Consider the following 115,343-nt stretch of genomic DNA (forward strand, 5'->3'; position numbering starts at 1 on the left):
GTTTTGGAGTTTTTGGGCCAGCGTGAGGGTGGCGGCGGCCAGGGTTCGGGTGGTTTCGGGGGTGGTCATGAGGAGGGGGTGGGCTTCGACGGTGATGTCGGGGTGGGACGTTTGGGAGTCCTGTTCGGCTACCAGCCAGCCGTTGAGGAGGGGTGAGCCGTACAGGTCGAGGACTGCCTGGGCGGTGGTTTCGCGGCCGATGGCGGTGAGGCAGGCGTCGGCCATGCCGCGGACGGGGGAGCCGTCGATGATGGGGGAGACGCCGACGACGGTTTTGGCTTCCAGGGCGGGGCGGATGCCGGGGATCTGGAGGATTGTGCCGATGCTGACGACGGGGTTGGAGGGCGGGAGGATGACGACGTCGGCGGCTTGGATGGCGTCCAGGACGCCGGGGGCGGGTTTGGCGTCGTCGGCGCCGACGAGGATGATCTCCTGGGCGGGGGTCGAGGCGCGGAGGCGGACCCACCACTCCTGGAAGTGCACCGCGTGGCGGCCCTTGTCGTCGGTGATGACGACGTGGGTCTCGGTGCGGTCGTCGGACATCGGGATTAGCCTGACCCCCGGCTGCCAGCGGGCGCAGAGGGCCTCGGTGACCTGGGAGAGCGGGAAGCCGGCGCCGAGCAGCTGGGTGCGGATGATGTGGGTGGCGAAGTCGCGGTCGCCGAGGCCGAACCACTGGGGTTCCATGCCGTAGGCGGCCAACTCCTCCTTGACCGTGAATTTTTCATCGGCCCGGCCCCAGCCCTGCTCCTCGTTGATCCCGCCCCCGAGTGTGTACATGACCGTGTCGAGGTCGGGGCAGACCCGGAGGCCGAACAGGGTGATGTCGTCACCAGTGTTGCCGATCACAGTGATGTCGGCGTCGGGGGCCGCCGCCTGGAGACCGCGCAGGAATCGGGCCCCGCCGATCCCGCCCGCCAAGGACACGATTCGCATGCCGTCATCCTCGCACCGAGCACTGACATCTCTGCGGCACGCCTCCCGCCCACACCGCGACAGCCCTCCGACCTGCAGTGATATGAAGGGATTTGTGAGGCATAGGGCACTCGGGGGATTCAGGAGCTTGGTGGGTCAGCCGACGGCAAAGTCAGGCATGTGCGAAACTCGTCTTGGTATGCCGTTTGCATGCCGTTCGAATAACAGGGGGTCACTGTGATCAAGGTTGAACCGGCGAGGCTGCGTGAGCCCGCCGCTTGGATCATGCTCGCGGTGGTGTGTCCGGGCGTGCTGATCGGGGTGTGGTACTTCGTCGAGGCGCTGTTCGGAGGGACGCTCGGGGGGCTTGTCTCGACCGCGTTCCAGACGCAGGCGTCGGCCACCAGGGTGGCGTTGGCCGTGGGCGCGGTGGTGTTGACGACCCGGTTCGGCGCGCCGACTCCGCAGAGCCGGCTGATCGCTCTCATCAGCGTGGGGGCGCTGGCGCTGAGCGTGGTGTTCGGGCTGCTGAGCGGGCTGTTGATGCTGTTCGCCTCGTTCGACTTCGGCGACAAGATCATCATCCTGCTGAACTCGCTGCCCGAGCTGGCGCTGGCGGCGATCGCAGGGGTCTACATTCTCAGCACGATCGCTCCCGCGGCGGCGAAGCCGGCCAGGCAGGGCAGGCCGCAGGAGCGGAACGAGGAGCCGTTCTTCGGCGGTTACCAGAACGACGGATTCCAGGGTTACGGCTCGTACCCGTCCCCGGAGCCCGCTGGTGCTCCCGTTCCGACTGCTCAGGTGCCCTCCGTCTCGACCGCGCCGTCCGCCGTGCCACCACAACCACAACCATCCGCGCAGCCCGCCCTTCCGTACGGATCGGCTGAGCGCCCTGCCGATCGCACTCAGGACGCTTACGCGGCCCCGGTATACGACCAGGGATACGCCGCCCAGCCCGGTTTCGTTCAGTCCCCGGAGCAAGTGAACGGGAACGGCTACCAGCCGCCGGTGTACGCCGCCGCGCCGCAGGCGTTTCCGCAGCAGCAGCCGCCGCAGGGACCGGTGTTCGACCAGCACGGGTACGCGGGGGACTCGCCGTCCTTCCCGCCGGTGGCCTATAACGAGCCGACATATGCGGAGCCGGTCTACTCCGAGCCGGTTTATAAGGAACCGACCTATTCGGAGCAGCCCGCGTACCAGGAGCCTGCCTATCAGGAACCCGCGTACCAGGAGCCTGCTTATCAGGAGCCGACGTACCAGCCGAATCAGAGCAATTACGGCGGGTCTCCGTTCTCCGGGTATTCGGGGCAGCAGTTCGCGCAGCAGGCGTACGAGCCGTCCTACGAGGGCGACCTGAGGGAGCAGCAGCTCGCGCAGGCCTACCAGCAGGCGCAGTCCTACCAGCAGACGCCGACGGCGCCTCAGCAAGCGCCTCAGCAAGCGCCTCAGCCGGTCTACAACAACCCGCTCGGGCACCCGCAGACGCGCGAGCCGTACCAGCAGGATCGGTTCCAGGGGGATCCGCTGAGCGGGCCCGAGCAGACCGTGCGGTATCAGGGTGATCCGCTCAGCAGCCCTGACCAGGGGCGGTATCTGGGCGATCCGCTCAGTGGCCCCGAGCGGACCCGCTTCCAGGGCGATCCGCTCACCGATCCGCTGCGCGGCGACGAGCTGCTCGACCCCACCGCGATCTACAAGCCGGAGCGCCAGCAGGCAAAGCCCGAGGAAGGGACGAGTAGAGAACAGGCAGCTCAGGGGGCCGATGGCAACCCGCATTGGTACGGTTCCGACCGCCGAGACCACTGATCTAGAGCACCAGATACCGGGGCAAGCATGTCTTTCCCCGGGTATCGGTATGCCGCTTGACGCCACACCTGAGACACGCGTGTAATTACAGCTGTGTTGTTACGCCTTCCTCGAGGTGGGTATGAGGACGGCGTCCATAGGGGGGCACCATTTGCTGTTGGTGACGGGCGGGCGACAGGGAGGTGTGCAGTGACCGAGCCGGTCATGGCACAGGCGCTCGACGGTGAAGATCTGGGTTGGCAGGAGCGTGCGTTGTGCGCTCAGACCGACCCGGAGGCGTTCTTTCCAGAGAAGGGCGGCTCCACCCGAGAGGCTAAGAAGGTATGCCGGGCGTGCGAAGTGCGCGCGGAGTGCCTTGAATACGCATTGGAACACGACGAGCGATTCGGTATCTGGGGCGGGCTGTCGGAGCGGGAGCGACGGCGCATCAAGCGTCAGGCCGTGTGAACAACGCGGGGGTCACGTTTGTGGCCCCCGCACTCTTTTTTCGGCCCTAGGCTAACCCCAGGACAGACCCCCAGGTCCCCCGGCCGAACCTCAAGGACCCCCGTGCAGACCCCGGTGCATTCCGTCACCGCGATCGTTGTCGCCCATGACGGCGCTCGATGGCTCAGCGAGACGCTCGCGGCGGTGCTCGGCCAGACCTACCGCCTCGACCGCGTGGTCGGCGTCGACAACGGCAGCCGCGACGACAGCGGCAAACTCCTGACCCAGGCCTTCGGCCCGCAGGCCGTGGTCAGCATGCCCCGCTCGACCGGTTTCGCGCAGGCGGTGCACGACGTGATGCGCCGCCTGCCGCCCGCCACCCAGGGCCGGGAGTGGATCTGGCTGATCCACGACGACTGCGCCCCGGACCCGCGCGCCCTGGAGACCCTGCTGTGGGTGGCCGACCAGGACGAGAAGGCCGCCATCCTGGGACCGAAACTCCGCGACTGGCTGGACCGCAAACTCCTGCTGGAGATCGGCGTCACGGTGGCCAGGTCGGGCCGCCGGGAGACCGGCCTGGAGCCCCGGGAGTACGACCAGGGCCAGCACGACCACGACTTCGGCGGGATCAGGGACGTGCTCTCGGTGTCCACCGCCGGCATGCTCATCCGCCGCGACGTCTGGGATGAACTGTCCGGCCTGGACCCGAAGCTTCCGCTGTTCCGCGACGACCTGGACTTCTGCTGGCGGGCCCGCGCGGCCGGGCACCGGGTGCTGGCGGTGACCAGCGCGATGGCCTACCACGCGGAGGCGTCCAGCCGCCGCAGGCGCAGGATCGCGGCCAGCGACGACCACCCGCGCCGGCTGGCCCGCCGGTACGCGCTGTTCGTGATCATGATCAACCTGCCGTTCGCGGCGATGCTCTGGTCGATGGTCAGGAACACCTTCGGCTCGCTGATCAGGACCTTCCTGTTCCTGCTGGCCAAGCAGCCCGCGCACGCGCTGGACGAGGTCGTCGCGCTGGGCTCGGTGCTCTTCCATCCCGGCAAGCTGCGCCGGGCCAGGAAGACCCGCAGACGCAACCGGAAACAGGGCTATCAGCTCGTCAAACCGTTGTTCACTCCGCCTATCGCAGCGCTCCGCCGCATTATGGACATGGTCCGGGGCCAGCTGGCCGGCGCGGGCCCGATGGATTCGGCCGGGCGTCACCACGCCGTCGCCTCCTCGCCGGAGGAGGAGGGCGAGGAGCTGCTCAACGACGACGGCAGTGTGCTGCGCCGGTTCTTCGGCAATCCGGGGGTGCTGCTGTGCCTGCTGCTGATCGCCGTCACGGTGGCCGCGCACTGGCGGCTGGCCACGGGCGGCCTGCTCGGCGGCGGGGCGCTGGTGCCGGTGGTGGGCGGCGCGTCGGATCTGTGGGATCTGTACTTGCAGGGCGATCAGGCGCCTTATGTGGCGGTGCTGGCGGGGCTGTCCACGCTGTTCTTCGGCAAGATCTGGCTGGCCGTCGCGGTGCTGCTGCTGGGATGCGTGCCGTTGGCTGGGTTCTCGGCCTATGTGGCGACGCGGCGGATCATCCCGTATGCCCCGGCGCGGGTCTGGTTGGCCGTTTCCTATGCGTTGCTCCCGGTTGCTACCGGAGTGGTGGCCGCTGGGCGGATCGGTTCGGCCGTCGTGATCGTGTTGCTGCCCGCCTACGCCTCGCTGGCCACCCGCGTCCTCTCCGATCAGGGCCGCTCGGCCCGGAGAGCCGCCTGGGGGCTCGGCCTGCTGCTCGCGGTCGGTACAGCCTTCGTTCCCCTCCTTTATGGCTTCGTGTTCGTTCTGGGCGCGCTCGCGGCCCTCTCCTTCGGCGGCGTACGGCGCGGCGTCGGGATCTCGCTGGCGATCAGCCTGGCCGTCCCCATCGTGCTGCTGTTCCCGTGGCTGGCCACCTTCGCCGCCGACCCGGCCAGAATCCTGCGGGAGGCCGGCCTGCCGTTCCCCGCCGACCCCCGGCTGCCCGCCGAGGCCCTGCTCACCCTGAACCCCGGCGGCCCCGGCACGCCACCCCTCTGGACGACGGCCGGGCTGCTCGCCGTCGCCCTGGGCGCGCTGCTGCTCCGGCGGCACCAGATGATCGTCGCCGTCGGCTGGGGCGTCGCCATCTTCGGCGTGCTCGTGGCCACCGTGGTCAGCCGCCTGTCCGTCTGGCCGGGCGTGCCGCTGGCGTTCGCGGCCACCGGCCTGCTGGTGGCCACCGCGCTCGCCGCGCACCGGGTCGCCGAGTTCCGCAAAGCGGGCGGCTGGCGCAAGTTCGGCGCGCTGCTGATCTCGCTGGTCGCCTTCGCGACCCCGCTGGCCGCCGCCGGGCTGTGGTTCTGGGAGGGCGCGCGCGGCCCGCTGACCTGGAACGTCCGGGATCCGCTGCCGCCGCTGGCCGCCGCCAAGACCGCCAAGGGCGAGGGCACCCTGGTGCTGCGCTCGAACGGCGGCGCGCTCGCGTACACGGTCCTGCACGGGCGCAGCCCGCTCGTCGGCGAATCCGACGGCGCGGTCACCGACCCGGGCGTCACGGCCGCCGTGGCCGGGCTGGCCTCCGGCCGGGGCGGGCAGGACGCCAGGACGCTCGCCGCCAGGGGCGTCATGTTCGTCGCGGTGCCCGCGCCGATCGACCCGCTGCTGCGCCGCGCGCTCGACTCGGAACCGGCGCTGACCCGGCTCAGCCTGTCCAAGTCGTCCGGCCTGTGGCGGATGGTGGTCCCGGTCGCCCCGCCCGCGCCGCCCCCGCCGCTGGACACCTGGCAGCGCGGCTGGCTGTGGGCGCAGGGCGGCCTGGTGCTGGTGATGCTCATCCTGGCCGCCCCCGGCGCGCGCCCGGTCGAGCCGGAGGCCCAGGTCGAGGAGCGGGTCCAGGAAGAGCGGGTGCTGGTGTGAGACGCCTGATCGAGAACCGCTTCGGCCTGCTCGCCCTGGTCCTGATCGCGCTGGCCGCCGTGTACGGCGGCGCGTTCGTCAGCCGCCCCGCCCCCGTCAAGGTCACCCCGGTCAAGCCGGTGCAGGCCGCGATCGAGTCGGTCTCCACCGTCTGCCCCGACCCCGGCGGCGCCACGATCAGCGCGGTCGCCCCGCCGGGCCCGCGCGGCTCCGGCCAGGCCGAGGTCCTGGACGGTGACAAGCCGGTCACCCTCTCCGAGGCCGGCACGCTCTGGCAGAAGACCGCAGCCAAGGACGCCGACCCGATCCGGGTGATCGCCACCGGCGCGATGGCGTCGGGCCTGGAGGCCGCCAGGATCAGCAGGACGCTGACCGGCGACGCCCGCGGCCTGTCCGGCGTGCGCTGCGTCGAACCGAGCGCGAGCGCCTGGTTCGTCGGCCCTGGCCCGGCCGCCGCCGACCTCACCCTGCACCTGTCCAACGTGGAGGCCGCCCCCGCCGACGTCTCCTTCGTCGTGTACGCCGGCGAGGGCCTGGTCGTCACAGAACGCTCCACCGGCATGGTCCTGGACCCCGGCGAGCACCGCACCGTCAAGATCCGCGACGCCACCACCTCACCCCTGGTCATGGGCCTGCACGTGATCGCAGGCCGGGGCCGGGTGACCGCCGCCGTGGAAGCAGAACTCGGCCGCGGCAACGGCGCCGACTGGCTGCCGCCCGCCGGTGAACCCGCCACCCGGGTGGTCGTCCCCGGCGTGCCCGGCAGCGCGGGCCAGCGCAAGCTCTACATCACCGCCCCCGGCGACCAGGACACCGTCGTCCAGGTGAAAGCCGTGCTCAAGGACGGTTCGTACGCCCTGAAGAACCGCGAGGAGGTCACCGTCCCCGCAGGCTCCACCACCACCATGGACCTGTCCACGGGCATCGGCGGACAGCCGGCCGCGCTCCTGCTCACCGCGCGGAACCCGATCGTGGCCGGGCTGGAGATCACCGGCACCGGCACCCTCCAGGACGTCGCGTACACGGCCGGAGCGCCCTCCATCGACCTCGGCAGCGTGGTCGCCGACGGAAGGGCCGGCAAGACGCAGACCTCGCGCCTGATCCTGTCCGCGCCCTTCGGGGCCGCCAGCGTGCGGGTCCAGATCCTGCTCAAGGAGGGCGCGCCCCCGCCGCCGACCCAGGTGGAGATCCCGGCGGGCCGGACCCGCGAGGTCAAGCTGACCGGCGACGGCAAGGGCTTCAGCGTCGTGATCACCCCGCAGCCAGGCTCAGGACCGGTGTGGGGCGGCCGGGTGATCGAGGAGAAGACCTCCTCCGGTCAGCTGGTCACCGCCCAGCCGCTGCAGGTGGCCAGAACCTGGGCGCTGGCGCCGCCCACGGTCGACTCGCCGCGCGCGGTGCTGCCCTGAGTCAGTCCCCGTCGTATCCGGGATCCACCGCCTCCGGGGTGAGCCCCAGCAGGCTGGCGACCTGTTCCACCACCACCGAGTGCACCAGCCCGGCCAGATGCTCGCGGTCCCTGGCGCGCGCCTCCATCGGCCGCCGGTAGACCACCACCAGCGCGGGTTCGCCGCCGGCCGCCGGTTCCGCCCGCCCGAACGGGATCGGGTCGGAGGCCAGCCGGCCAGGACCGTCGATCAGCTCGCTGGCCCGGGGCACCTCCTCCACCCCGAACTCGACCGAGGCCAGTTCCTTGGACCAGCGCACCCGGAGCCGGTCCACCGCGTCCAGCACCAGGTCGTCGAAGCGCTCGCCGCGGGATCTGGCGATCGGCACGTGCGAGGGCGCCAGCGGGCCGCGCATGCCCCGGCCGTGGCGGTCGCGTCGTCGAGGACTCATCCGGCCAGCTTAGGGGAGGCACGGAAGGCCGCCACGGGTGTCCGGATTGTGGCGACACGCTCGTTAAGAGGGGCCGGGTGGTGGCAATGTGCACGCGGACCGGATACGGTCCCTCCGTGAGCCCCGTCCGCAGCTGTTCCCGTACCGCCTGCAGGCAGCCTGCCGTCTTCACACTCACGTACGTGTACGCCGACTCGACCGCTGTTCTGGGCCCGCTGGCTACGTACGTCGAGCCGCACTGCTATGACCTGTGCGCGGAGCACGCAGAGCGGCTTACCGCGCCCCGAGGGTGGGAGGTGGTGCGCCTGCCGTACGAGCCGGGTGCGCCGAGCGGAGACGACTTGGAGGCGCTCGCCAACGCCGTGCGCGAAGCGGCCCGACCGGCCCCCGCGGCCGGTGAGCCGACCGGGCAGGCGGTCGAGGTGGGCCGCCGAGGCCACCTGCGCGTGCTGAAGTCCGCCCAGCCCAACCGCGAACGCTGACCGGTTCGGCCCGATAGGCTCGAACCGAAGCATTCGCGAATCTTAGGGGCTGGAGTGGGCGACTTCGCCACGATCTTCAAGGCGTACGATGTGCGCGGCGTGGTTCCCGGCGAACTGGACGAAGAGATCGCCGAAGCCGTCGGAGCCGCATTCGTCGAGGTGGTCGAGGCGACCTCGCTGGTGATCGCGCATGACATGCGGGACTCCTCCGGGCCGCTGGCCGCCGCCTTCGCCCGCGGCGCGACCGCCCGCGGCGCGGACGTGATCAACGCCGGGCTCGGCTCCACCGACCTGCTCTACTACGCCAGCGGCAGCCTGGACCTGCCGGGCGTGATGTTCACCGCCAGCCACAACCCGGCCCGCTACAACGGCATGAAGATGTGCCGCGCGGGCGCGGTCCCGATCGGCCGCGAGACCGGGCTGACCGAGATCAGGGACCGGGCCGCGACGCTGCTGGGCGTCCCGCTCGGCCGCCGGACCGGGAGCGTCACCGAGAAGAACCTGCTGGCCGGTTACGCCGGCCATCTCCGGTCGCTGGTGGACCTGTCCGGCAGCCGGCCGCTCAAGGTGGTCGCGGACGCGGGCAACGGCATGGGCGGACTGACCGTCCCCGAGGTGTTCGCCGGGCTGCCGATCACGCTGATCCCGCTCTACTTCGAGCTCGACGGCGACTTCCCGAACCACGAGGCGAACCCGCTCCAGCCGGAGAACCTGATCGACCTGCAGCGGGCCGTGCTGGCCGAGGGCGCCGACGTCGGTCTCGCCTTCGACGGCGACGCGGACCGCTGCTGGGTGATCGACGAGCGCGGCGCGTCGGTCTCGCCGTCCACGATCACCGCCCTGGTCGCCGCCAGGGAGCTGGCCAAGCACCCCGGTTCGACGATCATCCACAATCTGATCACCTCACTCGGGGTGCCGGAGATCGTCCGCGAGCACGGCGGGGTGCCGGTCCGCACCCGGGTCGGGCACTCCTACATCAAGGCCGACATGGCCAGGACCGGCGCGGTGTTCGGCGGCGAGCACTCGGCGCACTACTACTTCAAGGATTTCTGGTTCGCCGACTCCGGCCTGCTGGCGGCGCTGCACGTGCTGGCCGCGCTCGGCGAGCAGGATCGCCCGCTGTCGGAGGTGCTGTCGGGCTATGCCCGGTACGCCGCCTCCGGCGAGATCAACAGCACGGTCGCGGACCAGGCCGCCGCGATCACCCAGGTGCGCGCGGCGTACGCGTCCCGCGACGGTGTTACGTTCGACGAGCTGGACGGACTCACCGTGACCGGCCCCGACTGGTGGTTCAACTTGCGCGCGTCCAACACCGAGCCGCTGCTCCGGCTGAACGCCGAGGGCGCGGACGCGGCGCGGATGGCTGCGGTGCGCGACGAGGTTCTGAGAGAGGTACAAGGGATTTGAAGATCGACGACTGGCTGCTGGACATCCTGGCCTGCCCCTCGTGCAAGTCCCCGCTCCGGGCGTCCGCCGACAGCGACGAGCTGGCGTGCACCGCCGAGTCGTGCGGGCTGGTCTATCCGGTGCGCGACGACATTCCGGTGCTCCTCGTCGACGAGGCCCGGAAGGCATGAACTGGGAGCCTGAGCAGCTCGACGACCAGGCTTATCTGGCCGCCGGGGATCCCTCGGGCCTGCTGGTCTCGGTCGCCTCCTCGGCCGCCCAGATCCGCACCGCGCACCGCGCCGCCGCCGAGGCCGCCGTGGACGCGATCGCGTCCGAGGGGCGGCCACGGGCGATCGTGGTGGCCGGGACGGGCGTCGCGGGCGTGGCCGGGGACGTGCTGGACGCCGTCTGCGGGCACGGCTCCTCCGTGCCGGTGTCGATCGTCCGCGGCTACCGGCTGCCCGGCTGGGTGGGCGCGGCCGACCTGGTGATGGCGGTGTCCGGCACCGGGGACACCGAGGAGACCCTGACGGTGGCCGCCGAGGCGGCCAGGCGCGGCTGCCGGCTCCTGGCCGTGGGCGGCAAGGGGTCGCCGTTGCAGGCGCTGGCCACCCAGCGGAGCGCGCCGTTCGTCCCGGTCGATCCGGCCGCGAGGACGGCGCTGTGGCCGCTGGTGGTGCCGCTGATCGCCGCCGCCGGCTCGCTCGGCCTGGTGGAGGCGGGCGTGGACCTGTTCGAGTCGGTGGCCAAACGGCTGGAGGACGTGGCGCACCGCTGCCGGCCGTCCAGCGAGTCGTTCATCAACCCGGGCAAGACGCTCGCCGATGAGATCGCGGAGACGATCCCGGTGATCTGGGGTTCGTCCCGGTTGATGGCGGTCGCCGCGGCCCGGCTGGCCGGCCAGCTGAACGAGAACGCCCGCTACCCCGCCATCTGGGGCGAGCTACCGGAGGCCGGGCACAACCAGCTCGCCGCCCTGGACGGCCCGCTGGCCCAGCGCGACATCTTCGCCGACGGGCCGACCCGCTCGCTGCGCCTGTTCATCTTCCGCGACGCCGAGGAGCATCCGCAGGTCGCCAAGGCCCGCCAGCTGTCGGTCCGGCTGGCCCAGGACCGCGGCGTCCCGGTGTCCGAGATCGCCGCCGAGGCCGGGCATCCGCTGGAACGGCTGGCCACGGTGATCGGCCTGGGCGACTACGCCGGCGTCTATCTGTCGCTCGGTTACGGCGGCGATCCGGCCCCCGTCTCGGCCGTTGCCGAGCTGAGGGCAAGAATTGGCCAATAGGATCTCCTTGGTCGAGTACTGGAGGAGTCTTCTGTGAGCGCGGGTGGCGGTACCAAGGCGATCATCGCGGCGTTGGTCGCGAATATGGCTATCGCGGTGGCGAAGTTCGTGGCGTTCCTGTTCACGGGGTCGTCGTCCATGCTCGCGGAATCGGTGCACTCGGTGGCCGACTCGGGCAACCAGGCGTTGCTGCTGGTCGGTGGCAAGCGGGCGGCCCGGGGCCGTACTCCGGAACATCCGTTCGGGTATGGCCGGGAGCGCTATTTCTACGCGTTCGTGGTGGCGGTCGTGCTGTTCACCATCGGCGCGGTCTTCTCGCTGTACGAGGGCTATCACAAGATCTCGCACCCGGAGGAGCTGACCTCGCCTCAGTGGGCGTTCGGGGTGTTGATCTTCGCGATCATCGCGGAGCTGTTCTCGTTCCGTACCGCCATCGTGGAGTCCAACCTGGTGCGCGGGTCGCAGTCGTGGGTGTCGTTCATCCGCCGCTCCAAGTCGCCCGAGCTGCCGGTGGTGCTGCTGGAGGACCTGGGCGCGCTGGTCGGCCTGATCTTCGCGCTGTTCGGCGTGACGATGGCGGTCGTCACCGGGGAGCCGGTCTGGGACGGCATCGGCACCGTCATGATCGGCGTGCTGCTGGCGATCATCGCGGTGATCCTGGCGATCGAGACCAAGTCGCTGCTGATCGGTGAGGGCGCCGGCCCCGAGGTGGAGCGGCAGATCCGTACCGCCCTGGAGAGCGCGCCCGAAGTGACCAGGATCATCCACATGCGCACCCTGCACCTCGGGCCCGAGGAGCTGCTGGTGGCGGCCAAGATCGCGGTGGATCACGACGACACCGCGGCCGAGGTGGCGCGCGGCATCGACGAGGCCGAGCAGCGGATCAGGGCGCAGGTCCCGATCGCCCGGGTGATCTACCTGGAGCCCGACCTGGACCGGTCGAGCTCCCCGAACGGCAACCCCTAACGCCCGCGTAGCAGGCGCAGCGCCTTCTCCTTCTCGAAGTCCAGGGCCCGCCGGGGCGCCTGGATCCGCCCGATCCGGATGCCCAGGTCGCGCACGGCCTGGGCGACCGCGGGCTCGGACAGGGTCCGCAGCGCGAAGGCCAGCTCCGCGGGGGACACGTCGAAGCGGCGTTCCAGTTCCAGTGCCTGGGTGACCGCCGCCAGTTCCTCGGTGCCGAACCGGCGATGCGACCCCTTGTCGCGCACCGGCGGCAGCAGTCCGAGCGCTTCTCGGTAGCGGAGCATGCGCGGGGACATGCCCAGCCGCGCCGCCGCTTCGGTGATCCGCATACCCCCAGAATAGCGATTCTTACATTCTTGTGTGAGGTTCAGCCCTCCAGGCGTGCGCGGAGGGCGATTCGGCCCCTAAACTCGCAGACGTCGTTACGAGAGGGGACACCCCAGATGGACTTCAAGGTCGCCGACCTTTCGCTTGCGGACTTCGGCCGCAAGGAGATCCGACTCGCTGAGCACGAGATGCCGGGCCTGATGGCGACCCGCAGCGAGTTCGCCGCCAGCCAGCCGCTGCGCGGCGCGAAGATCATGGGCTCGCTGCACATGACCATCCAGACCGCCGTCCTGATCGAGACGCTGGTCGCGCTCGGCGCCGACGTGCGCTGGGTCTCGTGCAACATCTTCTCCACCCAGGACCACGCCGCCGCCGCGGTCGCCGTCGGCCCCGAGGGCACCGTCGAGGCGCCCAAGGGCGTGCCCGTCTTCGCCTGGAAGGGCGAGACGCTGGAAGAGTACTGGTGGTGCACCGATCAGGCGCTCCGCTGGCCGGACGGCTCCGGCCCGAACATGATCCTGGATGACGGCGGGGACGCCACCCTGCTGGTGCACAAGGGCGCCGAGTTCGAGAAGTCCGGCGTGGTGCCGACCGCCACCGAGGACGACCCCGAGGAGTGGGGCATCATCCTCGACCTGCTCCGCCGTACCGTCGACGACTCCAAGCGGTGGAGCGCGGTCGCCGCCGAGATCAAGGGCGTCACCGAGGAGACCACCACCGGCGTGCACCGGCTGTACGAGATGTTCAACAACGGCCAGCTGCTCTTCCCGGCCATCAACGTGAACGACTCGGTCACCAAGTCCAAGTTCGACAACAAGTACGGCTGCCGCCACTCCGTGCTGGACGGCCTGAACCGGGCCACCGACGTGCTGATCGGCGGCAAGGTGGCCGTGATCTGCGGCTACGGCGACGTCGGCAAGGGCTGCGCGGACGCGCTCCGCGGCCAGGGCGCCCGGGTCATCGTCACCGAGATCGACCCGATCTGCGCGCTCCAGGCGGCCATGGACGGGTTCCAGGTCACCACCCTGGAGGACGTGGTCGGCATCGCCGACATCTTCGTCACCACGACCGGCAACTTCGGCATCATCACCGCCGACCACATGGCGCAGATGAAGCACAACGCGATCGTCTCCAACATCGGCCACTTCGACAACGAGATCGACATGGCCGGGCTGGCCCGCATCCCCGGCATCGTGAAGGAGGAGGTCAAGCCCCAGGTGCACACCTGGACCTTCCCCGACGGCCACCAGATCATCCTGCTGGCCGAGGGCCGCCTGATGAACCTGGGCTGCGCGACCGGCCACCCGTCGTTCGTGATGTCCAACTCCTTCACCAACCAGGTGATCGCCCAGATGGAGCTGTTCACCAAGACCGACCAGTACCCCATCGGGGTGTACGTGCTGCCCAAGCACCTGGACGAGAAGGTCGCCCGGCTGCACCTGGACGCGCTCGGGGTGAAGCTGACCAAGCTCACCAAGAAGCAGGCCGAGTACATCGGGGTGGACGTCGAGGGTCCGTACAAGCCGGACCACTACCGCTACTAGCAGGTCGCTGAAGGGCCCCCGCCTGGGGGCCCTTCGAACGGGGGAGTCTTCGAACGTGGGAGTCGTGGACGGATCGCTGGCCGAGGCCGGGGAGCGGCGGATCGGCTGGGCCTCGCGGTCCATGCCGGTGCTGACGGCCATCGGGGCGCGGTTCGCCGAGGAGCTCCCCTTCGCCGGGATACGGATCGCGGCCTGCCTGCACGTCACCGCCGAGACCGCGGTTCTGATGGGCGCGCTCAGGGCGGGCGGCGCGGAGATCGCCCTGGCGGCGTCCAACCCGCTCTCCACCCAGGACGACGTCGCGGTCGCCCTCGCCGAGTACGGCATCGCCGTGCACGCGCGGGCGGGCGTGGACCGGGACACCTACTACCGGCACATCCACCGCGCCCTGGACATCGCCCCGGATCTGGTCCTCGACGACGGCTGCGACCTGGTCAACATCCTGCACACCGAGCGGACCGAGATCGCGGTCCTGGGCGGCTGCGAGGAGACCACGACCGGGATCATCCGGCTCCGGCAGATGGCCGCCGAGAACGCGCTCAAGTTCCCGATGGTCGCCGTCAACGACACCCGTACGAAGCGCATGTTCGACAACCGCTACGGAACCGGGCAGTCGACTTTCGACGGCATCATGCGGGCGACGAACGTGCTGCTGGCCGGGCGTACGGTGGTGGTCGCCGGGTTCGGCTACTGCGGCCGCGGCGTGGCCGAACGCGCCAAGGGCCTGGGCGCGCGGGTCATCGTCACCGAGATCGACCCGGTGAAGGCGCTGGACGCCTCGATGCAGGGCTACGAGGTGCGGTCGATGGCCGAGGCGGCCGTGGTCGGGGACGTCTTCATCACGGTCACCGGCAACCGCGACGTGATCCGCGCCGAACATCTGGTCCTGATGAAGGACGGCGCGATCCTCGCCAACGCGGGCCATTTCGATGTCGAGGTCGACGTCCGCGCCCTCGCCGACCTGGCCGACGCCGTCCACCCGGGAATCCGCCCCAACATGGACGAATACCTCCTGAACGGCCGCCGTCTCCTCCTCCTCGCCGAAGGCCGCCTCGTCAACCTGGCCGCCGCCGAGGGCCACCCCGCCGCCGTCATGGACATGTCCTTCTCAGCCCAGGCCCTCGCCGCCGCCTGGCTGGCCGGCGAGCACGCCAACCTCGCTCCCGGCGTGTATGACGTGCCCACCCAGATCGACACCCAGGTGGCGAGCCTGAAACTGGCCGCCACCGGGATCACCATCGACTCCCTCACCCCCGACCAGGAGTCCTACCTGCACTCCTGGCGCCTGGGCAGCTGATTATCGAGCCCTCTGCAGGAGCGGGAGGGCGACGTATGGGAAGGCCGGGCCGGTGGGTGTGCCGGGACCGGTGACGGGGCTCTCGCCGAGCTGCGGCGCGCCCGGACCGGCCGGCTCTCCCATCAGCATGCGGACGGTGATGGCGCCGACGTCGTCGCCCAGCCGGCGGCCGTTGGGAAAGCCCTGCTCGTCCCCGCCCAGGAGGCCGAACCGGTTCGGTCGCGGGGTGACGGGCGTGGCCATGTTGAGCCGCAGCTCGTCCGCCGGCGCGAACGCGCGCGGATCGGCGTCCTGGTTGAGCAGCTGCGAGTTCAGATCGACGCGGATGGGCCCGTTCGCCTTGGTGGTCAGCCCGGTGAGGAAGATCTCCTCCAGGTCGGTACGGGGTTCGGCCGGGGCCTTCGCGCCGGAACTGATCGCGATGGTGTGCGGAAGGCGGGGTTTGCGCACGGCGTCGATCAGGCCGCGGGCCCGGTTGTCCTCGGCGGGCGTGATCGTGTTGTAGTGGGGCGCGAGCTCGGGAATGATCGCGTCACAGAAGTTGGGGTTGCCCATCCGGGAGACCTGCCGGTAGCGCCCGCCGCCGGACCCGAACAGGTTGAGCGAGGCGCGGCCCGCCGCCGTGGTCACTCCGATCACCGGGTTGCGCCGCGGGTCGCCGTTGAGCGCGAGGGCCTTCTTGGGGACCTGGATGGCGAGCGTCTGGATGTTCTCCTGCAGACCCAGGTCGGTCTTGGGGAGCAGGGCGGCGAAACCGAGCCGGAGCATGCCGGCGATCTTGAAGTCGAAGAAGAAGGGATCGGTCGCCTGCCCCGCGTAGGTCTGCCCGCCACCGGGGAGCGGGACGACCGCCTTGTCACGGAGGGACGCGAAGTCGCCGAACGGCCCCGCGGACGCCCGGGGTGCGATCCCGTCGCTCACCAGGGTTCGCGGTGGCTGCCCAGGCCGCAGCTCCTGCAGCGTGTACGCCTGGGTGGTGTCGAGGCCGAACACACCGGTGTTCTTGAACGTCCAGCGGTAGGTCAGGCTGGGCCGGCCGGTGCCGTCGGAGTCGATGTTGAGGTCGTAGTAGGCGTTCGTCGCGAACCTGTACGTCGGCGACGGCAGCGGAGCCTGGAGCGGGAAGTAGTTCGCGATGAACGTCACCGTGTCCGGCTTGTCGGGACTGGTGAACGCGTAGAGGTCGGTCGTGTCCATGGCCGGATCGGCCGCCAGCAGCAGGGTGTCGAGATGACTCGACGCCTGGACTGTCGAGGGCCCGGAACCGGCGATCGTCGCCAGCAGGATCGCCCCGCCCGCGCCGACGGCCAGCGTCGTCCGGCTTCCATGTGAGATTTCCATGCTGCACCTATCGGCTCAAGAAGTTGATATTGAGCGCCCGCGCAGCCGCCATACCCTCTGGCGGCTGCGCGGGCGGCATCGTCGGCGATCGCGGCGGGGCTAGCTCACGCGGCCGTGCGGGTCGGCACGAACTTGAGGTCCACGGTGAGCTCACCGAAGGGGTCGCCCGCGGCGAGTTCGGTGCCGAAGAGCCGGTTGAGGTCCTTGGCCCACTTGTCGGTCAGCTTCATCGGGAATCTGTCGATCTTGTAGCCGAGGATCTTCGGCCGCAGGAGGGCCAGAACGTCGGTGGAGGTGAAGCTGGCCAGCTTGTAGTTCCCATCGGCCGGCTCGCCGTTGATCTTCACCTTGCCGTTGGTGCCGCCCTGCAGGATGTTGAGCCAGAACGGATCCACATCGAACCGGGTGCCGCGTTCGGCGTTGGTGATCGACCAGCCGCCCGGGTAGAAGATCTGCAGCCCGAAGTTGATGTTGTTCTGCTGCATGCCGACCTTCATCGTCAGCGTCCTCCCGTCGGGGACGCTGACCGGGGCGAGGCCGGAGAGCTTGGAGCCCGTCCGCCGCAACTCGTTGTAGAGCTTCTCTCCGAACTGGAAGCGGGCGGCTCCCCACGGGGCGATGTACAGGCCGGGCCCCGGCCGGGGCGGCGGCGGATCGGCGGCGACCGCGGCCGTGGCCGACAGCGTCAGCGAGGCCAGCGTGGCCGCCACCATGACGGCGATTCGCTTGATGCGCATATATGGGACTCCCCTAGATGTTCCTGTCGGCGAACGTGTGCGGCGACAGACTCCGCACGGCTCCCCGTGATCACTCCGTAGCACATGGTTACCATTGACTACTCTCCGCAAACGGCAAGCTCGCTGCGAGCGGGTTCATTCGCGAAAATGGGGGAAGCCCGGCCATGTGGAAGGCGTTCGGCATCCTGCTGACGATCGCGGCGGGGCTCGCCGTGATCGGCCTGATCGGATCGCCCCACCCCGGCTCGCCGACCATGCCAACGACCTCGGCGGGTTTCGTGGCGGCCGCGCAGAGCTACCTCCGCGGCCACCCCGGCCACGCGCAGACCTGGGCCGACCTGGGAAATGCCTACCTGGAGCGCGCCCGCCAGAGCGGCGACGCCTCCTACCAGGACAAGGCGGACGGTGCATTGCGGCGGGCCCTGGCGATCGAGCCCGCCAATGTGGACGCGCTGACCGGCCTCGGAGCCCTGGCCAACGCCCGGCACGACTTCGCCGGGGCACGGCAGTGGGCGGAGCGGGTGACAAGCCTCGATCCGCGGCGCTGGGCCGCCCAGGGCGTCCTGACCGACACGCTGGTCGAACTCGGACAGTACGCAGCCGCGCGGCGGGCGCTACAGCGAATGCTGGATCTGCGGCCGGGAGTCGCCTCCTTCACCCGGGCAGCACACCTGCTCTGGCTGCGGGGAGACGCCGCCCAAGCCCGATCGGTTCTTGAGCGGGCGCTCGCCATGGCCGTCCTCCCGGGCGACATCGCGTACTGCCGGCACCGGCTCGGCGAGCTGGCATCCGAAACGGGCCGGCTGTCCGAAGCCCGCGCCTTCTACGACCAGGCGGCGCGTGCGGGTTTCGCCCCCGCCCTGGCCGGCCGAGCGAGAACGGACGCGGCCTCCGGGCGGCCTGAAGACGCGCTACGCGACTACACGTCCGCGGGCCCACTCCATGCCGTCGAACTGGGCGAACTATACGAATCACTGGGCCGCCACAAGGAAGCCCAAGCCCAGTTCACCCTGTTCGCCGCTCAGCAGCGCCTACAGCCCGACCTCCTCGCCCTGGGCCGCTTCGAGACCGACCACGGCGACCCCGCACAGGCCGTTCGCCACCTGCGAACCGAGTGGGCTCGCCGGAAAAGCGTGGACGTCGCCGACGCCCTCGGCTGGGCGCTCCATCGGTCCGGCCGCAGCGCCGAGGGCCTGCCCTTCGTCCAGCGAGCCGACTCCCTGGGCGGGCAAAACGCACGCTTCGCCTATCACCGAGGCGAGATCGCCCATGCGCTCGGTGCGGTCGACGAGGCTCGGAAACATCTGACGCGCGCACTCGCCATCAACCCTCACCTGGCCGATGCGCAAAGGGCTCTGAAGGCGCGAGGGCGGGGTTCACGGGGACATCATTACTAGACTCTGCGCACATGACGGACATAGATGGGCAGGGGCGTACAGAGCCGCCGGTTGCGGGTGGTGAGGTTGAAACGTTGCTGGGGTTTCTGGATTTTCATCGGGAGACGCTGGCGTGGAAGTGTTCGGGGCTGGGCGCGGAGCAGTTGGGGGTGAGCGTCGGGGTCTCGTCGATGACGTTGGGTGGGATGCTGAAGCATCTGGCTTATGTCGAGGATGCGTGGGTCTCTCAGCGGGTGTACGGGCGGGAGAGGCAGGCTCCGTGGAACGGGGTGGACTGGGCCGCTGATCCGGACTGGGATTGGCATTCGGCGGCTGAGGATTCGCCGGAGGAGCTGCGGGTGCTGTGGGAGGAGTCCGTGGCGCGGTCGCGGGTGGTGATGGCGGAGGCGCTGGCTGAGGGTGGGCTGGAGCAGGTGGCGCGGTGGAGCTGGGCCGATGGGCGGTCGCCTAGTCTGCGGTGGATTCTGGTTCACCTGATCGAGGAGTACGCGCGGCACAACGGGCACGCGGATCTCATCCGGGAGTCGCTGGACGGGATGACCGGGGAGTGAGCCGCTAGCCGAACAGGCGTTCCATGCGGCCGATTTCGGCGCTCTGTTCGGCGATGACGTCGGTGGCCCAGGTGATCACGCGCTCGTGTGAGCCGTCGCGGATCGTGGTTTCCGCCATGGTGATCGCGCCCTTGTGGTGGGCGATCATCAGCTTGACAAAGAGGCTGTCGAAGGCTTCGCCGGTGGCGTTGCGGAGTTCGGTGAGCTGGGCGGGGGTGGCCATGCCGGGCATGGTGGCGTGGTCGGTGTGGTGGTCGGGTTCGCGGAGGCCCTCTTCCTGGAGCCAGGTGGTCATCACCTTGATCTCGGGGCCCTGCGCGTCGTAGATGCGGTCGGCCAGCGACTTCAGGCGGGTGGACTGGGCGCGCTCGGGGGCGAGCGCGGCCATCTCCAGGGCCTGGCGGTGGTGGACGATCATGTCCTGGACGTACCGGACGTCGGTGGCGTTGACCGTGGGGGAGGGGATGGGGGCGACGGTCTGGCCGGGGGTGAGGGTGGCCGCGACCTCGCCGGGTTTGCCGGGGACGATGACGGGGGCGTCGCTGATCACGGTGGGCTCTGGGGGTGACGAGCAGGCCGTCAGCAGCAGGGCGGCGCTCACCAAGACCAGCAAGACTCTGCGCATTTCGGTCCCATGATTGTGCCTGGTCGCGACAGGGAGAGCTGTGCCCACCCGTCCCCCTTTCGGTTGTTCTTGAGGAACCTACGGCCAACGGCTTGTGACAGTAAAGGAGACAGATCGTCAGAAATATGTGACATATTGACGGCTTGCCTGACAGCCTCGGTAAAGAAACGATCAGGATGGTTTGCATCCTCTTTACCCGGAGGTTCCCTTAATGTCCCCCCTCCGCAGGGCGGGGCGTCTGCTCGCCGTGCTCGGCGCCGCTGGAGCTTTGGTGCTCTCGGCGACGCCCGCTCAGGCCGCTGATGTCCTACCCCCCGGCGCGATCGACATGAGCGACAACGTCCAACACGTCGCCAACCTGCCGCGACCCGACCAATTGCTCACCACTATCAACAGCGACATCGCCTTCCAGGGCGACTACGCGTACGTCGGCAACTACGGCGGATTCACCGTCTACGACATCAAGAACCCGAAGAAGCCGAAGCTGGTCAGCTCGGTGCTCTGCCCGGGGTCGCAGATGGACCTCTCCGTCTACGGCAACCTCCTGTTCGGCTCCGTCGACTCCTCCCGCAGCGACGACTCCTGCACCAGCGTGGCCCAGTCGGCCGCGAACAAGGCGTCGTGGGAGGGAATCAGGGTCTTCGACATCAGCGACAAGCGCAACCCGCGCTACGTCAAGTCGATCGAGACCAACTGCGGTTCGCACACGCACACGCTCGTCCCCGGCAAGGACCGCAGGAACGTCTACCTGTACATCTCCTCCTACAGCCCGTCCGCGTCGTTCCCGGACTGCCAGCCGCCGCATGACCTGATCTCGATCGTGAAGGTCCCGCTGCGCGACCCGCAGAACGCGAGCGTCATCGCCACGCCGAACCTGTTCCCCGACGGCGGCAACCCCGGCGACGGCCAGCCGTACCCGAACGGGACCTCGGCGACGAGTGGCTGCCACGACATCACCGCGTACCCGGAGAAGGATCTCGCGGCCGGTGCGTGCATGGGTGAGGGCATCCTGATGGACATCCGCAACCCGGAGGCCCCGAAGGTGCTCGACACCGTACGGGACGACGAGAACTTCGCGTTCTGGCACTCGGCCACCTTCAACAACCGTGGCGACAAGGTCATCTTCACCGACGAGCTCGGCGGCGGCGGCGCGGCGACCTGCAACGAGGCCATCGGTCCTAACCGCGGCGCGAACGCCATCTTCGACATCTCGCGGCGCAACAAGATGACCTTCAAGAGCTACTACAAGATCCCCCGTCACCAGGCGGACACTGAGAACTGTGTGGCGCACAACGGTTCGCTGATCCCGGTGGACGGGCGCGACATCATGGTCCAGGCCTGGTACCAGGGCGGCGTCTCGATCTGGGACTTCAGCGACTCGAGCCACCCGCACGAGATCGGCTACTTCGAGCGCGGCCCGGGTGCCGACCTGTTCGACGGCTATTGGTCGGCGTACTACTACAACGGGTACATCTTCGGATCCGAGTTCTCGCGCGGATTCGACGTTCTGAAGATCGACGACCGCCGTACCAAGGGTGCGAAGGACGTGAAGTACGACATCTTCAACGTTCAGACGCAGCCCGAGTACAAGGAGCGTGGCCACGGCCACGGGCACTGGTGGTAGATCGGCGCTAGTCGGACGGCCCTCGCCCGCAAGGGCGGGGGCCGTTCCGCGCGGCGCGTGCGCGGGTACGACTCCCGAGGACTCGCGCCTCGCTCGTTTTCGGCCAGTCACCTGAGCGTGGCGTGAAAAAGGGGCGGGTACGTCCGGCGCGTCTCTCCCTCTGCGCGCCGGACGTACCCGCCCAACCCCACTGCAGGCGCCCCTTGCCTGCGTCGTCACAGCTGCCCGTGAGAAATGGGGCTAAACATCCCGTTCTCAGACAGGGGGTGCGAATCCCCCCGGAGTCGTCGGTGGCGGCGGAACCGGCTGCTGATAAACAGGCTGATAGGCGGGCGGCGGCTGGTAACTGACGGCCGGTTCCGAATGCGAGGTCGGGGCGGTCGCCTGTCTGGCCCGCTCCAGCCGTACCGACTCGCGGCGGCGGCGCTCGGCCAGGACGGCGGCCAGGTACGCGTGCGGCGGCACGCCCGGCGGCGGCGGGGGCGAGACCACGGCGGCCACCTGGGCGGCGATCCGCTGCCCCATCTCGTACTGGGCGACCGGGTTGAGCTGGTGCCAGCGCGCCAGGTACTGCCGCGCCATCGCGGCCGGCTCCTCGGTCAGCTGGGAGAGCTCCAGGGTGGCCGCCCACCCGGCCAGCCGGGGATGCATCATCGGCGGCGGCCCGTCCTGCCGGGGTCCGCGCTCCGTGATCACGACGGTGCCGGCGAAGAGGTCGCCGAGCCGCTTCCCGCGCGGATGCGCCAGCGAGCAGATCACGGCGGGGGCTCCGCTCAGCGCGAAGATCTCCACCGTCCCGGCCAGCGCCCGGAACATGGCCTGCCGGAACCGCTGCGGGCTGCCGTCGTCGGACACCACCCGCAGCCCCAGGGCCATCTTCCCCGGCGTCCGGCCCAGCGTCAGCGACTCGAAGATCAGCGGATAGCCGACCAGCAGCAACACCAGGAACAGGATGGTGATCGCCTGCAGGATGGAGTCGTCCAGCCCGAGGTCACTCCAGAGCAGGGTGAGCAGGAAGACCGCCCCCAGCGCCAGCCCCACCTGGATGGCCAGGTCGATGAGACGCGCGCCGGCCCGGATCGGCAGCTGGGCGATCTGAACGTCGACGACGACGGCATCACCGGTCACAACATCGGACACATCCCGAACCCTACTAGGCTCCACATCGTGGACATCGACGCATTCGTGACCGCTCATCAGCCCACCTGGAACCGGCTGGAGCGCCTGGTGCGGCGGCGGCGTGAGCTGAACGGCGCCGAGATCGACGAACTGGTCGATCTGTACCAGCGGGTCGCCACCCATCTGTCCATCGTGCGGTCGGCGTCCCGCGACCCGATGCTGATCGGCCGGCTGTCGGCGCTGGTGGCCCGGGCCCGCGCCACGGTGACCGGCGCGCACGCGCCCGCCTGGCGGGAGTTCGTCAAGTTCTGGACGGTGTCGTTCCCCGTCGTGGTGTACCAGACCAGGCGCTGGTGGCTGTGGACGGCGGTGGCCTTCGCCGTGGTGTCGGTGCTGTTCGGCGCCTGGGTGGCCGGGAATCCTGAGGTACGCGCCGCGATCGGCACCCCGGAGGAGATCAGGCAGCTGGTCGAGCACGACTTCGCGGACTACTACCGCGAGAACCCGGCCGGCTCGTTCGCCACCCACGTCTGGCTGAACAACGCCTGGGTGGCCGCGCAGTGCATCGCCTCGGCCGTGCTGATGGGCCTGCCCATCCCGTGGATTCTGTACTCCAACGCCGCCAACGTGGGCGTGTCAGGCGGCCTGATGATCGACGCCGGGCGCGGAGACGTGTTCTTCGGCCTGATCACCCCGCACGGGCTGCTGGAGCTCACCGCCGTGCTGCTGGCGGCGGCGGCCGGCATGCGGGTCGGCTGGGCCGTGGTCGCCCCGGGGCACCGCCCGCGCGGCCAGGTCCTGGCCGAGCAGGGCCGCGCGGTGATGACCGTGGTCGTCGGCCTGATCGTGGTGCTGCTGGTGGCCGGCCTGATCGAGGGCCTGGTGACCCCGTCCCCGCTGCCCACCTGGGCCAGGATCGGCATCGGCGTGCTCGCCGAGGCCGCCTTCCTGGGCTACGTGCTCGTCTTCGGCCGCCGCGCGGCGCTCGCGGGCGAGACCGGCGACATCGAGAACGCCCCGGACTACGCCCCCGCGAGCTGAACTCAGAGCCTCCCGGCGGCCTTCAGCGCCAGATAGGCGTCGGCGAGTGCGGGTGCGGCGTCCTCGGGCAGCGCGTCGACCACCTCCACGCCGTGGCGGCGCAGCAGCGCGGTGATCCGCCGCCGTTCGCCGCGCAGCTTCTCGGCCGCCGCCGCGTCGTACACTCGCTCCGCGCTGTCCCGCCCGGCCGCCAGTTCGGCCACCCGGGGGTCGGCCACGGCCGCCACCAGCACCTGGTGCCGCGCCGACAGCCGGGGCAGCACCGGCAGCAGTCCCTCCTCCAGGGCGGCCGCGTTCAGGTCGGTGAGCAGCACCACCAGGCAGCGCCGCCGGGCCCTGGTCAGCACCGCCGCGACCATGGCCGGCGCGTCCGCCTCGACCAGTTCGGCCTCCAGCGGCGCCATCGCGTTCACCACCGAAGGGAGCATCTCGGTCCTGGACGCCCCGGACACCCAGGCCCGGACCGTCCGGTCGTGGGCCAGGAAGTCCACCCGGTCCCCGGCCTTGGCGGCCAGCGCGGCCAGCAGCAGCGCCGCGTCCATCGACCAGTCCAGCCGCGGCCACCCGGTCGGGTCCCCGGAGGTCGGGTCCACCCCGACCCGGCCGGCCGAGGTGCGGCCGGTGTCCAGCACGATCAGCACCCGCCGGTCCCGCTCGGGCCGCCAGGTGCGCACCACCACGTCGTGCCGCCGCGCGGTGGCCCGCCAGTCGATCGAGCGCACGTCGTCGCCGACCACGTACTCCCGCAGCGAGTCGAACTCGGTGCCCTGGCCGCGGACCAGCGCCGGATGCCGGCCGTCCAGCTCGCGCAGGCGGGCCAGCCGGGACGGCAGGTGGCGGCGGCTCAGGAACGGCGGCAGCACCCGGATCGACCACGGCACGTGGTGCGAGCCCTGCCGGGCGGCGATGCCGAGCGGGCCGAGCGCCCGCACGGTGACCGTCACCGCCTGGTGGTCGCCGCGCCGCAGCGGGCTCAGCCGGGACACGATCCGCTGGCGCCGGCCGGGCCGCACGTCCACCGGCTGCTCCCGGGGAGCGGCCCGGACGCTGGGCGCCCAGGCGTCCCGCAGCCGCCCGCGCACCCGCCGCGCCCCCGGGTTCTCCACCAGCAGGGTCACCTCGATCGAGTCGCCGAGCCGGAGCGCGGTCTCGCCCTGGCGCTGGAAGCGCAGCGCGCGCACGCTCCCGGCCAGCGCCAGGTCCACGCCGATCAGCACGGCCAGCAGGCCGAGCAGCAGCGCGAAGACCAGGCCCGGCCGGGGGGCCAGCACCACCAGGACCGCCCCGACGAGGGCGATCAGCCCGGCTCTGCGGGTCAGTGCCACGCGGGGCTCACCTCGGCACGGGGACGGCGGCCAGCACGCCGTCCAGCAGGCCGTCCGGCGTCGCGCCCTCCAGCTCCGCCTCGGGCCGCAGCTGGATCCGGTGCCGCAGCGCCGGCCTGGCCAGCGCCTTCACGTCGTCCGGCGTCACGTAGGTACGGCCGGACAGCCACCCCCAGGCGCGGGCCGCCGCCAGCAGCGCGGTCGCGCCACGCGGCGAGACGCCCAGCTGGAGCGAGGGCGACTGCCGGGTGGCCCTGGCGATGTCCACGATGTAGCCGAGCACCTCGGGGGAGACGTGCACCTGCCGGACCGCGTCCCGCCCGGCCGCCAGGTCCGCGGCCGAAGCCACCGGCTTGATCTCGGTCAGGTCGCGCGGGTCGAAGCCGCGGGCGTGCCGGTCCAGCACCGCGATCTCCTGGTCCCTGGGCGGCAGCGGCACGGTCAGCTTGAGCAGGAACCGGTCCAGCTGGGCCTCGGGCAGCTGGTAGGTGCCCTCGTACTCGATCGGGTTCTGGGTGGCGGCCACGATGAAGGGGTCGGGCAGCGAACGGGCCGAACCCTCGACGCTGACCTGCCGCTCCTCCATCGCCTCCAGCAGCGCGGCCTGCGTCTTCGGCGGCGTCCTGTTGATCTCGTCGGCCAGCAGCAGGTTGGTGAAGACCGGGCCCTCGTGGAACGCGAACGCGGTCGTCTTGGCGTCGTAGACCAGCGAGCCGGTGATGTCGCCCGGCATCAGGTCCGGGGTGAACTGGACCCGCTTGAAGTCGAGCGAGAGGGCCGCGCCCAGGGTGCGCACCAGGAGGGTCTTGGCCACGCCGGGCACGCCCTCCAGGAGCACGTGGCCCCGGCAGAGCAGCGCGATCACCAGGCCGGTGACGACGGCGTCCTGGCCGACCACCGCCTTGGCGACCTCCGCGCGGAGCGCGGCCAGCGCCTCCCTGGAGGCGTCGGGTGTCGTCACGAGTCTCTAACCTGCCTTTCGAGTGTGTCGAGATGCCGGGCCAGCGCGACCAGCTGGGTGTCGTCGGCGGGTGCGGGGCCGTACAGGGCGTGCCGGATCTGTCCGGCATCCTGCCCGATCCGTACGGCTATCGCGGCCACGATCGCGTCCGGCGTGCTGGCCGGGGTGAGCCCCAGCCGGGGAACGATGCGGTCCAGGGTGGCGGCGCGCAGCGCGTGCCCGGCCCGGTCGCGGGCGCGGCGCGCCCGGTAGAGACGGCCCCGGCCCTCCGCGGTCTCGGCGGCGCGGACCACCACCGGGAGTTTCTCGGTCACCACCGGGCCGAGCCGACGGCCCTGCGCGATCGCGATCAGGCCGACCGCCACGATCAGGCTCCAGACCAGCCAGCCGACCTGGTCGGGGACGAGCTCCTCCAGGGTCGCCGTGGGCTGGTCGCCCTGCGGCAGCCGGGGCGCGAACCAGGTCACCCGGGGGTGGGCGCCGACCAGGTTGACGGCCAGGGCGGCGTTGCCGTCCTCGATCAGCCTGCCGTTGGTCATGAAGTCGCCGGAGCCGACGATGGTGGTGGTCCTGCCGTTCGGCCGGTATCGGATCAGCGAGCCTTCGTAGCAGCGCGCGTCCGGGCCGGTGACCTGGTAGGCGGTGCCGCCCATGCGGGCGCTGCCGGCCTGGACGGCCTCGCGCAGGCCGCAGGTGGGTTCGCGGCTTCTGGCCGGGTCGTAGTCGCCTTCGCTGACGCCGGGAGCCAGCTCGTCCAGGACCAGGTCCATCGGGCCGATCAGCAGCAGGTCACCGGGCAGCTCGGAGATCCGGTCCAGCAGGTCCTCGCCCATCAGGTATTCGGGCCGGGTCAGCACCACCAGCGAATCGGGCGTCGCGATCTCCCTGGCCTCCTGCACTGTGCGCACCTGCTCGACCCGCACGCCCTGGTCGGCCAGGAGCGCGGCCAGCGCGTGCGCGCCGCCGGGGCCGGTGCCCTCGGCGTCCAGGTAGCCGCCGGGGCGGGGGGTGGACACGGTGACCATGAGCATGGCGACCACGACGATCACCAGCAGCAGGCCGAGCGCGCCGCGCCAGGTGCGCCACCGATCGCGGATCCGCGGTGAGGTGGGCCGGCTCATCCGGCCACCAGGATCGGCCGGGCCTGCCGCAGGCTCTCGTCCAGCGCGGCCAGCCTGGCGTAACCGTCAGGCGTGCCGGGCGTCTCCCCGTAGGTCACGTCGTCGAAGTGCCGGGCGGCGGCGGCCAGTTCGGCCGCGAACGCGGGCAGCGCGCGCCCGGCCTCGGTGGCGAACTCGGCGGCGGTGCGGCCGGGCTGGCCGTCCACGATGGCGCGTTCCTCCAGGTCACGGGCGATGGCGCGGAGCCGTTCCCGGACCGCGGCGGCCCACTCCTGCCGCTGCGCGTGCGCCTCCGCGGCGGCCCGGTGCTCGGCGGCCGACCGGATCTGCTCGTCGTACAGTTCGGCCGCGCCGGAGGCGGCCCTGGTCGCCCTGGTGGCGGCGCGCAGCAGCAGGACGGCCAGCCCGGCCACGACCAGGACCAGCACGAACAGCGCGGCCCAGCCGCCGGGCACGCCCTCGGCCGCCCGAAACAGCTCGTCCAGCCGCTCGAAGGCCCACTCGACCAGCCGGTCCCACCACGATTGCCTCGGATACATCGGCTTGGCCAGTTCGCGGATCGCCGCGTCCCTGGCGGCCTCCCGGCCGAGATCGACCGGGACGTCCAGCAGGGTGGTCACTGCGGCCAGTACCCCGGCGGGCGGTGGCCGGAGCCGTACGCCGGATGCCAGAGGTCCTGCGGCCCGGTGGGCATGCCGCCGCGCTGCCGTTCCAGCGCCTCGGTCTGCAGGACCAGGTCGAACGCTTCGGCCCGCATCCGCCGGTCGGCGTAGAGCAGGGCGTTCACGGCGGCCGAGAACGGGCTGGAGAGGGTCGCGCCGATGATGGCCCCGATGGTGGCCAGCCCCGTCGACAGGTACAGGCCGGAGGTGAACTCCTCCAGGCTGGTGGCGTCCCCGCCGGGGAGCGCGCTGCCCGCGATCTGGAAGGGCGCGGCGACCGCGAGCTGGATCAGGAAGACGATGAGCCCGGTCAGCAGCAGGATGCCGAACACCCGCCAGAAGTCCCCGCGGACCAGCCGGAACGACCGGGAGATGGCGGCGAACACGCCGATCCGCTCCAGCACGACCGCCGGTCCTGCCAGGCTCATCTTGGTGTAGAAGAAGACCGCGCCGACCACGCCGCCGACGAAGAGCAGGAAGCCGACCAGCACGATCGCGCCGGTCGGCGCCCCGATCCCGGCCAGCACGACGATCACCAGGAACGGGAACAGGAAGATGCCGAACACCACCAGGGTCTGCAGCAGGCCGAGCCCCAGCAGCGGCAGCACCCGCCCGGCGGTCTGCCGCCAGGCCTCCCCGATGGTGATCGACTCACCGAACACCGACCGCCCGACCACGCTGGTCAGCATGCCGGTCAGCACCACCATGGCGATCACGGACACGATCACGCTGAGCAGCGTCCCGCCGAGGAATCCCGCGATCGGGCCCAGGATCTGCCCCGGGTCGTCTTCCAGCGTCCGCTCGTCGATCGAGGCCAGGTCGGTCAGCGGGACGATGGTGACCATCTGGATCCCGAACGCGACCAGCTGGCTGATGGTCACCACGACCGCGGAGAGCCCGAGCGTCGCCTTCGGATCGGTCCGGATGGCCGCCATCGCGCCATTGAACATGTCGCCCATGGTCAGCGGGCGCAGCGGAATGATGCCCGGCTTCAGTACCGGCGCGCCATATGGGTTGTATGGCAGCTGCGGATAGGGCTGCTGGGGCGGGTAGGGCTGATACGGCATTTGCCCCGGTGGCGGGGGCGGCGGCGGAGGCTGCTGACCGGGGGCCGCCCAGGAACCCGGGTCGGGCACGCCGTACGCGGGGGGCTGCTGAGCCGCCCATCCGGGCGGCGGGTTCTCAGGGGGACCGTCTGTCATGTCCCAATCCTGGCATGATGTACGGCTACCCGGAGTCCTCCGTATGGGGAAACCATGAACCCGGGATGGCAGAAACGCGCTGTCGAAGCGCAGACTTGGAACGTGACCACACCATGGAGTTCCCGCGAACTCGGCCTTATACGGTCAGATCATCGCGCGTTCCCCCACAAGCCCCTAAACTCCATCCTTTGTCATGGTCGTGTATCACCCAGGTGGTGGTCGCGGGTAACCTTCCCATAAACCCGGAAAATCCACCCCATACCTCCCAAACTGCGCTAAGAACGAATGAGGGGCCATGAAAGGACGCGTGCTGGTCGTCGACGACGACGCCGCTCTCGCCGAGATGCTCGGCATCGTGTTGCGCGGAGAAGGGTTTGAGCCGTCGTTCGTGTCCGACGGCGACAAGGCGCTCGACGCGTTCCGCGACACCCGCCCGGATCTGGTCCTGCTCGACCTGATGCTGCCCGGCGCGGACGGCATCGACGTCTGCCGCCGGATCAGGGCCGAATCCGGGGTGCCGATCGTCATGCTCACCGCCAAGAGCGACACCATCGACGTGGTGCTCGGGCTGGAGTCGGGCGCGGACGATTACATCGTCAAGCCGTTCAAGCCGAAGGAACTGGTGGCGCGGGTGCGGGCGCGGCTGCGCCGGACCGACGAGCCGACGCCGGAAATACTGCAGATAGGGGACATCACCATTGATGTCGCCGGGCACTCGGTGAAGCGGCTCGACGAGACCATCAACCTCACGCCGCTGGAGTTCGACCTGCTGGTCGCGCTGGCGCGCAAGCCGCGGCAGGTGTTCACCCGGGAGGTCCTGCTGGAGCAGGTCTGGGGCTACCGGCACGCGGCCGACACCCGGCTGGTCAACGTGCACGTGCAGCGGCTGCGGGCGAAGATAGAGAAGGACCCGGAGCATCCGGAGATCGTGGTGACCGTGCGGGGCGTCGGGTACAAGGCCGGCCCCGCGTAGCCGTACCAGCGCATGCCTCCCCCCTCGGCGTCGGCTTCAGGGCGGAACCTGTCGGGTTCCGCCCTTAAAGCGCGCGGCAAGAAGCCGAGGCGCACGTTCCGGCAGATCGCGCGCGGGGTGCGGCGGCGGGCGCGGCGGTGGGCCGGGCGGGTGCGGAGCGCCTACCGGCGCTCCCTGCAGCTGCGGGTGGTGACCAGCACGATGGTCATCTCGATGGTCGTGGTGGCCGTGCTGGGCGTGTTCCTGTTCCAGTCGATCACCGAGACGATGATCGACGGGCGGACCCGGGCGGCGACGGCGGAGGCGAAGGCCAACGTGGCCAGCGTCGCCGGATACTTCACCGTTTCGCAGAACGATGTGCCGCCGAAGGGCGGCGACGAGGCGGCCGCCCCCATCAGCCCGGTCGAACTCGCCGCCCGCGACCTGGCCGAACGGGCCGGCTCCCGGTACGACGTGATCATCCTCAACCAGGGCCAGGTCGGCCAGGACCGCGCCACCGGCAGCATCGACGCGGCCAGCGTGCCCGACCGGCTCCGCCGCGACCTCAAGAAGAACGGCTCCACGCTCAACTGGCGGCAGCCCGCCACCCTGCGCTACCTGGACAACGCCAAACCCAACCAGATCGGCTTCGTGGTCGGCTCGCTGGTCTACGGCTCCGAGGGCGTCTACGAGATCTACCACCTGTTCCCGCTCCAGGAAGAGGAGGAGACCCTCTCCTCGGTCCTGCAGCTGCTGGTCATCGTGGGCGCCGGCCTGGTGCTGCTGCTCGCCGCCATCGCCTCCCTGGTCACCCGCCAGGTCGTCACCCCGGTCCGGCTGGCCCGCCAGGCCGCGGAACGGCTGGCCTCCGGCCGCCTGGAGGAACGCCTCAAGGTCCGCGGCGAGGACGACCTGGCCCGGCTGGCCACCTCCTTCAACGAGATGGCCAGCAACCTGGCCCTCAAGATCCACCAGCTGGAGGAGCTCTCCCAGGTGCAGCGCCAGTTCGTGTCCGACGTCTCGCACGAGCTGCGCACCCCGCTGACCACCGTCCGGATGGCCGCCGACCTGCTGTATGAGGCCCGCGAGGACTTCGACCCGATGGCCAGCCGCTCGGCCGAGCTGATGCAGGCCCAGCTCAACCGCTTCGAGTCGATGCTGGCCGACCTGCTGGAGATCAGCAGGTACGACGCCGGCGCGGCCACCCTCGACCTGGAGTCGGTGGACATGCGCGACGTGGTGCTGCGCGCCGTCGGCGACTCCGAGGCGCTGGCCGAGCGGCACGTCACCCGGTTCGAGCTGCGGCTGCCCAACGAGCCGTGCATGGCCGAGTGCGACAGCCGCCGGGTCGAGCGCATCCTGCGCAACCTGCTGTTCAACGCGATCGAGCACGGCGAGGGCAAGGACATCGTGGTCGCGCTCGGCGCCGATCGGGACGCGGTGGCGGTCGCCGTCCGCGACCACGGGGTGGGGCTGCGGCACGGCGAGGAGAACATGGTCTTCGACCGGTTCTGGCGGGCCGACCCGTCCCGGGCCAGGACCATCGGCGGCACCGGCCTCGGGCTCGCCATCTCCCGCGAGGACGCGATCCTGCACGGCGGCTGGCTGCAGGCCTGGGGCTCGCCCGGGGAAGGCACCCAGTTCCGGCTGTCGCTGCCCCGGCTCGCCGGGACCGAACTGAAGGGCTCGCCGTTGCCGCTCGTCCCGCCCGAGGTGGAGATGCGGCGGACCTGGCGCGGGCACGCGACGCCCGCGCTGTCGGCCGCGACGGGCGAGTCTGGGGTGTTCGATGTCGACTAAACGCCGCTATCTGGCCGGGCTGGTCGCGCTGGGGGCGATATCGGCGTGCACCATCGTGCCGTCCAGCGGCAACCCCACCACCGTGGACAAGGAGGATGGCGGCAGCGATCCGCTGAGCCAGCCCTACGTCCGCGTCATCGCCACCGAGCCCAAGCCGGACGCCACCCCGGTGGAGATCGTGCAGGGTTTCCAGGCGGCCATGGCCGGGTTCGACGACACCAGCCGGGTGATCGCCAGGAAGTACCTTACCCCCGAGGCGCAGGCGAAGTGGAATCCGGCCGAGGCCGACGCCGTCATCTGCGACTGCAAGTTCACCGCCTCCGAGCTGCCGGAGCCGGACGCCACCGAGTACACCCTGCCGATCAAGGGCAAGAAGATCGCCACCATCGATCCGCAGGGCCGCTACCACGCCATCGGGACCGACGTGGAGAGCAGCGAGCGCATCGCGCTGGTCAAGCTGAACGGCCAGTGGCGGATCTCGGCCGCGCCGCCAGGACTGCTGCTGCGGCCGGACGACCTGTCCCGGGCTTACCGTTCGGTGACTCTCTACTACCCCGACGTCGGCAGCGTCGGGCTGGTCGCCGACCGGGTCCGGCTGCCCATCGACCCCGTACGCGGCTTCCCCGAGTCGCTGATCGAACGCCTGCTGCGCGGGCCCAGCAAACCGCTCGCCGACGGCGTGCAGAACACCTTCCCGCGTGGCACGGAACTGCACGACATCCGGGTCGAGGACGACGCCGTGGTGATGGACTTCAGCGGCCAATTGGCCGAACTGGCCGCCTTCCCCGAGCGGCTGCAGGTGATGAAGGCCCAGCTGGCCTGGACCTTCAGCGCGGTCGCCAACCAGCCGATCGTGGTGACCGTCAACGGTGAGCCGTTCCCCGGCGGCGGCCTGCGCTTCCAGCGCGGCGAGTACGTCGGCTACGACCCGGCCGGGCTCCCCAACGACGCCCTCGGCTACTACGTGCACGACGGCAGGCTGATGAAGCAGCCGCGCACCGGCACCGAGGAGCCGCAGCCGGTGCCGGGCGTGGCCGGCCAGCCCAACCAGGCCTTCAGCAACCCCGCCCTGGCCGAGACCCCCTACACCCGGGTGGCCGCGCTCCGCCCGGAACCCGGCATCTGGGTCGCCGACCTGGTCGACGGCAGCCAGTGGCAGCGCTGGATCACCGCCGAGGGCAGACTCACCCCGCCGTCCTGGGACCGGTACGGCGAGGTCTGGTCGGTCGAGAGCACCGGCACCCTGGTCAACCCCGGCGCCCGGGTCTGGCGGGCCAGGGACGGCCAGGCCATCCCGGTCAGCGCGCCCGACCTGGAGTCGGTGGACGTGAAGGCGTTCCGGGTGGCCAGGGACGGAGTCAGGACCGCGATCATCTCCGACGGCGGGGCCGGCGAGAGCGTGCAGATCGGCGTGATCGTCCGGCTCGGCGACTACCGCGTCGGCGGCCTGGAGACCCTGGTCCCGCCGGAGGAGGGCCGGACCATCGTCGACATCGCCTGGCAGGACGACGGGACGCTGGTGGTCCTCAGCGAGAAGGCCAAGCAGCAGTCGCTGGCGGTCTACTCGATCGCGGGCGGCGGCGACCCGGAGACGCCGACCGTGGACAAGCGGGTCAGCTCGATCACGGCCGCGCCCGGCCACATGCTCGCGGTTGACGAGGACGGCGCGCTCCGCACCTGGGGCGACACGAAGTGGGCGACCACCATCAAGTCGGGCGTGACGTACGTGCTCTACCCGCTGGGCTGAGCTTTCTGTCGGTGCCGACCGGCAGGGTGGGCGGGTGCTCGCCGCCCTGCTCGATCTGATCCTGCCGGCACGCTGCGCCGGGTGTGGAGTCCCTGGTGAGCCGGTCTGCCCGGTGTGCACGGCGCTGATGTGCGCCGAGCCGAGGCCGCGACCGCCGGAGAATCCGCCGCCCGGGTTGCCGGAGTGCTGGGCGGCGGCCGAGTACGCGGGGGCGGTGCGGCGGGTGCTGCTGGCTCACAAGGAACGCGGAAGGGTGACCCTCGCGCCCGCGTTGGGTGCCGCTCTGGCCGGGACTCTGGCGGTGGCGATGGGCCGGTCGCGGCGGGAGGCGCAATTGGTGCCCGTGCCGAGCGCCCGCGCCGCGACCCGCCGCCGGGGACACGATCCGGTGCGCTGGATGGCGGCCCTGGCCGTACCCGAGCTGCGGGCCGCCGGCTGGCCGGTCACGCTCGCGCCGGTGCTGCGGCCACGGCGGCGGGTGGCCGATCAGGCGGGGCTGAGCGCGCCCGAGCGGGCCGCGAACCTGGCCGGTGGGTTTGTGGCTCGGCCCGGTCCGACAGGCCCCCCAGGGCGCCCGCTGGCCGTCCTGATCGACGATGTGGTGACCACCGGCGCGACCCTGGCCGCCGCGGCGGCGGCGTTGCGCGCGGCGGGCCTGGAAACGCCGCTCGCGGTGACGGTCGCGGCCACCAGGAAGCGGGCGACCGCAACGCGACACGCCCGGGATGATCGAAATTTGGGACGTGACCGTAGGTAAAGAAACAGTTAAATAACGGTCTGGCCGAATGGCTACACCTCCATGGCCAAACCACGCCAGCCCCCCTGGTCAGACGGGTTGACTGACGTTCGCATAGAGGAGGCAACCTCACCAAACACTGGCGAGTCCTACCCACGCCACCGCCACGGAAAATCACCGAACGTGATCTTCCAGGAGAGGCTACGGCTGACATTCGGGCCGGTAGCGACTAGCGTTCAGGACATGGCACCCGTCCGGGTCCGTGGTTGCGCCGGACCGACTCCGACCCTCCCCGCTCGCGTGCGGGCGGAGCGGGTCTCGGTCTGGCTAGCCGATGCCAGCCGCAGGCTAAACGGTCCACGTAAGGCGACTCTTGGTCGACCGATCACGGTGCGGCTTAGAGGTAAGTCCTGCCTTCCCGGGGGTCCAGATGTCCCCCGCCAGAAGAGAAGGGCAGTAGTGGCAAAGGCCGCGAACCCCTCAGCAGGCGGATGTGGGGACGAAGACCAGGTCGGCCGGGCGGGTGTTCCTTCATGTCAGTCGAGAGGCGAAGGGGGGCTTTTGCGTGGACATCATCGTCAAGGGACGGCACACCGGAGTGAGTGACCGATTCCGTGATCACGTGACGACCAAGCTGGCCAGAATCGAGCGTCTGGACAACAAACTCATCCGCGTGGACGTGGAAGTGTCCAAGGAGCGGAATCCGCGGATGGCGGATCAGCGAGAGCGAGTGGAACTCACCATCCACTGCAAGGGCCCGGCGATCCGAGCCGAGGCGGCGGCCGACGACCGGTTCGCGGCCCTCGACATCGCCCTCGGCAAACTCGAGTCACGGCTGCGCCGGCTCAGTGACCGGCGCAAGATCCATCACGGGAAGAACGCCCCGCCCTCGGTGGCCGAGCTCACCGCGGCCCTGGCCGACGTGAACCAGGAGGCCGACTCGACGCGGTCCTCCGCAGCCGAGCCAGAACGCAAGTACGAGTACGTCCCACCGCAGAAGCGCAACGGCTATTCCGAGCCCATCATCCCGATCGAGCAGGACGGCGACGGTCCGCTGGTCGTCCGGGAGAAGTTCCACCAGGCCGACCCGATCACCATCGACCAGGCGCTCCTGGAGATGGAACTCGTCGGCCACGACTTCTTCCTGTTCCGCGACAAGGAGGGCGGGCAGCCCAGCGTCGTGTACCGGCGCCATGGCTACGACTACGGCGTGCTCCGGCTCGTCGAAAGCTGACCTGTTCTCCGCCTACCCTTCATCGAAGTAACCGGCGCCCCACACCAGCTGATGGTGCGGGGCGCCCGGGGCTGTGCCGCACTATGTAGATCGGAACATGAAGATCCTCGCCAGGCCTGGACGCCGTGTCATGATGGCGATCCAGCGACCTTGGCCCCCCACGAGGAGGAGCTGTGAGTGAGCGCAGCGAGCGAGACGAGGTGGCCCGCTCTGCTGGTCGTAACGAAGCTGGTCGTGCCGAGCCGATCCGGGTCCTGATCGTCGACGACCATTCGCTGATCCGGCGCAGCCTGGAGCTGGCGCTGGCGGCGGAGGAGGACATCGAGGTGGTGGGGGAGGCGAGCGACGGCCAGGAGGCCATCGAGCTCGCTGAACGCCTGCTCCCCGACGTGGTGCTGATGGACGTGCGCATGCCCCGCAGGGACGGCATCCAGGCGACCCGGGGCATCAAGGAGAGCATGCCGACCACGCGGATCATCATGCTCACCGCGAGCGACGAGGAAGAGGACCTGTTCGAGGCCTTCAAGGCCGGCGCCACCGGCTACCTGCTCAAGGACGTCCAGATCGACGAGGTCCCCGACGCCGTCCGCGGCGTGCACGGCGGCCAGTCCTTCATCAATCCCGCCATGGCGACCAAACTGATCACCGAATTCGCCAGCATCAGCCGCAAGGAAGCCGAGCGGCCGCCCCAGCTCCCGGTCCCCCGCCTCACCGAGCGGGAGATGGAAGTCCTCCGCCTGGTCGCCAAGGGCATGAACAACCGCGAAATCGCGAAGGAACTCTTCATCTCAGAGAACACCGTCAAGAACCACGTCCGCAACATCCTGGAGAAGCTCCAGCTGCACTCCCGGATGGAAGCGGTCGTCTACGCGGTCAGGGAACGCCTCCTGGAGATCACCTGACCCGGTCGATCCGGACGTCGGTGCAGTTGACCCAGGTGGCGGCCTCGGCCAGGGCCGCATGCACGGCGTCCAGGGACTTGGTCCCGGGTTCGAGCGTGACCTGGCGGGCGATGAGGGTGTTCCCTTCGCGCGCCGGGTCGACCCGGGCGACGAGCCTGCCGCCGGAGAGGACCGGCATGGCGAAGTAGCCGTGCACGCGCTTGTCCTTCGGCACATACGCCTCCAGGCGGTGGGTCATGCCGAAGACGCGTTCGGTCCGGGCGCGGTCCCAGACGAGGGAGTCGAACGGGGAGAGCAAGGTCGTGCGGTGCCGGCCCCTGGGCTCCCCGCCGGCCAGCGCGGCCGGGTCGGCCCAGGCGTTCGGGGTGGTGCTGCGGGCGGCCGGGAGGCCGGTCATGGTGACGCCGGTGGTGCGGTCGGAGGCGCGCCGGGTCCTGGCCGGCGGCCAGCCGGCCACGTGCACGGGGACCAGGCCGGTGGCGCCGCTGTGCAGGGCCTCGTCCAGCAGCGCCGCGTGCTGCCCTTTGACGCGGGTGTAGTCGACCAGGTCGGCGCGGGTGGCGACGGCCAGGGACTCGCCGGCGATCCGGGTGAGCCGGGCGACGGCCTCGGCGTCGGTGAGCTCGGTCTCGCGCAGGTGCCCGGGGACGGTGCGTTCTGCCAGGTCGTAGACGCGGCGCCAGCCGACTCGCTTGACGCAGACGACCTCGCCGATGTCGAGCAGGAACTCGATGGCGATCTTGGAGTCGGACCAGTCCCACCAGGGGCCGCCGTTCTTGGCGCCGCCGATGTCGGTGGTGGTCACCGGGCCGTCGGCGCGGACCCGGTCCAGGACCTTGTCGATGGTGGGGGGCACCTCGTGCCAGCGGAAGCGGCGGTCCCGGAAGGCCTGGCGGCGGAAGCCGTAGAGCGGCCAGTGTTCGAGGGGGAGGACGCAGGCGGCGTGGCACCAGTACTCGAAGGCGTCGCCGCTCCAGTAGGCCCGTTCGACCGTGGCGCGGCCGACGGCGCCCAGCCGGGCGTAGGCCACCAGTTCGTGCGAGCGGGCCAGCACCGAGATGGTGTCCAGCTGGACGGCGCCGAGGCGGCGCAGCATCGCGGGGGCGCCGCCGCGCCGGCCTTCCGCGCCCAGGAAGCCCTGGGCGCGCAGGATCAGCCGCCGGGCCTCGTCGGCTGTCAGATCACGCACCGAGTCCATCACAGACCCGATGCTAGGACCCGCGACCGACAAAACGACTACACCGGTTTCGGACCGGCCCGATTAGCCCTGATATTTCGGGACTAATTCAATTCGTTGAGGGCCTTCTGCTCAAGTTTGTGCTCGTGCGGGGAGTGGTGCTCCTGCGCCGCCAGCGCCCGGGGCGCGTCCACGATCACGTCCGAGAAGATGTCGAAGACCAGCGCGAGCAGGCCGCCGACCGCGCAGATGCCCACGCCGACCCAGACGAACAGCCAGTTGGGGCTGCCGCCGAGCCCGGTCAGCGCCACCCCGCCGACGGTGAAGCCGATGAGGATGACGGAGACGGCGAGCCACGATTTGGCGCTGCCCCCGTGACTGCCCTGGTGCGCAGTTTCTGCCATATCCGCTACCTACCTGACCCGCCCCGCCGGAACACGGAGCCTCGTTCGTACGTTTGTCAGGGTTGAGCCTATCGACATGCCCCGTCGGTATGCCCCTGGGTCCTCCGCTCCGCCCGCACCCGGCGTCAGACAGCTGTGTCGGGTGGCTGTGTCCGGTGGTGGAACGGCCTACGATGGCAGCGGGGAAGTATGTCTTGTCCTCAACCCCGGTGGATGCGCCGGGGTAGACCTGCGAGGAGCTTTACTAACAGTGGCAGCCATTCTCGACAAGATTCTTCGCGCCGGCGAAGGCAAGACTCTGCGTAAGCTCAAGCGCCTCGCCGAGCAGGTCAATTCCATTGAAGAAGATTTCAAGGCCCTCACCGACGCCGAGCTGCGCGAGCTTACCGCGGACTACAGGCAGCGGCACGAGGCCGGCGAATCCCTCGACGACCTGCTTCCCGAGGCCTTCGCGACCGTGCGCGAGGCGGCCCGCCGGGTGCTCGGCCAGCGGCACTTCGACGTGCAGATCATGGGCGGCGCGAACCTCCACATGGGCAACATCTCCGAGATGCGCACCGGTGAGGGCAAGACCCTGACCTGTACGCTCCCGGCCTACCTGAACGCCATCGCCGGCAAGGGCGTGCACGTCGTCACGGTCAACGACTACCTGGCCAAGCGCGACGCCGAGACCATGGGCCGGGTGCACCGTTTCCTCGGCCTCGAGGTCGGCGTGATCCTGGCCAACATGCCGCCGGACGAGCGCCGCAAGCAGTACAACGCCGACATCACGTACGGGACGAACAACGAGTTCGGCTTCGACTACCTGCGTGACAACATGGCCCAGTCCATCGAGGAGTGCGTGCAGCGCGGGCACAACTACGCGATCGTCGACGAGGTGGACTCGATCCTCATCGACGAGGCGCGGACCCCGCTGATCATCTCCGGGCCCGGCGAGCAGTCCGGCAAGTGGTATGCCGAGTTCTCCAAGATCGTGCCGAGGCTCCGCAGGGGCGCCGAGGGCAAGGACGGCGAGGACAGCACCGGCGACTACGTCGTCGACGAGAAGAAGCGCACCGTCGGCATCCTGGAGACGGGCGTCGAGAAGGTCGAGGACATCCTCGGCATCGACAACCTGTACAAGCCCGAGCACACCCATCTGGTGCAGTTCCTGAACAACGCCCTCAAGGCCAAGGAACTGTTCAAGAAGGACAAGGACTACATCGTCGTCGACGGCGAGGTGCTGATCGTCGACGAGTTCACCGGCCGCGTGCTGCACGGCCGGCGCTACAACGAGGGCATGCACCAGGCCATCGAGGCCAAGGAAAGCGTCAAGGTCAAGGACGAGAACCAGACCCTGGCCACCATCACGCTGCAGAACTACTTCCGGTTGTACGGCAAGCTCGCCGGCATGACCGGAACCGCCGCCACCGAGGCGAACGAGTTCCACCAGACGTACAAGCTGGGCGTCGTCCCCGTCCCGACCAACATGCCGATGGTCCGCAAGGACCAGGCCGACGTGGTCTACAAGAGCGAGGACGCCAAGTTCCAGGCGTGCGTGGACGACATCAAGATCCGGTTCGAGAAGGGCCAGCCGGTCCTGGTCGGCACCACCAGCGTGGAGAAGTCCGAGCGGCTCTCCCGGATGCTGAAGCGCCAGGGCGTCCGGCACGAGGTGCTGAACGCGAAGAACCACGCCCGCGAGGCCGCGATCATCGCCGAGGCGGGCCGGAAGGCCGCGGTCACGGTGGCCACCAACATGGCCGGCCGAGGCACCGACATCATGCTCGGCGGCAACCCCGAGTTCCGCGCCGACCTGGAGCTGCGCCAGCGCGGCCTGGACCCGGTGGAGACTCCGGAGGAGTACGAGAAGGCCTGGCCCGAGGCGCTGGAGAAGGCCAAGGAGGCCGTCTCGGCCGAGCACGAGGAGGTCGTCTCGATCGGCGGGCTCTACGTGCTGGGCACCGAGCGGCACGAGTCGCGCCGCATCGACAACCAGCTCCGCGGCCGGTCCGGCCGGCAGGGCGACCCCGGCGAGTCCCGCTTCTACCTGTCCCTTGAGGACGACCTGATGCGGCTGTTCAACTCGGCCAGGGTCGAGATGATCATGACCAGGCTGAACATCCCCGAGGACCAGCCGATCGAGTCGGGCATCGTCTCCAAGGCCATCGCCTCCGCCCAGCACCAGGTGGAGCAGCAGAACTTCGAGATCCGCAAGAACGTCCTCAAGTACGACGAGGTGATGAACCGCCAGCGCAAGGTGATCTACGCCGAGCGCCAGCGGGTGCTGGAGGGCGCCGACCTGCACGAGCAGGTGCGCACCTTCATCGGCGAAGTGGTCGACGACTACGTCAAGGGCGCCACCGCCGAGGGCTTCTCCGAGGAGTGGGACCTCGACAAGCTGTGGAAGGCGTTCGCCGAGCTCTACCCGGTGAAGACCACCTCCGCCGAGCTGATCGAGGAGGCCGGCGGTTCGCTGGGCGACCTTGAGGCGAACTTCGTGGCGGACAAGATGAAGGGCGACGCCCTCACCGCCTACGACCGGCGCGAGGCCGACACCGGCGCTCCCGTGCTGCGGCACGTCGAGCGGCAGGTCATCCTCTCGGTCATCGACCGCAAGTGGCGCGAGCACCTCTACGAGATGGACTATCTCCAGGAGGGCATCGGCATGCGCGCCTACGCCCAGAAGGACCCGCTGATCGAGTATCAGCGGGAGGGCTACGAGATGTTCGCCGCGATGCTGGAAGGCATCAAGGAGGAGTCGGTCCGCTGGCTGTTCAACGTGCAGATCGAGGTTCAGGAGAACCCGATCAGCTACGAGTCCGGCGAGGCGGAGGGCGACACGGCCGTCGCGGAGGCGAGTTCGATCATCGCCAAGGCGCTCAGGCGGCCCTCCAAGCCCGCTGAGATGATCTACTCGGCGCCTGGTGAGGGCGGCGAGGTCGAGGTCAACCGGGTGCGTTCGACGCCGGAGCAGCGGGCCGCCTACGGGAACGTGGAGCGGAACGCGCCGTGCCCGTGCGGGTCCGGCAAGAAGTACAAGCGCTGCCACGGGGACCCGAAGCACGCGTCCGCGTAACACGTGGTGCCGAAGCCCGCGCCGGTTCGCCCGGCGCGGGCTTCGCCGTTCAGGCGGTTTCGAAGTCGGTGACCAGCCACTGCGTGCCGTACCGCTCCAGGCGGACGGCGAGGGCGCGGCTGCGGGTGCCGCAGTGCACGAGCAGGCACATCTCCACCGCGCCCGGGTGGGGGGACTGCACGTGCGGGACGCCGACCATCGGCGGGCGCTGGGTGTCGATCATCTTGCCGGCCCGGATCAGTTCGGCGTAGGCGCGGTCGGCCATCCGGTCCTGGATGGTCTCGGGTGGTCTCCGACCGGCGAGGATCTCGGCGAGCGCCTGGCCGAGGCCGCGCAGGCGCCGTTCGTCGGGGATGCCGCCGGAGGCGCCGAGGATGAGTGGCCGCCGGTCCCGTGCCGGGTCGGGGGCAGCACGGTAGGCCAGCGCGAGCGAGCCGCTGGTCTGGGGCTCGTCGTCGTACGGCGGGTCGGCCGGGGGGACGGGCACGAGCCGGGGGAGGGGGAACGGCTTGGGCATCGAGTCTCCGAGGGGGGCCGGACATTCGGTCCCCTACAAGAGATTCCGGCCCTCGCCCCCGGATACCTCCATGCCAACTTTCCCGGGATCTCCAGCCTTGTACGGCGATTCGCCCCGAAGATCCACCGTTCCGGCCCGTCCGCAACTAGGCGAACAGCTCTTCCAGCGCCGGATTGTCGATGGTCGCGCCGAGCCGCCGGGCACTCCCCAGGGCCGCGCCGTCCCCGAGCCGCCAACGGTGCAGATGCGCGCGCACTACGAACTCCCGCATGTCGCAGTGGGCGGCCAGCTGCGCCAGCGTGTCCAGCAGCGGCACGGCCCGGTCCCGGTCCCCCTGCCGCACGGCGGTCGCGATCGCCGCGTCCAGCGCGTACGCGTGCACCCACTGGTAGCGGTCCGGCACCCGGACGCAGCGGAAGCCCGCCTCGTCCTGCCATTTCGTCGCCGTCCGGTAGTCGGCCCTGGTCGCGTTGAGCAGGCCGAGGCCGCGCGCGGCCATGCCCTCCCAGCACGGGTCGCCGAGCTGGCAGGCCAGCTCCCAGGCGTGTTCGAGCGCGTCGCCCGCCTCGTCCAGTTTCCCGGCGATGAGGTCGAGTTCGGCGAGCAGCGTCTGCGGCCAGGGCAGGAACGCCATCCAGCGCTGCTTGAGTATCAGGTCCAGCGAGCGCTGCAAGGCGGCGGCGGCCTGGTCGCGTTCGGCCCTGAGCAGGTGGGCGCGGGCCAGGATGGACAGCGACCAGGCCTGCTGGCGGTGGTCCTCGCAGCGCACGGCCCGCTCGACGGAGTCGTTGAGATAGCCGAACGCGGCCGGGTAGTCGCCGTGGTCGGAGGCGTTCATGCCGCGCAGTCCGAGCAGCGCGGCGAACTCGGCGTCGGTCTCGGCCGTGTCCTGGGCCTTGCTCAGCCACGCCCCGGCCGTGTCCCGCCGCCCGGCCTGCACCTCGACGAAGCCGAGCTCCCGGTAGGCCCGCGCCGCCGTGGCCCGGTCGCCGGTGCGGATGCTCAGCGTGATCGCCTCGTGCAGCGCGATCGACCCTTCCGCGTCCCGGCCCCGTACGGCGTGGACCAGCGCGCCCCCCAGCGCGGCCAGCGCCCGGCCCTGCAACCCGGCGTCGCCGCAACGGGCCGCCTCGGCGACGGCCCGGCGCAGGCACTGCAGGCCCGCGTCCACGGCCCCGGCCACGATGGCGGCCCGGCCGGCGTCGAGCTGGCTGGAGCCGGCCGCCCGCCCGCTCAGTGCCGGGGCCACCGGGTTGCCGGTGCTGACGGCGGCCGCCTCGCGGAGCGCGGCGGAGGCGTCCAGGCCGAGTTCCCGCCGCAGCAGGTCCTCGCAGACGGCGATCTGCCGGAGCGCGGCGGTCCGGTCGCCGGTCGCGGCCAGGCTCCGGACCAGCAGTTCGTGGTTGCCCTCTTCGAGCGGGTTGCGGGCGACGGCGCGCGCCGCGTACCCGACCGCCTCCTTGGCCTGTCCGGCGGCGAGGAGGGCGACCGCGACCTGTCGGCAGCGCGCCTCGATCCTGGCCGACACCCGATGCCGCTCCACCAGCAGCCAGGACTCGAACGCCGGGCTGGCCGACAGGTTCATATCGGCCAGCAGGTCGCCGCCCGCGGCCAGCAGCGGGGCGGGGTCGGCGTCGTCGCGGACGACCTGGTGCACGTCGACGGTCACCCGGTCGCCGAACGCCAGGCGCACCGGGTCGCCGGTCAGGACGTCGGGGAGGTCGAGGGCCCTGCGCAGTTCGGCCAGCGCCCAGCGGAGCGCGCCCAGCGGGTCCTCGGCGTCGCCGAACAGCAGCTCGGCCAGATGGCGGCGGCCCTGCGGGCGTTCGGCCAGCAGCAGGTAGCTGAGCAGGGCCCAGGCTTTGCGGCCGCGCGGCGGCCGGATCGCCACTCCGTCGCGTTCGACGTACGGCGGACCGAGCAACTGGATCGTCAACATGAAGCCCCCCGTGACAGGTCGGGAAATCGCTTTGCCCACTGTACGGGAGGAAGGTCGTAGGAGGTCGTACCTTTAGGGTTAGGTCGTTGATTGCGTAGTTTCGACGCTTTCGCCGGAATCCACGTCCGGTTCCGGCTCGCGGCCCGGGGTCATGATGTTCAGCCGCCTGATCAGGAAGCTGAAGACCAGGTAGTAGACCGCCGCGTAGATCACGCCGATCAGCATGACCAGCCAGAAGTTGTGCGTGTTCGCCTTCCCGATGTTCAGCAGCGCGTCCGAGGCCCCCGCCGAGAAGCCGAAGCCCAGCCGCCCGTCCAGAGCCGTCGTCAGCGCCATCGAGAGGCCGGTCAGCAGCGCGTGCACCACGAACAGCACCGGGGCCACGAAGATGAAGGCGAACTCGATCGGCTCGGTGATGCCGGTGACGAACGAGACCAGCGCCGCGGAGATCATGATGCCGCCGACCGTGGTCCTGCGGTGCGCCGGGGCGGCCCGCCAGATCGCGATCGCGGCGGCCGGCAGGCCGAACATCATCACCGGGAAGAAGCCGGTCATGAACGAGCCCGCGCCGTCCGCGCCCTGCAGGTAGCAGGTCAGGTCGCCGGTGAACTGGGCGCCGCCGACCACGCAGCCCGGCACCTGGAACCAGACGATCGAGTTGATGATGTGGTGCAGGCCGAGCGGGATGAGCAGGCGGTTGGCGGTGCCGTACACACCCGCGCCGACCACGTTGTTGTCGGCCAGCCAGGAGCCGAAGTTGTTCATCACCTCGCCGATCGGCGGCCAGATCAGCCCGAACACCACGCCCAGCAGCACCCCCGCCAGCGCGGTGACGATCGGCACGAACCGCCGCCCGCCGAAGAACGCCAGCCAGGTCGGGAGCTTGATCCGGTAGTAGCGCTGCCAGAGCAGCGCCGCCACGATGCCGATCATGATGCCGCCCAGCACCCCGGTCGGGTTCCCTGCCGCCCAGTTGACCACCTCGACCGGCTTGCCGTCCGCGCCCACCACCTGCTGCGCCACCCGCTGGTGGACCACATCAGAGGCGGGCGCGTCGAAGAACAGGCCCTTGGAGACCCGGTCGAAGATGAGATACCCCACCAGTGCCGCCACCGCCGTCGACCCGTCCGCCTTCCGGGCGAAGCCGATCGCGACCCCGATCGCGAACAGCAGCGGCAGCGCGCCGAACAGCACGTCACCGGCGTTCGCGAAGACCTTGGCCACGTTCGCCATCCACCCGAAACCGGCCACGTCGGCCAAGCCGCCCGGCTCGGCGCCGTTCGAGCCCAGCATGTCGGGCTGGCCGAAGCGCAGCAGCAGCGCGGCGGCGGGCAGGACGGCGATCGGCAGCATCAGCGAGCGCCCCAGGCGCTGGAGCACGCCCATCACGGCGGAGCTGGAACTCATCGTGATCCTCCAAGGTGAGGGGAGGTTAGAGCCGCCGCGGCTCCAGGAGGGTGCGGAGCTGGTAGCGGTCCGCGCGGTAGGTGGAGACCCCGAGTTCGGCGCAGACCCCGCCGGTGTAGGAGCGGCGCTGCAGCAGCAGCACCGCGCCGCCGCGCGGCAGTTTGAGCAGGTCTGCGTCGCTCGGATCGGCGATCCCGCCGTCGATGGTCAGCTCACCGGCGTCCAGCACCAGCCCGTACCGGGATTCCAGTAAGGCATACAGGGAGCGGCCGGACAGGTCGAAGGCGTCCAGGTCGGGGGCGAGCGCCACCGGGATGTGGGCGCGCTCGATGCTCAGCGGCTCCCCGTCCGCCGTGCGCAGCCGCTCGATGAAGTGCACCGCGTCGCCGGGCTGGATGCCGAGCTCGCGGGCGAGGTGGGCACTGGCCCGGACCACCCGGCGATCGAGGTCGCGGGAGCCCGGCTCCAGGCCCCTGGCGCGCATGTCGTCGCTGAAGGAGGTCAGCTGGAGAGCCAGCTCTATCTTCGGCCGGGCCACGAACGTGCCCTTGCCGGGGACGCGGTGCAGCCGCCCCTCGGAGACCAGATGGTCCACCGCCTGCCGGACGGTCATCCTGGAGAGGCCGAAACGCTGGCACAGCTCGCGTTCCGAAGGGATCGCCGCGCCGATCGAGAGCTCGTTGCTCTCGATCAGGTCCAGCAGGATCTCGCGCAGCTGGAAGTACTTGGGCACCGGGCTGTCCGGATCGATCTGGGCCACTGTTGCCTCCCCTCTCGTATTAGATAAGGTTCCTACTGGTCTAGTCCGGACTAGACCACAGGCCCGATTTCCCTGTCAACGTACGGACCTATAACAGGATGAGCACCAGATGACGACGAAGATGCGTAGCGAGATCGCCGAACAGCCCGCCGCGCTCCGGGCCACACTGGACGCCCTGCTGCCCCAGGTCGAGGAGGTACGGCGACTGGGGGACCAGACACGTCAGCTGCTGTTCATCGCCCGGGGCACATCTGACAATGCCGCAGTCTACGGCCGGTACCTGGTGGAGGCCCACGCCGGACGCCTGTCGGCGCTGGCCGCGCCGTCGATCGCGACCACCTACAAGCGGCGGCTGGACCTGGACGGCGTGCTCGCGGTGGCGGTGTCCCAGTCGGGGCGTACCGAGGAGATCGTGGAGACGCTGGACTGGGCCAGGGACTGCGGGGCGCGGACGGTGGCGATCACCAACGGCGGCCCGGAGAGCCCGCTCGCGCTCGCCGCCGACCTGGCGCTGTGCACGGTCGCGGGGGAGGAGAAGGCGGTCCCGGCCACCAAGACCTACACCACGCAGCTGGCGGCGATGGCCGTGCTCGCGCTCGGGCTGGGGGCGGACGTGAACGCGGCCGACCTGGACCGGGTGCCGGACGCGGTGCAGAAGCTCATCGACGACCCGGGCGACCTCGACGCGCTGGTGGAAGGGCTGGCCGACAAGCCGGGAGTGGTGGTCTCCGGGCGGGGGCTGGCGTTCTCCACCGCGCTCGAACTGGCGCTGAAGCTCAAGGAGGCGTGCTACCTGCACGCCATGGGGCTGTCCTACGCCGACCTGCTGCACGGGCCGATCGCCGTGGTGGACGAGGACACGCCCGCCATCCTGGTCGCGGCCGGGGACGGGCCGACGCTGGCCGGGACGATCGCGCTGGCCGAGCGGGTGACCGGAGCGGGGGCTTCGGCGTTCGGGGTGGGGGGCGGGAACCGGTTGGCGGCCGTCTCGACCGCGTCGCTGCACGGGCCCGACCTGCCGGAGTGGGCCGCGCCGATGGGTCTCATCGTGCCAGGGCAGTTGCTCACCGAGGCGCTGGCGCGCAGGCTCGGGATCGACCCGGACGCGCCCCGTGGTCTGAACAAGGTCACCCAGACCGATTAGGGTGAATCACAGATCCATAACGAGGAGGCTGACCATGGCGGCAGACGCTCAGGCGATCATCTCCGGCCTCGGTGGGGTGGACAACATCATCGAGATCGAGCCGTGCATCACCCGGTTGCGCACCGAGGTGCGGGACGCCGCCAAGGTGGATCAGGCCGCGCTGAAGGCCGCGGGCGCGCACGGGGTGATGGCCGCGGGCAACATCGTCCAGGTCGTGGTGGGCCCGGAGGCCGACACGATCGCCAGCGACATCGAGGACATCATCGGCTGAGGGGGATTGTTGACACCTGTGCTGGCTCCGATGGCAGGCGCGGCGATCAGCCTCTCCGCCGTGCCGGATCCGGTGTTCTCCCAAGCCATGGTGGGTCCGGGCGCGGCCGTCGACCCGGCCAGGGAGCCGGGTGTCGCGGTCGCCCCCATCTCCGGAAGGATCGTGAAACTGCACCCGCACGCGTACGTGATCGTGGGCCCCGACGGCCGCGGCGTCCTGGTCCACCTGGGCATCGACACCGTCCAGCTCAAGGGCGTGGGCTTCGACCTGCTGGCCGCCGAGGGCGACCTGGTGCCGGCGGGTCAGCCCGTGGTGTCCTGGAACCCCGCCGACGTCGAGGCGGGCGGGCGCTCACCGATCTGCCCGGTGGTGGCGCTGGACGCGCCCGCCTCCTCGGTGCTGCGGGTGGCGGCCGGGCCCGTACACGCCGGAGACGAGTTGTTCCAATGGGGCTGACCGCGGCACTCTTCGACCTGGACGGCACACTGATCAACTCCGAGGCGCGGAGTCTGGCCATGTGGGCGCTGCTGCTGGACAACCACGGGGTCGAGCACGACGAGAACGTGCTGCGCGGCTTCATGGGGCGGCGGGTCCTCGACGTGCTGGGCGGGCTGCTGCCGGGAGCCGACGCGCAGGCGCTGCTGGCCGAGATCGGCGACTACGCGCTGCGGCCGGGGCTGCCGGAGATCGAGATCGTGCCCGGCGCGGTGGACTTCGTCCGTTCCGTCGCCGCCGCCGGCGCGCCCGCCGCGCTGGTCACCTCGGCGCGGCGGTGGTGGGCCGAGGACCGGCTGGGCTGGCTGGGCGTGCGCGACGCGGTCCAGACCATCGTGTCCGGCGAGGACGTGACCGCCGGCAAACCGGACCCGGAGGCGTACCTGACGGCCGCCGCGCGGCTGGGCGTCGAGCCCGCCGACTGCGTGGTCTTCGAGGACTCGCTGGCCGGGATTGCCGCCGCGCGCGCGGCGGGTATGACGTGCGTGGGACTGGCGACAACCCACCATCCCGGCGAATTGGCGCATGCTGACCTTGTCGTCGCCGATCTCACCGGTGTCGAATGGCCGATAACCGGGTGGTCTGGACCGCCCGCGTAGGTAGAGGAGTATCCGTGGCCGAGCGAAAGATAACCGTCGAGTCCGAGGTGGGCCTGCACGCGCGTCCCGCCGCGACCTTCGTGCAGACCGCGACGAAGGCGTCCATCGACGTCACCGTCGCCAAACTGGGCGGTAGCGGCGCCCCCGTCAACGCCAAGAGCATCCTGTCGGTGCTCTCGCTGGACGTCCGGCGCGGCGACACCATCGTCATCAACGCCGAAGGGGAGGGGGCCGACGAGCTCCTGGACCAGCTCGCCGCGATCGCGTCGGCGACCTGACATGGACACCGCTGCGGTGTTGCGTGGTTCGGGAGTCAGTCCGGGCGCCGGATACGGGCCCGTACACCTGCTGGTCGGGTCGATCCCCGAACCCGCGCCTGGTTCGCGGTATCAGGGCGAGGCGGCGGCCGAGCGGAAACGGGCCGCGGACGCGCTGGAGCGGGTCGCCGACGATCTGGAGGCGCGCGGCGCGAAGGCCGGCGGCGCGGCTCAGGACGTTCTCGGCGCGCAGGCCATGATGGCGCGCGACCCCGGCCTTGAGGTCGGGGTCGCGGAGCGCATCGACGAGGGTGTCGCCGCGCCGCGCGCGGTGTTCGAGGCGTTCGGGAAGTACCGGGACCTGCTCGCGGCGGCCGGGGGCTACCTGGCCGAGCGGGTGGCCGACCTGGACGACATCCGGGATCGGACCATCGCGCTGCTGACCGGGCTGCCGATGCCCGGGGTGCCGGACTCGGCGGCCGAGCCGTACGTGCTGGTCGCCAAGGATCTGGCCCCGGCCGACACGGCGCTGCTCAACCGGGACCTGGTGGCCGCCTTCGTGACCGAGGACGGCGGCCCGACCAGCCACACCGCGATCCTGGCCCGCGCGATGGGCGTGCCAGCCGTGGTCGGCTGCGCCGGCGCCACCTCGATCGGCCAGGGCACCTGGGCGCTGGTGGACGGCGCCTCCGGTTCGGTACGGCTTTCGCCGCCGCGGGCCGACGTGGACGCGCTGCTCGGCGCGGCCGCGGCCCGGGAGGCGGCGCTGTCCGCCAGCACCGGTCCGGGGACGACCTCGGACGGGCACGCGGTGCCGCTGCTGGCCAACATCGGCGGGCCGAAGGATCTGGAGTCGGCGCTGGCGCACGGCGCGGAGGGCGTCGGGCTGTTCCGCACCGAGTTCCTGTTCCTCGATCGGGCGGACGCGCCGTCGGAGGAGGAGCAGGAGGCGGCCTACCGGGCCGTGTTCGACGCGTTCCCCGGCGGGCGGGTCGTGGTGCGGACCCTGGACGCCGGGGCGGACAAGCCGCTGGCGTTCCTGCCGCCGTCCGGCGAGGAGCCCAACCCGGCGCTCGGCGAACGCGGCCTCCGCATGTTCCGGAAATATCCGGAAATGATGGAAAGTCAGTTGGGGGCGTTGGCGCGGGCCGCCGCCGGTACGGCGGCCCTTCCCTACGTCATGGCGCCGATGGTCGCCACCGTCGAGGAGGCCTCCTGGTTCGTCTCCGCCTGCCACGACGCCGGCCTGGACACCGCCGGAATCATGATCGAGATCCCCTCGGCCGCGCTCCGCGCCCACCAGCTCGCCACCGTCGTCGACTTCTTCTCGATCGGCACCAACGACCTCACCCAGTACGCGCTGGCGGCCGATCGCCAGGTCAGCGGGGTCGCCGACCTGCAGGATCCGTGGCATCCCGCCGTACTCGACCTGATCGCGCTGGCCGCCGACGGCGCCGCCGGTGCCGGGAAGAGCTGCGGCGTGTGCGGTGAGGCCGGCGCCGACCCGGTGCTCGCGTGCGTCCTGGTGGGTCTCGGCGTCACCTCACTTTCGATGGGATCCCCCGCGCTGCCCTGGGTCCGCGCCGCCCTCGGCCGTCATACCCTGGAGCAGTGCCGTACGGCCGCCGTCGCGGCGCGTGGCGCGCTCTCCGCGAGCACCGCGAAGGACGCCGCCCGAGCCGAGCTCCCCGGCCTCGCCGACCTGGGTCTCTGACCCGCGCCGACTCGCGTGCGGCTCCTCCTCCGGGTGGAACAGGGCCCGGGGGAGGAGCCGTACGCACCATCCCCGAGCAGGATGTCGGTCGCTCCGGCTACGGTGTGAACATGGTTGGGCACGGCACGGTAAGAAGGCATGGACGCTCCGGTTTAGTGCGCCTGCGCGCACTCGTCTGCGTGATGTTAGCGATGGTCACGGCTTGCTCCGCGACGAGGAACACCCCGGTCGGCAGCACCCCGCAGCCGTCCGCGTCGGCACCGTCCTCCGCCGTGCCGTCGAAATCCCCTGCTGTGTCCCGCGTGACGGCCCAACTCCAGCGGATGAGTGTCGAGGAGAAGGTCGGCCAGCTCTTCATGCCGGTGCTGTACGGCTCGCGCGCCGACGCCCCCCATCAGGAGAACCAGGCCCGCTTCGGCGTCGGCAGCCCCGCCGAGGTGATCGAGAAATATCACCTCGGTGGCATGATCCTCTTCCCTGGCACCGGCAACATCGTCGACGCGAAACAGCTGGCGCAGTTCACCGCCGGGCTCCGCGCCGCCGCCCCCGACGTTCCCCTGCTCATCGGCGTCGACCAGGAGAACGGCCTGGTCTCCCGCCTCGGTGACCTGGTCACCAAACTGCCCGGGGCGCAGACCATCGGCGACACCGGCAAACCCGCGAACGCCCGCGCTGCCGCGAAGATCACCGGCACCGAGCTCAGGGCCCTCGGCATCTCGATGGACTTCGCCCCCGTCGCCGACGTGAACGTCAATCCCCGGAACCCCGTCATCGGCCCCCGCGCCTACGGCTCCGACCCTGGCCTCGTCGCCGACATGGTCAGCGCCGCCATCAAGGGCTTCCACGACAGCGGCATCGCCGCCACCGCCAAACACTTCCCCGGCCACGGCGACACCGCCACCGACAGCCACACCGCCCTGCCCGTGATCCACCACACCCGCGCAGAATGGGACCGCCTGGACGCCCCGCCCTTCCGCGCCGCCATCGCCTCCGGCGTCGACGCCATCATGAGCGCCCACATTGTGATGCCCCGCCTCGACTCCTCCGGCGACCCCGCCACCCTCTCCAAGAAGATCCTCACCGGCCTGCTCCGCCAGGAACTCGGCTTCAAGGGCGTCATCTCCACCGACGCCCTCAACATGGACGGCGTCCGCAAAAAATACGGCGACTCCGAAGTGGCCGTCCGCGCCATCCTGGCCGGCGCCGACATCCTCCTCATGCCCCCCGACCTCTCCAAGGCGTACCAGGCCGTCCTCGCCGCCGTCGACTCCGGCCGCATCACCAAAACCCGCCTCGACCAGTCCGTCCGCCGAATCCTCAAACTAAAATCCGACCGCTCCCTCCACACCAAAAACTTCTACCCCCCACCCACAAAAGCCCCTTCCCTCCTCAAAACCCCCACCCACCTCCGCACCGCCACCCGCCTCACCTCCACAAACAGCTGACCTCCGCAGGGTGGCTGACCTTCCGGCGTTGTGCCGGAGTCTGGTGTTCCACGCTGGACTCGGTTTGCCTTGCTTCCGCGGGCGGCTGGCCCTCCCGCTTGGCGCCGAGTCCGGTGTTTTACGCTGGAGCCGGTCTGCTTTGGGAGGGTTTGTGGTCAAGGGTGTGATCATCGACTGGGGTGGGGTTCTCACCACCGGGTTGGCTGAGGCGATCGAGGAGTGGCTTGCGGCTGATCGCATCGATGGGTCGCGGTATCGCGATGTGATGCGGGAGCTGATCCTGCACGCCTACGAGGGGGCGGCCGATGGCGAGAACACGATTCACGCGCTGGAGCGCGGCGAGATCTCGGCCGCGGATTTCGAGCTTGATCTGGCGGCGCGGCTGCTCACCCTGGACGGGGTGCCGCCGGTCGCCGAAGGTCTGCTGACCCGGATGTTCGCGGGCTTCCGCCCGGTCGAATCGATGAACGACATGCTCCGCCACGCCCGCGCCGCGGGGGTACGAACCTGCCTGCTCTCCAACTCCTGGGCCAACGACTACCCCCGCGACAACTGGCCCGACCTCTTCGACAAGATCGTCATCTCCGGCGAAGTCGGCATGCGCAAACCCGAACCCCGGATCTTCCACCACGCCCTGGACCTGCTCGCCCTCACCCCCGCCGACTGCGTCTTCATCGACGACATCCAGGCCAACATCACCGCCGCCCAATCCCTGGGCATCCACGGCCTCCACCACACCACCCCCACCACCACGATCACCCACCTGGAATCCCTCATCGGAGTCCCTCTCCGCAGCGCATCCTGAAGTCCGCACGGCCTTGTCGTAGTTGTTGCGCGGCTGGGTGACCTTGTCGCCATCCGGAAGACGCGCCCGTCGTTGCGGCGTTCCGGCATGCCGTCCCTGGCCGGGACGGGCTTCGGAGCCGGGGAGCTGAATAGCTCTCGGGAGGGTTGGCGGAGCTGTGGATCGGCGCTTCGGGTCCAGGGGTTCTCGCCGGAAGTGGTGTGGTGCTGGCACACTCATGGGGTGATCGGCTGCGTCCGGGGTTCGGGGCGCCCCGGAATCCGTGCGGAGCTCTTCGTAATTCGGGCGGCCGTGGCAAAGCTTCAGCGTCGAACATCTTGGGGAACGCATGCGTGTCTATCTGCCGTGCACGCTTCCGGGCCTGGCCCGCGCCCTCGCGGCCGGCGAACTGGGACCGGGACCGATGGCGGGTTTCGCGGTGACGCCCGCGCTCGTCGAGTGGTACGTCTCCGGAGACACCGAGGAACTGGAGTACGTCGCCCTGATGGAGGCGGCCCGCGGATCGTTGCGCATGCTCGCGGCGGACAAAGCCGACGGTTTCGACGCCCCGGCCCGCCGGGTCGTAGTCGCCGCCGAAGTCCCCGACACCGCCGTCCTGGTGAGCCCCGACCTGAACGATCGCGGCCGCGTCCGAGTCCTGGAATCCGTGCCGATGGCGAACCTGGCCGCCGTCCACATCGACGACCTCCCCGCCCAGGAGGACGTCTCCGCAGCCCTCTCCGCCCTCTCCTCAGCCGACGACGGCGACGACGACGCCCAGTTCATCGTGGACGGCGCCGACGCCCACGAACTCCTCTGGTACGCCACCCAGGAGATCCCCGATCTCCTGACCTGACTCGTCGTGGCACAATCCCCCCATGCGGGCGATGTTCCATGTTCTTGGGCCCTTTTCGGTGCGCGTCGACGGACGCTCGATAGATGTCGGTGGGCCGCGCCCGCGGCTGCTGCTGGCGCGCCTGCTCGTCGCGCGCGGGGCCACCGTCTCCGTTGACGCGCTCCTCGACGGCCTCTACGACGGCGAGCCTCCGCCGCGTGCGCTGGGAACGCTCCACAGCTACATCTCCAACCTGCGCCGCCTGCTCGAACCCGGGCGCGCGCCGCGCACCCCCTCGGCGATGCTGATCAACAGGCCACCGGGGTACGCGCTCGGGCCGCACTGGCTGGACGCGGAGGAGTTCGTCCGGCTGTCAGGTCAGGGCAAGCACGACGACGCCCTGAAGTTGTGGCGCGGCACGCCGTACGAGGAGTTCGCGGACGTGTCCTGGTTGCGGCCGGAGATCGAACGCCTGGAGCAGGCCCAGCTGACCGTTCGCGAGCAACGGCTGGCCGCGCTGGAGCCGGCGCCGGACATGGTCGCCGAGCTGGAAGGGCTGGCCAGGGCGCACCCGCTGCGGGAGAGCCTGTGGCAGACCCTGGCCCGGGCACTCTACCGGCTCGGACGGCAGGCCGACGCACTCGATGCCCTGCGGGCGGCCCGGCGTCATCTGGCCGAGGAACTCGGGCTGGACCCGGGGCCGGGAATCCAGCGGCTCGAAGCGATGATCCTGGAGCAGGATCCCGCGCTGGGGGACGCGGTTTTCGTGGGCGGCCCGGAACCAGAACCGGCGGCGCGACTGACGGTGGGGCGGGCCGCGCACCTCGATCGGCTCGCCGAGGTGGCCGCCGACGTCAGCGCCGGTCAAACCCGCATGGTGGTGGTCTCCGGCGAACCGGGCATCGGGAAGACCTGGCTCGCGGCGGAGTTCGCGCGCGGGCGGCAGGCCCAGGGGTGGCTGGTGGCGTGGGGCCACTGTCACGAGATGTCAGGCGCGCCGCCGCTGTGGCCATGGCGGCAGATCGTCGGGGAACTGGCTGAGCACGCCCCTCCGAACCATGCGGACGCGCTCGGCCTGCTCACCGACGATCAGGACGAGCGTAACCGTACCGGCCATCGCGATGGTGAGGCGGGGGAGGCCAGGTTCAGGCTCCACCGGGCGGTGGCCGATTACTTCGCGTCGGTGTCGGCCGCCCGGCCGCTGCTGTTGCTCCTCGACGACCTGCAGTGGGCGGACGCCGCCTCCCTCGGGCTCCTCGCCGACCTGGCCAAACTGCAGCGGGGGCGGGTCGCCGTCGTCATCACCGTACGTTCGGGCGAGGGCACACCCGCCATGTACGACGCGCTCGGCATGGTGGGGCGCAGCCAGGCGCTGCGACTGCCGCTGGCCGGGCTCGACGCCGCCTCGGTCGGCGAACTGTCGGGTCTCGATCCCGAACGGGCCTCCGCGCTGGCCGAGCGCACGGGCGGCAACCCGCTGTTCATTCGCGAGACCCTGCGGCTGGCCGAGGACCAGGGGCTGGCCCGGGCGCTCGGCACGGTGCCCGAAGGGCTGGCGGACGTGCTGCGGCAGCGGATCAGGCGACTGCCCGAGGCGTACCGCACCGTTCTGGAGGCGGCGGCAGTGGCGGGCGACGCGACTGACCCGCTACTGCTGGCCGAAGTCCTCGCAGAGACGAATCCGTCGGCCGAAGAGGCCACGGAGATGCTGGTGGGGGAGGCGGTGGCGGCGGCTCAGGGCGCCCGGTTGCTCGGCGACGACCACGCGTTCGCCCATGGTCTGATCCGGGAGACCTGCTACGCCGACCTGTCGGCCCGGCGCCGGACCGCGCTGCACCTGGCCGTGCTGCACGGGCTGGAGCGCCGTCCGGCGGCCGACCTGACCGCTATGGCCGCGCATGCCCTGGCCGCCGGACCCATCGGAGCGGCACCGGCCGTGGAGCTGTGCGCCGCGGCGGCAGGGCAGGCAGCGGGCCGGCACGCCTACGAGGACGCGGTCATGTGGTGGCGGCGGGCGGCGGACACGCACGGCCGGCTGCCCGGCGCCGATCCGGCGCGGCACGTGGAGCTGCTGCTCGGCCTCGTCCGCGCTCAGCTCGACGCCGGCGACGGTTTCGCCGCGCGGGCCACTCGCAACGAGGCGGTGTTCGCCGCCGACAGGACCGGCGGCGACGCTCTGGCCGCGCGGGCGCTGACCAGTCTCGACGCGCCGGGCCTGTGGAAGTTCTACACCTACGGGGACATGGAAGTGCACTCGGTCGAGCGGATCGAGAGCGTGCTCGACCGGTTGCCCGGAGACGACTCTGAACTGCGCTGCCGCCTGCTCGGCTGCCTCGGCATGGAGCGGTACGACGGCTCGGCGGACCCGCGGTGCGACCTCGCCACGGCGGAGGCGCTGGCGATGGCCCGTCGCCTGGTCGCCGGGGGAGCGGACAAGCGGCTGCTGGCCATCACGCTCAACGCCCGCTACCTGGGCGTCCAGCTGCCCGAGCGAATGCGCGAGCTCGACTCGATCGGCGACGAGCTGGTGGAACTGGGACTGCCCGGCTTCGAGCTGCTCGGCCGGCTGATCCAGGAGCGGACCCGGCTGGAACTGTACGACGTGCGCGGCGCGGACGAGGCCGCCCACCGGGCCGGCCGGCTGGTCGAGCGGCTCGACCTGCCCTGGCCCCGCTTCCAGCACCTCATCTACTCGGGTGCCCGGCGGCTCATGGAGGGCGACCGGGCGGGTGCGGAGGAGGCGTACACGGCCGCGGCCGAGGCGGGGGAGCGGCTCAACCTATGGCACACGGAGGCGACGCTGGCCGCGGGTCTCATCTGCGCCCAGCTGCACAACGGCGAGCCCGTCGAAGACGAGGAGCTGATCGCGCGATTCTCGCCGTTCCCGGCGCATCGGCAGGTCATCCGCGCCGTGTCGGCGTCCTACAGAGGCGACACGGAGACGCTGGCGGCGATCCGCCGGGAGGGCTGGCGCCCGCTGCCGCGTGATTTCACCGAGCTGGCCACGACCTGCCTGAGCGGGCTGGCCATGCAGGCGGCCGGGGACGTGGCGGGGAGCCGGCACGTGTACCAGCGGCTGCTGCCCTACGAGGACCGCCTGGCGTTCGGGGCGGGGACGTTCCCCGCCGGGCCGGTCGGCTACTACCTCGGCCTGCTCGCCGCGGATCCCGGGGCCCGCCGCGCCCACCTCGACGCGGCGGCGGAGCGCTGCGAGCGGGCCGGTCTGACCTGGTGGGCCAGGCGCATCACAAGTGTTCGTTGAGTCGCGCCGTAGTGGGCGCGGCCATCGTGGTCGCATGACGACGAACATCGAACGGGGCACGGGCCCCGACCTCACGCTCTTCCTGGCTTTCCACCGTGGGCTCCGCCGCGATTTCGGCCGCCTCGCCGAGGCGCTGGACCGCTGCCCGGCCGGGGACGAGCGCCGCCGCGCCCTCATCGACGAGCACACCGCCATGCAGCTGCGGGCCCTGCACCACCACCACTCGGACGAGGACGCCAACATCTGGCCGCTGCTCCGCTCCCTGGTGCCCGAGTCCACCGAGGTGCTGGACCGGCTGGAGGCCGAGCACCAGGAGATGGACGACGTGATCGCGCGCCTCACCGGGCGTCCACGCCCGGCGCCGGAGCAGGCCCGCGACCTGCGCCGGCTGCACGAGCTGCTGAACACGCATCTCGACCTGGAGGAGTCCCAGGTGGTCCCGCTGATCCGAGCGCACATCACACCCGAGTGGTGGGAGGAGTCGGGCAAGGCGGTCGTCAAGAGCCACGGGCGGGAGCTGCCCATGGTGGCCGCGTGGACCCTGGACGCCGCGTCCGAGGAACAGCGGGCCCACATCCTCGCCACCGTGCCGCTGATCATGCGGGTGCTCTACCGGCTGGCCTGGCGTCGGGCGTACGAGCGACGTGTCGCGCAGGTGTTCGGCTGACGCTGGAGCCCGGGCGAAGTGCACCCGGGCTCACCCCTGCTCCAGCTAAAGCGTTGACGGACGATAAGTCGAGATATATCTTGAATCCGCTTTGGTCGGTCCGGTGGAGGAGAGGGGTCAGGGGCAAAGTCGGTGGTGGCTTTGTTCCGTGGGATATGGGTGCTTCTACTGGGTTGGGGCGGCGGGTTCGGGATCTGATTCTGGTTACCGGGGTGGTGACCGAGGTTCGGATGGTGGCGGGGAGGATGCGGGGGATTCGGGTTGAAGGGGATGGGGTTGGGGGGTTGGCGTGGGCTGCGGGGCAGCAGGTTCGGGTTCTGGTGACGGATCCGTTGGCGTTTCGGAACTGGCGGCGGCCTGGGGACTTTCTGCGGACCTATTCGGTTTGGGATCTTGATGGGGGGTTGGAGTTGCGTGTTCTCGATCATGGGGAAGGGCCGGGGGCGCGGTGGGCTCGGCGGGTGGCTGTCGGGGATGAGGTGACGTTCAACAAGCCTGAGGGGGCGTTCGTCGTGCAGGAGGGGGCGTACCACCTGTTCGTGGGGGAGGAGACGGCGGCGGTCGCGTTCGGGCCGATGATCCGGGGGCTGGGGGACGCCTCCGTGTTCGGGGTTGTCGAGGTCGCGGGGAAAGACGATCTGCTTGAGCTGGGGGACGCGGTTCGGTGGATTTTCCGGGGGGAGCGGAGCGCGGCGGAGTCGGGGGAGTTGGTCGAGGCCGTTCGAGGGTTGAGCCTGCCGGCGGAGGCCGGGGTCGCGTATGTGGCGGGGGAGGCGAAGACCATCCAGATGGTGCGTGATCACCTCGTGCGGGAGCGGGGGTGGCCTCGGCGGGCGGTGCTGACCAAGCCGTTCTGGACACCGGGAAGAGTGGGCCTTGAGTAAGACCGAGATTCACCGCAAGCAGGGCAAACCGGCTCATCGCGAGAGTGGGCCTTGGGTAAGGGCGTTCGGTGGGAGATTTCCGGTGGTGTGGCCGGGCGAGCACTGGTGAGTGAGGTAGCCGCCTGGGTTGGAGCCTATGAGGTGGGTGACCAGGGGGTTGTCGGTGGGGTCTATTAAACTGGCGGACGATGACACACATTGTTTGGGACTGGAACGGGACGCTCTTTCACGACACGGATGCGGTCGTTGGAGCTACGAATGAGATCTTCCGGCCGTATGGGGTGGGGCCGTTTGATCTTGAGGGGTTTCGGGAGGTTTATACGCGGCCGATCTGGGTGGCGTATGAGCGGATCATCGGGCGGCCGCTCGCGGAAGGCGAGTGGGAGCAGCTCGATCACGGGTTTCATCTCCACTACCACGAGCTGATGCTGGCGTGTCAGCTCGCGGAGGGTGCGACGGCGAGTCTGCGGGCCTGGGGCGACTCGGGGCGGACGCAGTCGCTGCTGTCGATGTGGGGACACGATCGGCTGGTGCCGAAGGTGGGCGAGTTCGGGCTCGACCATCACTTCGCCCGGGTGGACGGGCTCCGGGCCGCTTCCGGCGGGCCCAAGGCGGAGCACATGGTCCTGCACCTCAAGGCCCTCGATCTCGATCCTGGTCAGGTCGTGGTGATCGGGGACAGCGTGGATGACGCGCATGCCGCGCAGCACGTCGGGGCCAGGGCGATCCTCTACACCGGAGGCATGACCCGCCGGTCGGAGCTGGAGCGGGTCGGCGTCCCCGTCGTGGACTCGTTGCAGCAGGCACTGAACCTCGCTGACACAGGTTCGGCGGAAAGCAGACGATCCATCCACTAGCGGGCAATCCATCCGGCATTGGATGGGTTAACTGGGGTGGGTTGGTCGTACGCTGAGCGGAGTTGAGGTTTTCCCCCCTCGGAGGTCGCGATTAACCGGCTCGTGCTCTGGAATGTCGATCTGACGTTGGTCGACGTCACGATCGTTGCTCGCGACGCGTATGCCGACGCGTTCCGGATGGTGACCGGGCGGCCGTTGGTGAAGCTGGCCGTGGCCATGGGGAGGCCGGACTCGGAGATCATCTTCGAGACATTGGCGATCAACGGGATTCAGGTGGAGGACTATCACCTGCCCCGGTTCATCGACGCGCTGGCCGTGGCGTTCACCGACAAGCGGCGGCGACTGGACAAAGAGGGCAGGGCGATGCCGGGCGCCAAGGACGCGCTGAAGGCGATCTCCCGCCTCGACGGGGTCGTCCAGTCCGTGCTGACCGGCACGATCAAAACCAACGCCGTGCACAAATTAGCCGCCTTCGGCCTGAACAAGTGGGTGGACTTCGAGGTCGGCGGGTACGGCGAAGAGGTCTACCCCAAAGCCACCCTGCTCCAGGTCGCCCAAGGCCGCGCCAAGGACAAGTACGGCTTCCGCTTCGACGCCGGGAACACCGTCCTGATCGGCGACTCCACCCGCGACGTCCAGGCCGCCCAGATCGGCGGCGCCGCCATGATCGCCGTAGCCTCGGGCCGCTCCACCGAGGCCGAACTACGCGAAGCTGGCGCGGACATCATCCTCCCCGACCTCGCCAACGCCTCCGAAGTCGTCGCCGCCATCGCCCGCCTCACCAGCCCGGTCAACCGCAAAGCCAGCTGACCCGCCCTCGATCGCGTCGGTCCCTGGTGCGGGACGCCGCATGCCCAAGCATGCTGCGATTCTCCACTCGGGCGACGAGCCGGCCGCAGTGACGGAATGGGCGGGCAATCGCGACCGGTCAGGACCGAAGGCAGGGCTGGGCGGTCCGTCACGGAATGGTGGGCAACCGCGAGCGGCCGGGCATGAGGGCATGGCTCGGCGGTCCGCTAATCCCCGTTTGCTTCGTTCCAACCTGTCGCCCCACTATTAGGGCGATAAATCGCTACAAGTCCCGGGTGGGTACGGATGCGTTTCCAGGTGCTTGGGCCGCTTGAAGCGTTTGACGTGGACGGCCGGTCGATCGCGCTCGGCCCCCGGCGTCAGCGGGCCGTGGTGGCGCGGCTGCTCATCGCCAGCGGCCGGGTGGTCCCCGCGGATCGCCTGATCGAGGACCTCTGGGGGGATTCGGTCTCCACCGGCGCCTCCGGACTGCTCCAGTCGAACATCTCACTGCTCAGGCGCGTCCTCGAACCGGATCGCCCCCCGCGCACTCCCGCGAAAATCCTGGTCAGCGCCGCCCCCGGCTACGCCCTCCGGTTCCAGCCCGACGACCTGGACGCCTGGCTCTTCGAGCAGGAAGTCCGCCAGGCCGAGGAGTCGGATCTGTTCCGCGCGCCCGCCCAGGCCGTCAGCCTGCTGGATCGCGCGCTCGCCCGCTGGCAGGGCCCCGCGTACTCGGAGGTCGCGGGAGACGACTGGGCGGGACCGGAGGTCGTACGCCTGGACGAGCTGCGGGCGCACGCCCGGCAGCTGCGCGCGATGGGCCTGCTGGGTTCCGGCCGGGCGGCCGCGGCGGCGGCCGAGCTGGAGGTGCTGGTCGCCGAGTCGCCGCTGCGGGAGGAGTCGTGGCGGCTGCTGGCGCTGGCGCTCTACCGGTCGGGACGCCAGGGCGACGCGCTGTCGGTCCTGCGCCGCGCCCGGGATGTCCTGATCGCCGAACTCGGCGTGGATCCGGGCCCGCGCCTGCGCGAGATCGAGGTCGCCGTCCTGGCCCAGGACCCGGCCCTCGACCAGACGACCATGCTGCACGGCGTCGGCGGCGGCGAATCCATAACGGCGATCGAGCAGCCCCCGCCGCTCGAAAGGGCGGAACCGAATGATCGCCTGATCGGACGCGAAGCCGAACTCAAGACGCTGCGCGACCGGGCCCAGTCGATCCTGGCCACCGGCCGGCGCGGCGCGGCCCTGATCTCCGGGGAGCCGGGCATCGGGAAGAGCGCCCTGGTCGGCGCGCTGGCGGCGGAACTGGAGGCCCAGGGCTGGGCGGTCTCCTGGGGACGCTGCCCCGAGGCGGAGGGTTCGCCCGCGCTCTGGCCGTGGGCGCAGGTCATGACCACGTTCGACCAGGCCGTCCCGCGCACCCGCGAGGAGTGGGAGGTGCTCCGGCTGGGCGCCTCCACCACCCGCTTCCACGTTCATCGTGCTTTGTCCGGATATCTCGCCCGAGTGGCCGCCGTCCGGCCCCTGCTGGTCGTCCTGGACGATCTCAACCGCGCGGACGAGGCGACCCTGGGCGCGCTCCGCGACCTCGCCGCCGACCCGGAACCCGCCGCGGTCTTCGTGGTCGGCACCTACCGCTCCGCCGAGGTGAGCGAGGAACTCGCGGAAACCTGTTCAGCCCTGGCCAGGCAGGAGGCGGCCAGGATCGACCTGACCGGCCTCGCCGCCGCCGACGTGGCCGCCCTGGTCCGGCTGACCTGCGCCGAGGTCGACGCACAGGACCGCGCCGACGAGTACGCGGTGGCCGCCATCGCGGCCCGCAGCGACGGCAACCCGTTCTACGCCAGGGAGACCGCCCGCCTGCTGGCGAGCGAGGGCGTGCTGGTCGCCACCAGCGAGGTCCCGGCCGGCGCCGCCGACGTGATCAGGCGGCGGGTGGCCCGGCTCCCCGCGGTGGCCAAGAACGTGCTGCGCACCTTCGCCGCCGTCGGCCGCGAGGCCGAGGTCTCCGTGCTGGTACGGGCCGAGCCCCACCACACCGACGAGGTCTACGACGCACTGGAGATCGCCATCGTGGCCGGCCTGCTGGAGGAACCCGCCCCCGGCAAGGTCCGCTTCGCGCACGCCCTGGTCATGGACACCATCTACCGCGACCTGCCCAAACTACGCAGGGCCCGGCTGCACTTCCGGATCGCCGAGGCGATGGAGGAGCTCCGCCCTGCCGACGTCGGCGCGCTCGCGCACCACTTCGCGGAGGCCGCCACGCTGGGCTGCGCCGACAAGGCGGTCCGGTACTGCCGGGCGGCAGCCGTACAGGCCGAGCAGCGGTTCGCGTACCGGTCGGCGGTGGCGCTGTGGGCGCGGGCGCTGACCGTGCATCTCGTGGATCCACGCGCGGACCTGCGGGTACGCGCCGAGTTGCTGCGCGAGCGGGCCAGGGCCGAGCAGCTGGCCGGGCTGGCGCAGTCGGCGCGCGAGTCACGCGCGGAGGCGATCAGGAGCGCGGAGGTGACCGGCGACCGGGCGCTCACCGCCGCGGCGATCACGGCCATCGACACGCCGATGATGTGGAACAACCGCAATCACGGTCAGACCGACGTGGCCCACGTCGAGCTGATCAGCCGTACCCTGGCCGGGCTGCCGGACGGTGAGACCGAGCTGCGGGCCCGGCTGCTGGCGACGTTCGCGCTGGAGGCCGCCATCTGGCACGACCCGGCAGGGGCGTCCGCCGCGGCCGAGGAGTCGGTGGCGCTGGCCAGGACGCTGGGGAACGCTTCCGTGCTGGTGGTCGCGCTGAACGCGTACTACATCGTCAATCGCGTACCCGGAAAATACGATCTGGTGCTGGAGATCGGGGCGGAGCTCGTCGAGCTGGGCCGGCGGGAACGCCTGCCGGGGGTGGAGGCGCTCGGCCTGCTGTCCCGCAGTTCCGCGCTGCTGGCCCGGGGCGCGGTGGAGGAGGCGTCGGTGCTGATCGAGGCCGCCCGCGAGCTCGCGGAACGGTATGAGCTGCGCGAAGCCGCCGCGCTGGCCGGCCTGGCCGTGGCCGCGATCGAGCGCCTCCAGGGCCGCGAGAGCGAGGCGGAACGGATGTTCGCCGAGGTCGCGGCGAAGGCCGTGGAAGCTGAAATGTGGGACATCTACGGCTCGATGATGCTGGTCCGCGTGTGCCGCCTGCACGAAACCGGACGGCTGCCCGAGGCGGAACCGGATATCCAGCAGCTGAGCGCGGCCTACCCCGAGGCCGCCCGCCCGCTGGTCGCCCTGCAGGCCGCGATCGAGGGCCGCCCGGACGCCGCGGGGCTGCTCCGCCACGAACCGCCCTTCGACTACCTCTGGCTGCTCATGCAGGCGTTCCGCGCCGACGCCGCGATCCTGCTCGCGGACCGCGCGATCGCTGAAGAGCTCTACGGGACGCTGGCGCCGTACCGCGACTGCGTGAGCGGGGGCGAGACCATGGCCATGGTGCTGGCGCCGGTCGCGGAGCGGCTGGCCGGGCTGGCCGCCCTGCTCGGCCGGGATCCGAGCGAGGACTGGCGGCAGGCGCTCAAGGTCGCGCAGCGGGCCGGAGCCCCCCACTGGGAGGCTCGGGCCCGCGCCGCGCTGCCGGGCGGCTGATCGGGGCTCACCCGAAGATGAGCTGGTGGAACCGGCGGTACTTGCCGCTGAACAGGCGGTTGGCGATCCGGAAGGCCAGCGGGGTGAGCGCGAGCGCGGCCGGGACCTCGGCGGCCGGGATGGCCGAGACCGACCAGGGGATGAGGAACCAGAGGTTCTTCTTCGGGTAGTTCGTCATCATCTGGTGCTCCCAGGACTGGAAGTCGGCCACGGAGACGTAGGTCCGGATGATCGGGAAGATGTCGCGCTCCTCCTCGTCGATGTGCTCGTCGAGCAGGTCGCGCAGCACGGTCGAGTCGGTGGCGAGGGTCTCGCGGGCGGTCAGGTCGCCGGGGTGGGTGACCAGCAGGGTGGAGGCGCGGCGCAGCCGGTCCAGGATGGGGTCGAGCTGGTCGTGGTCGGCGGTGAACGGCTCCAGGTCGACGGCGTGGCCGGCGGACGCCTGGATGATCGGCCAGCCGACGGTGTCCTCGCCGTGGTGGTGGAGGTGGATCTCCTCGGTCATCAGGCGGACGTACTCGGCGAGGGCTTTGGCTCGGGCGGGGGTGAGCGGGACCGTGCCATCGCGCAGGGTGTGCGCGAGGGCGGCGAGTTCGCGGGCGCCCTGGCGCATCGCCCGGTGCGCGACGCCGTAGATCGTCAGGTTCACTTCGGGGTCGCCGGGGCGGCGCGGCCGGATGGTGGTCGTGGCGGGGGCCATGATGCTCCTTCGTGGTGGGCTGTCCCTCTGAGGGTGCGACCTCGCACTTTGAGCTTTCTTGGATCCCGCTCCGAGGGGAGGGCAGGATGGGGGCCATGGTTGACGAAGGCGCTGTGCTCTGGGACCCCACCCCGGAGGTTCTCCGGTCCGCGAAGATCACTCGATACCAGGAGTGGCTGTCCCGGCCGGGCCCGTATCAGGATCTGTGGCAATGGTCGGTCGACTCCCCGGCCGAGTTCTGGACGTCCATCTGGGACTACTTCGCGGTGGCGGGAGAGCGGGGCGACGGCCCGGTCGTCACCGGCGCGATGCCCGACGCCCGGTGGTTCCCCGATGCGACGATCAACTACGCGGAGAACGCCCTGCGCGGCGACCCCGACCGCCTAAGCGTGATTTTTCGTGATGAAGCCGGAAATCGGCGGACCTACACGGTCGGGGAGTTGCGGGCCGAGGTCGGCCGGGTCCGGGCCGGGCTGGTACGGCTCGGCGTGGCCCGGGGCGACCGCGTCGCCGCCTACCTGCCCAACATCCCGGAAGCCCTGATCGCCTTCCTCGCCACGGCCTCCCTCGGCGCCATCTGGTCCTCCTGCTCCCCGGACTTCGGCGCCCCCAGCGTCATCGACCGTTTCACCCAGATCGAACCCAAGGTCCTGTTCGCCGTCGACGGCTACCGCTACGGCGGCAAGAGCTTCGACCGCCGCGACGTCGTCGGGGACATCGCCGCCACCCTCCCGTCGCTGGCGGCGACCGTCTGCGTGCCGTACCAGAACCCCATCGAGAACGCCGTGACCTGGGACGACCTCAGGTCGGAGGCGAAGGAGCCCGAGTTCGACCGGGTGCCTTTCGGGCATCCGCTCTGGATCGTCTACTCCTCGGGCACCACCGGCCTGCCCAAACCGATCGTCCACGGCCACGGCGGAATCGTCCTGGAACACCTCAAGGCGCTCTCGTTCCACCAGGACCTCGGCCCCGGCGACGTCTTCTTCTGGTACACCACGACCGGCTGGATGATGTGGAACTTCCTGGCCGGCGGCCTGCTCGTCGGCGCCACCGTGGTCCTGTACGACGGCTCCGCCGCCCACCCCGGCACCGACGCGCTCTGGAACGTGACCGCCGAGGAGGGCGTGACCTACTTCGGCACGGGCGCGCCGTACCTGGTGGCCTCGATGAAGGCCGGGGTGAAACCGCGCGGCCTGGACGCGCTGCGCGGCCTCGGCTCGACCGGCTCCCCGCTGCCCCCGGAGGGCTTCGCCTGGATCTACTCCGACGTCAAACCGGACGTCCAGCTCGGCTCCTTCTCCGGCGGCACCGACGTCTGCACCGGTTTCGTGGGCGCGGTCCCGCTGCTCCCGGTCCGGGCGGGCGTGATCCCGTGCCGCTGCCTGGGCGCGCGCGTCGAGGCGTACGACCCGGAGGGTGAGCCGGTCGTCGGCGAGGTGGGGGAGCTCGTCCTCACCCAGCCGATGCCGTCGATGCCGGTCATGTTCTGGAACGACCCGGAGGGCGCCCGCTACCACGAGTCGTATTTCGCCGACTATCCCGGCATCTGGCGGCACGGCGACTGGATCAAGATCCTCCCGGACGGCGGCTGCGTGATCTACGGCCGCTCCGACTCGACCCTCAACCGGGGCGGCGTCCGGATGGGCACCAGCGAGTTCTACCGGGTGGTCGAGCGTTTCGACGAGGTGGCGGACAGCCTGGTGATCGACACCGGCCAGCTCGGCCAGGACGGCCGCCTGCTGCTGTACGTCACGCTGACCGCCGGGACGGATCTGGACGAAGCCCTGGTGGCCCGCCTCCGTACCACCCTGCGGAAGGAACTCTCCCCCCGGCACGTCCCCGACGAGATCATCGAGGTGCCCGGCATCCCCCGCACCCTCTCCGGCAAGAAGCTGGAGGTCCCGGTGCGCAAGATCCTGCTCGGGGTGCCCGTCGCGAAAGCCGCCAACCTCGACGCGATGGTCAATCCCGAAGTCCTAGACCACTTCCGCCCTATTCCCTAGCCAGATCGCGGACGGTGACGGACACTTCACTTCGGGGCCCCTCGCACCGGAGTGAGGTGTCATGTCCACACGCCTGGGTGACCGGCTGGCCGCGGCGCGGCAGCGCGGTTTCGTGGGCCGGCGACGCGAGCTGGCGGCCTTCGACGACCTGCTCGACCCGGCCGCCCCGGCCCAGGTCCTGCTCGTGCACGGCGCCGGCGGCGTCGGCAAGACGGCCCTGCTGCACCGGTACGCCGCGCTGGCCGGCCAGGCCGGCCGTCCGGTGCTCTGGCTGGACGGCCACGAGCTGACCGGCCTCGCCGGCCTCGACGAGCTGGACCTCGACGCCGGCGGCTTGGTCCTGCTGGTCGACACGGTGGAACGCGTCCCCGGCCTGGACCGGTGGCTGCGCCGCGAGGCGCTGCCCCGGCTGCCCGCCGACGCCGCCGTGGTGATCGCCGGGCGGGACCGCCCCGAGCCGGTGTGGCGGGCCGACCCCGGCTGGCGCGAGCTGGTCCGGCTGCTCCCGCTCGGCAACCTCGACCACGAAGACGGCCTCCGGCTGCTGGCCGACCGCGGCGTGCCCGAGGAGGAGCGCGAGGCGGCGCTGGAGTTCACCCGCGGCCACCCGCTCGCCCTCGCCCTGGTCGCCGACGTCTCCGCGCAGCGCCGCTTCTCCGCCGGATCCGCGCACGAGGTCATGGCCGAACTGCTGCGCGGCTTCGTGGAGACCGTGCCCACCCCGCTGCACCGGCGCGCGCTGGAAGCCTGCGCCCAGGTCCTGGCCACCACAGAACCGCTGCTGGAGGCCCTGCTCGGCCTGGACGACGCCGGCGACCTGTTCAGCTGGCTGCGCGGCCTGTCCATCGTCGAGTACGGCGCCCGCGGCCTGTTCCCGCACGACCTGGCCAGGGACGCGCTGGCGGCCGAACTCGCCTGGCGCGACCCGGACGGCTGCGAGCAGATCCGCCACCGCGCCGCCGCCTACTACCGCCGCCAGTTCACCGGCCCCGCCCGCCACGCGGTCCTGCTGGACTTCGTCTACCTGCACCGGGCCACCTCGGCGCTGGGCCCGTTCGTCACCGGCTACCCGCAGACCAGCGGCCTCAGCGCGGACCGGCCGACCCGCGCGGAACTGGGCACGATCGTGTCCTGGGTGCGCAAACACGAGGGCGACGACTCGGCCCGGCTGTGCGAGCACTGGCTGTCCCGGCACCAGGCGACCGTGATCAGAGGCAGGGACGGCACGGCGGCCGGGTTCTTCCTGCTGATCGACGCCGTCCCCGACCGGGCGGATCCGGCCACCCGCGACCTGCCGCCCGGCCGGACCCGGATGGTGCGGTTCTGGATGGACGGCCGCTGCTACCAGGAACCGTCTCCGGTGCAGCTGTTCATCACCACCCACCTGTTCCGGTCGTACCTGACCGGGGACTGCCCGGATCGCACGCTGCTGACCTTCGCGGCGGCCGAACCCTGGGCGGCGGGCTGCGCGCACGTGGACTTTCCGCGGTTGGAGTCGGCGGACTTCACGGTGGGCGAGCACACGTACGCGGTGTTCGGGCACGACTGGCGGGCGGTGCCGCCGCAGATCTGGGTGGCCCGGCTGGCGGAGCGGGACGCGCTGATCGAGGCCGCGCCGGTGGTGAGGCAGGCGCTCGGTGAGGACGAGTTCGGTCAAGCCGTTAGGGCCGATCTGCGCGCCTACGGACGAGCGGACGGGCTACGCGACTCGCCGTTGCTCGGCGCGCTGGAGCTGGGTGAACGCGACCTGCGCGCGCTGTTCGAGGAGGTCGCCGCCCAGCTGGCCGCCTCGCCGCGCGACCTGAAGGCGCATCGAGCGCTGCATCACACGTTCCTGCGTCCCGCCAGGACCCAGGCGGACGCCGCCGCACTGCTCGGCCTGCCCACCACCACCTACCGCCGCCACCTGGCCCTGGCAGAGGCCCGGTTCGTCGAACTGCTCTGGCAGCGGGCCCACTGAACCCTCCCGGAGGTGTCCCCGGTGAGGGCCGGGGGCACCGAGGGACGATTCACAGCCCTTGCGGGAACCGGAACAGCCGTCCGGGATCGTACTTCGATTTGATCTGAACCAGCCTGGGAGCGTTCGCGCCGTAGTACTGCCCTAACCACCCAGTCAGGTCCGGGTCGATGTAATTGACGTAGGCATGGTCCCCGAAGAACGGCCGCATCGCCGCGTGCGCGGCGCGGGCCCAGGCCAGCGCTCCGCCGAAATGCGCGTAGTACTGCACGCTGTACAGCGCCTTCCGATGCGGGAACGCGGTCGCGTCGGGCCGCACCCGGCCGATGGCCCCGCCGAAGGCGTCCAGCAGCACGGTGTGCCTGCCCGCCTTCGCCACCTGCGCGACCAGCGCCTTGATCCCCGCGTCGCCGAGCGGCGTGTAGGCCAGATGCGACTTGGCGCTGAAGGTGTCCCGCACCAGCTTCCCGTCCGCGGTCTCCCCGGGTAACGACCCCGGCCGATGGCACTGGGACACCGAATAGGACGAGCACCCCGCCATGACCATCATCGCCTGCTGGTACGGCACCTGCCGCACATACCTGCTCGAAGGCCCCCGCCCGACCCGATCCGCGAGCCTCTGCAACTGCTTCTCGCACCCCGCCCTGGACCCCAGATACACCCCGCCCACCGTCACATCCGGCGACGGATCATGACTCAGATGCAGGTTCGACCACAGCCCGTCCGGAGCCGACGGCGCCCACCCCTGCCAGGCCCGCAACACCGCCCCCGCCCGCCCCCACGGCCAGTGCAGGAAGAACACCGTCACCTCGCGGGTGGCGTGACTTCGGAAGGTGAAAGACGTCGCGATCCCGAAATTTCCGCCTCCGCCGCCGCGGGACGCCCAGAACAGGTCGGGATGGCTGGTCGGCGAACACGTCACCCGGTTGCCGTCCGCGGTGACCATCTCCACCTGGGTCAGCACGTCGCAGGTCAGACCGTACCGGCGGGAGACCACCCCGATCCCGCCGCCGAGGGTCAGCCCGGCGACGCCGACGCTCGGGCAGGAGCCCGCCGGGATGCTGACCCCGAGCTTGCCGAGCTTCGCGTAGACGTCCACCAGTTTGGCGCCCGCGCCCACGGTGGCCAGACCGGCGCCGTGCCGTACCGAGGACAGCGCCGACACGTCCACCACCAGGCCGGTCCCGGTGGACCAGCCCGCGTAACTGTGCCCGCCCGACCGGCCGGTGATCGGCACGCCGAACCGGCGCGCGAACGCCACGCACTCGGCCACGTCCGCCGGGGTCGCGCAGTACGCGACCGCGGCGGGCCTGACCTTGTCGTAGGCGGGATTGAACAGCTTCCTGGCCCGGTCATAGGCGGCGTCACCGGGCCGGACCAGCTTGCCGTCCAACCCCCGGCCCAGCGCACGCCAGTCCGGCGCGCCGACGCCGGCCAGCGCGATGCCGGCCGGGACGAACGCCAGAAACCCCCGCCGCCCGAGTAAGGCGGAAGGGCGCGGGGTGTTCGACATGATCACTCTCCGAAGTCGCAACTACCTCGTGAGACGCATGACATGCCGGTGGGGTTGGTGACAATCAGGTCACCTTGCGCCGATTCGCAGCGCCAGCGCGGGACACATCTCGACGGCGCGCTGCGCCTCGCTTTTCGCCCACGACGGCACGGGGCTGTCGATGAACACCGGGTAGCCGTGATGGTCGAGCTTGACCAGCTCCGGCACCAGATGCGCGCACAGGCCGTGGCCCTGGCAGCGGGTCCAGTCCACCACCAGCCGGACGTCGGAGGCGTCCGCGATCGGCAGCGGCAGCACCTCCTTGGTCGGCCGCCCGCAGGTCCCGTTGAGCCGGTGCTCCTCCACGTCGTCGGCGAAGGCGTCCAGCGCGGACAGGACGAACCTGGAGGTCCCGTCCGGGTGGAAGCAGGCTCCCCGGCCCCGGACGGCGGTCGCGGCCTGCTGGACGAGATCCAGGGCGCCTGGGGTCCCAACTGTGAGCTCGGCGAGGGCGCGGGCCAGCGACGGCAGGCCCATCCGGCACGGGCCGCACTGCCCGGCCGACTGCGCGGCCAGATAGGCGGCCACCCGGACCGTCTCGCCCAGCGGGCAGGTGTCGGAGCCGAGCGGCACGATGATGCCCGCGCCCAGCTCGCCGCCCGACTGGGACATGCCCCGCCGGGAGACGATCGCGCCGTACGCGTCCGCGGCGCTCAGCCACTTGCCGTGGTAGCCGCCGACCAGCAGGCCGTCGCCGACGCTGGCCTCGCACATGTCCAGCACGGCCGCGAGCGGCACCCCGGGCGTGCACTCCACCACGGTGGGCGCGGTCACTGAGCCGCTCACGCTGAGCAGGATCGTGCCGGGCTCCTGGGGGGTGCCGACCGAGGCGTACTCCTCCGGGCCGAGCTCGGCCAGCAGGGCCAGCTGGGCGAAGGTCTCGGTGTTGGACAGCAGCGTCGGCAGGCCGTTCACGCCGCTGTCGCTGGAGCGGACCTTGCGCCCCGACGGCATGCCGAGCTCGCCGTTGACCGCTTTGACCAGGGCGCCGCCCTCGCCGGAGATGAACCGCTCCTGGATGCCGACCACCCGGACGTATCCGGTCAGGCCGCGTTCCGAGACGGCGGCGAGCATGGAGCCTTCCGCCAGCTCGCCGGCGGGGGTGGCGATCACCACCTCCCGGGCGTCGAGCGCGCTGGCGGCCAGCAGCGCGCCCTCCAGGACCAGGTGCGGCTTGCGGGTCAGCAGCATCTTGTCCTTCATGCTGGCCGGCTCGCCCTCCGCGGCGTTGACCAGCACCACCGTCTCGGAGCTGCGGGTGTGCGCGGCCACCGCGCGGAGCTTGCGGGCGAACGGGAAGGCGGCCCCGCCGCGGCCGCGCAGGTCCACCTCCTCGGCCATCGCGATGAGACCGTCGACGGTCTCGCCGTCGAGCTGCCTGTGGACGGTGTAGTGGGTGTCCAGATCCAGCCGGCGGTTGTCGTCCAGCCCGGCGGTCAGCCGAGCGGGACCCATCCGGCGAAGTTTGGAGACGCGATAGGGGATCATACGACTCTCCGAAGCTTGGAGGAGGTGCGTTCGCGGCCCACGATGCTGATCGGTTCGGGAACCGACTGGGGCGCGGGTGCGACCTCAGGCATCGGCAGGGTCTCCAGGTCGTCGGCGATCGTCGCCGCGGGGCGAAGAGAGACGACGACTCTCAACAGCAGGGCGGTGCCAACCGCCACAAGACAGGCGATGTAACTCCAGCTCACCCAGGTCGCCGGGGTCCGGCCGGCGGCCAGGCCGTGCAGTATCGACACGGGCCAGGCCAGATAGGCCAGGTCGTGCAGACCCCGCCACAGCCACGGCCGCTCGGCCTGCGCGAACCGGCCGCGCATCACTCCGGTGGCGACGACCACGATCATCAGGTCGGACGCGATGGCGCCCGCTCCGATGGCCAGGTTCGTCGTCGGGAGCACGGAACCCCAGGCCGGGACGAGCCCGGCGGCGATCTTCATACCGATGTGGGTGACCAGGAAGCCCACCCCGACGAGTGCGGCGCCCCGATGCACGAGCTGGGCGCGCACCCGCCAGGGGATGGGCAGCAGGAGACGTTCGGAGGCGAGGAGCCCCAGGGCGACCGTGGTGGTGAGGGCGACCAGGGAGAGCACGCCCGCGTACACGGTCAGGAAGTTCTGCGCCTCCGCGAGGAGACCGGCGCTCAGCCCGTTTCTCGCGGCGAGCATGGCACCGAAGATGACGCACACGACCAGGGCGCCCAACGCGATCCTGATCGGGCGGGACTGCAGATTGAGCGGCGTTTCTTGCCGACGGTGAGACCGTCGTCTGGACACGGATTCCTCCGGTTGGGGGACTGTGCTGGGGGGTGGTGCGGGCTCGGAAACGCCTCGCGTCATCTCTTGCGCCATGTCTGCGTTCATCCTCGGGTTCATCTCCGGGTCAGCAGCGCTGGCCTCGGTTGATGCACTGAACGACGGCGTTCATCAGCTGGGTGGACATCACGTTGTGGAAGTCCGCGTGGTCGGTCGACGGGTTGTGCAGCTGCTCGGGGAAGGCGTCCACGGCGAACGAAGGGCCGGTCGGGACCTGGTAGGTGAGCGTCATCCGCAGCTGCGGGATGGCCTTGGTGCCGGCCGGGCAGGCGCCGTTGCCGCCGGGGAACACCACGTGGGTGCGGTGGTTGGCGCTGTCGGTGTTCTGGCCGTCCCAGCAGCTCGGGAAGTCCAGCATGCGGACGACCAGGCTGCCGCGCGGGCAGAGCGGGTACTGGGTGGTGAAGCGGTTGGTGAAGCCGGTGCAGCTCCACTGCGCGCGGGCGTTGGCGCCGCCGTTGGTGGTCGCCTTCGCGTCGCCGGTGATCAGGCGCAGGAACCTGGGCATCGCCACGACCCGGCTGGACGGGTTGCCGCGGAACTGCAGGTTGACCGAGCGGGGGGTCAGCATCTGGCCGATGTTGCCGTCGGCGGCGCCGCCGAGCTCGGAGCCGTCCTCGCCGGGCCTGGGGGGCGGCGGCTGGGCGGGCTGGGTGGGTTCCTGGGTCGGCTGCTGCTGCGTCGGCGTCTGACTCGGCTGCGGGTTGCCCTGGTTGTTGCCGTTGTTGTTGCCCTGGTTGTTGTTACCGGGGTTCCGGCGCTGGTTGGCGTTCTGGGCGGCGAAGCCCTGCGCGTTCTGGTCGCCGTTCTGCTGCTGCTGGTTCGGATCCTGTTGCTGCTGGTTGGGGTCCTGTTGCTGCTGGTTCTGGTTCTGCTGCTGCTGACCCTGGTTCTGGTCCTGTTGCTGCTGTTGCTGCTGGTTCTGGTCCTGCTGCTGGTTGGGGTCCTGCTGTTGCTGCTGCTGGTTGCGGCGGTTCTGGTTCTGCTGGCCGCGCTGCTCCTGCAGCAGGTCCGGCCGGAGCCGGATGACCGGCCAGAAGTACGCGGACTTGTCGCCGAACCGGCAGGTGGTCCCGCCGGCCGCGAGGCTCTGGTCGGTGGAGAACCCGTTGGTGGTCCGGTTTCCGACGTAGTCGTGGACGTGGTGGGCCCCGTTGGTCACGCCGGGGGCGACGATGTGGTTGTCGGAGTTGCGATGCTCGTTCTGGTTGCGGCCGCACTGGGAGGTGAACGAGCCGCGCCCGGCGCGGACGCCCGTGCTCCCCGGGGGTACCCGGCGGATGTCGACGAAGTCGCCTAAGGACGGACCGTTGACGGCGCCCAGCGCGGGGCTCTGCGTGACGGGCAGGATGAGTGATCCGGCCAGCAGGACGCCAGCGACCGCTATAGAGCGTTTTCGCATGGATTCTCCTCTTGGAACTAGGACTAGCTAAGACTGAGGGGTTGGCAGCTGCGAGTAGTCCACAAGACCTGTTTCCTCAAGCAGGGTCATGTGCTTGAGGACCACCGCGTTCGCCTTCGAGGCGAACTCGCGGATCTTGTCGTTGCGGGTGCCCGCGCGGACCGCGGCGATCGCCGAGAAGACCTTTCCGTGCGCGGCGCGCAACCGGTCGGCGAACGTCTGATCGAATTCGGCGCCGGTCCGGCTGGAGAGCTCACCGAGCCAGCGCTGCTGGTCCGGGTTGGGCTCGTCGGGCAGCTGGACGCCGAGCTGGGCGGCTTCCGCGCGGACTTCCTCGTCGAGCTGGGCATGGTCGTTCATCAGGTGAACGCCCGTTTCCTTGACCTTCGCGTTGGTCGAGCGCTCCTGCGCCCAGCGGCCGGCGGGGATCTCCCAGAGCCCGGCCCACCGCACCTTGATGAGCAGATCTCTGTCAGCGGGACCCAACGGGCCCCACCTGGTCTGGGTCCAGCCCTCCTGTTGCGCCGCCTGACTCTGCGGCACCACCACGATCACGGCGACCGCTGCCGCGAACAGGAAAACACCGAACACCACGAGCTCCCCGAACCGGAACCGCATGGCGCCTCCTCTCTTCGGAGGGAGGTACGCGGGGTTCGCGGGAGAGGTTCAGCAAATAGTCAGAAATGACTGGAGTTACGGGAGTTGTGTACATCACACAAAGACAGGTGCAAATATGTGGCTCGTGCGCCGACAACTCGACACCCGGTTCGAGCGTCTGGACCCCGAGGACGACCCTGATCGGGATGATCGTCTGATCAGGGAGTTGTACCAGGAGTTCGGTGGTCCGTTGCTCCGTCAGGTCAGGCAGACGACAGGCAACGACCTGCAATGGGCAGAGGACGTTGTTCAAGAGACGCTTCTGCGTGCCTGGCGTAACGCGGCGAAGTTAACGTGGGAACGAGGGCTCCTGTGGGCCTGGCTTCTCACGGTATCGCGCCGCATCGTGATCGACGGCCGTCGCAGACGCGGTGTCCGGCCCAGGGAAGTAGAACCTCCCGAAGCCGACAGCATCGCCGTCCCCGACGCAGCCGACCGGACGCTGGCGGCCATCGTGGTCGCCGACGCTCTGCGCGGCCTGTCGCCAGATCACAGGGAAGTTATAGAACAGACATACTTACGGGACCGTACGGTAAGCGAAGCAGCAGAGATACTGGGGATTCCACCGGGTACGGTGAAGTCCAGGCTCTACTACGCTTTGCGCGCCTTGCGCGGCGTCCTGAAAGAGAGGGGAGTGGCCAACTAATGTCGGTCTTCGGGGAATCTCATGTTGTCCGATGAGGTTCCAGAGTCCCTGCACCACGACGTGGCGGCATACGCCCTCGGGGTGTTGGACCCCGAGGACATACAGGGCTTCCAACTCCACCTCGTCTCGTGTGAACGGTGCCGGATCGAGCTGAACGAGTTCGGCGAGTTACCCGGCCTGCTCAACGAGGTCAAGTCCGCGTCGCAGCGGGTCCGTCCTTAGGGTCCGACCTTCCGGTCCGCCCGTAAGTTGACGCCCGCGCGGTTTTCGGATGGCGATCTGATCGCTGGTCAATGATGATCAGCGGAGTGCGCCCCCGGAGGAGTTTCGGGATGCCCGAGGCGAGAGCCGTACCGCCTTCGCGTAATTTCGATGAGGACGGCGCGCGGCTACCCCATGGCGAATTCCTACGCTGCCCCAGCTCCTAGACCTGCGAGATCCCCAATCGGGGACCGGTGACGACTCCTTTTCATCACTGAGCACCAGGTCTACGAGCTCTGGGTCACACCTCTCCCGTCGCCGCTATGGGATGCTTGCCTCCGTACGACCTCACAAAGGAGTGAGTAGCGACATGCCGCTCGACACGGCTGAGGCGATGGACGAACTGCTCCGCACGGCCGGTGAGACCTGTGCCAAGGTGCCGGGCGCGGCCGACGGGGCCGACCTGTTCCGCTTCCTTCAGGAGTATTACCGCCAGGTTCCCCTTGAGGACCTGGCCGACCGGAATCCGGTCGACGTATGCGGTCCGGCGCTGGCCCACCGCAATCTCGCCGCCTACCGGCCGCAGGGCCGGGCCCTGGTGCACGTGTTCTCGCCCATGCTGGAGGACCACGGCTGGGATCCCGGACACTCGGTGGTGCAGATCGTCACCGACGACATGCCGTTCCTGCTCGACTCGGTCACCACCGAGCTGGACCGGCACGGCCTCGGCACCCATCTGATCGTGCACCCGCAGCTGCGGGTCCGCCGGGACATGACCGGCCGGCTGCTCGGGGACGAGGACGCCGACATCACCGGCATGATGCTGGTCGAGTCCTGGATGTATCTGGAGATCGACCGGCAGAGCGACCCCGAGCTGCTCAAGGGGCTGGAAGCCGACCTGCGCCGCGTCCTGGAGGACGTCAGATACGCGGTCGAGGACTATGCCAAGATGCGCGCCCTGGCCCTGATGACCGCCGAGGACCTGGCCGACAACCCGCCGCCGCTGGATCCGGCCGGGGTGGAGGACAGCCTGGAGCTGCTGCGCTGGCTGGCCGACGGCCATTTCACCTTCCTCGGCTCCCGCGAGTACCGGTTAGAGGACGACGACACCCTCACCGCCGTGCCCGGCACCGGGCTCGGCATCCTGCGGGCCGACAAGGCCGGTTCCACCAGTTTCGCCGCGATGCCCCCCGAACTGCGGGCGAAGGCGCGGGAGAAACAGGTCCTGATCATCACCAAGGCCAACAGCCGGGCGACCGTGTTCCGGCCGACCTACCTCGACTACGTCGGGGTCCGGCTGTTCAGCGCCGACGGCGAGGTCATCGGCGAACGCCGCTTCCTCGGCCTGTTCACGCACGTCGCCTACAACGAGTCGATCTCCCGCATCCCGGTGCTCCGCCGCAAGCTCGGCGCGGTCCTGGACCGGGCGGGCCTGCCGCCGGACAGCCACGACGGCAAGGACATGATCGAGATCCTGGAGACCTACCCGCGCTCCGAGCTGTTCCAGATCTCGGTGGACGAGCTGCTGCCGATCGCGCTCGGCGTGCTCCGGCTGCGCGAGCGCAAACAGGTCAAACTCTTCCTGCGCCGGGACGACTACGGCCGCTACATCTCCTGCCTGATCTTCCTGCCCCGCGACCGTTACACCACCAAGGTCCGGCTCAAGATGCAGGACCTGCTGCTCAAGGCGCTGAGCGGGCACACCCTCGACTACAGCGCGATGATCGGCGAGTCCGCGCTGGCCCGGCTGCACGTGGTGATCCGCGGCGAACGCGGCAAGCGGCTGGCCGACACGCCCGTGAACATGGAGGAGCTGGAGGCCAGGCTGGCGGCCGCCACCCGCTCCTGGGAGGACGACCTCGCCGCCGCCGTCACCGAACTCTGCGCCGAGCAGGAGGCCCCCACCCTCATCCGGCGCTACCTGACGGCCTTCTCCGAGGGCTACAAGGCCGACTTCCCGCCCCGTACGGCGGTCGCCGACCTGAGACGCCTGGAACAGCTGGCGGACTCCGGCGGCGACATCGCCATGAACCTCTACGAGCCGTACGACGCCGGGCCCGACGAGCGCCGGTTCAAGGTCTACCGGCTGGGCCGGCCGATCTCGCTGTCGCACCTGCTGCCGCTGCTCCAGCGGATGGGCGTGGAGGTGGTGGACGAACGTCCGTACGAGGTGGACCGGGACAACGACCCCGCCACCAAGGACGCCTGGATCTACGACTTCGGGCTGCGCTTCACCCCCACCCCCGAGGTGGACAGGGACGACATCAAGCGGCTCTTCCAGGAGGCGTTCGCCGCGCTCTGGCACGGCGAGATCGAGAACGACGGCTTCAACGCGCTGGTCCTGGCCGCCGGGCTGACCTGGGAGCAGGCCGAGATCCTGCGCACCTACGCCAAGTACCTGCGCCAGGCGGGGGCCACCTTCAGCCAGGACTACATCGAGAAGGTGCTGCTCGGCAATGTCCGGCTGGCCCGGCTGCTGGTGGGCCTCTTCGAGGCGCGGCTGGATCCGCGCCGCGCCGGGGACGTCCGGGACGAGCTGTGCGCGGCGCTGCACGAGGAGATCCTGGCCTCGCTGGACGAGGTCGCATCGCTGGATGAGGACCGGATCCTGCGGGCCTACCTGGAGACGATCACCGCGACCCTGCGGACCAACTTCTTCCAGCTGGTGGACGGGAAGCGCAAGCCGTACATCGCGGTGAAGTTCGATCCGCAGGCGATCAGCGTGCTGCCGCAGCCCCGGCCCAAGTTCGAGATCTTCGTGTACTCGCCCCGGGTGGAGGGCGTGCACCTGCGGTTCGGCAAGGTGGCGCGCGGCGGGCTGCGCTGGTCGGACCGGATGGAGGACTACCGGACCGAGGTGCTCGGCCTGGTCAAGGCGCAGATGGTGAAGAACACCGTGATCGTGCCGACCGGGTCCAAGGGCGGGTTCGTGGTCAAGCACCCGCCGGCCGGCGGGCGGGACGAGCTGTTCGCCGAGGGCGTCGCCTGCTACCGGCAGTTCGTGTCCGGGCTGCTGGACCTCACCGACAACCTGGTGGGCGGCCGGGTCGTGCCGCCCGCGGACGTGGTCAGGCACGACGGCGACGACACCTACCTGGTGGTGGCCGCCGACAAGGGCACCGCCACCTTCTCCGACATCGCCAACGGCGTCGCCGCCGACTACGGCTTCTGGCTCGGCGACGCGTTCGCCTCCGGCGGCTCGGTCGGCTACGACCACAAGGCCATGGGCATCACCGCGCGCGGCGCCTGGGAGTCGGTGAAGTACCACTTCCGGATCATGGGCGTGGACGTCCAGAGCACCGACTTCACCGTGGCCGGCATCGGCGACATGTCCGGCGACGTGTTCGGCAACGGCATGCTGCTGTCCCCGCACATCCGGCTGCTGGCCGCCTTCGACCACCGGCACATCTTCATCGACCCCGAGCCCGGCCCCGGCGCGTTCGACGAGCGGCGGCGGCTGTTCGAGCTGCCGCGCAGTTCGTGGGCTGACTACGCGCCGCACCTGATCTCGGCCGGCGGCGGGGTGTGGCCGCGCACGGCCAAGTCGATCCCGGTCACGCCGCAGGTCAGGTTCGCGCTCGGGATCCCCGACGGGGTCACCGCGCTGGCCCCGCACGACCTGATCAGCGCCATCCTCAGGGCCCCCGTGGACCTGCTCTGGAACGGCGGCATCGGCACGTACGCGAAGGCGAGCACCGAGTCGAACGCCGACGTCGGCGACAAGGCCAACGACGCGCTCCGGGTCAACGCCGGCGAACTGCGCTGCAAGGTGATCGGCGAGGGCGGCAACCTGGGCTTCACCCAGGCGGCCAGGATCGAGTACGCGCTGGGCGGCGGCCGGATCAACACCGACTTCATCGACAACTCGGCCGGCGTGGACACCTCCGACCACGAGGTCAACATCAAGATCCTGCTCAACCAGGTGGTCCGCGACGGCGAGCTGACCGAGAAGCAGCGCAACCAGCTCTTCAAGGACATGACCGACGAGGTCGGCGGTCTGGTGCTGCGCGACAACTACGCGCAGAACGTGGTGCTGGCGGCCTCCAGCAAGCAGGCGCCGGAGATGCTGCACATCCACGCCAGATACCTGCGCTGGCTGGAGCGGGCCGGGCTGATCAACCGGCGGCTGGAGTCGCTGCCGTCGGACAAGGCGCTGGCGGAGCGGCGGCAGGCCCGGCTGGGGCTCACCCAGCCGGAGCTGGCGGTGCTGCTCGCCTACACCAAGCTGGTGGTGGACGCGGATCTGCTGGCCTCGGACCTGCCGGACGATCCGGCCCTGCGCAAGTGGCTGGTGTCGTATTTCCCGTCGGCGCTGCGGGAGCCGTACCAGGCTTATATGGACGCGCACCCGCTGCGGCGGGAGATCATCACCACCGGGGTGGTGAACGATCTCGTCAACTGGGGTGGAACCAGTTTCATGTTCCGCTTCGGGGAGGAGAGCGGGGCGTCCATGCGCGACATCGCGCGGGCCTACCTGGTCGCCCGGGAGGTGTTCGACCTGGCCAGCTTCCGGCGGCAGGTGGAGGCGCTGGACGGCAAGGTGGCGGAGGACACCCAGCTGCGGATGCTGCTGGAAGGGCGGAAGCTGTCCGAGCGCGGCACCCGGTGGCTGCTCGGGAACCGCAGGCCGCCGCTCGACCTGGCCTCGGTGGCGAACTTCTTCGAGGTGGGGGCCAACGGGCTGCTGCCGCACCTGCCGAAGATGCTGACCGGGCTCGACCTGGCCGCGTTCGAGGAGCGCAGGGACTCGTTCGTGTCCCGCGGGGTGCCGCCCGAGCTGGCCGAGCGCACGGCCGGGATGGTGCCGGCCTACTCCACCTTCGACCTGGTGGAGATCGCCGAGCTGACCAAGCGGCCGGTGAACGAGGTGGCCGAGGTCTACTTCGACCTGGCCGACCGGCTCCAGCTGGCCCGGCTGCGGGAACGGGTGATCGCGCTGCCCCGGGACAGCCGGTGGAACGCGATGGCCAGGTCCGCGCTCCGGGACGACCTGTACGCGGCGCACGCCAGCCTGACCAGGGACGTGCTCATCCACAGCACCCCCGGGCTCGCGCCGGAGGAGCGGCTGGCCCGGTGGACCCGCGCGAACGAGGCCGCGGTGGCGCGGGCCAAGCAGACGCTGTCGGAGATCTGGGAGAGCGACACGTTCGACCTGGCGACGCTCTCGGTGGCGTTGCGGGCGATCAGGACGCTGGTGGCGACCAGCAGCCTGCCGCAGTAGCTCAGGTGACGCTCGCCCTGGTCACCAGGCCGTCGTAGCCGACGACCTCGGCGGGCGCACTGGAGTCCTTCGGCGGTACGGCCCCGACATACTGCTGGGTCTCCAGGATCCGGCGCTCCTTGACGATCACGTCGGACCGGAGCGCCCAGCGGGCTTCCTCGGGGATCTCCAGATGCATGCCCTGGGCGTTCTCCAGCTTGGCCGTCCAGGTCGTGGTGCGGGTCAGGCTGTAGAGCACCAGGCCACCGCCGTCGGCGGTCCTCACCGCGTACACCGGGAAGCCGACCGCCAGGGCGAACAGCGAGTCGTAGGCCAGGCCGCGGGACTTGAACGACTTGCGGTTGCGCTTGATCTCGGCGAAGTAGCCGGTCGTCCGGGGGCCGGGTTCGATCAGGCCGGACGCGTACCCGGCCCGGCCCTCCTCGGCGATGGTGGCGTGCAGCGGGCCCATCAGGTACGGACTGATGGCGATGCTCTGGTCGCGGGCGTCCAGGGCCGTCGCGTGGCCCTCCTCGTCCAGTTTCAGCGGCGGCAGGTCGGCTTCCAGCAGGGATTCGAAGCTGTTCTGCCAGATCTCGCCCTGTTTGACGAAGACCAGCAGCGCTTTTCTGGGTTCTCCGCCGTCCTCGCGGCGTTCCAGCACGGCCGCGAACCAGAGCGGGGCGTTGCCGTACTGGCGGGGCACGATCAGGGTCGGCTCCCCCCAGGTGTAGCGCGGCGGATGCATCCGGGCGGTCCGGTACTGGGCGATCGTGAACAGGTCCTGGCCGTCCCTGGCCAGGTCCAGCGCCCAGCGTTCGTCGCCGTTCACCCTGGCCACGTCGTCGGCGGCCAGGTGCTCGCGCAGCGCGGTGGCGGCGTCCTCGAAGGTGAGCGCCACCGGCGTCGGCGTGGGGGCAGCCGTGGCGGCGGTGGTGGCCGCGACCGGGCTCGGGTGCGGCTGGGGCGGCGGCGCCGAGGTGCAGGCGGCAACAGCGAACAGGACAACCAGGGCGATCGCGCGCCGCATCGTCTTCCCCCTTCCCCGGGACAGCCGGTCCACATCGTAGCCAGTCCGGTGTTCGCGTACCCTTTACAGACGTGGCAGCCATCGACCCAGCCGAAGAGATCAACGAGCTTACCGGCACCCTGGACAGCATCCAGGACGTGCTCAACCTCGACGCGCTGCGCAAGCAGATCGCCGAACTGGGAGAGCAGGCCGCCGCACCCGACCTGTGGAACGACCCCGAGGCCGCGCAGAAGGTCACCAGCAAGCTCTCCCACCTGCAGGGTGAGGTGAACCGCGTGGAGGGCCTGGTGAGCCGTCTGGAGGACCTCCAGGTGCTCTACCAGCTGGCCGCCGAGGAGGGCGACGCCGACACCCTCGCCGAAGCCGACCGCGAGCTGATCTCGCTGCGCACCGACATCGGCGCGCTGGAGGTGCGCACCCTGCTGTCGGGGCAGTACGACGCGCGCGAGGCGCTCATCACCATCAACTCCCAGGCCGGCGGCGTGGACGCGGCCGACTGGGCGCAGATGCTGCTGCGCATGTACCAGCGCTGGGCCGAGCGTAAAGGTTTCGCCACGGAGGTCTACGACACCTCCTACGCGGAGGAGGCGGGCATCAAGTCGGCCACCTTCACCGTCAAGGCGCCCTACGCGTACGGCACGCTCCGCGGCGAGCACGGCACCCACCGGCTGGTCCGGATCAGCCCGTTCGACAACCAGGGCCGCCGGCAGACCTCGTTCGCGGGGGTGGACGTGGTCCCCGTGGTCGAGCAGACCGACCACATCGACATCAACGAAGACGATCTCCGTATCGACGTGTACCGGTCATCCGGCCCCGGCGGGCAGGGCGTCAACACCACCGACTCGGCGGTGCGGATCACCCACCTGCCGAGCGGGATCGTGGTCTCCTGCCAGAACGAGCGCTCCCAGCTGCAGAACCGGGCCTCGGCGATGACCGTGCTCCAGGCCAAGCTGCTGGAGCGCAAGCGCCAGGAGGAGGCCGCGACGATGAACGAGTTGCGCGGCGAGAGCACCACGTCCTGGGGCACGCAGATCAGGAACTATGTGCTGCATCCGTACCAGATCGTGAAGGATCTGCGGACCGGCGTCGAGGCCGGGAACCCGACCTCGGTGCTCGACGGCGACCTCGACGAGTTCATCGAGGGCGAGATCCGCTGGATGCGGCGGGCCGAGGCCGGTCAGGAGTAGTAGACCTTCAGCGCGGTCAGCGCGAGCACGAGCACCACCAGGAGACCCAGGAAAACCGGGGAGGAGAGCGGGGATCCGTGGTGATGGAACTTCTCGCGGGCGTTGCGGCAGGCCGGGCAGCGGCCCTCGACAACAGGTTGGGCGCACGCGGCGCAGATCAAGTGTTCGCAGCTCATCGCAGCTTTACCCATGCCCTAATCGTTTTGTTTCCGTTATGGACGTTCCATGCCAGTGTTACCCCTAGACTGAGCTCTGGCCAACCGGAACGTCGATCTAGCGAAAAGAGACCGGCGCCCCCCGGGCTGGACGTCCCCCGCCCCCTAGACTGGCATGCCGTGATGCGCCCGTGATCCATTTCGATAATGTCACCAAGGTCTACCAGAACCAGAATCGTCCTGCCCTCGACCATGTTTCCGTCGATGTGGACAAGGGCGAGTTCGTGTTTCTCGTAGGACCTTCCGGATCGGGGAAGTCCACGTTCCTCCGCCTGGTGCTCAAGGAGGAGCGGCCCAATTCCGGCGCCATCCATGTCGCCGGTAAGGATCTTGCCCGCCTCACCAATTTCAAGGTGCCGCACCTGCGGCGCCGGATCGGCTGCGTGTTCCAGGACTTCCGGCTGCTGCCGAACAAGAACGTCTACGAGAACGTCGCGTTCGCGCTCGAGGTCATCGGCAAGCCCCGGCGGTTCATCCGCAAGGTGGTGCCCGAGGTGATCGAGCTGGTGGGCCTTGAGGGGAAGGCGCACCGGATGCCCGACGAGCTCTCCGGCGGCGAGCAGCAGCGGGTCGCCATGGCGCGGGCCTTCGTCAACCGTCCGATGATCCTGCTGGCCGACGAGCCGACCGGAAACATCGACCCCGCGACGAGCATCGGCATCATGAAGGTGCTCGACCGCATCAACAGGACCGGCACCACCGTATTGATGGCCACGCACGACGCGGCGATCGTCGACTCCATGCGCAAGCGGGTGGTGGAGCTGGAGGATGGCAAGATCGTCCGCGACCAGTCGCGGGGTGTCTACGGCCAGGCGTACTAGAAGAAGGAAGCATGCGGGCGAATTTCATCTTCTCCGAGGTCTGGATCGGACTCCGGCGTAACCTCACGATGACCATCGCGGTGATCGTGACCGTCGCCGTGGGTATGGCGCTGCTCGGCGTCGGGCTGATGATCAATTCTCAGGTCACCTCGATGACCGGGTACTGGACCGACAAGGTGGAATTGTCGGTCTATCTGTGTAAGAAGGATTCCGCCTTCGAGTCCTGCAAGGACAAGGGCGCGATCAGCCAGGAGCAGAAGAACGCCCTGCAGGCGACCATCAAGGAGATGCCCGAGGTCGAGAGCGTCGAGTTCGAGGACGCGGCCAAGGCGCTGGAGAACTTCAAGATCTCCGAGAACAACCGCACGCTCGCCGCGATCGTCAAGGTCGAGGACATGCCGGAGTCGTTCCGGGTCAAGCTGCGCGACCCGGACAAGGCCAGCGCGATCATCGAGAGCATCGAGGGCCAGGCTGGCGTCTCCAACATCATCAACGAGCGCGACCTGCTGGAGAACTACTTCGGCTTCATGAACCGGCTCCAGTACATGGCGCTGGGCGTGGCCATCCTGATGGTCGGCGCGGCCACCCTGCTGATCGGCAACACGGTCCGGCTGTCGGCGTACAACCGGCGGCGCGAGACCGGCATCATGCGCCTGGTCGGCGCCTCCAACGTGTACATCCAGCTGCCGTTCGTGCTGGAAGGCGTGATCGCCGGCCTGATCGGCGGCGTGTTCGCGGCGGTGCTGCTGATCACCACCAAGGTGCTGCTGTTCGAGGGCATCCAGTCCTATATGGCGGTGCCACTGGGCTGGGACACGGTGGCCGGGGTGATCACCCTGACCATGGCGGTCGGTGTGATCATCTGTATCCTCGCCTCGTTCATCACGCTCCGTCGTTATCTGCGTGTGTGACGAGCGCCGGTAGGCTCTCTGCCATGCCACGTGAGACCGGGCGTAAGGTCATCGCCCAGAACAAGCGTGCCCGCCACGACTTCTTCATCGAGGAGACCTACGAGGCCGGTCTGGTCCTGACCGGCACCGAGGTCAAGTCGTTGCGGGCAGGCAAGGCCAACCTGACCGACGGTTACGCCGCCGTCGAAGACCACGAGACGTGGCTGTACAACGTGTACATCCCCGAGTACAGCCAGGGCACCTGGACCAACCACGCCGCGCGGCGCAAGCGCAAGCTGCTGCTGCACCGCAAGGAGATCGGCAAGATCAACGCCACGCTCAAGGAGCGCGGCCTGACCCTGGTGCCGCTCGCCCTGTACTTCAAGGACGGCCGGGCCAAGATCGAGGTCGGCATCGGCCGCGGCAAGAAGGACTACGACAAGCGCCAGACCCTGCGCGAGAAGCAGGACAACCGCGAGATGTCCCGGGCCCTGTCCAACGCCGTCCGCCGCAAGGGGGGCCGCTAGGCCGTGTCCCGTTTGTCCCGTTCTGTACGGCTTGCGTTGGCGTTGGGGCTGCTCACCCCGACGCTGACCGCGTGCTTCGAGGAGCCGTCCCCGCACGAGGCGATCCGGGACTTCCTCGTCGGCTGGGAGAGCGGCGACTACGCCATGGCGGCCCGCCGCGCCGACGCCGACGAGGCCTCCGTACGGAAGGCGCTCGGCGACGTCGCCCTGCACCTGGACGCCGCCTCGCTCCGCTTCAAACTGGGCCACATCACCCGGGACGGCGGCACCGCCCAGGCCGCCTTCCAGGCCGAGGTGGACCTGGGCGAGAACAACCCGCTGTGGACCTACGCCAGCACGCTGCCGCTGCACCAGGTGGACGGCCGCTGGAAGGTCCGCTGGTCGCCCAGCGTCATCCACCCCGACCTGCACGAAGGCCAGCGCCTGGCGGTCAAGGTGGACCCGGAGGGCCGCCAGCCCATCATCGACCGCTACGGCGACACCCTCCAGGACCAGGACACGCAGTATGTCGCCCAGGTGATCCCGGTCCAGCTCTCCGACCCCGCCCGGCTCTGCCAGGAACTCGCGAAGGTGACCGGCTTCGCCCAGGACCGGCTGCTCAGCCGCATCCTGTCCGCGCCGCCCACCGACGCGGTCCCGCTGGCCACCTTCGGCCGCGCCAAGTACGAGCAGCTGCTCGCCCAGTTGGACCGCATCGACGGCCTCAAGATCGCGGTCGTCTATCCGCCGGTCGCGCCCAAGTCGCCGGCCCAGATCGTGGGCCGGGTCAACGCCGTCACCGCGGAGAGCGAGCAGCAGCTCGGCGGCCCCCAGCGGGCCGGTGACACCGTCGGCAGGGACGGGCTCCAGCGCGCCTACCAGGACCAGCTGACCGGCTCCACCGAGACGCGGGTCATCGTGCTGGACACCAAGACCTGGAAGACGGTCAAGGAGCTCAAGTCCTGGCCGGGCCGGAAGAACACGCCGGTCCGGACGACCATCGACTCCCGGCTCCAGCGGGCCGCCGATCTCGCGGTCGCGCGGACCCAGCCGGTCGCCCTGGTCGCCGTGGACGCCCCCACCGGGCAGGTGCTCGCGGTCTCCACCAAGGACCTGCACCAGGAGAACGACGCACTGGCCGGCAAGTTCCCGGCCGGCACCACGTTCTCCGTGATCGCCACCGAAGCCCTGCTCAAAGCTGGTCTGGACGTCGGGCAGAAGGTCCCGTGCACGGCCGACCGCACGGTCGGCGGCGCGCGTTTCCAGCAGACCGGCGTCACCTCCTCCGCGCCCTCCTTCGAGGCCGACTTCGCGCACGGCTGCGTGACCGCGCTGGCCTCGATGGCCCGCCGGGTGGACGAGCGCGCCCTCACCGAGAGCGCCGGCCTGTTCGGCATCGGCGCGCCCTGGGGCCTGCCGCTCAACAGCTTCAGCGGATCCATCCCGGCCGGCACCACCGACGCCGCCCGCGCCAAGATCATCGCGGGTTCCAGCGTCCGGGTGAGCCCGCTGGCAATGGCACTGGTGGCCGGCGCGGTCCGGTCCGGGACCTGGCATCCGCCCACCCTGGTCACCGCGCCGTCCTCACCGGACCCGAACGCGGAGATCATCCCGCCCCCGCCCCCCAAGCCACGCCCCCTCGACGCCGCCCGCGTCGCCGAACTCCGCTCCCTGATGCGGGCCGGCGTCGCCACCGGCTCCGCCCGCGCGGCCGCCGCCCCAGGCGACCCCGTGTACGGCGTCGCGTCCACGGTCACCTTCGTCGACAAGAAGGACCGCCGCCAGCTGTCCTGGTTCGTCGGCTGGCAGGGCGACGTCGCCGTCGCCGTCATGATGGAGGGCCCCGACCCCGCGGGCGCCTCCTCCGTGGCGGGCGCCTTCTTCAGCGGCACCAGAAAAGATTTCTGACCCCCGAGCAACCATCCCGCCCCCCGCCGGCGTCTTCCTTAGTGACCGGGTTCGCTTTGGGGGGTTGCGAACTCGGTCATCGACCAGGGCTCCATCTCGGGGGGAGCCCTGCCGTCCGGACCGGCTCGACCCTGCCGGTCGGCCCCCGGAAGCCTGCTGCTTCCGGGGGCTTACGGCAATTTTCGGCGGCTTGACACCTTATGTACGGCCGGAATACCGGTTCGCGTGACGGCGTTCCCCCCTGTAGGGTGACGTTGCCCGTCTCCGCTCGCGCGGGGCCGGGGTTGAAAATTCCACATGGGGGTGACCGGTTTCGACTGCGACATTTCAAGGTAGGGGAAGCGGGCCGAGGACGGCGGACATAACCTCGATAACACTGTGTCCGCAAACCAATAAGTGCCGATAACACGAGCACTCCGGCTAGCAAGCGTACGCTTGCTCTCGCTGCCTAAGCAGACGAGCTAAGCCGTGTCAGCCCGGGACCGCCTCCGGCCCGGGACCTGGCATCGCTAGGAGGCTAAACCCATCGACCCGGTCGCGGGATCGCTGGGGAAATCAAACAGCGACTGAGCCCGTCGGCGACTCGCCTGTGAGAGCGCCGGGGCTGAGAAACTCATAAACAGGCTGCGCCCGGAGAAGCCCTAGCTCGGTGCCGTAGGACGCGGGTTCGATTCCCGCCACCTCCACGAATGAAACGACCCTGGTCGGAAGCCTTGCGGCTTCCTCCCCAGGGTCGTTTCGGTTTCCACACGGGGGGACGACCCCCCGAGCCCCCCGGGCCCCCCGGTGTGGGGGGCCGAGCCCCCCACGCCCCCCCCCGCGAGCTAGCGCGATTGCCGTGGTTGAGTATGGGGTGAGGGCACATCGGATGAGCCTGGTCGGAGGGACTGGGGTCTCCTCTCCTCGGGTGTTGAGTTGTGGTTACTGGGTTGCTCTCGGTTGTTGTGAAGCGGTGACGTCTGGATTGACGGCGCCGCTTTTTTGTGTTCTGGACCCTGGGGTGTGGGGGTGGGGGGACTAGGGATATTCCCGGGGTGACGCTCTGCTTTGGGCTGCTTACGGTCGAAATTGACCTGGCGGTAGGAGGAGGGGCAGAGATGCTGGAGGAGAATCCCGCGGAGAACACGGGGATTGAGGTTGTGGCGGGGGAGTTCGGGGATGAAGCCGTGCGGTTTGTGGCGCGGCGGCTCATCGTGCAGTTGGCGGTGGGGGAGGGGATTGTCGAGGAGCGGGTGAGTGCGGCGCTGGCGGCGTTGCCGGAGGGGACCGTTGTGGTGCGGGGGCCCAGTGCTACTGGGCGGCTCGTGGTGTCGCTGCCGGAGGTGGGGTCGGCGGTGGACACGGTGATGGGGAACGTGGGGGTCGCCGAGACGACGGCGGCGATCGAGTTCGTGGAGCCGGATGTCGTTGATCGGGCGCAGATCGTGCCTGATGATCCGAGGTTCGCTCAGCAGTGGGGGCCGACCGCGGTGGGGGCGGAGGCGGCCTGGGATCTGCAGACGGGGGCCGCGGGGGTGCTGATCGGGATCATCGATTCGGGGATCTCGATGAGTGCGGATCTGCTCGATCACGATGATCTGCGGGATGCGGCGCGGATCACGCTGGGGACGGACTTCGTGGATGGGGGGACGCCGCGTGACCTGAACGGGCACGGGACGCATGTGGCGGGGATCGCGGCGGCGGCGGGGAACAACGCGACGGGGGTCGCGGGGATGAACTGGGGGTCGCCGGTGTATGTGTGCCGGACCCTGGACGCGAGTGGGAACGGGGGGTCGGCGGACTTCGCGGACGCGGTTGAGGAGATCACCGACTATGCGGTGGCGCATGGGTTGAAGGCGGTCATCAACTACTCGGGTGGTGGGGCGGCGAACAACACCAAGCAGCTGGCCTGTCAGTACGCGTCGGACCGGGGGATGCTGCTGGTCGCGGCGGCGGGGAACGACGGCGCGGGGCCGGTGATCTGGCCGGCCGCGTACTCGACGACCATCGCGGGGGTGGTGGCGGTCGGGTCGACCGATCCGGGGGATGTGATTTCGAGCTTCTCCAATGTCGGGCCGGAAGTGACGGTGGTGGCGCCGGGGCGGAACATTCTGTCCACGCTGCCGACCTACAGTGTCAGTCCGACGCTGCCGCTCAACTACGGGTCGCTGAGTGGGACGTCGATGGCGACGCCGCTGGTGACGGGGCTGGCGGCGCTGATGTGGAGCCGGCATCCTGGGCACACCAACGCCAAGATCAAGGAGTGTCTGCAGGACAGTGCGGTCAAGCTGGGGGCGGCGGCGTTCGACAACAGCTGGGGTCATGGGCGGGTGGACGCGCGGGCGGCGCTGACCTGCGGTGATCTGATCATTCCGATCTCGCGGCTGACGCCGTGCCGGAGCAGGATCATCCTGTGCGAGCGGTCGACGCTGACCGTCTGCCGGACGATTTTGCAGATCAACTGCCCGTCCAGGCTGCCGGTGCTGTGCCAGACGACGCGGCTCGGCTCCGGGTGCGTCAGTGGGCTGCGCTGTCCGTCGGTGGTCGACGGGTGTCAGTCGAGTCTGGGGTGCGGGTCGGAGTTGTGTGATCCGCGGATCCCGGTGCGTCCGCCGGTCGATCCGGTGCTGCACGAGATCATCGGGCGGTTGTCGGATCTGGAGCGGCGTGTGTCCGGTGAGTCGTCCGCGAGCCTCGGCGAAGCCGACTGGTTCTACGTGGACGACGACGGCGACGTGCACGAGGTCTGACCCCGATGAGCCTCTCCCGCCGGGCCGTACGGCTGCTGCTCGATCGCGGCCTGGTGCGCGCCGCCGACGTGCACCGGTATGGCCTGACCGCGCGTGACGTCTCCGAGTCCAACGGTGTCGTTCTGGTCGAGCTCGGCAGCGGCCAGGGTTTCGCCGTCAAGGATGTCGGCACACCGCGCGAGGGCGGCCAGGGCGAGCCGGACCGCGAGATCGCGCTCTATCAGGCCGCGGGCGGCACTGCCATGCTGCCCCGGCTGGAGCTGCATGATCCGGACGCGGGCCTGCTCGTCCTGGAAGGGGTCATCTCGGCGCGGCGGCTGGACCGGCTCGCCGCGCCGCACGATCCGCTCGACCCGCGCTGGGCGACCGCCTTCGGCCGGACTCTCGGCGCCTGGCATCGCCTGGCCACCGGCCTGCCGCTGAAGCCGGCCCGCCCGTGGCTGCTCGACCTCGAAGGACCGGCCCGGCTCCCGATCCTGGACCGGGACGAACGCCTCAGCTCCCTCACCGCGGCCATCCTCGCCGACCGCTCCCACCTGGCCGCCCTCTCCGCCGTCGGTACGGCCTGGGCCTGCGACACCACAGTCCACGGCGACATCCGTTTCAGCAACGTCCTCATCCGGACCGACGGCGACGCCGTTCTGATCGACTGGGAGTCCTCCGGCGCGGGCGACTCCCGCTGGGACCTGGCCGGCGGAATCCAGGAGTACCTCAGCTCTGGGGGCACCTGGCAACCCCCGTCGGGCCCGGTCAAAGCCTTCCTCGACGGTTACGCCACCAGCCGCCAGGTGGATTTCCGCCAACTGCACGCGTTCGTCGCCTGCCGCCTACTGGTACGGGCACTCCAGCTCATCACCTGGCTGGACGACCCGACGGACGAAGTCACCCGCCATCGGTCGCTGGCCAGGGAGGTCATGACGTGGGAAGTAGCCGCGTGATTTATACGGATGTCCGCGCATTGTCGGGGCCGGCTCTGGAGGTGGTCGCGTGATTCATCCGGATATCCCCCGTGCGGGAGAGCTGCTGGCGGGCTTGGCTGCGGATGAGCCGGAGGTGGAGCAGACGCTTTACTCCTGGTATCTGGCGAGTACGCCGCTTCCGGTGAGGTCCGGGGCGCTCACGCCGATCGACGCCAACTTGGGGGGTGCGCTTGATGCGGCGCACGCTGATGCGGCGCGGTTTGTGGGTGGGTGGCGGGTGGAGTCGGTTACCGAACTCGGGGGAGTCGTGGCCGGTAAGGGGGAGCTTCGGCGGTATTTGTCGCGGGGGGCGTATGTCGTACCGAGTCGGGCTGGGTTGGCGGCTCGGGTGGGGGATGCGTTGTTGGCGCGGGCGGCGTGGACGTGGTGTGACAGGGAGCATGGCTTTTGGTACACGCGGCAGGGGGAGTGGCCGCCGGTGGGGGCTGATCGGTTGACGCGGACGTATCTGAACGTGGCGCCGGGGGATGCTCCGAGGGCGGTTGGGGTGATCACTGGGCTGATGGCCAGGCATCGGGGGGTTTCGTACCAGCTCAAGACGCCGTTGCATGCGGAGCATGGGGGGCGGGCGGATGCGATCGTGTTGTATCAGGGTGCGCCTGACGCGGTGAGGCTGGATGGGGAGTTGCGGGCGGTGGCGCGGGAACTGCGGGAGGTGTTGCGGCCGGCGAGGCCGCGTTTCAGTGCCGCGCTCGCGCCGGGCGTGGGGCAGGCGGACGGGCCGTTGGACGGGGACAGTTTCGGGGCGATGAGGTGTCAGGTGCTTGTGCGGATATGGCAGGACATGGCTCCTCAGGCGCGTCGTGATCCGGTGGTCGTCACGCAGGCGATCGTGAACGGGTTCCGGGCCGCCGGGATCGATCCGGTTCGGCCGCATCTGCTGGGGTCGCGGTCATGAGCGGGATCGCGGAGAAGCTGGTGAAAGAGGCGCTCTGGGATGGGGAGCGCGCCACCTGGTTCGGGGACGAAGTCGTGCCGTCGGCCTCGGGCGAGGGCACGGTGATCTACCGGGCGGTGGACGGGGATCTGTATGGCGGGACCGCGGGGATCGGCCTGTTTCTGGCTCGGTATGCGGCGATCAGCGGTGACGCGGAAGTGGCCAGAACCGCGCGCGGCGCCCTGGCTCACGCCGCTGACTGGGTGCGGCGCACGCGCCCGGACGGTGCCCTTCTGTCCGGTACGGCAGGCGTCGCCACCGCCACCCTCGACGCCGCCGAACTCCTGCGGGACGACCGGCTCATGGAAACCGCGGCCCGCCTCACCCGGCTGACCTGCCGGCAGGTCCCGCGAGCGGTCGACCTGATCGCGGGCCGGGCCGGGACCTTGCTCGCCCTGCTGCGGCTGTCCCGTGGCCTGCCCGGCCCGGAAGCCGAACTCGCCGCGTCGACCGCCGACGGCACCGCCCGCAGCCTGATCGACGACGCCCAGCCAGGCCCGGCGGGCGGCACCTGCTGGCCCTCCGACATCGACACGCCCCCGCTCTGCGGCCTCGGCCACGGCGCGTCCGGAGTCGCCCTCGCCCTCACCGAATGGGGCAAACCCGACGGCCTCAAACTCGCGGCCGAAGCGGCGGTGTTCGAACGCTCCTGGTTCTCCGCCGACCACGGCAACTGGCCCGACCTGCGGGAACCCGATGAGGCCATCGGCTGGCCGGTCTACTGGTGTCACGGCGCGCTCGGCATCGGCCAGGCCAGGCTCCGCCAGTACGCGGTGACCGGCAAGCAGGTCTTCGCCGCCGAGGCGGGCGTCGCCGTCGACGCGGCGATCCGCATGATCGCCAGGATGGCCGACGGCAAGGCGGACCTGTCGCTCTGCCACGGATTGTCCGGCGCGATCGAACTCCTCCTCGACGCCGCGCAGGTGTTCGGCCAGCCCGCCCTGCGCGAAGCGGCCGTGGAAGCCGCCGCCATCGCCGTCGACCTGGTCGGCGACGGGCTCTGGTCGTGCGGGATCCCGGGCGGCGAGGAGAACCCGAGCCTGTTCCTTGGCCTGGCCGGGATCGGCGCCGCCCTGCTCAGGACCGAACACGCCCTGATCCCGTCGACGGCGCTGACCTATGCTGGAGTGACCATGACTACGCGCGTGATCGTGCAGCTCAGCGGCTCGCTGGAGTCGACGGACCTACGGGCCAGGGTGGAGCGGCTCACCGCCGCCGTCCCCGGCTGCCAGGTGGAACGGGTCTCCCCGCGCGGTCGTGCCCTGCTCCGCCTGCCCGCCGACGCCGACGTCGACGCCGCCCTGGCCACGCTCAACCGAATCGACGACGTCGACTACGCGGAACGCGACGTCACCGACACCACCCAGACCTAGGCGTGGCGACGACCTGACGCGGGCTTCCACCTCGGCGGCACCGGACCTAACGCGGGTTCCAGTGCAGGAGCCAATACGGGTTGTCCACGCCGGATATTTCGGCGAATGGGCGGATGTCGCGGCCGGTGAGGTCGACGATTTTGACCGTCCACGGTTCTGGGGTCTCGTTGAGGATGAGGAGATGGTCCTGGTTGAACCATCCCCACAGATGTCCGCCCTTGGGCAGGGCGAAGCGGGCCTGTGCCGTGTCGCCGGCCAGGTCCTGGGTGCACACCGATCGCGCGGGGCGGGCGCAGAGCGCCGCCACCAGGCGTCCGGATGGAGAGATATCCGCCTCTGACGGGTTGACCACGCGGAGTCCGGTGAGCACGCGGGTCTCGCGCCCGGCGAGGTCGAGTAGGTGCAGCCCGTCAGCGGCGGCGGCCATCACGGCGGTCTCGGACACCCAGCGGAAATCCTGGTAGCCGTCCACGTCGAGAATGATCGGCTTCGACGTCCTGGCCGTCATGTCGACGACCGCGAAGCCGCGCACCGCATCGTTCGCCACGCCGTCGTTGTCCTCTATCAAGGTCACCAGCAGCCGCCGGTTGTCCGCCGACCAGGAGGGGGTGCGAACCACCAGCGGCCGGGGGATGACGGTCGGCACGGAGAAGCTCCGGCCGCTCGCCCTGTCGGTGAACTGCACGTCGTTCCCCCCGTCCCCCAATGAGCTGGGGGCCCGGAAGACGGACGCCATGACCCGCCCGTCCGGCGAGACCACCGGATCGCGATACTCGCTCAGCTGCACGAACGTGTCCGTCCCCGGCGTGCGCACGAACGCGGGCTCCACCACGTCCGCCTGCCTGACCAGGAAGGACGTCAGCTTGAGGGGATCCGACGGATGCTCGTGGAAGACCGCCTTCAGCTGCGGCACCCGGATCTCCCGGGTGTCCCGCGCGGGCGGCCCGGACAGCCGTACCTCGACCGGGGAGGGGACCGGCGGAACCACGACCGGCGCCGGGCCCGCGTCCAGCCGCAGCACCAGCACGGTGGCCGCCACCGCCGCCAGTGCGGTCCCGCCCGCGACCGCCAGCCGCCAGACCCGCGCCTTCGGCCGTACCGCCACCGGGACGGCCTCCCGCCCGAGTAACCGCAGCATCACCTCGCTCGCGCGCGGCCGGGCGTTCGGGTCCTTCGCCAGGCAGGCCGCCACGAGTTCGCGCAGGTCACCGTCGAGCCCGCCCAGGTCGGGCTCGCCGCGCATGATCCGGTTGAGCACGGCAGGCAGCGTGTCCGCCCCGAACGCCGGAAACCCCGACGCCGCGTACACCATGGTCGACGCCCACGCGAACATGTCCGCCGGCGGCCCGGGCCGTTCCTCGGTGAACTGCTCGGGCGACATGTACGCGGGCGTCCCCACCGCCCCCGCCGAGGTCGCCTCCGCGTCCACCGCGAACGCGATCCCGAAGTCGATCACCCTCGGCCCGTCCCGGCTGAGCAGCACGTTCCCCGGCTTGAAGTCCCGGTGCACCACGCCCGCCCGATGGATCGCGGCCAGCGCCGTCGCCGTCCCCACCGCCAGCCGCCGCAGCTCCGCCCCCACCAGCGGCCCCCGCTCCCGTACCGCCTGGTGCAGGGTCGGCCCGTCGACGTACTCGCTGACGATGTACGGCACGCCGTCCGCCGTCCCCGTCCCCAGCACCTGCGCGGCACAGAACGACGCCACCTCGGGCAGCACCTCGGCCTCGCGCAGGAACCGGCTCACCGAGGCCGCGTCCGACACCGAGTGCAGCACCTTGATCGCGACCTGCCGCCCGGCGGCCGTCTCGGCCAGGTAGACGACCCCCTGACCGCCCGACCCGAGCCGGCGCACGATCGGGTGGCCGCCGATCTCGACAGGCTCCGGGCTCACTTCGGGTCGAAGAACAGCTGGGTGACCCCGTCCTCCGCGCTGTGCAGTTCGGCCAGCATCCGGACCTTCTTCCCGGCCAGGTCGGTCACCTCCACCCGGTAGGTGTCACCGTCCTGGCGTCCGACGATCAGATGCGTCTCGTCGAACCAGCCGAGCAGGCCGCCCTTCTCCGCGGGCACGGTGCCGCGCCGTTCGCCGGTGCTCGCGTCCCACATGCAGGAGGCGAGCACCTTCTCGCAGCCGCTGGTCAGCAGCAGCTTGCCGGACGGCGAGAACCAGTCCCGGCCCGCGACCCTGCCCACCCAGTGCATGCTCCGCTGGACCCGGCCCTCGCTGTCGAGCAGCCGCAGGCCGTAGCCCTCCTCGGGGGTGACGTAGATGCTGGCGACCCCCTGCCCGTCGGGCGTCCACGCGTAGGCGGCCATCGAGGTGCTGCGCACGTCGGCGGGATGGGAGAGGAACTCGGCGACGTCGTCGGCGTTGAAGGTCTCGACCACGGTGGTCTTGCGGGTGGCCGGGTCGATCTTCATGAAGCCGCGCGGGTAGGTCTTGTCGCCGCTCTCGGTGAACCACAGGCTCACCAGCAGGGTGCGGCTGTCGGGGGACCAGATCGGGTAGTGGGCGGTGATGGGGGAGGTCACGGTGGGCAGGGTGAAGGTCGCGCCGCTCTTCTGGTCGGTGAAGGTGACGTCCATCTGGTTCTGCCGCGCCAGGTAGAACTCGTTCATGGTGGCCAGCCAGCGGCCGTCGGGGGAGATCACCGAGAGGTCGTAGTGGCCGCCGGACCTGACGTACTCCTGGCCGTTCCTGATGTACGGGATGCGCTGGTCGGTCTCGGTGGTGAGCTGGAGCGAGGTGAGCCTGATCGGGTCGTCGGGGTGCTCGAACACGGTGCCGGCGTCGTCGGGGAGGCTGATCGCGGTCAGGCCCGCGGTGGCGAGGGGGGCGGGGGCCGGGGCGGCGGGCACGGTGGCGGCGGGAGTGGGGGCGGTGCTCGCGGCCACGGTGATCGTCTGGGGGGTTCGCGGGGTGGCGAAGTAACCGGCGGCGCCGGCCAGCAGCGCCAGCGCGAGGCCGCCCCCGATCAGCACCGGCAGCCGGGATCGTTGCCGCCCGGGCTCGGGGAGCAGGGCCGGTGGGGTCGTCGAACCGTCCGGGATCGCCGTGTCCAGGGTGCCGGAGTGGCCGAGCAGCCGGAGCAGCGCCTCCTCGGCGGTCGGCCGGTCCTCGGGTTCCTGGGCCAGGCAGTCGGCCACCAGGTCGCGGAGCGGGCCGGTCATCGGGCCGAGGTCGGCCGCGCCGTACGAGCGGCGGCGGTCGGCGTCCGCGTCGAACGGCGGGGCGCCGGTGGCGGCGAACACGACCACGGCCGCCCAGGCGAACACGTCGGCGGCCGGGCCCTCCTCCTCGTCGGGGCGGCGCCACACGTCCTCGTCGAACGCGGTGACCGTGCGGGTCCGGTCGGGGTTGAGCAGGCGGGGGCCGTCGGAGCCGAGGATGACCTTGCCGGGCCGTACCCGGCCGTGGTGCAGGGCGGCGCGGTGCAGGGAGGCGAGGGCGGTCGCGGTGGCGATGGCCAGGCGGTGCAGGGCGGTGCCGGTCAGCGGGCCGCGCTCGGCGATCTCCTCTTCCAGGGTCGGGCCTGGGACGTACTCGGTGACCACGTAGTCGCGGCCGACGTCCAGGACGTGCGCGGTGCCGACGGCGGCGGTCTCCCAGATCCGGGCCACCGCGTCCCTGGACCGGGAGTCCAGGGGTTTGGCCAGCCGCCGTACGACGACGTTCTCGCCGGTCGGCGACTCGGCCAGGAAGACCCGGTCGGCGGCCAGCCGGCCGGTCAGCTGGTAGGGCCCGAGCCGCTCACGCGGTTCCAGCGGGACAACGGGGGGCATCGAAGGGTCAGCTCCTGGTGTAGTACAGCAGCAGATCGGCGGTGTTGTCCTTGGCGGCGATCTCGGCCAGGACACGCGGGAAACGGCCGCGCTGGTCGACGGTCACGATCTTGTTCGTCTTCTCGCGCGGGTCGGAGACGATCAGGTGGGCGTCGTCGAACCAGCCGGTGAGGGCGCCGTCGGTGTAGAAGATCCCGATGGACGACAGGCGCACGCCGGTCGTGCTGTCCCACAGGCAGAAGGTGCCGCCGCTGGGGCAGATCGTCACGAACCGGTCGCCGGAGGGGGAGAACATCCGGCGTCCATAGCTCTCGCCGACCCAGTGCATGCTCCGGAGCACGGTGCCGTCCAGGCCGCGGAACCGGATGCCGTGGCGGGCCTTGCCGTCGCGTTCGACCTGGTAGCCGATGGCGACGCCGGTGCCGTCCGGCAGCCAGGCGTACTGGAACTCGCCGCCGGTGCTCTCGTCGTCGGTGTCCACCAGGGCGGCCTTCTGGGTGGCCAGGTCGATCAGCACGAACCCCGTCGGTCTGCCGTCGGCCAGCGCGGTGAGCAGGAGCCGCTTGCCGTCCCTCGACCAGGTCGGGCGTTCGGTCGCGCCGTAGGGTTCGAGCGACACGGTGAACGGCCGCTCACCGGTGAACGCGATCGCCGCGGGCGTGTAGACCGCCAGCGTCCGGCCGTCCGGAGCCAGCACCGGCTCCGCGTTCTTGACCGGGAGCTTGGTGAACGCGCCGAACGCGCCGTCCCTGACGTAGGTGTCCTCGCCCTTCCGGTACGCGGTGAGCGTGGTCACGTCGGACGGGTCCTCCAGCAGCGTCATGTCCAGGCCGGGGACCTTGATCCGGGAGGTCGGCTCGGCCGGCGGCGTCGGCTCCGCGGAGGCGGACACCGTGCTCAGGCCGGGAGTCGCGGCGGCCGTGCTCGCCACCCGGGTGGTGACCGGCGTGGTGGTGCGCGCCAGCACGTGCCCGCCGCCGCCCGCCAGCACCACGATCGCCACCGCCGCCGCGCCGATCAGCAGCCCGGCCCGGCCCGGCCGCTGCGCCGGTTCGGGTTCCGGCTCAGGCGGCGGGAGCACCGGCAGCTCGTCGCGCTCGATGGTCAGCGGCGAATGCCCGACCAGCCGCATCAGCGCCTGACCGGCGGTCGGCCGCGCGCCCGGCTCCTTGGCCAGGCAGTCGGCGACCACGTTCCTGGGCGGCTCAGGTAAGCCCGACAGATCGGGCTCGCCGTGCAGGACCTGGTTCATCGTCGCGGACGGCGAACCGCCCTCGAACGGGGACCTGCCGGTCGCCGCGAACGCGATCATGGCGGCCCACGAGAACAGGTCGGCCGCCTGGCCCGCCGGTTCGCCGCGGAACTGCTCGGGAGCCTCGTACGCGGGCGAGCGCACCCGCTGGGTGGCGTACGCCTGGACCCACTCCTCGTCCTTGGCCGACTCGTCCACCGCTCTGGCCAGCCCGGCCCCGGTCACCCGGGGACCGTCAGGCCCCAGCAGCACCGCCGCCGGTCGCAGCGCGCCGTGCGCGTCGCCCGCCTGGTGCACCGGGACCAGCGCGGTCAGCGTGGCGATGGCCAGCCGGTGCAGCGCGGCCCCGGTCAGCGGCCCGTGCTCGGCGACGTGCCTGGCCAGCGAAGGACCCTCGACGAACTCGCTCACCACGTACGGCATGCCGCCGGAGGTGCCCGCGTCCACGATCGACGCGGAATGGTAGGCCGGGCCCGACTGGAGGTTCTCGATCTTGGTGAGAAACTCGTCGGGGTCGCGCAGCCTGGTCTTGAACAGCGTGACGGCGACCCGTTCCCCGCTCGGGGAGGTCGCCGCGTACACCGTGCTGTGGTCATCCTCCGCGAGCACGCCGGTGACGGGGTATTCCCCGACGCGTACGGGCGGCGGTGTGGCATCCGGCATTGCCGACGGTCCTCCGATCACTCGGTAGGCGGATAAGTATGTCGGAAGAATGCCGGTATTTCAGGACAGTATCCTTCCGGCTTTCTTCCTTGATCGATGCTGGCCCAGCTGTTAGACACAGTCAGCGATTGCTTACCCTGCTCCCGGACGGGTTCCCCCATGCAAGAGTCGGCTCTCACCACCATTCTGCTCCCCGCCGCCCTCGGCCTCATCATGTTCGGCCTCGGCCTCTCCCTGGCCGTCGCCGACTTCCGCAACGTGCTCGCCCGCCCGAAAGCCGTGGCCATCGCCCTGGTCGCCCAGGTCATCGTGCTGCCCGCGATCTGCTTCGGCCTGGTCATCCTGCTCGGCCTGGAACCGCTGCTGGCCGTCGGCATGATGCTGCTGGCCGCCTCCCCCGGCGGCACCACCGCCAACCTCTACAGCCACCTGTTCGGCGGCGACGTGGCCCTCAACATCAGCCTCACCGCCGTCAACTCGATCCTGGCCGCGTTCACCCTGCCGGTCGTGGTCAACCTGTCCCTGAGCCACTTCGTCGGCGACAGCCAGGACATCGGCCTGCAGGCCGGCAAGGTCCTGCAGGTCTTCGCCATCGTCCTCATCCCGGTCGCCGTCGGCATGCTGGTCCGCCACTGGCGGCGCGGGTTCGCGGACCGGATGGAGAAGCCGGTCCGCATCCTCTCCGCCGTCGTGCTGGCCGCCGTCATCGCCGGCGCGATCGTCCAGGAGCGCGACCGCATCCTCGACTACCTGGCCTCGGTCGGCCTGGCCGCCGTCCTGTTCAGCGCCATCAGCCTCACCATCGGCTACTGGCTCCCCCGCCTGTTCAAGGTCGAACGCCGCCAGGCCATCGCCTCCGGCATGGAGATCGGCATCCACAACAGCACGCTGGCCATCACGATCGCCCTCAGCCCCACCCTCCTGAACAACTCCACGATCGCCATTCCCCCCGCCGTGTACGGCGTGCTGATGTTCATCACCACCCTCGCCTTCGGCTACCTGGTCCGCCGCGACACGGAGGTGGCTTCGCCATGAATCAAGCCGGGCCGCACACGGTTCGCACGCTGCGTTCGGAACTTCGTGAGCTCGGGGTCGAGCCGGGGGACGTGCTGCTGGCGCACTCCTCGATGAAGAGCCTGGGCTACGTGGTCGGCGGGGTGCAGGCGGTCGTGCAGGCGCTGCTCGACGCCGTGGGAACCGAGGGCACCCTGGTCGTGCCGACCCAGACCGGCGACAACTCCGACCCCTCGGGGTGGGGCAACCCGCCGGTGCCGGCGGCCTGGTGGCCGGTGATCCGGGCCGAGTCGCCGGGGTACGACCCCGCGCTGACGCCGAGCACGTGGATGGGGATCATTCCGGAGACCGTACGGACCTGGCCGGGGGCGGTGCGCAGCGAACATCCCTGGCTGTCCTTCGCGGCGGTCGGCAAGGACGCGCGGGAGATCACCGGCACCCATCGGCTGGACGACGCGCTCGGCGACGACTCGCCGCTGGGGGCGGTCTACCGGCTCGGCGGGAAGGTGCTGCTGCTGGGCGTCGGATACGACACCAACACCTCCCTGCACCTGGGCGAATGGCGGCAGAAGTCACCGCCGCGCGGACCGCGCGGCGCCGCCGTCCGGCAGACTGACGGAACCAGCCGGTGGGTCACCTGGACCGACGTGCTGGAGGACGAATCCGACTTCGAGCACCTCGGCGTCGCCTTCGAGGAAGCCGCCGCCGCCTCGATCGGGCCGGTCGGCAGCGCGACCGCCCGGCTGATGTCCCAGCCCGCCCTGGTGGACTTCGCCACCGCCTGGTTCGCGGTCAACCGCTCTTGACGTACGCGTCGATCTCGGCGAGCAGGGCGGTCTTGCCCTGCGGGTCGAGGAAGGACGCACGGACCGCGTTCCTGGCCAGGTCGGCGACCCCGTCGCGGTCGAGGTTCAGGAGCCGGGCCGCGACGGCGTACTCCTGGTTGAGGGTGGTGCTGAACATCGGCGGGTCGTCGGAGTTGATCGTCACCGGCACCCCGGCCGCGACCAGGGCGGGCAGCGGATGGTCGGCCAGCGACGCGACGGCCTTCGTGCAGACGTTGGAGGTCGGGCAGACCTCCAGCGGGATCTGGTGTTCGGCCAGGTAGGCCAGGAGCTTCGGGTCCTGCGCGCTGGCGATGCCGTGGCCGATGCGCTCCGCGCCCAGGTAATTGATCGCGTCCCAGACCGTGTCGGGGCCGGTGGTCTCGCCCGCGTGCGGGACCGAGTGCAGGCCGGCGGCGCGCGCCTCGGCGAAGAAGGGGGCGAACCGCTGCCGGGAGATGCCCGCCTCGGGGCCGCCCAGGCCGAAGCTGACCAGGCCGTCGGGGCGCTGGTCGACGGCCAGGCGCAGGGTGCGCTCCGCGGAGTCGCCGATCTCGCCGGGGATGTCGAAACACCAGCGCAGGATCGTGCCGTGGTCGGTCTCGACCCGGCGGCGGGCGTCCTCGATGATCTCGCAGAACTGCTCGTCGGCGAAGCCGTTGAGCAGGTGGATGTACGGGGTGACGGTGAGCTCGGTGTAGCGGACGTTCTGCGCGGCCAGGTCGGTGCCGACGCCGTAGATCAGCGACCAGAGGTCCTCGGGCTCCCTGATCAGGTGCACGACGGCCGTGTAGACCTCGATGAAATGGGCGAAGTCCCGGAAGTCGAAGAAGGCGGCGAGCCGCTCGGGGTCCGCGGGGACGACGGTGGAGCCTTCGTGGCGGGCGGCCAGTTCGGCGACGATGCGGGGGGAGGCCGAGCCGACATGGTGCACGTGCAGCTCGGCTTTGGGCAGCCCGGCGATGAAATCCGTAAGGTCGGCCGGGGTCCGGGTGGTGGTCATCGCAAGAAGGTAACAACCAGGACGGCCTACCGGCCAATTTCTAACACGAGAATGTCAGCTTCCTTCGGAGAGTTCGCCGAGGGTTACCAGCACCGTCTTCGTCCGGCCGTTGAAGGTCTCGAACTCCACCTTGACCTGGCTGCCCGGGTTGAGGGTGGCGAGGACCTGGGAGAGCGCGGTCGTGGTCGGGGTCGGGCTGCCGTTGACGCTGAGGATCACGTCGCCCGGCCGGAGGCCGGCCTTCGCCGCGCCGCTGCCCCTGGTGACCTCGCCGACGGCGACGCCGATGGGTTCGCCGTTGTCGCCGATGGCCGTGCCGACCCTGATGCCGAGGGCGGCGCGGTGCGTGTTGACCACCTTGCCTTCCTTGATGAGCTGGCTGGCGATGTCGCTGGCGGTGCTGCTCGGGATGGCGAAGCCGATTCCGTTGGCCGCGCCGAGTTGCGGATCGGTGGCGCCCAGGGTCGGGATGCCGACCACCCGGCCGTACAGGTCGACGAGGGCGCCGCCGCTGTTGCCGCGGTTGATCGCCGCCGAGGTCTGGATGGCGTCGGAGATGGTCGCGCCCGGCGTGCCGTCGTCGGCCTGCCCCGACACGGTACGGCCCAGGGCGGACACGATGCCCTGCGTCACCGTGCCGGACAGCCCCAGCGGGTTGCCCATCGCCAGCACCATCTGCCCGACCCGGAGCTGCGCCGAGTCGCCGAACGGCGCGGGGGAGAGCCCGGCCGGGTCGGTGACCTTGATGACCGCGAGGTCTCCGGGCGGGAAGGCGCCGACCAGCGTCGCGGACCTGGCCTGCCCGCCGGTGGCGAGCGTGACCTGAAACTCCCGCGCCTCCCCCACCACATGCGCATTTGTCACGATATGACCGGCTGAGTCGAAGACGATGCCGGAACCCAGGCCATCCACGGTGGTGATCTGGACGATGGACGGCAGGACCTGCTTGATGACTTGCTCCCAGGCCGTCTCGACCGCGGTCGCGGCGGCCGGCGGGCTCATGTTCTGACTGGTGTGCTGACTGGGGTTGTGGTGCGGGGCACTGCTGGCGGGCGTCGCGGGGGCGGCCCTGGTCGTGCTCGACGGAGCGGAGCAGGCGACGCCGGCGGTCGTCGCGACCGCCAGCGCCAGCGCCAGGTTCCCCGCTGACCTGGCTGTCACCTGGGTGATCACCGGTGAGATTCTCATGTCGGACTGTCTATCCAGGTGCGTACCGGGATGCCAGCAACCACGTCGTGATGGACCGTGACATCGTGAGGGCACGATCATGACTTCTGGCGTAATCTGCGGACATGACGGACGAACAGGGCAGCCCGCGCCGGCCGTTCCTCCGTTCCTACGACGCGCCGACGACGCCACTTCCGAAGGTCAGCCCGGAGGAGTTGCGGCGGCTCGCGTTCCCGGAGCGGGAACCGCCCCCGCGCCGAAATTTCGGCGACATCCCGATGCGCATCGTGTACGTCGTCTGCGCGGTCAGCATCGGCATCGCCGTGGTCGTGTTCGTGCACGCGCTGGGCGCCGACGACCGGCCGCCGGGCACGGTCGAGGTCGAGCGCGCCGCCCAGGCCAGCCCACCGGCGTCCGCCTTACCCAGCCCGTCGCCGAGCGCGACCCCGCTCACGCTGCCCCGGGTTCCTGCCTCGCGCGACATGACCGTGTTCGCCGGCCCCGGCACCGCCGTCGCCTCGGTCGTGACCGACCAGAAGTCCGGCATCTCGTACGCCAAGTTCGCCTCCCCCTGGCGCTCGGTGAAGCCCGACCCCTTCCAGTTCCGCCAGAAATCGGGCGACGCACTCATCGCCTCAGGCCCGCTCCCCGGCGCCGACCCCGGCCCGCTCCGCGACCAGGCCGACTACCGCAAGATCGCCGCCCGCGCCGCCCGCTGGACGCTGCGCTACCAGCCCGAGGGCAGCACGCTCCGGTGGACCGCCTCCCAGCCCCTCAGGTACGGCAACGGCTGGCTGCTCGGCTACCGCGTGACCTACCAGGTGGAGGGCGAGAAGCGCACGTCGGACGCGATCGTCGCGCTGGTCGACGCGGACCGGGACAAGCCCGCGATGCTGTTCGCCTCGATCCCCGGCACGATGACCGAACTCCGCCGCGACCTGAACATGCTCTTCTGGACCCTGAGGCCGCTCTAGTCTTTCGCGAAGCTTCTTCTAGAATATGATTCTGCGCATCGTACGAGTGTGGAGGGTCATATGGCGATCGGGCTGAGCGAGGAGCACGAGGCGCTCCGGGAGTCGGTCAGCGGCTGGGCGGAGCGTTTCATCCCGGCCGACGTCGTCCGCGGCGCCGTCGCGGCGGAGACCGAGGAGCGGCCGGCGTTCTGGGCCGGCCTCGCCGAACAGGGACTGCTCGGCCTGCACGTGCCCGAGGAGTTCGGCGGCTCCGGGTATGGCCTGCTGGAAGCCGCCGTCGCCATCGAAGCCCTGGCCGAGAGGATCGCGCCTGGACCCTTCGTGCCCACCGTGCTGGCCAGCGCGGCCATCCTGGCGGCGGGCGGCAAAGCCCAGGCGGAGCTGCTGCCGGGCCTGGCGGACGGTTCGCTGACGGGGGCGGTCGCCCTTGAGGGCGCGCTGACCGGCGAGTGGGCCGAAGGCGTGCTGACCGTGTCCGGTGCCGCCGAGCCGGTGCTGGGCGGGACGCTGGCGGATGTGCTGGTGGTGCCGGTGACCACCGGCAGAGGCGTGGAGTGGGTGGCGATCGACGCCGCCTCGGCCAAGGTCACGGCGATCAAGGCGCTGGATCTGACCCGGGGGGTCGCCCGGGTGGAGCTGGCGGCGGTCGCCGTACCCGAGGAGCGGGTGCTGGACGGGCTGGACCTGACGGCGGTGCGGAACCTGGCCGCGGTGCTGCTCGGGGCGGACGCCGCCGGGGTGGCCCAGTGGTGCGTGACCGCCGCCGCCGCGTACGCCAAGGTCCGCGAGCAGTTCGGGCGGCCGATCGGCCAGTTCCAGGGCATCAAGCACAAACTCTCCCGGATGCTGGTCGCGCTGGAGCAGGCCCGCGCGACCGTGTGGGACGCGACCCGCGCCGAGGGCGACGAGCGCGCCTTCGCCGCCGCGATCGCCGGGCTGATGGCCCCGGACGCGGCCGTCCAGTGCGCAAAGGACGCGATCCAGACATTCGGCGGCATCGGCTACACCTTCGAGCACGACGCGCACCTCTACTTCCGGCGGGCCCTGACCATCCGGGCGCTGCTCGGCGGGTCCGGCGCGTGGGCGGAGCGGGTGGCGTCGTCGGCGCTGTCCGGCGTCTCCCGGGAGATGCGCCTCGAACTGCCCGAGGACGCGGAACCCCTGCGGGAGCGCATCCGCGCCGAACTGGCCGAGATCGCGGCACTCGACGGCGTCGAGCAGAAGCGCGCCCTGGCCGACGCCGGTTTCGTGATGCCGCACCTGGCCAGGCCGTGGGGGCGCGACGCCAAGCCGCTGGAGCAGGTCATCATCCAGCAGGAGCTGAAGGCCGCGGGCATCAGACTCCCCGCGATGATCATCGGCGCCTGGGTGGTCCCGTCCATCGCCACGTACGGCACGGCCGAGCAGCAGCAACGTTTCCTCCCCAAGACGCTCAGCGGCGAGACCATGTGGTGCCAGCTCTTCTCCGAGCCGGGCGCGGGCTCCGACCTCGCCTCCGTCCAGATGAAGGCCGAACGCGTCGAGGGCGGCTGGCGGCTCAACGGCCAGAAGATCTGGACGTCCGTGGCCCACGTCGCCGAATGGGGCATCTGCATCGCCCGCTCCTCCAGCGAGGGCCCCAAGCACGATGGGATCACCTACTTCCTGGTCGACATGTTGGCCCCCGGCGTCACCGTCCGCCCGCTGACCGAGATGACCGGCGAAAACCTGTTCAACGAGGTCTTCCTGGACGACGTCTTCATCGCCGACGACCTGGTGGTCGGCGAGGTCAACCAGGGCTGGAAGGTGGCCAGGAACACCCTCTCCAACGAGCGGGTGTCGCTGTCCTCCGGCGCGGGCGGCACCGGCTCCTCGGTCCCCGACCTGCTCGGCCTCGCCGGCCGCCTGGGCCGTGACCTGGACGCGGTGGAACGCCAGACCCTCGCCCACGTGGTCGCCGAAGGCCACTCCATCAACGCCCTGTCGCTGCGGGTCACCCTCAAGCAACTGGCCGGCACCGAACCCGGCGCGGACGCCTCGGTCCGCAAGCTGCTGTCCACCTCGCACGCGCAGCATGTCGCGGAGTGCGCGGTGGACCTGCTCGGCTCGGCCGCCGTGATCGCCGCCGACTGGAAGCTGGGCGACGCCGGCTACTGGAACCGCGCGGTCCTGGCCACCCGCGCGATGACGATCTACGGCGGCACCACGGAGGTTCAGCTCAACATCATCGCCGAACGCATGCTCGGCCTTCCCCGCGACCCCGAGCCGGGAAAGTGAACCGAGCAAAGGTTCTAGACTAGAACGTGTTGCAGTTCCGCTGAGTGCGCTCGTACGGTAAAGGCATGCGAACGCGGGTTACGGACATGTTCGGGATCGAATTTCCGATTTTTGCTTTCAGCCACTGCCGGGACGTCGTCGCGGCGGTCAGCCGGGCCGGGGGCATGGGGGTGCTGGGGGCGCTCTACTTCACGCCGGACGAGCTGGAAACCGAGCTGAAGTGGATCGACGATCACGTGGGCGGCATGCCCTACGGAGTGGACGTGGTCATGCCCGCCTCGTACGAGGGGGCGGATCTTGGGGTGGATTCGCCCGCGGACCTGCTCGCCCGGCTCCAGGGGATGATCCCCGCCGGGCACCGGGAGTTCGTCGACGCACTCCTGGCCAAGCACGGCGTCGCCGCGCTGAGCGGCGACGACGCCGGGCGCGCGCTGCTCGGCTGGACCGACGCGACCGCGCGCCCGCAGGTGGAGGTCGCGTTGCGGCACCCGATCGCGCTGCTGGCCAACGCGCTCGGCCCGCCCCCCGCCGACGTGGTCGAGCAGGCCCACGCCAAGGGGGTCAAGGTGGCCGCCCTCGCCTCCACGCCCCGGCACGCGACCAAGCAGGTCGAGGTCGGCGTGGACATGGTCGTCGCCCAGGGCACCGAGGCCGGCGGCCACACCGGCGAGATCTCCACCATGGTGCTGATCCCCCAGGTCGTGGACGCCGTCGACGTCCCGGTCCTGGCCGCAGGCGGCATCGGCGACGGCCGTCAGATGGCGGCCGGCATGGCCCTCGGCGCCGACGGCGTCTGGACCGGCTCCATCTGGCTCACCGTCGAGGAAGCCGACACCTCCGAGGTGGTCAGACGCCGCATCCTCGCCGCGACCTCCCGCGACACCGTCCGCTCCCGCTCCTGGACCGGCAAGCCCGCCCGCCTCCTCAAAAACGAGTGGACCGACGCCTGGGAGGCCGCCGACTCCCCAGGCACCCTCCCGATGCCCCTCCAGTTCATGCTCGTCTCCGACGCACTGCGCCGCATCGGCCGCTCCGACGCCACCGAACTGACAACCTTCCCGGCCGGTCAGATCATCGGAACAATGAACCAGGTCAAATCCGCCAGACAGGTCGTCTTCGACATGATCGAGGGCTACGTCGAAGCCATGGAACGCCTGGGCCGCATCACTGCGGACTAGCCTCGATTCGTGCCTCAAGGCGGTCCGGTGCCCCGCCGCGCTGTTCAGCCACGCCCAGCGGCGATCAGACGGCTAACATTGGCCTGGTGAGCGGGCAGGTGAGCCGAACATGTACAGCGCCGGGCGCTCTTCGGATTCTGGGACGGGCCGAACATGAACGCGCTCTTCGACGAGGATGACGAGTTTGCCCAAAAGCGCGCTTGCCGGGGTGTTTCTGATGATCGCCGAGTGGGAACTCTCGGCTACCTGGATGGGAACACCTGGTTCGACTACGAGGACATCGAGCCGACGCACCCCATTCTGGGGCAGGGTTTCGAGACGAATCCGCGGCGGCGAACCGCGAGCGGCTCGATTCCTAAATGGTTCGCGAATCTGCTGCCTGAGCCTGGGAGCGGATTGCGGAATCTGATCAGCCAGGAGCTCGGACGGTCGGATCCCCATGACTTCCAGGTGCTCATGTTTCTTGGCGAGGATCTGCCCGGAGCCGTCCGCGTCGTTCCTGAGTCGGATATCTCGGCCATCGGCCGGGACCAGCTCGGGAAGGTCCGGTTCTCGCTCGCCGGTGTGCAAGCGAAGTTCTCCATGAGGTGGGAGGGGAAGGGCCTGGTTCTGCCGATGTCGGGTCAGGGTGGCGACTGGATCGTCAAGCTTCCCGATCGGCGCTTCCCCGAGGTTCCCGCCAACGAGTTCGCCATGCTCAGCTGGGCCAAGCATGCCGGTGTCGACGTCCCGGAAATCGAGCTCTTCACCGGCGCGGATCTCGTCGGACTCCCTGATGGGCTCATCTCGCCGCAGGAGATGGCGTTCGCGGTGCGCCGGTTCGACAGGCCGCCGGAGGGCCGGGTCCACCAGGAGGATTCGCCCAGGTCCGGGAAGTCGCCGTCGACACCAAGTACGACAACGCCACCTACGGCGGCTTGGCGCGAGTCGTCAACGCATTGTGCCCGCAGGACATCGACGAATACATCCGAAGGCTGACCACCATCGTGGTGATCGGCAATCTGGACGCGCACCTCAAGAACTGGACCCTGCGCTATCCCGACGGCCTCACCACCCGGCTCTCACCCGCGTACGATTTCGTCTCCGTCTCGGCCTACCAGGAGTTCCGGGCCGAGGAGCTGGCCTTCCCCGTGAACGGTGGAAGGATCGCCAAGCTCATCAGCCTCGACAATTTCCGGCATCTCGCCGACCGCGCTCACCTCGACGTGACCCAGGTCATCGACACCGTGACCCAGATGATCGCGGCGCTCCTGGACAGTTGGCCCGCGATCAAGCGCGACCTTCCGGTCCCCTCCTTCGTACGCGACCACATCGACCAACGGCTCACGTCTCTGCCACTGATCCCCGTCGATGATCAATGGCCTTCGTAGTGGGCGGGGCGTTTTTCGCGGAATGCGCGGGAGCCCTCTTTGGCGTCTTCTGAGGCGATGACCGGCCAGCCGAGGTTGTCGGAGATCTTGAGGGCTTCTTCTTCGGCGAGACCGAGAGTGTCGCGGTAGGTGCGAAGGATGGCCTGGACGGCCAGCGGGCCGGAGGCCGCGATGTCGTCGGCCAGTTCCCTGGCTTTGGCGAGTGCCTGGCCGTCAGGGACGATCTGGTTGATCAGGCCCATCCGGTACGCCTCCGCGGCGGTGATCGCGCGGCCGGTGAGCAGCAGGTCCATGGCGAAGGCGTACGGGATCTGCCGGGGCAGGCGGACCGCGCTGCCGCCCATCGGGAAGAGCGCGCGCTTGGCCTCGAAGAGGCCGAGCGTGGCGGACTCGGCGACGACGCGGAGGTCGGTGCCGACCAGGAGTTCGGTGCCGCCGGCGACCGCGTAGCCCTCGATCGCGCTGATGATGGGTTTAGTCGGCAGGTCCTCGCGGAGCAGGCCCTTCCAGTGGAAGTTGGAGATCTCGGCGGCCCGCTGCCGCACGCGTTCGTCGGCGGACGGCGTGCCCATGGCCTTCAGGTCGGCGCCCGCGCAGAAGGTGTTGTCCGCGCCGGTCAGGATGCCGGCCCGGACGCCGGGTTCGGCGGAGATGTAGGCCCAGGCGTCGGCCATTCCGATCAGCATGTCGGTGGAGAGGGCGTTCCTGGCTTCGGGGCGGTCCATGGTGACGATGACGAGGTGACCGTCGCGTTCGACCCGGCAGTGGGGGGTGCTGATGGGCAGAAGTTCCACTGAGTCTCCTCGTTCGACCAAGCGTTTGCTCAGTTTAGCCGCGATTCGCCCGCGGACGGCGCCCATTCTGCTATCGGTATCAGCGGCTATCAAGCGCTTGTTAGGCCATGCCGGGAAGGGTTAACCTGCCCGCTAGGTAGAACAGATTCTCGTTTGTGTTTCCCGCGCGGACAAGGGAGTTCCGGATGGGTTCGCTCGGCTTCTGGAGACTCGCTCAGGCTGATCCCGGGTGGATCGCCGCCGTCGACCCGGACGGCACGGAACATGCCGCGGGTGAATTGCTGGCCCGGGCCAACCGCCTGGTGCACGGTCTCAGGGAACTCGGCCTTCAGCCGGGGGACGGTGTCTGTGGCCTGGTTCCGAACGGCGTGGACGGTCTCACCCTCTACCTGGCGGCGCTTCAGGCGGGCTGGTACTACACGCCGGTCAACTGGCATCTCACCGGGCCGGAGATCGCCTACATCGTGGCCGACAGCGAGGCGAAGGCGTACTTCGTGCACGAACGCTACGCCGAGGAGGGCATCCGCGGCGCGGCCGACCTGGACCCTGAACGGCGCTTCGCGTTCGGCGCCGTGGACGGCTTCCGCCCGGTCAGTGACCTGACCGAGGGCCGGCCTGACACGCTGCCCGCCGAGCGTACGGCCGGTGCCACCATGCACTACACCTCCGGGACCACCGGCAAACCGAAGGGTGTGCGCCGCCCGCTCAGTGGCCTGGACCCGGATGACGCCGCCGAGTTGATGACCTTCCTGCTCACCCTGTTCGGCATCACCCCGGGCCGGCCCAACGCGCATCTGGTCACCTCGCCGAACTACCACACCGCCGTCACCCAGTTCGGGGGCACCGCCCTGCAGATGGGCCACACCCTCGTCTACATGGACAAGTGGGACGCGGAAGAGACGTTGCGCCTCTGTGAGCGCTACCGGATCACCAACTCGCACATGGTTCCGACGCACTTCAAGCGCCTGCTGTCGCTTCCCGAGGAGGTCAGGACCCGCTACGACCTGTCCTCGCTCCGCTGGATGATCCACGCCGCCGCGCCCTGCCCCGTCCCGGTCAAGCAGCAGATGCTCGACTGGTGGGGCGACGTCGTCTACGAGTACTACGCGGCCACTGAGGGCGGCGGCACCCTGGCCACCCCGCAGGACTGGAAGAAGCATCCGGGCACGGTCGGCAACGCCTGGCCGATCAGTGAACTCCTGATCGTGGACGACGCGTTCGAAGAGGTCCCGACCGGCACCCCGGGCACGATCTACATGAAGATGATGGGCGTCCGCTTCGAGTACAAGGGCGACCCCGCCAAGACCGAGGCCAACCGGCTGCGCGACCACTTCACCGTCGGCGACATCGGCTACCTGGACCAGGACGGCTTCCTGTTCCTCTGCGACCGCAAAGCCGACCTGATCATCTCCGGCGGGACCAACATCTACCCGGCCGAGATCGAGAACGAGCTGCTCATCCACCCCAAGGTCGCCGACGTGGCCGTCTTCGGCATCCCGGACGAGGAGTGGGGGGAGCAGATCAAGGCCGTGATCGAGGCCGCGCCCGGCTCGGTCCCGGGACCCGAGCTGGCCGCTGAGATCTTGGGCTCTTTGCAGGGCCGCCTGTCCAGGATGAAATGGCCCAAGACGATCGACTTCATCGACGAGATGCCCCGCGAGCCCAACGGCAAGCTGCTCAAGCGCAAGCTCCGGGCCCCCTACTGGGAAGGCCGAGACCGTGCCATCTGAACTGTCCGAGAGCCACGTTCTGGAGTTTCCCGGCGGCTACACCAGAAGCACCGGGCCGGTGATCGGGCGCTTCCTGACCGAGCTGCGGGACGGCAGGATCGTAGGCGTGCGGACCGCCGATCAACGCACCCTCGTCCCGCCACTGGAGTACGACCCGCACACGGGCGACCCGGTGACCGATGAGTTCGTCACCGTCGGCCCGGCCGGCACGGTGGCCGAATGGGTCTGGGTGGACTCGCCGCGCCGCAACCACCCGCTGGACCACCCGTTCGCCTGGGCGATGATCAAACTCGACGGCGCGGACACCGCGCTGGTGCACGTGGTCGACGCGGGCCACCCGAAGGCGATGCGCCCCGGGCTGCGGGTGCGCCCCCGCTGGCGGGCCGAACGGATCGGCCAGATCACCGACATCGAGTGCTTCGTCCCCGAGGTCACGATGATCGTCTCCCCGGTCCGGGCCGAGTACACGATCAAGCCGGGCCGGGCGCTCACCCGCTTCCTGGAAGGCGTGCGGGACGGCGTCTTCCTGGCGGGACACTGCGCCACCTGCGACAAGGTCTACGTGCCCTACCGGATCTCGTGCCCCGAGTGCGGCTACCTGATCGCGGAGGAACGCCAGGTCGCCGACACCGGGACGATCACCACGTTCGCCATCAACAACCTGCCCGACCCGAGGGCCCCCCAGGTGCCCTTCGTCTCCGCGTACATCCTGCTGGACGGTGCGGACACCCCGATGATCGCCCTGGTCGGCGACGTGCCCGCCCACGAGGTACGGCAGGGCATGCGCGTGCGCGCCGTCTGGGTGCCGGAAGCGGAACGCACGCTCGCGATGAGCAACGTCAAATGGTTCGCTCCCACCGGAGAGCCCGACGCCGAGCTGGAGAACTGATGCGTGAGGTGGCGATCGTCGCGTTCGCCCAGACCGAGCACACCGACCACGACACCGGCCTGACCGAACCCGAGCTGCTGCTGCCCGTCATCGAGGAGGTCCGCGTCAAGTCGGGCCTGCGGAAGTTCGGCTTCACCTGCTCGGGCAGCTGCGACTACCTGGCCGGCGCGCCGTTCTCGTTCGTGTCGGCGCTGGACTCGCTGGGCGCCTGGCCGCCGATCTCGGAGAGCCACGTCGAGATGGACGGCGCGTTCGCCCTGTACGAGGCGTGGGTGCGGCTCCAGCACGGCGACATCGACTCCGCCCTCGTGTACGGCTTCGGCAAGACCTCCACCAGCGACCTCCGAGAAATCATGACATTGCAGCTTGATCCCTACTATTTGGCTCCACTGGGCTTGGATCAGCTCTCCTTCGCCGGCCTCCAGGCCAGCGCCCGGGGCGCCGACCGCGCCGAACTGGACGCGATCGTCCGCCGCAGCAGAGCCGACGGGCGAACCAACCCGTACGCGCTCAACCTGCCCGATCCCACCCCCGAAGACGACGGCCACGCCGCCCCGATCACCGACGGAGCCGCCGCCGTCGTCCTCGTCGCCGGGGACCTGATCGCGAACTATCCGCGTCCCGCCTACATCACCGGCATCGCGCATCGCATCGAACCCCACTATCTGGGTATGCGGAACCTCGCCCTGTCGGCCTCCGCCGCTGACGCCGCATCGGCGGCGGGGGTCGGCAAGGGCCCGATCGACGTGGCCGAACTGCACACCCAGTTCAGCCACGAGGAACCCATCCTGCGCGACGCCTTCGGCCTCCCCGCCGGCACCGTGATCAACCCCTCCGGCGGCCCGCTGGCCGCCAACCCGGTCATGGCCACCGGCCTGATCCGGATCGGCGAGGCCGCCCAGCGCATCCTGGACGGCACCGCCCGCCGCGCCGTCGCGCACGCCACCAGCGGTCCCTGCCTCCAGCACAATCTGGTCGCCGTCCTGTCGAGCGAGGTCTGAATGGGCAACCGTTGCGCGGTCATCGGAATCGGCCAGACCCGCTACACCACCAAGCGTCAGGACGTGTCCATCGCCGGGCTGGTCCGGGAGGCCGCGCTGCGCGCCCTGGAGGACGCCGGGCTCACCTTCAAGGACATCGACGCCGTCGTGATCGGCAAGGCGCCCGATCTGTTCGAGGGCGTGATGATGCCGGAGGCGTATCTGGCGGACGCGCTCGGGGCGGCGGGCAAGCCGATGATGCGGGTGCACACCGCCGGGTCCGTGGGGGGATCCACCGGGTTGGTGGGGGCTTCGCTGATTCAGGGCGGGGTGCATGAGAGGGTGCTGGTCGTCGCGTACGAGAAGCAGTCGGAGTCCAATGCGACCTGGGCGCTTTCCACGCATCTGCCGTACAACGCCTCGCTGGTGGTCGGGGCGGGCGGGTATTTCGCGCCGCACATCCGCGAGTACATGCGCCGGTCCGGCGCGCCCGACCACATCGGCACCCTGGTCGCCGTCAAGGACCGGCAGAACGCGCTCAAGAATCCGTACGCGCATCTGCGGATTCCCGGCATCGACCGGGCCATGGTGGAATCCACGCCGATGCTCTGGGAGCCGATCCGCTACCTGGAGACCTGCCCCTCCTCGGACGGGGCCTGCGCGATGGTCCTGGCCGCCGAGAGCGCCGTGACCGGCCGCCCGGCCTGGGTGCACGGTACGGCCATGCGATCGGAACCGATCTTCCGGGCCGGCCGGGACACGGTGAACCCGCAGGGCGGCAAGGACTGCGCCGCCGACGTCTACCGCCAGGCCGGCATCACCGACCCCCGCCGCGAGATCGACGTCGCCGAGGTCTATGTGCCGTTCTCCTGGTATGAGCCGATGTGGCTGGAGAACCTGGGCTTCGCCGCCGAGAACGAAGGCTGGAAACTCACCGAGGCCGGCTGCACCGCGCTGGACGGCGACACCCCGTGGAACGCCTCAGGCGGCGTGCTCAGCAGCAATCCGATCGGCGCCTCCGGCCTGATCCGATTCGCCGAAGCCGCACTCCAGGTGCGCGGCATGGCCGGAGAACACCAGGTCGAGGGGGCGCGGACCGCCCTCGGACACGCGTACGGCGGCGGAGCGCAGTTCTTCGCCATGTGGATCGTCGGAGCCGACAAGCCCTAGAAGGAGAGCGAGTCCCCATGGAGTTCAACCACGCCGACATCTTCGAAGGGCTCGCGGACGCGATCGGGGACCGCGTCGCCGTCATCTGCGCGGACGAGCGGGTGACGTATGCCGAACTGGACACGCTGGCGAACCGGCTGGCGCACCATCTGGCCGCGCAGGGGGTGCAGGCGGGGCAGCATGTCGGGATTCATCTGTACAACGGGATCGAGTACATCACCGGCATCCTGGCCGCTCTGAAGATCCGCGCGGTCCCGGTGAACGTGAACTACCGGTATGTCGAGGCCGAGCTGCACTACCTCTACAACGACTCCGACATGGTCGCGCTGATCTTCGACGTGGAGTTCGACGAGCGCGTGGCCGCGGTCGCGCCCGAGGTTCCCACCCTCCGCCACCTGATCGCGGTGGGCGGGGAATCCCAGGTCGCGGGAGCGGTGCCGTACGAGCGGGCGCTGGCCGAATCCTCCGGCGAGCGGGGCTTCGAAAGCCGCTCGGGCCAGGACATCTACATCATCTACACCGGCGGCACCACCGGCATGCCGAAGGGTGTGATGTGGCACGTCGAGGACCTGTTCATGGCCTTCGGCGGCGGAAACCCCTACGGCGACCCGCTGCCGTCACCAGAAGCCGTCGTCGAGCAGGCCCGCAACGCCGGCCCGATGATGATGATGGCCGCCGCGCCACTCATGCACGGAGCCGCTCAAATGGGGACGTTCATCGCCTGGTGGATGGGCGGAACCATGGTGTACGTCCCGAAATTCGACGCCCGCGCGGTCCTGGCGGCGATCGAACGCGAAAAGGTCTTCACCATCAACATCACCGGCGACGCCATGGCCCGCCCGCTCGCCGACGCCATCGCGGCCGGCGAATACGACCTGTCCTCCCTGTTCGTGCTCAGCTCGACCGGCGCCATCCTGACCGGCTCCGTCCGCGACCGCTTACAGGCCCTGCTCCCGAACACGATGATCCTCGACAACTTCGGCTCCACCGAATCCGGTTACACCGCCTCCGCCGTGTCCGGCTCGTCCCCCGAATCCGGCCTCAAGTACCAGCCCAACGCCAACTCCAAGATGGCCGTCCTGGACGGCTCCCTCAAACCCGTCCAGCCCGGTACGGGTGACATGGGCACGGTAGCCAAAACCGGCAGGATCGCCTTCGCGTACTACAACGACCCCGAGAAGACCGAACAGACCTTCGTCACCGACGCCGACGGCGTCAAATGGCTCCTCACCGGCGACCTGGCCGTCATCGAGGACGACGGCACCATGCGCGTCTACGGCCGAGGCTCCCAGTGCATCAACACCGGCGGCGAAAAGGTCTTCCCCGAAGAGGTCGAAGCCGTACTCAAAGGCCACCCCGCCGTCTTCGACGCCGTCGTCACCGGCATCCCCGACGACCGCTGGGGCTTCCGCGTCGCCGCCGTCATCGAACCCCGCGAGGGAACGACCCCGACAGCCGAGGACTTGGACGCCCACTGCCGGGCGAAGCTGTCGGGGTACAAGGTCCCGCGCACCTACGCTTTCGTCGCCGAAATGGTCCGCTCACCCGCCGGCAAAGCCGACTACCGCTGGGCCAAAGAAACCGCCCAAGCAGCCGGCTGACTCCGCAAACGCGCCGCGATCGAGGCCGCGTTGCCCAGGAATCGCGCTGCGAATGAGGGCCCGTGTTGCGCAGAAACGCGCTGTGATCGAGGCCGCGTTGCCGGAAGCATGCTGCTATTTGCGGGCTTCTCCGGTGAACGCGGCCACCGCTCCCAACCCGATGTAAATCACTCCACTGGCGACATCCAGCCGCCGTCGCGCCGTCGCCGACTGCCGCACCCGTCCCGCCAGCGCCGCGGCGGCCAGCGCGTACGTGCCGTCACTGGCCATCCCGAGCACGATCCAGATCGCCCCCAGCAGCACGATCTGCGGCGCGATCGCCCCCGCCGCCGGA

At 70.2% G+C, this 115,343-nt stretch carries 94 protein-coding genes, 1 other RNA gene and 1 pseudogene (1 of these 96 running past the window's edge); 63 read left to right on the forward strand and 33 right to left on the reverse strand.

Annotated features, from left to right (window positions below; genetic code table 11):
* On the reverse strand, positions 1-936 hold a 936-nt coding region (cofD, locus tag Acor_RS24095), incomplete at its 3' end, for a 2-phospho-L-lactate transferase (RefSeq protein WP_155339010.1).
* 216 nt (positions 937-1,152) lie between these two features.
* Between cofD and Acor_RS24100 the strand changes: the two genes are divergently transcribed.
* The 4 genes from Acor_RS24100 to Acor_RS24115 all read left to right on the forward strand — a co-directional run bounded on the left by Acor_RS24100 (position 1,153) and on the right by Acor_RS24115 (position 7,472).
* The gene (locus tag Acor_RS24100) at positions 1,153-2,721 is read left to right on the forward strand and encodes a sulfite exporter TauE/SafE family protein (protein ID WP_155339011.1); all 1,569 of its coding nucleotides are present in this window, start codon (positions 1,153-1,155) and stop codon (positions 2,719-2,721) included.
* Between the two features lie 204 nt (positions 2,722-2,925).
* Positions 2,926-3,168, forward strand: coding sequence for a WhiB family transcriptional regulator (locus Acor_RS24105; protein ID WP_155339096.1), 243 nt, complete (start codon positions 2,926-2,928; stop codon positions 3,166-3,168).
* A gap of 102 nt (positions 3,169-3,270) precedes the next feature.
* Entirely contained in the window at positions 3,271-6,063 is a 2,793-nt protein-coding gene (locus Acor_RS24110; protein ID WP_246239044.1) for a glycosyltransferase family 2 protein, read from the forward strand.
* Positions 6,060-7,472, forward strand: coding sequence for a DUF5719 family protein (locus Acor_RS24115; RefSeq protein ID WP_155339012.1), 1,413 nt, complete (start codon positions 6,060-6,062; stop codon positions 7,470-7,472). Before Acor_RS24110 ends, Acor_RS24115 begins: the two co-directional genes overlap by 4 nt.
* Before the next feature lies 1 nt (position 7,473).
* Here the strand turns inward: Acor_RS24115 and Acor_RS24120 are convergent, their stop codons facing one another.
* On the reverse strand, positions 7,474-7,902 hold the full coding sequence (locus Acor_RS24120; protein ID WP_155339013.1) for a metallopeptidase family protein: 429 nt from the start codon (positions 7,900-7,902) through the stop codon (positions 7,474-7,476).
* Positions 7,903-8,018: 116 nt separating this feature from the next.
* Between Acor_RS24120 and Acor_RS24125 the strand changes: the two genes are divergently transcribed.
* From Acor_RS24125 to Acor_RS24145, 5 genes are read left to right on the forward strand one after another with little or no spacing between them, the layout of a single operon-like run.
* On the forward strand, positions 8,019-8,384 hold the full coding sequence (locus tag Acor_RS24125) for a DUF3499 domain-containing protein (protein WP_155339014.1): 366 nt from the start codon (positions 8,019-8,021) through the stop codon (positions 8,382-8,384).
* Between the two features lie 54 nt (positions 8,385-8,438).
* Positions 8,439-9,791 (forward strand): phosphomannomutase/phosphoglucomutase, encoded by a 1,353-nt coding sequence (locus tag Acor_RS24130; RefSeq protein WP_155339015.1) that lies wholly within the window; start codon positions 8,439-8,441, stop codon positions 9,789-9,791.
* The gene (locus Acor_RS24135) at positions 9,788-9,961 is read left to right on the forward strand and encodes a Trm112 family protein (protein ID WP_155339016.1); all 174 of its coding nucleotides are present in this window, start codon (positions 9,788-9,790) and stop codon (positions 9,959-9,961) included. Before Acor_RS24130 ends, Acor_RS24135 begins: the two co-directional genes overlap by 4 nt.
* Complete coding sequence (locus Acor_RS24140; protein WP_155339017.1) at positions 9,958-11,058, forward strand: SIS domain-containing protein; 1,101 nt, start codon at positions 9,958-9,960, stop codon at positions 11,056-11,058. Before Acor_RS24135 ends, Acor_RS24140 begins: the two co-directional genes overlap by 4 nt.
* Positions 11,059-11,091: 33 nt before the next feature.
* Positions 11,092-12,024 carry a cation diffusion facilitator family transporter gene (locus Acor_RS24145; RefSeq protein ID WP_155339018.1) on the forward strand — a complete coding sequence of 311 codons (933 nt, stop codon included), beginning with the start codon at positions 11,092-11,094 and terminating at the stop codon, positions 12,022-12,024.
* Here Acor_RS24145 and Acor_RS24150 read toward each other — a convergent pair.
* The gene (locus tag Acor_RS24150; RefSeq protein ID WP_155339019.1) at positions 12,021-12,353 is read right to left on the reverse strand and encodes a MerR family transcriptional regulator; all 333 of its coding nucleotides are present in this window, start codon (positions 12,351-12,353) and stop codon (positions 12,021-12,023) included. The two genes, Acor_RS24145 and Acor_RS24150, sit on opposite strands and share 4 nt — an antisense overlap.
* Positions 12,354-12,467: 114 nt before the next feature.
* Between Acor_RS24150 and ahcY the strand changes: the two genes are divergently transcribed.
* A complete protein-coding gene (gene ahcY / locus Acor_RS24155) occupies positions 12,468-13,895 on the forward strand; it encodes an adenosylhomocysteinase (RefSeq protein ID WP_155339020.1) in 1,428 nt (475 codons plus the stop codon).
* Between the two features lie 55 nt (positions 13,896-13,950).
* A complete protein-coding gene (locus Acor_RS24160; RefSeq protein WP_422664833.1) occupies positions 13,951-15,192 on the forward strand; it encodes an adenosylhomocysteinase in 1,242 nt (413 codons plus the stop codon).
* Here Acor_RS24160 and Acor_RS24165 read toward each other — a convergent pair whose 3' ends face one another.
* On the reverse strand, positions 15,193-16,533 hold the full coding sequence (locus tag Acor_RS24165) for a DUF4331 domain-containing protein (RefSeq protein ID WP_155339022.1): 1,341 nt from the start codon (positions 16,531-16,533) through the stop codon (positions 15,193-15,195). It abuts the gene before it with no gap.
* 104 nt (positions 16,534-16,637) lie between these two features.
* Positions 16,638-17,270, reverse strand: coding sequence for a hypothetical protein (locus tag Acor_RS24170; RefSeq protein WP_155339023.1), 633 nt, complete (start codon positions 17,268-17,270; stop codon positions 16,638-16,640).
* Positions 17,271-17,434: 164 nt separating this feature from the next.
* Between Acor_RS24170 and Acor_RS24175 the strand changes: the two genes are divergently transcribed.
* The gene (locus Acor_RS24175) at positions 17,435-18,667 is read left to right on the forward strand and encodes a tetratricopeptide repeat protein (protein ID WP_155339024.1); all 1,233 of its coding nucleotides are present in this window, start codon (positions 17,435-17,437) and stop codon (positions 18,665-18,667) included.
* 74 nt (positions 18,668-18,741) lie between these two features.
* Positions 18,742-19,218, forward strand: coding sequence for a DinB family protein (locus tag Acor_RS24180; RefSeq protein ID WP_246239045.1), 477 nt, complete (start codon positions 18,742-18,744; stop codon positions 19,216-19,218).
* A gap of 4 nt (positions 19,219-19,222) precedes the next feature.
* Here Acor_RS24180 and Acor_RS24185 read toward each other — a convergent pair whose 3' ends face one another.
* Positions 19,223-19,843, reverse strand: coding sequence for a DUF305 domain-containing protein (locus Acor_RS24185; protein WP_155339026.1), 621 nt, complete (start codon positions 19,841-19,843; stop codon positions 19,223-19,225).
* A 211-nt stretch (positions 19,844-20,054) separates the two neighbouring features.
* Here Acor_RS24185 and Acor_RS24190 point away from each other — a divergent pair, with 211 nt between their 5' ends.
* The gene (locus Acor_RS24190; protein WP_155339027.1) at positions 20,055-21,467 is read left to right on the forward strand and encodes an LVIVD repeat-containing protein; all 1,413 of its coding nucleotides are present in this window, start codon (positions 20,055-20,057) and stop codon (positions 21,465-21,467) included.
* A gap of 255 nt (positions 21,468-21,722) precedes the next feature.
* Here the strand turns inward: Acor_RS24190 and Acor_RS24195 are convergent, their stop codons facing one another.
* Positions 21,723-22,607 carry an RDD family protein gene (locus tag Acor_RS24195; protein ID WP_246239046.1) on the reverse strand — a complete coding sequence of 295 codons (885 nt, stop codon included), beginning with the start codon at positions 22,605-22,607 and terminating at the stop codon, positions 21,723-21,725.
* A gap of 27 nt (positions 22,608-22,634) precedes the next feature.
* On the opposite strand from Acor_RS24195, the gene Acor_RS24200 reads away from it, so the two are divergent.
* Complete coding sequence (locus Acor_RS24200; RefSeq protein WP_155339029.1) at positions 22,635-23,627, forward strand: stage II sporulation protein M; 993 nt, start codon at positions 22,635-22,637, stop codon at positions 23,625-23,627.
* Positions 23,628-23,629: 2 nt separating this feature from the next.
* On the opposite strand, the gene Acor_RS24205 is transcribed toward Acor_RS24200, so the two are convergent.
* From Acor_RS24205 to Acor_RS24225, 5 genes are read right to left on the reverse strand one after another with little or no spacing between them, the layout of a single operon-like run.
* Positions 23,630-24,952, reverse strand: coding sequence for a DUF58 domain-containing protein (locus Acor_RS24205; RefSeq protein ID WP_155339030.1), 1,323 nt, complete (start codon positions 24,950-24,952; stop codon positions 23,630-23,632).
* A gap of 7 nt (positions 24,953-24,959) precedes the next feature.
* Positions 24,960-25,913, reverse strand: a complete 954-nt coding sequence (locus Acor_RS24210) for an AAA family ATPase (protein WP_155339031.1) — start codon at positions 25,911-25,913, stop codon at positions 24,960-24,962.
* Complete coding sequence (locus Acor_RS24215; protein ID WP_155339032.1) at positions 25,910-27,034, reverse strand: DUF4350 domain-containing protein; 1,125 nt, start codon at positions 27,032-27,034, stop codon at positions 25,910-25,912. The genes Acor_RS24210 and Acor_RS24215 overlap by 4 nt, the downstream gene beginning before the upstream one ends.
* Positions 27,031-27,654: a DUF4129 domain-containing protein gene (locus Acor_RS24220; protein WP_246239047.1), complete on the reverse strand. Its 624-nt coding sequence runs from the start codon at positions 27,652-27,654 to the stop codon at positions 27,031-27,033. The genes Acor_RS24215 and Acor_RS24220 overlap by 4 nt, the downstream gene beginning before the upstream one ends.
* A complete protein-coding gene (locus Acor_RS24225) occupies positions 27,651-28,898 on the reverse strand; it encodes a DUF7847 domain-containing protein (RefSeq protein WP_155339033.1) in 1,248 nt (415 codons plus the stop codon). Before Acor_RS24225 ends, Acor_RS24220 begins: the two co-directional genes overlap by 4 nt.
* Before the next feature lie 295 nt (positions 28,899-29,193).
* On the opposite strand from Acor_RS24225, the gene mtrA reads away from it, so the two are divergent.
* The 6 genes from mtrA (at position 29,194) to Acor_RS24255 (ending at position 36,269) form a co-directional block, all read left to right on the forward strand.
* Positions 29,194-29,871 carry an MtrAB system response regulator MtrA gene (mtrA, locus tag Acor_RS24230; RefSeq protein WP_155339034.1) on the forward strand — a complete coding sequence of 226 codons (678 nt, stop codon included), beginning with the start codon at positions 29,194-29,196 and terminating at the stop codon, positions 29,869-29,871.
* Between the two features lie 12 nt (positions 29,872-29,883).
* Complete coding sequence (gene mtrB / locus Acor_RS24235; protein WP_155339035.1) at positions 29,884-31,650, forward strand: MtrAB system histidine kinase MtrB; 1,767 nt, start codon at positions 29,884-29,886, stop codon at positions 31,648-31,650.
* Entirely contained in the window at positions 31,640-33,397 is a 1,758-nt protein-coding gene (locus Acor_RS24240) for an LpqB family beta-propeller domain-containing protein (protein ID WP_155339036.1), read from the forward strand. The genes mtrB and Acor_RS24240 overlap by 11 nt, the downstream gene beginning before the upstream one ends.
* A 34-nt stretch (positions 33,398-33,431) precedes the next feature.
* Positions 33,432-34,154 (forward strand): ComF family protein, encoded by a 723-nt coding sequence (locus tag Acor_RS24245; protein WP_155339037.1) that lies wholly within the window; start codon positions 33,432-33,434, stop codon positions 34,152-34,154.
* A 544-nt stretch (positions 34,155-34,698) separates the two neighbouring features.
* Positions 34,699-35,367 (forward strand): ribosome hibernation-promoting factor, HPF/YfiA family, encoded by a 669-nt coding sequence (gene hpf, locus Acor_RS24250; protein ID WP_155339038.1) that lies wholly within the window; start codon positions 34,699-34,701, stop codon positions 35,365-35,367.
* A 173-nt stretch (positions 35,368-35,540) separates the two neighbouring features.
* Positions 35,541-36,269 carry a response regulator gene (locus tag Acor_RS24255; RefSeq protein WP_170317056.1) on the forward strand — a complete coding sequence of 243 codons (729 nt, stop codon included), beginning with the start codon at positions 35,541-35,543 and terminating at the stop codon, positions 36,267-36,269.
* Here the strand turns inward: Acor_RS24255 and Acor_RS24260 are convergent.
* Both Acor_RS24260 and Acor_RS24265 read right to left on the reverse strand, forming a co-directional pair.
* Positions 36,262-37,467 (reverse strand): winged helix-turn-helix domain-containing protein, encoded by a 1,206-nt coding sequence (locus Acor_RS24260; protein WP_155339100.1) that lies wholly within the window; start codon positions 37,465-37,467, stop codon positions 36,262-36,264. The two genes, Acor_RS24255 and Acor_RS24260, sit on opposite strands and share 8 nt — an antisense overlap.
* A gap of 83 nt (positions 37,468-37,550) precedes the next feature.
* Positions 37,551-37,850, reverse strand: a complete 300-nt coding sequence (locus Acor_RS24265; RefSeq protein ID WP_155339039.1) for an HGxxPAAW family protein — start codon at positions 37,848-37,850, stop codon at positions 37,551-37,553.
* Between the two features lie 250 nt (positions 37,851-38,100).
* Here Acor_RS24265 and secA point away from each other — a divergent pair, with 250 nt between their 5' ends.
* Positions 38,101-40,908 (forward strand): preprotein translocase subunit SecA, encoded by a 2,808-nt coding sequence (gene secA / locus Acor_RS24270; protein WP_155339040.1) that lies wholly within the window; start codon positions 38,101-38,103, stop codon positions 40,906-40,908.
* Positions 40,909-40,957: 49 nt separating this feature from the next.
* Here secA and Acor_RS24275 read toward each other — a convergent pair whose 3' ends face one another.
* From Acor_RS24275 to Acor_RS24290, 4 genes are all read right to left on the reverse strand, one after another.
* Entirely contained in the window at positions 40,958-41,425 is a 468-nt protein-coding gene (locus Acor_RS24275) for an Rv3235 family protein (RefSeq protein ID WP_155339041.1), read from the reverse strand.
* Between the two features lie 145 nt (positions 41,426-41,570).
* Positions 41,571-43,364 (reverse strand): AfsR/SARP family transcriptional regulator, encoded by a 1,794-nt coding sequence (locus Acor_RS24280; protein WP_155339042.1) that lies wholly within the window; start codon positions 43,362-43,364, stop codon positions 41,571-41,573.
* Positions 43,365-43,442: 78 nt separating this feature from the next.
* Entirely contained in the window at positions 43,443-44,771 is a 1,329-nt protein-coding gene (locus Acor_RS24285; RefSeq protein WP_155339043.1) for a PTS transporter subunit EIIC, read from the reverse strand.
* 25 nt (positions 44,772-44,796) lie between these two features.
* The gene (locus tag Acor_RS24290) at positions 44,797-45,531 is read right to left on the reverse strand and encodes a GntR family transcriptional regulator (protein WP_155339044.1); all 735 of its coding nucleotides are present in this window, start codon (positions 45,529-45,531) and stop codon (positions 44,797-44,799) included.
* A gap of 109 nt (positions 45,532-45,640) precedes the next feature.
* Here Acor_RS24290 and Acor_RS24295 point away from each other — a divergent pair, with 109 nt between their 5' ends.
* The 15 genes from Acor_RS24295 to Acor_RS24365 all read left to right on the forward strand — a co-directional run bounded on the left by Acor_RS24295 (position 45,641) and on the right by Acor_RS24365 (position 63,152).
* Positions 45,641-46,675, forward strand: coding sequence for an SIS domain-containing protein (locus Acor_RS24295; protein WP_155339045.1), 1,035 nt, complete (start codon positions 45,641-45,643; stop codon positions 46,673-46,675).
* Between the two features lie 34 nt (positions 46,676-46,709).
* The gene (locus Acor_RS24300; protein ID WP_155339046.1) at positions 46,710-46,946 is read left to right on the forward strand and encodes a PTS sugar transporter subunit IIB; all 237 of its coding nucleotides are present in this window, start codon (positions 46,710-46,712) and stop codon (positions 46,944-46,946) included.
* A 30-nt stretch (positions 46,947-46,976) separates the two neighbouring features.
* Positions 46,977-47,402 (forward strand): PTS sugar transporter subunit IIA, encoded by a 426-nt coding sequence (locus tag Acor_RS24305; RefSeq protein WP_246239049.1) that lies wholly within the window; start codon positions 46,977-46,979, stop codon positions 47,400-47,402.
* A complete protein-coding gene (locus Acor_RS24310) occupies positions 47,393-48,040 on the forward strand; it encodes an HAD family hydrolase (protein ID WP_155339048.1) in 648 nt (215 codons plus the stop codon). Before Acor_RS24305 ends, Acor_RS24310 begins: the two co-directional genes overlap by 10 nt.
* A 14-nt stretch (positions 48,041-48,054) precedes the next feature.
* The gene (locus tag Acor_RS24315; RefSeq protein ID WP_155339049.1) at positions 48,055-48,318 is read left to right on the forward strand and encodes an HPr family phosphocarrier protein; all 264 of its coding nucleotides are present in this window, start codon (positions 48,055-48,057) and stop codon (positions 48,316-48,318) included.
* A 1-nt stretch (position 48,319) separates the two neighbouring features.
* The gene (ptsP, locus tag Acor_RS24320; RefSeq protein ID WP_155339050.1) at positions 48,320-50,011 is read left to right on the forward strand and encodes a phosphoenolpyruvate--protein phosphotransferase; all 1,692 of its coding nucleotides are present in this window, start codon (positions 48,320-48,322) and stop codon (positions 50,009-50,011) included.
* 302 nt (positions 50,012-50,313) lie between these two features.
* Positions 50,314-51,456, forward strand: a complete 1,143-nt coding sequence (nagZ, locus tag Acor_RS24325; protein ID WP_246239051.1) for a beta-N-acetylhexosaminidase — start codon at positions 50,314-50,316, stop codon at positions 51,454-51,456.
* Between the two features lie 151 nt (positions 51,457-51,607).
* Positions 51,608-52,261 (forward strand): HAD family hydrolase, encoded by a 654-nt coding sequence (locus Acor_RS24330; protein ID WP_155339051.1) that lies wholly within the window; start codon positions 51,608-51,610, stop codon positions 52,259-52,261.
* Between the two features lie 328 nt (positions 52,262-52,589).
* Complete coding sequence (locus tag Acor_RS24335) at positions 52,590-53,096, forward strand: DUF6912 family protein (protein ID WP_155339052.1); 507 nt, start codon at positions 52,590-52,592, stop codon at positions 53,094-53,096.
* Between the two features lie 22 nt (positions 53,097-53,118).
* The gene (locus tag Acor_RS24340) at positions 53,119-56,337 is read left to right on the forward strand and encodes an ATP-binding protein (protein WP_155339053.1); all 3,219 of its coding nucleotides are present in this window, start codon (positions 53,119-53,121) and stop codon (positions 56,335-56,337) included.
* A 34-nt stretch (positions 56,338-56,371) separates the two neighbouring features.
* Positions 56,372-57,004, forward strand: a complete 633-nt coding sequence (locus tag Acor_RS24345) for a hemerythrin domain-containing protein (RefSeq protein ID WP_155339054.1) — start codon at positions 56,372-56,374, stop codon at positions 57,002-57,004.
* 245 nt (positions 57,005-57,249) lie between these two features.
* Positions 57,250-57,888 (forward strand): siderophore-interacting protein, encoded by a 639-nt coding sequence (locus tag Acor_RS24350; protein WP_281353256.1) that lies wholly within the window; start codon positions 57,250-57,252, stop codon positions 57,886-57,888.
* Between the two features lie 188 nt (positions 57,889-58,076).
* Positions 58,077-58,745, forward strand: a complete 669-nt coding sequence (locus Acor_RS24355) for an HAD family hydrolase (RefSeq protein ID WP_155339055.1) — start codon at positions 58,077-58,079, stop codon at positions 58,743-58,745.
* Positions 58,746-58,847: 102 nt separating this feature from the next.
* On the forward strand, positions 58,848-59,555 hold the full coding sequence (locus tag Acor_RS24360) for an HAD family hydrolase (protein WP_246239053.1): 708 nt from the start codon (positions 58,848-58,850) through the stop codon (positions 59,553-59,555).
* A 285-nt stretch (positions 59,556-59,840) separates the two neighbouring features.
* Positions 59,841-63,152 carry an ATP-binding protein gene (locus Acor_RS24365; RefSeq protein ID WP_155339057.1) on the forward strand — a complete coding sequence of 1,104 codons (3,312 nt, stop codon included), beginning with the start codon at positions 59,841-59,843 and terminating at the stop codon, positions 63,150-63,152.
* Positions 63,153-63,159: 7 nt separating this feature from the next.
* On the opposite strand, the gene Acor_RS24370 is transcribed toward Acor_RS24365, so the two are convergent.
* Positions 63,160-63,852: a hemerythrin domain-containing protein gene (locus tag Acor_RS24370; RefSeq protein WP_155339058.1), complete on the reverse strand. Its 693-nt coding sequence runs from the start codon at positions 63,850-63,852 to the stop codon at positions 63,160-63,162.
* Between the two features lie 95 nt (positions 63,853-63,947).
* On the opposite strand from Acor_RS24370, the gene Acor_RS24375 reads away from it, so the two are divergent.
* Complete coding sequence (locus Acor_RS24375; RefSeq protein WP_155339059.1) at positions 63,948-65,855, forward strand: acetoacetate--CoA ligase; 1,908 nt, start codon at positions 63,948-63,950, stop codon at positions 65,853-65,855.
* Positions 65,856-65,916: 61 nt separating this feature from the next.
* Positions 65,917-67,815, forward strand: a complete 1,899-nt coding sequence (locus Acor_RS24380; RefSeq protein WP_155339060.1) for an ATP-binding protein — start codon at positions 65,917-65,919, stop codon at positions 67,813-67,815.
* 49 nt (positions 67,816-67,864) lie between these two features.
* Here Acor_RS24380 and Acor_RS24385 read toward each other — a convergent pair whose 3' ends face one another.
* The 5 genes from Acor_RS24385 to Acor_RS24405 all read right to left on the reverse strand — a co-directional run bounded on the left by Acor_RS24385 (position 67,865) and on the right by Acor_RS24405 (position 73,699).
* On the reverse strand, positions 67,865-69,325 hold the full coding sequence (locus tag Acor_RS24385; RefSeq protein WP_155339061.1) for an FAD-binding oxidoreductase: 1,461 nt from the start codon (positions 69,323-69,325) through the stop codon (positions 67,865-67,867).
* A gap of 69 nt (positions 69,326-69,394) precedes the next feature.
* The gene (locus Acor_RS24390; RefSeq protein ID WP_155339062.1) at positions 69,395-70,819 is read right to left on the reverse strand and encodes an NADH-quinone oxidoreductase subunit NuoF family protein; all 1,425 of its coding nucleotides are present in this window, start codon (positions 70,817-70,819) and stop codon (positions 69,395-69,397) included.
* A 29-nt stretch (positions 70,820-70,848) separates the two neighbouring features.
* On the reverse strand, positions 70,849-71,568 hold the full coding sequence (locus tag Acor_RS24395) for a hypothetical protein (protein WP_155339063.1): 720 nt from the start codon (positions 71,566-71,568) through the stop codon (positions 70,849-70,851).
* A gap of 178 nt (positions 71,569-71,746) precedes the next feature.
* Positions 71,747-73,081 carry a DUF1996 domain-containing protein gene (locus Acor_RS44630; RefSeq protein ID WP_155339064.1) on the reverse strand — a complete coding sequence of 445 codons (1,335 nt, stop codon included), beginning with the start codon at positions 73,079-73,081 and terminating at the stop codon, positions 71,747-71,749.
* Positions 73,082-73,108: 27 nt separating this feature from the next.
* The gene (locus Acor_RS24405; protein ID WP_155339065.1) at positions 73,109-73,699 is read right to left on the reverse strand and encodes a DUF4142 domain-containing protein; all 591 of its coding nucleotides are present in this window, start codon (positions 73,697-73,699) and stop codon (positions 73,109-73,111) included.
* Positions 73,700-73,814: 115 nt separating this feature from the next.
* On the opposite strand from Acor_RS24405, the gene Acor_RS24410 reads away from it, so the two are divergent.
* The 3 genes from Acor_RS24410 (at position 73,815) to Acor_RS24420 (ending at position 79,806) form a co-directional block, all read left to right on the forward strand.
* Complete coding sequence (locus Acor_RS24410; RefSeq protein WP_155339066.1) at positions 73,815-74,384, forward strand: sigma-70 family RNA polymerase sigma factor; 570 nt, start codon at positions 73,815-73,817, stop codon at positions 74,382-74,384.
* 21 nt (positions 74,385-74,405) lie between these two features.
* Positions 74,406-74,606 carry a zf-HC2 domain-containing protein gene (locus tag Acor_RS24415; RefSeq protein WP_155339067.1) on the forward strand — a complete coding sequence of 67 codons (201 nt, stop codon included), beginning with the start codon at positions 74,406-74,408 and terminating at the stop codon, positions 74,604-74,606.
* Between the two features lie 349 nt (positions 74,607-74,955).
* A complete protein-coding gene (locus tag Acor_RS24420; protein ID WP_155339068.1) occupies positions 74,956-79,806 on the forward strand; it encodes an NAD-glutamate dehydrogenase in 4,851 nt (1,616 codons plus the stop codon).
* Position 79,807: 1 nt separating this feature from the next.
* Here Acor_RS24420 and Acor_RS24425 read toward each other — a convergent pair whose 3' ends face one another.
* Positions 79,808-80,815, reverse strand: a complete 1,008-nt coding sequence (locus Acor_RS24425) for a DUF8094 domain-containing protein (protein WP_155339069.1) — start codon at positions 80,813-80,815, stop codon at positions 79,808-79,810.
* A 71-nt stretch (positions 80,816-80,886) separates the two neighbouring features.
* On the opposite strand from Acor_RS24425, the gene prfB reads away from it, so the two are divergent.
* Complete coding sequence (prfB, locus tag Acor_RS24430; protein WP_155339070.1) at positions 80,887-82,002, forward strand: peptide chain release factor 2; 1,116 nt, start codon at positions 80,887-80,889, stop codon at positions 82,000-82,002.
* Here the strand turns inward: prfB and Acor_RS24435 are convergent.
* The gene (locus Acor_RS24435) at positions 81,993-82,193 is read right to left on the reverse strand and encodes a hypothetical protein (protein WP_246239054.1); all 201 of its coding nucleotides are present in this window, start codon (positions 82,191-82,193) and stop codon (positions 81,993-81,995) included. The genes prfB and Acor_RS24435 overlap by 10 nt on opposite strands.
* Before the next feature lie 155 nt (positions 82,194-82,348).
* Between Acor_RS24435 and ftsE the strand changes: the two genes are divergently transcribed.
* The 9 genes from ftsE to Acor_RS24480 all read left to right on the forward strand — a co-directional run bounded on the left by ftsE (position 82,349) and on the right by Acor_RS24480 (position 92,361).
* Positions 82,349-83,038, forward strand: a complete 690-nt coding sequence (ftsE, locus tag Acor_RS24440) for a cell division ATP-binding protein FtsE (RefSeq protein ID WP_155339071.1) — start codon at positions 82,349-82,351, stop codon at positions 83,036-83,038.
* A gap of 11 nt (positions 83,039-83,049) precedes the next feature.
* Positions 83,050-83,949, forward strand: a complete 900-nt coding sequence (ftsX, locus tag Acor_RS24445) for a permease-like cell division protein FtsX (RefSeq protein ID WP_155339072.1) — start codon at positions 83,050-83,052, stop codon at positions 83,947-83,949.
* A gap of 23 nt (positions 83,950-83,972) precedes the next feature.
* Positions 83,973-84,455, forward strand: coding sequence for an SsrA-binding protein SmpB (gene smpB / locus Acor_RS24450; protein WP_155339073.1), 483 nt, complete (start codon positions 83,973-83,975; stop codon positions 84,453-84,455).
* 3 nt (positions 84,456-84,458) lie between these two features.
* Positions 84,459-86,342, forward strand: a complete 1,884-nt coding sequence (locus Acor_RS24455; protein ID WP_155339074.1) for a penicillin-binding transpeptidase domain-containing protein — start codon at positions 84,459-84,461, stop codon at positions 86,340-86,342.
* 299 nt (positions 86,343-86,641) lie between these two features.
* Positions 86,642-87,031: a transfer-messenger RNA gene (ssrA, locus tag Acor_RS24460) on the forward strand.
* A gap of 408 nt (positions 87,032-87,439) precedes the next feature.
* Entirely contained in the window at positions 87,440-89,071 is a 1,632-nt protein-coding gene (locus tag Acor_RS24465; RefSeq protein WP_155339075.1) for a S8 family serine peptidase, read from the forward strand.
* 5 nt (positions 89,072-89,076) lie between these two features.
* The gene (locus tag Acor_RS24470; RefSeq protein WP_155339076.1) at positions 89,077-90,009 is read left to right on the forward strand and encodes a phosphotransferase; all 933 of its coding nucleotides are present in this window, start codon (positions 89,077-89,079) and stop codon (positions 90,007-90,009) included.
* Between the two features lie 370 nt (positions 90,010-90,379).
* On the forward strand, positions 90,380-90,949 hold the full coding sequence (locus tag Acor_RS44635) for a T3SS effector HopA1 family protein (RefSeq protein ID WP_281353257.1): 570 nt from the start codon (positions 90,380-90,382) through the stop codon (positions 90,947-90,949).
* Positions 90,946-92,361 (forward strand): lanthionine synthetase LanC family protein, encoded by a 1,416-nt coding sequence (locus Acor_RS24480; RefSeq protein ID WP_155339078.1) that lies wholly within the window; start codon positions 90,946-90,948, stop codon positions 92,359-92,361. The genes Acor_RS44635 and Acor_RS24480 overlap by 4 nt, the downstream gene beginning before the upstream one ends.
* Positions 92,362-92,407: 46 nt before the next feature.
* Here the strand turns inward: Acor_RS24480 and Acor_RS24485 are convergent, their stop codons facing one another.
* The 3 genes from Acor_RS24485 to Acor_RS24495 are packed head-to-tail and all read right to left on the reverse strand — an operon-like array spanning position 92,408 to position 98,059.
* Positions 92,408-94,252, reverse strand: a complete 1,845-nt coding sequence (locus Acor_RS24485) for a serine/threonine-protein kinase (RefSeq protein ID WP_155339079.1) — start codon at positions 94,250-94,252, stop codon at positions 92,408-92,410.
* Positions 94,249-96,144 (reverse strand): protein kinase family protein, encoded by a 1,896-nt coding sequence (locus tag Acor_RS24490; RefSeq protein ID WP_155339080.1) that lies wholly within the window; start codon positions 96,142-96,144, stop codon positions 94,249-94,251. The genes Acor_RS24485 and Acor_RS24490 overlap by 4 nt, the downstream gene beginning before the upstream one ends.
* 7 nt (positions 96,145-96,151) lie before the next feature.
* Positions 96,152-98,059 carry a serine/threonine protein kinase gene (locus Acor_RS24495; protein ID WP_155339081.1) on the reverse strand — a complete coding sequence of 636 codons (1,908 nt, stop codon included), beginning with the start codon at positions 98,057-98,059 and terminating at the stop codon, positions 96,152-96,154.
* A 159-nt stretch (positions 98,060-98,218) separates the two neighbouring features.
* Between Acor_RS24495 and Acor_RS24500 the strand changes: the two genes are divergently transcribed.
* Positions 98,219-99,094: a bile acid:sodium symporter family protein gene (locus Acor_RS24500; protein WP_155339082.1), complete on the forward strand. Its 876-nt coding sequence runs from the start codon at positions 98,219-98,221 to the stop codon at positions 99,092-99,094.
* Positions 99,091-99,879, forward strand: a complete 789-nt coding sequence (locus Acor_RS24505; protein ID WP_155339083.1) for an AAC(3) family N-acetyltransferase — start codon at positions 99,091-99,093, stop codon at positions 99,877-99,879. The genes Acor_RS24500 and Acor_RS24505 overlap by 4 nt, the downstream gene beginning before the upstream one ends.
* Here Acor_RS24505 and Acor_RS24510 read toward each other — a convergent pair.
* Both Acor_RS24510 and Acor_RS24515 read right to left on the reverse strand, forming a co-directional pair.
* Positions 99,866-100,900, reverse strand: a complete 1,035-nt coding sequence (locus Acor_RS24510) for an adenosine deaminase (RefSeq protein WP_155339084.1) — start codon at positions 100,898-100,900, stop codon at positions 99,866-99,868. The genes Acor_RS24505 and Acor_RS24510 overlap by 14 nt on opposite strands.
* Before the next feature lie 54 nt (positions 100,901-100,954).
* On the reverse strand, positions 100,955-102,088 hold the full coding sequence (locus tag Acor_RS24515; RefSeq protein WP_155339085.1) for a S1C family serine protease: 1,134 nt from the start codon (positions 102,086-102,088) through the stop codon (positions 100,955-100,957).
* A gap of 104 nt (positions 102,089-102,192) precedes the next feature.
* Here Acor_RS24515 and Acor_RS24520 point away from each other — a divergent pair, with 104 nt between their 5' ends.
* The 4 genes and pseudogenes from Acor_RS24520 (at position 102,193) to Acor_RS24535 (ending at position 107,845) form a co-directional block, all read left to right on the forward strand.
* Positions 102,193-103,041, forward strand: a complete 849-nt coding sequence (locus Acor_RS24520) for a hypothetical protein (RefSeq protein WP_155339086.1) — start codon at positions 102,193-102,195, stop codon at positions 103,039-103,041.
* Between the two features lie 60 nt (positions 103,042-103,101).
* Positions 103,102-105,297, forward strand: coding sequence for an acyl-CoA dehydrogenase family protein (locus tag Acor_RS24525; protein WP_155339087.1), 2,196 nt, complete (start codon positions 103,102-103,104; stop codon positions 105,295-105,297).
* A gap of 65 nt (positions 105,298-105,362) precedes the next feature.
* Complete coding sequence (locus tag Acor_RS24530; RefSeq protein WP_155339088.1) at positions 105,363-106,475, forward strand: NAD(P)H-dependent flavin oxidoreductase; 1,113 nt, start codon at positions 105,363-105,365, stop codon at positions 106,473-106,475.
* 153 nt (positions 106,476-106,628) lie between these two features.
* A pseudogene (locus Acor_RS24535) lies at positions 106,629-107,845 on the forward strand (type II toxin-antitoxin system HipA family toxin).
* Here Acor_RS24535 and Acor_RS24540 read toward each other — a convergent pair.
* A complete protein-coding gene (locus tag Acor_RS24540) occupies positions 107,830-108,639 on the reverse strand; it encodes a crotonase/enoyl-CoA hydratase family protein (RefSeq protein WP_246239055.1) in 810 nt (269 codons plus the stop codon). The pseudogene Acor_RS24535 and the gene Acor_RS24540 sit on opposite strands and share 16 nt — an antisense overlap.
* Positions 108,640-108,824: 185 nt before the next feature.
* Between Acor_RS24540 and Acor_RS24545 the strand changes: the two genes are divergently transcribed.
* Genes Acor_RS24545 through Acor_RS24565 form a run of 5 tightly spaced genes read left to right on the forward strand, consistent with a single transcriptional unit; the run spans position 108,825 to position 115,009 of the window.
* On the forward strand, positions 108,825-110,369 hold the full coding sequence (locus tag Acor_RS24545) for an acyl-CoA synthetase (RefSeq protein WP_155339090.1): 1,545 nt from the start codon (positions 108,825-108,827) through the stop codon (positions 110,367-110,369).
* Entirely contained in the window at positions 110,359-111,258 is a 900-nt protein-coding gene (locus tag Acor_RS24550) for a Zn-ribbon domain-containing OB-fold protein (RefSeq protein WP_246239059.1), read from the forward strand. Before Acor_RS24545 ends, Acor_RS24550 begins: the two co-directional genes overlap by 11 nt.
* Positions 111,258-112,259: a lipid-transfer protein gene (locus tag Acor_RS24555; RefSeq protein ID WP_155339091.1), complete on the forward strand. Its 1,002-nt coding sequence runs from the start codon at positions 111,258-111,260 to the stop codon at positions 112,257-112,259. Before Acor_RS24550 ends, Acor_RS24555 begins: the two co-directional genes overlap by 1 nt.
* Positions 112,260-113,408 (forward strand): thiolase domain-containing protein, encoded by a 1,149-nt coding sequence (locus tag Acor_RS24560; RefSeq protein WP_155339092.1) that lies wholly within the window; start codon positions 112,260-112,262, stop codon positions 113,406-113,408.
* Between the two features lie 17 nt (positions 113,409-113,425).
* A complete protein-coding gene (locus tag Acor_RS24565; RefSeq protein ID WP_155339093.1) occupies positions 113,426-115,009 on the forward strand; it encodes an acyl-CoA synthetase in 1,584 nt (527 codons plus the stop codon).
* Between the two features lie 114 nt (positions 115,010-115,123).
* Here the strand turns inward: Acor_RS24565 and Acor_RS24570 are convergent, their stop codons facing one another.
* On the reverse strand, positions 115,124-115,343 hold the final stretch of the coding sequence (locus Acor_RS24570; protein WP_155339094.1) for a LysE family translocator. It continues 413 nt past the right edge of the window; the window shows 220 of its 633 coding nt (coding positions 414-633); its start codon lies beyond the right edge, outside the window — the gene reads right to left on this strand; it ends in the stop codon at positions 115,124-115,126.

It is taken from the genome of Acrocarpospora corrugata (assembly GCF_009687845.1).
Lineage (GTDB): Bacteria > Actinomycetota > Actinomycetes > Streptosporangiales > Streptosporangiaceae > Acrocarpospora > Acrocarpospora corrugata.

Excerpts from the sequence above, each read along its gene's own strand:
- Acor_RS24260 (WP_155339100.1), bottom strand. The coding sequence starts at position 37,467 with ATGGACTCGGTGCGTGATCTGACAGCCGACGAGGCCCGGCGGCTGATC.
- Acor_RS24375 (WP_155339059.1), top strand. The coding sequence starts at position 63,948 with ATGGTTGACGAAGGCGCTGTGCTCTGGGACCCCACCCCGGAGGTTCTC.
- Acor_RS24190 (WP_155339027.1), top strand. The coding sequence starts at position 20,055 with ATGTCCCCCCTCCGCAGGGCGGGGCGTCTGCTCGCCGTGCTCGGCGCC.
- Acor_RS24515 (WP_155339085.1), bottom strand. The coding sequence starts at position 102,088 with ATGAGAATCTCACCGGTGATCACCCAGGTGACAGCCAGGTCAGCGGGG.
- Acor_RS24120 (WP_155339013.1), bottom strand. The coding sequence starts at position 7,902 with ATGAGTCCTCGACGACGCGACCGCCACGGCCGGGGCATGCGCGGCCCG.
- Acor_RS24295 (WP_155339045.1), top strand. The coding sequence starts at position 45,641 with ATGACGACGAAGATGCGTAGCGAGATCGCCGAACAGCCCGCCGCGCTC.
- Acor_RS24420 (WP_155339068.1), top strand. The coding sequence starts at position 74,956 with ATGCCGCTCGACACGGCTGAGGCGATGGACGAACTGCTCCGCACGGCC.
- ahcY (WP_155339020.1), top strand. The coding sequence starts at position 12,468 with ATGGACTTCAAGGTCGCCGACCTTTCGCTTGCGGACTTCGGCCGCAAG.
- Acor_RS24355 (WP_155339055.1), top strand. The coding sequence starts at position 58,077 with ATGACACACATTGTTTGGGACTGGAACGGGACGCTCTTTCACGACACG.
- Acor_RS24405 (WP_155339065.1), bottom strand. The coding sequence starts at position 73,699 with ATGCGGTTCCGGTTCGGGGAGCTCGTGGTGTTCGGTGTTTTCCTGTTC.
- Acor_RS24140 (WP_155339017.1), top strand. The coding sequence starts at position 9,958 with ATGAACTGGGAGCCTGAGCAGCTCGACGACCAGGCTTATCTGGCCGCC.
- Acor_RS24335 (WP_155339052.1), top strand. The coding sequence starts at position 52,590 with ATGCGTGTCTATCTGCCGTGCACGCTTCCGGGCCTGGCCCGCGCCCTC.
- Acor_RS24480 (WP_155339078.1), top strand. The coding sequence starts at position 90,946 with ATGAGCGGGATCGCGGAGAAGCTGGTGAAAGAGGCGCTCTGGGATGGG.
- Acor_RS24340 (WP_155339053.1), top strand. The coding sequence starts at position 53,119 with ATGCGGGCGATGTTCCATGTTCTTGGGCCCTTTTCGGTGCGCGTCGAC.
- Acor_RS24105 (WP_155339096.1), top strand. The coding sequence starts at position 2,926 with ATGGCACAGGCGCTCGACGGTGAAGATCTGGGTTGGCAGGAGCGTGCG.
- Acor_RS24265 (WP_155339039.1), bottom strand. The coding sequence starts at position 37,850 with ATGGCAGAAACTGCGCACCAGGGCAGTCACGGGGGCAGCGCCAAATCG.
- Acor_RS24505 (WP_155339083.1), top strand. The coding sequence starts at position 99,091 with ATGAATCAAGCCGGGCCGCACACGGTTCGCACGCTGCGTTCGGAACTT.
- Acor_RS24380 (WP_155339060.1), top strand. The coding sequence starts at position 65,917 with ATGTCCACACGCCTGGGTGACCGGCTGGCCGCGGCGCGGCAGCGCGGT.
- Acor_RS24300 (WP_155339046.1), top strand. The coding sequence starts at position 46,710 with ATGGCGGCAGACGCTCAGGCGATCATCTCCGGCCTCGGTGGGGTGGAC.
- Acor_RS24465 (WP_155339075.1), top strand. The coding sequence starts at position 87,440 with ATGCTGGAGGAGAATCCCGCGGAGAACACGGGGATTGAGGTTGTGGCG.
- Acor_RS24165 (WP_155339022.1), bottom strand. The coding sequence starts at position 16,533 with ATGGAAATCTCACATGGAAGCCGGACGACGCTGGCCGTCGGCGCGGGC.
- Acor_RS24240 (WP_155339036.1), top strand. The coding sequence starts at position 31,640 with ATGTCGACTAAACGCCGCTATCTGGCCGGGCTGGTCGCGCTGGGGGCG.
- Acor_RS24350 (WP_281353256.1), top strand. The coding sequence starts at position 57,250 with ATGCGGGGGATTCGGGTTGAAGGGGATGGGGTTGGGGGGTTGGCGTGG.
- Acor_RS24415 (WP_155339067.1), top strand. The coding sequence starts at position 74,406 with ATGTTGTCCGATGAGGTTCCAGAGTCCCTGCACCACGACGTGGCGGCA.
- Acor_RS24275 (WP_155339041.1), bottom strand. The coding sequence starts at position 41,425 with ATGCCCAAGCCGTTCCCCCTCCCCCGGCTCGTGCCCGTCCCCCCGGCC.
- Acor_RS24390 (WP_155339062.1), bottom strand. The coding sequence starts at position 70,819 with ATGGGTCCCGCTCGGCTGACCGCCGGGCTGGACGACAACCGCCGGCTG.
- ptsP (WP_155339050.1), top strand. The coding sequence starts at position 48,320 with ATGGACACCGCTGCGGTGTTGCGTGGTTCGGGAGTCAGTCCGGGCGCC.
- Acor_RS24555 (WP_155339091.1), top strand. The coding sequence starts at position 111,258 with ATGCGTGAGGTGGCGATCGTCGCGTTCGCCCAGACCGAGCACACCGAC.
- Acor_RS24170 (WP_155339023.1), bottom strand. The coding sequence starts at position 17,270 with ATGCGCATCAAGCGAATCGCCGTCATGGTGGCGGCCACGCTGGCCTCG.
- Acor_RS24500 (WP_155339082.1), top strand. The coding sequence starts at position 98,219 with ATGCAAGAGTCGGCTCTCACCACCATTCTGCTCCCCGCCGCCCTCGGC.
- Acor_RS24345 (WP_155339054.1), top strand. The coding sequence starts at position 56,372 with ATGACGACGAACATCGAACGGGGCACGGGCCCCGACCTCACGCTCTTC.
- Acor_RS24280 (WP_155339042.1), bottom strand. The coding sequence starts at position 43,364 with ATGTTGACGATCCAGTTGCTCGGTCCGCCGTACGTCGAACGCGACGGA.
- Acor_RS24225 (WP_155339033.1), bottom strand. The coding sequence starts at position 28,898 with ATGACAGACGGTCCCCCTGAGAACCCGCCGCCCGGATGGGCGGCTCAG.
- ftsX (WP_155339072.1), top strand. The coding sequence starts at position 83,050 with ATGCGGGCGAATTTCATCTTCTCCGAGGTCTGGATCGGACTCCGGCGT.
- Acor_RS24385 (WP_155339061.1), bottom strand. The coding sequence starts at position 69,325 with ATGTCGAACACCCCGCGCCCTTCCGCCTTACTCGGGCGGCGGGGGTTT.
- Acor_RS24525 (WP_155339087.1), top strand. The coding sequence starts at position 103,102 with ATGGCGATCGGGCTGAGCGAGGAGCACGAGGCGCTCCGGGAGTCGGTC.
- Acor_RS24425 (WP_155339069.1), bottom strand. The coding sequence starts at position 80,815 with ATGCGGCGCGCGATCGCCCTGGTTGTCCTGTTCGCTGTTGCCGCCTGC.
- Acor_RS24285 (WP_155339043.1), bottom strand. The coding sequence starts at position 44,771 with ATGAGTTCCAGCTCCGCCGTGATGGGCGTGCTCCAGCGCCTGGGGCGC.
- Acor_RS24370 (WP_155339058.1), bottom strand. The coding sequence starts at position 63,852 with ATGGCCCCCGCCACGACCACCATCCGGCCGCGCCGCCCCGGCGACCCC.
- Acor_RS24545 (WP_155339090.1), top strand. The coding sequence starts at position 108,825 with ATGGGTTCGCTCGGCTTCTGGAGACTCGCTCAGGCTGATCCCGGGTGG.
- Acor_RS24215 (WP_155339032.1), bottom strand. The coding sequence starts at position 27,034 with ATGAGCCGGCCCACCTCACCGCGGATCCGCGATCGGTGGCGCACCTGG.
- Acor_RS24150 (WP_155339019.1), bottom strand. The coding sequence starts at position 12,353 with ATGCGGATCACCGAAGCGGCGGCGCGGCTGGGCATGTCCCCGCGCATG.
- Acor_RS24560 (WP_155339092.1), top strand. The coding sequence starts at position 112,260 with ATGGGCAACCGTTGCGCGGTCATCGGAATCGGCCAGACCCGCTACACC.
- Acor_RS24175 (WP_155339024.1), top strand. The coding sequence starts at position 17,435 with ATGTGGAAGGCGTTCGGCATCCTGCTGACGATCGCGGCGGGGCTCGCC.
- Acor_RS24410 (WP_155339066.1), top strand. The coding sequence starts at position 73,815 with ATGTGGCTCGTGCGCCGACAACTCGACACCCGGTTCGAGCGTCTGGAC.
- Acor_RS24365 (WP_155339057.1), top strand. The coding sequence starts at position 59,841 with ATGCGTTTCCAGGTGCTTGGGCCGCTTGAAGCGTTTGACGTGGACGGC.
- Acor_RS24310 (WP_155339048.1), top strand. The coding sequence starts at position 47,393 with ATGGGGCTGACCGCGGCACTCTTCGACCTGGACGGCACACTGATCAAC.
- Acor_RS44630 (WP_155339064.1), bottom strand. The coding sequence starts at position 73,081 with ATGCGAAAACGCTCTATAGCGGTCGCTGGCGTCCTGCTGGCCGGATCA.
- Acor_RS24490 (WP_155339080.1), bottom strand. The coding sequence starts at position 96,144 with ATGCCCCCCGTTGTCCCGCTGGAACCGCGTGAGCGGCTCGGGCCCTAC.
- Acor_RS24470 (WP_155339076.1), top strand. The coding sequence starts at position 89,077 with ATGAGCCTCTCCCGCCGGGCCGTACGGCTGCTGCTCGATCGCGGCCTG.
- Acor_RS24565 (WP_155339093.1), top strand. The coding sequence starts at position 113,426 with ATGGAGTTCAACCACGCCGACATCTTCGAAGGGCTCGCGGACGCGATC.
- Acor_RS24520 (WP_155339086.1), top strand. The coding sequence starts at position 102,193 with ATGACGGACGAACAGGGCAGCCCGCGCCGGCCGTTCCTCCGTTCCTAC.
- mtrA (WP_155339034.1), top strand. The coding sequence starts at position 29,194 with ATGAAAGGACGCGTGCTGGTCGTCGACGACGACGCCGCTCTCGCCGAG.
- Acor_RS24495 (WP_155339081.1), bottom strand. The coding sequence starts at position 98,059 with ATGCCGGATGCCACACCGCCGCCCGTACGCGTCGGGGAATACCCCGTC.
- Acor_RS24305 (WP_246239049.1), top strand. The coding sequence starts at position 46,977 with ATGGCAGGCGCGGCGATCAGCCTCTCCGCCGTGCCGGATCCGGTGTTC.
- Acor_RS24510 (WP_155339084.1), bottom strand. The coding sequence starts at position 100,900 with ATGACCACCACCCGGACCCCGGCCGACCTTACGGATTTCATCGCCGGG.
- smpB (WP_155339073.1), top strand. The coding sequence starts at position 83,973 with ATGCCACGTGAGACCGGGCGTAAGGTCATCGCCCAGAACAAGCGTGCC.
- mtrB (WP_155339035.1), top strand. The coding sequence starts at position 29,884 with ATGCCTCCCCCCTCGGCGTCGGCTTCAGGGCGGAACCTGTCGGGTTCC.
- Acor_RS24530 (WP_155339088.1), top strand. The coding sequence starts at position 105,363 with ATGCGAACGCGGGTTACGGACATGTTCGGGATCGAATTTCCGATTTTT.
- Acor_RS24185 (WP_155339026.1), bottom strand. The coding sequence starts at position 19,843 with ATGCGCAGAGTCTTGCTGGTCTTGGTGAGCGCCGCCCTGCTGCTGACG.
- Acor_RS24435 (WP_246239054.1), bottom strand. The coding sequence starts at position 82,193 with ATGGGTAAAGCTGCGATGAGCTGCGAACACTTGATCTGCGCCGCGTGC.